Source organism: Pseudomonas sp. PvP089, from assembly GCF_017875165.1.
Classification (GTDB): domain Bacteria; phylum Pseudomonadota; class Gammaproteobacteria; order Pseudomonadales; family Pseudomonadaceae; genus Aquipseudomonas; species Aquipseudomonas fortuita.
On the sequence record NZ_JAGGME010000001.1, the window covers coordinates 1,650,978 to 1,762,676 of the forward strand.

At 59.8% G+C, this 111,699-nt stretch carries 111 protein-coding genes and 3 pseudogenes (1 of these 114 cut by a window edge); 66 read left to right on the plus strand and 48 right to left on the minus strand.

The window, feature by feature from the left end:
* Nucleotides 1-521: the final stretch of an aminotransferase class I/II-fold pyridoxal phosphate-dependent enzyme gene (locus tag J3A71_RS07610; RefSeq protein WP_060519197.1), read on the plus strand. It extends 661 nt beyond the left edge of the window; 521 of the gene's 1,182 nt are visible here — the last part of the coding sequence; the start codon falls outside the window, past its left edge; its stop codon occupies nt 519-521.
* Nucleotides 522-678: 157 nt separating this feature from the next.
* Here the strand turns inward: J3A71_RS07610 and J3A71_RS07615 are convergent, their stop codons facing one another.
* The gene (locus J3A71_RS07615; RefSeq protein WP_016488607.1) at nt 679-915 is read right to left on the minus strand and encodes a YdcH family protein; all 237 of its coding nucleotides are present in this window, start codon (nt 913-915) and stop codon (nt 679-681) included.
* A 252-nt stretch (nt 916-1,167) separates the two neighbouring features.
* Between J3A71_RS07615 and J3A71_RS07620 the strand changes: the two genes are divergently transcribed.
* The 4 genes from J3A71_RS07620 to J3A71_RS07635 all read left to right on the plus strand — a co-directional run bounded on the left by J3A71_RS07620 (nt 1,168) and on the right by J3A71_RS07635 (nt 5,279).
* Complete coding sequence (locus J3A71_RS07620) at nt 1,168-2,805, plus strand: phosphoethanolamine--lipid A transferase (protein ID WP_016488606.1); 1,638 nt, start codon at nt 1,168-1,170, stop codon at nt 2,803-2,805.
* Nucleotides 2,806-2,920: 115 nt separating this feature from the next.
* Complete coding sequence (rnd, locus tag J3A71_RS07625; protein ID WP_016488605.1) at nt 2,921-4,054, plus strand: ribonuclease D; 1,134 nt, start codon at nt 2,921-2,923, stop codon at nt 4,052-4,054.
* Nucleotides 4,051-4,344 (plus strand): YcgL domain-containing protein, encoded by a 294-nt coding sequence (locus J3A71_RS07630; protein ID WP_016488604.1) that lies wholly within the window; start codon nt 4,051-4,053, stop codon nt 4,342-4,344. Before rnd ends, J3A71_RS07630 begins: the two co-directional genes overlap by 4 nt.
* Before the next feature lie 2 nt (nt 4,345-4,346).
* Nucleotides 4,347-5,279 carry a D-2-hydroxyacid dehydrogenase gene (locus J3A71_RS07635; protein WP_016488603.1) on the plus strand — a complete coding sequence of 311 codons (933 nt, stop codon included), beginning with the start codon at nt 4,347-4,349 and terminating at the stop codon, nt 5,277-5,279.
* Between the two features lie 113 nt (nt 5,280-5,392).
* On the opposite strand, the gene J3A71_RS07640 is transcribed toward J3A71_RS07635, so the two are convergent.
* Nucleotides 5,393-5,986, minus strand: a complete 594-nt coding sequence (locus tag J3A71_RS07640; protein ID WP_095116751.1) for a nitroreductase family protein — start codon at nt 5,984-5,986, stop codon at nt 5,393-5,395.
* A gap of 144 nt (nt 5,987-6,130) precedes the next feature.
* On the opposite strand from J3A71_RS07640, the gene J3A71_RS07645 reads away from it, so the two are divergent.
* The gene (locus tag J3A71_RS07645; protein ID WP_016498373.1) at nt 6,131-6,580 is read left to right on the plus strand and encodes a YcgN family cysteine cluster protein; all 450 of its coding nucleotides are present in this window, start codon (nt 6,131-6,133) and stop codon (nt 6,578-6,580) included.
* Between the two features lie 41 nt (nt 6,581-6,621).
* Nucleotides 6,622-7,830, plus strand: a complete 1,209-nt coding sequence (locus J3A71_RS07650) for a hypothetical protein (protein ID WP_016488600.1) — start codon at nt 6,622-6,624, stop codon at nt 7,828-7,830.
* Nucleotides 7,831-7,919: 89 nt separating this feature from the next.
* On the opposite strand, the gene J3A71_RS07655 is transcribed toward J3A71_RS07650, so the two are convergent.
* The 3 genes from J3A71_RS07655 to J3A71_RS07665 all read right to left on the minus strand — a co-directional run bounded on the left by J3A71_RS07655 (nt 7,920) and on the right by J3A71_RS07665 (nt 9,261).
* Complete coding sequence (locus J3A71_RS07655) at nt 7,920-8,267, minus strand: YgaP-like transmembrane domain (protein ID WP_031312544.1); 348 nt, start codon at nt 8,265-8,267, stop codon at nt 7,920-7,922.
* 79 nt (nt 8,268-8,346) lie between these two features.
* Entirely contained in the window at nt 8,347-8,817 is a 471-nt protein-coding gene (locus J3A71_RS07660; protein WP_016488598.1) for an RNA methyltransferase, read from the minus strand.
* A 72-nt stretch (nt 8,818-8,889) separates the two neighbouring features.
* On the minus strand, nt 8,890-9,261 hold the full coding sequence (locus J3A71_RS07665) for a YajD family HNH nuclease (protein ID WP_016488597.1): 372 nt from the start codon (nt 9,259-9,261) through the stop codon (nt 8,890-8,892).
* A gap of 132 nt (nt 9,262-9,393) precedes the next feature.
* On the opposite strand from J3A71_RS07665, the gene J3A71_RS07670 reads away from it, so the two are divergent.
* Nucleotides 9,394-9,672, plus strand: a complete 279-nt coding sequence (locus J3A71_RS07670; RefSeq protein ID WP_060519193.1) for a hypothetical protein — start codon at nt 9,394-9,396, stop codon at nt 9,670-9,672.
* Nucleotides 9,673-9,808: 136 nt separating this feature from the next.
* Here the strand turns inward: J3A71_RS07670 and J3A71_RS07675 are convergent, their stop codons facing one another.
* On the minus strand, nt 9,809-11,851 hold the full coding sequence (locus tag J3A71_RS07675) for a S9 family peptidase (protein WP_096426648.1): 2,043 nt from the start codon (nt 11,849-11,851) through the stop codon (nt 9,809-9,811).
* Nucleotides 11,852-11,989: 138 nt separating this feature from the next.
* On the opposite strand from J3A71_RS07675, the gene J3A71_RS07680 reads away from it, so the two are divergent.
* From J3A71_RS07680 to J3A71_RS07690, 3 genes are read left to right on the plus strand one after another with little or no spacing between them, the layout of a single operon-like run.
* A complete protein-coding gene (locus J3A71_RS07680; protein WP_016488594.1) occupies nt 11,990-12,487 on the plus strand; it encodes a hypothetical protein in 498 nt (165 codons plus the stop codon).
* 17 nt (nt 12,488-12,504) lie between these two features.
* Entirely contained in the window at nt 12,505-13,278 is a 774-nt protein-coding gene (locus tag J3A71_RS07685) for a class II glutamine amidotransferase (protein WP_016488593.1), read from the plus strand.
* A 9-nt stretch (nt 13,279-13,287) separates the two neighbouring features.
* Nucleotides 13,288-13,809 (plus strand): DUF2937 family protein, encoded by a 522-nt coding sequence (locus J3A71_RS07690; protein WP_016488592.1) that lies wholly within the window; start codon nt 13,288-13,290, stop codon nt 13,807-13,809.
* A gap of 29 nt (nt 13,810-13,838) precedes the next feature.
* On the opposite strand, the gene J3A71_RS07695 is transcribed toward J3A71_RS07690, so the two are convergent.
* Nucleotides 13,839-14,750: a LysR family transcriptional regulator gene (locus tag J3A71_RS07695; protein ID WP_024718077.1), complete on the minus strand. Its 912-nt coding sequence runs from the start codon at nt 14,748-14,750 to the stop codon at nt 13,839-13,841.
* A 130-nt stretch (nt 14,751-14,880) separates the two neighbouring features.
* Here J3A71_RS07695 and J3A71_RS07700 point away from each other — a divergent pair, with 130 nt between their 5' ends.
* Genes J3A71_RS07700 through J3A71_RS07715 form a run of 4 tightly spaced genes read left to right on the plus strand, consistent with a single transcriptional unit; the run spans nt 14,881 to nt 18,553 of the window.
* Nucleotides 14,881-16,167, plus strand: coding sequence for an MFS transporter (locus J3A71_RS07700; protein WP_096426631.1), 1,287 nt, complete (start codon nt 14,881-14,883; stop codon nt 16,165-16,167).
* Nucleotides 16,168-16,176: 9 nt separating this feature from the next.
* A complete protein-coding gene (locus tag J3A71_RS07705; RefSeq protein ID WP_016488589.1) occupies nt 16,177-16,956 on the plus strand; it encodes a 5-oxoprolinase subunit PxpA in 780 nt (259 codons plus the stop codon).
* Nucleotides 16,953-17,639: a 5-oxoprolinase subunit PxpB gene (gene pxpB / locus J3A71_RS07710; RefSeq protein WP_096426630.1), complete on the plus strand. Its 687-nt coding sequence runs from the start codon at nt 16,953-16,955 to the stop codon at nt 17,637-17,639. Before J3A71_RS07705 ends, pxpB begins: the two co-directional genes overlap by 4 nt.
* Complete coding sequence (locus J3A71_RS07715; protein ID WP_060519187.1) at nt 17,636-18,553, plus strand: biotin-dependent carboxyltransferase family protein; 918 nt, start codon at nt 17,636-17,638, stop codon at nt 18,551-18,553. Before pxpB ends, J3A71_RS07715 begins: the two co-directional genes overlap by 4 nt.
* Nucleotides 18,554-18,605: 52 nt before the next feature.
* On the opposite strand, the gene J3A71_RS07720 is transcribed toward J3A71_RS07715, so the two are convergent.
* From J3A71_RS07720 to J3A71_RS07730, 3 genes are all read right to left on the minus strand, one after another.
* Nucleotides 18,606-19,784, minus strand: a complete 1,179-nt coding sequence (locus J3A71_RS07720; protein ID WP_016488586.1) for a VWA domain-containing protein — start codon at nt 19,782-19,784, stop codon at nt 18,606-18,608.
* A 13-nt stretch (nt 19,785-19,797) separates the two neighbouring features.
* Nucleotides 19,798-20,643, minus strand: coding sequence for a MoxR family ATPase (locus tag J3A71_RS07725; RefSeq protein WP_016488585.1), 846 nt, complete (start codon nt 20,641-20,643; stop codon nt 19,798-19,800).
* A gap of 220 nt (nt 20,644-20,863) precedes the next feature.
* The gene (locus J3A71_RS07730) at nt 20,864-21,937 is read right to left on the minus strand and encodes a DUF748 domain-containing protein (protein ID WP_016488584.1); all 1,074 of its coding nucleotides are present in this window, start codon (nt 21,935-21,937) and stop codon (nt 20,864-20,866) included.
* 134 nt (nt 21,938-22,071) lie between these two features.
* Here J3A71_RS07730 and cysK point away from each other — a divergent pair, with 134 nt between their 5' ends.
* The 3 genes from cysK (at nt 22,072) to J3A71_RS07745 (ending at nt 25,470) form a co-directional block, all read left to right on the plus strand.
* Nucleotides 22,072-23,046 carry a cysteine synthase A gene (cysK, locus tag J3A71_RS07735; protein WP_016488583.1) on the plus strand — a complete coding sequence of 325 codons (975 nt, stop codon included), beginning with the start codon at nt 22,072-22,074 and terminating at the stop codon, nt 23,044-23,046.
* A 173-nt stretch (nt 23,047-23,219) separates the two neighbouring features.
* Nucleotides 23,220-24,155 (plus strand): aspartyl/asparaginyl beta-hydroxylase domain-containing protein, encoded by a 936-nt coding sequence (locus J3A71_RS07740; protein ID WP_016488582.1) that lies wholly within the window; start codon nt 23,220-23,222, stop codon nt 24,153-24,155.
* A gap of 433 nt (nt 24,156-24,588) precedes the next feature.
* Nucleotides 24,589-25,470: a DMT family transporter gene (locus J3A71_RS07745; RefSeq protein WP_016488580.1), complete on the plus strand. Its 882-nt coding sequence runs from the start codon at nt 24,589-24,591 to the stop codon at nt 25,468-25,470.
* A 3-nt stretch (nt 25,471-25,473) separates the two neighbouring features.
* Here J3A71_RS07745 and J3A71_RS07750 read toward each other — a convergent pair whose 3' ends face one another.
* On the minus strand, nt 25,474-25,932 hold the full coding sequence (locus J3A71_RS07750; protein WP_024718078.1) for a DUF4265 domain-containing protein: 459 nt from the start codon (nt 25,930-25,932) through the stop codon (nt 25,474-25,476).
* 13 nt (nt 25,933-25,945) lie between these two features.
* Nucleotides 25,946-26,821 carry a DMT family transporter gene (locus J3A71_RS07755; protein ID WP_016488578.1) on the minus strand — a complete coding sequence of 292 codons (876 nt, stop codon included), beginning with the start codon at nt 26,819-26,821 and terminating at the stop codon, nt 25,946-25,948.
* A gap of 184 nt (nt 26,822-27,005) precedes the next feature.
* Between J3A71_RS07755 and aceK the strand changes: the two genes are divergently transcribed.
* A complete protein-coding gene (gene aceK, locus J3A71_RS07760) occupies nt 27,006-28,715 on the plus strand; it encodes a bifunctional isocitrate dehydrogenase kinase/phosphatase (protein ID WP_016488577.1) in 1,710 nt (569 codons plus the stop codon).
* Between the two features lie 129 nt (nt 28,716-28,844).
* Here aceK and J3A71_RS07765 read toward each other — a convergent pair whose 3' ends face one another.
* Nucleotides 28,845-29,705, minus strand: coding sequence for a DUF6279 family lipoprotein (locus J3A71_RS07765; RefSeq protein WP_096426629.1), 861 nt, complete (start codon nt 29,703-29,705; stop codon nt 28,845-28,847).
* Nucleotides 29,706-29,835: 130 nt separating this feature from the next.
* On the opposite strand from J3A71_RS07765, the gene J3A71_RS07770 reads away from it, so the two are divergent.
* Nucleotides 29,836-30,672 carry a S1-like domain-containing RNA-binding protein gene (locus J3A71_RS07770; protein ID WP_016488575.1) on the plus strand — a complete coding sequence of 279 codons (837 nt, stop codon included), beginning with the start codon at nt 29,836-29,838 and terminating at the stop codon, nt 30,670-30,672.
* 5 nt (nt 30,673-30,677) lie between these two features.
* Here J3A71_RS07770 and J3A71_RS07775 read toward each other — a convergent pair whose 3' ends face one another.
* Both J3A71_RS07775 and J3A71_RS07780 read right to left on the minus strand, forming a co-directional pair.
* The gene (locus tag J3A71_RS07775) at nt 30,678-31,058 is read right to left on the minus strand and encodes a hypothetical protein (RefSeq protein WP_016488574.1); all 381 of its coding nucleotides are present in this window, start codon (nt 31,056-31,058) and stop codon (nt 30,678-30,680) included.
* Between the two features lie 86 nt (nt 31,059-31,144).
* Entirely contained in the window at nt 31,145-32,617 is a 1,473-nt protein-coding gene (locus J3A71_RS07780) for a right-handed parallel beta-helix repeat-containing protein (protein WP_096426628.1), read from the minus strand.
* Nucleotides 32,618-32,860: 243 nt separating this feature from the next.
* Between J3A71_RS07780 and J3A71_RS07785 the strand changes: the two genes are divergently transcribed.
* From J3A71_RS07785 to def, 3 genes are all read left to right on the plus strand, one after another.
* On the plus strand, nt 32,861-33,040 hold the full coding sequence (locus tag J3A71_RS07785) for a CsbD family protein (RefSeq protein ID WP_016488572.1): 180 nt from the start codon (nt 32,861-32,863) through the stop codon (nt 33,038-33,040).
* Between the two features lie 155 nt (nt 33,041-33,195).
* A complete protein-coding gene (locus tag J3A71_RS07790; RefSeq protein ID WP_016488571.1) occupies nt 33,196-34,155 on the plus strand; it encodes a YihY/virulence factor BrkB family protein in 960 nt (319 codons plus the stop codon).
* Nucleotides 34,152-34,688 carry a peptide deformylase gene (gene def, locus J3A71_RS07795; RefSeq protein ID WP_096426627.1) on the plus strand — a complete coding sequence of 179 codons (537 nt, stop codon included), beginning with the start codon at nt 34,152-34,154 and terminating at the stop codon, nt 34,686-34,688. The genes J3A71_RS07790 and def overlap by 4 nt, the downstream gene beginning before the upstream one ends.
* On the opposite strand, the gene J3A71_RS07800 is transcribed toward def, so the two are convergent.
* The gene (locus tag J3A71_RS07800) at nt 34,643-35,011 is read right to left on the minus strand and encodes a GNAT family N-acetyltransferase (RefSeq protein ID WP_060519177.1); all 369 of its coding nucleotides are present in this window, start codon (nt 35,009-35,011) and stop codon (nt 34,643-34,645) included. The two genes, def and J3A71_RS07800, sit on opposite strands and share 46 nt — an antisense overlap.
* 357 nt (nt 35,012-35,368) lie before the next feature.
* Between J3A71_RS07800 and J3A71_RS07805 the strand changes: the two genes are divergently transcribed.
* From J3A71_RS07805 to J3A71_RS07825, 5 genes are all read left to right on the plus strand, one after another.
* Nucleotides 35,369-35,626, plus strand: coding sequence for a DUF2790 domain-containing protein (locus J3A71_RS07805; RefSeq protein ID WP_016488568.1), 258 nt, complete (start codon nt 35,369-35,371; stop codon nt 35,624-35,626).
* 236 nt (nt 35,627-35,862) lie between these two features.
* On the plus strand, nt 35,863-36,288 hold the full coding sequence (locus J3A71_RS07810) for a nuclear transport factor 2 family protein (RefSeq protein ID WP_016488567.1): 426 nt from the start codon (nt 35,863-35,865) through the stop codon (nt 36,286-36,288).
* 44 nt (nt 36,289-36,332) lie between these two features.
* Nucleotides 36,333-36,677, plus strand: a complete 345-nt coding sequence (locus tag J3A71_RS07815) for a YciI family protein (protein ID WP_096426626.1) — start codon at nt 36,333-36,335, stop codon at nt 36,675-36,677.
* Between the two features lie 21 nt (nt 36,678-36,698).
* Complete coding sequence (locus tag J3A71_RS07820; RefSeq protein WP_016488565.1) at nt 36,699-37,184, plus strand: SRPBCC family protein; 486 nt, start codon at nt 36,699-36,701, stop codon at nt 37,182-37,184.
* Nucleotides 37,184-38,422, plus strand: a complete 1,239-nt coding sequence (locus J3A71_RS07825; protein WP_096426625.1) for an RNA polymerase sigma factor — start codon at nt 37,184-37,186, stop codon at nt 38,420-38,422. Before J3A71_RS07820 ends, J3A71_RS07825 begins: the two co-directional genes overlap by 1 nt.
* A 127-nt stretch (nt 38,423-38,549) precedes the next feature.
* On the opposite strand, the gene J3A71_RS07830 is transcribed toward J3A71_RS07825, so the two are convergent.
* Together J3A71_RS07830 and J3A71_RS07835 are read right to left on the minus strand one after the other, a co-directional pair.
* A complete protein-coding gene (locus tag J3A71_RS07830; protein ID WP_016488563.1) occupies nt 38,550-39,020 on the minus strand; it encodes a MaoC family dehydratase in 471 nt (156 codons plus the stop codon).
* A 34-nt stretch (nt 39,021-39,054) separates the two neighbouring features.
* Nucleotides 39,055-39,999, minus strand: coding sequence for an alpha/beta hydrolase (locus J3A71_RS07835; protein WP_016488562.1), 945 nt, complete (start codon nt 39,997-39,999; stop codon nt 39,055-39,057).
* Nucleotides 40,000-40,217: 218 nt separating this feature from the next.
* On the opposite strand from J3A71_RS07835, the gene fadD2 reads away from it, so the two are divergent.
* Nucleotides 40,218-41,906 carry a long-chain-fatty-acid--CoA ligase FadD2 gene (fadD2, locus tag J3A71_RS07840; RefSeq protein WP_096426624.1) on the plus strand — a complete coding sequence of 563 codons (1,689 nt, stop codon included), beginning with the start codon at nt 40,218-40,220 and terminating at the stop codon, nt 41,904-41,906.
* A gap of 359 nt (nt 41,907-42,265) precedes the next feature.
* Nucleotides 42,266-43,963 (plus strand): long-chain-fatty-acid--CoA ligase FadD1, encoded by a 1,698-nt coding sequence (fadD1, locus tag J3A71_RS07845; protein WP_096426623.1) that lies wholly within the window; start codon nt 42,266-42,268, stop codon nt 43,961-43,963.
* A gap of 157 nt (nt 43,964-44,120) precedes the next feature.
* On the opposite strand, the gene J3A71_RS07850 is transcribed toward fadD1, so the two are convergent.
* Both J3A71_RS07850 and J3A71_RS07855 read right to left on the minus strand, forming a co-directional pair.
* A complete protein-coding gene (locus J3A71_RS07850; RefSeq protein WP_096426622.1) occupies nt 44,121-45,428 on the minus strand; it encodes an FAD-binding oxidoreductase in 1,308 nt (435 codons plus the stop codon).
* Between the two features lie 24 nt (nt 45,429-45,452).
* Complete coding sequence (locus tag J3A71_RS07855) at nt 45,453-46,817, minus strand: glutamine synthetase family protein (protein WP_096426621.1); 1,365 nt, start codon at nt 46,815-46,817, stop codon at nt 45,453-45,455.
* A 570-nt stretch (nt 46,818-47,387) separates the two neighbouring features.
* Between J3A71_RS07855 and hrpA the strand changes: the two genes are divergently transcribed.
* Together hrpA and J3A71_RS07865 are read left to right on the plus strand one after the other, a co-directional pair.
* Nucleotides 47,388-51,293, plus strand: coding sequence for an ATP-dependent RNA helicase HrpA (gene hrpA, locus J3A71_RS07860; protein ID WP_060519169.1), 3,906 nt, complete (start codon nt 47,388-47,390; stop codon nt 51,291-51,293).
* A 174-nt stretch (nt 51,294-51,467) separates the two neighbouring features.
* Entirely contained in the window at nt 51,468-52,589 is a 1,122-nt protein-coding gene (locus tag J3A71_RS07865; protein ID WP_016488556.1) for a beta-ketoacyl-ACP synthase III, read from the plus strand.
* 214 nt (nt 52,590-52,803) lie between these two features.
* On the opposite strand, the gene J3A71_RS07870 is transcribed toward J3A71_RS07865, so the two are convergent.
* A complete protein-coding gene (locus tag J3A71_RS07870) occupies nt 52,804-54,048 on the minus strand; it encodes a putative porin (RefSeq protein ID WP_016488555.1) in 1,245 nt (414 codons plus the stop codon).
* A gap of 262 nt (nt 54,049-54,310) precedes the next feature.
* On the opposite strand from J3A71_RS07870, the gene J3A71_RS07875 reads away from it, so the two are divergent.
* On the plus strand, nt 54,311-55,438 hold the full coding sequence (locus J3A71_RS07875; RefSeq protein ID WP_096426620.1) for a GNAT family N-acetyltransferase: 1,128 nt from the start codon (nt 54,311-54,313) through the stop codon (nt 55,436-55,438).
* 163 nt (nt 55,439-55,601) lie between these two features.
* On the opposite strand, the gene J3A71_RS07880 is transcribed toward J3A71_RS07875, so the two are convergent.
* From J3A71_RS07880 to J3A71_RS07895, 4 genes are all read right to left on the minus strand, one after another.
* A complete protein-coding gene (locus J3A71_RS07880) occupies nt 55,602-57,434 on the minus strand; it encodes an ABC transporter ATP-binding protein (RefSeq protein WP_096426619.1) in 1,833 nt (610 codons plus the stop codon).
* A 63-nt stretch (nt 57,435-57,497) separates the two neighbouring features.
* On the minus strand, nt 57,498-58,055 hold the full coding sequence (locus J3A71_RS07885; RefSeq protein ID WP_016488552.1) for a peptidylprolyl isomerase A: 558 nt from the start codon (nt 58,053-58,055) through the stop codon (nt 57,498-57,500).
* On the minus strand, nt 58,049-58,861 hold the full coding sequence (locus J3A71_RS07890) for an alpha/beta hydrolase (protein WP_060519163.1): 813 nt from the start codon (nt 58,859-58,861) through the stop codon (nt 58,049-58,051). Before J3A71_RS07890 ends, J3A71_RS07885 begins: the two co-directional genes overlap by 7 nt.
* A gap of 13 nt (nt 58,862-58,874) precedes the next feature.
* Nucleotides 58,875-59,798, minus strand: a complete 924-nt coding sequence (locus J3A71_RS07895; protein WP_016488550.1) for a LysR family transcriptional regulator — start codon at nt 59,796-59,798, stop codon at nt 58,875-58,877.
* A gap of 48 nt (nt 59,799-59,846) precedes the next feature.
* Between J3A71_RS07895 and J3A71_RS07900 the strand changes: the two genes are divergently transcribed.
* The 4 genes from J3A71_RS07900 (at nt 59,847) to J3A71_RS07915 (ending at nt 62,910) form a co-directional block, all read left to right on the plus strand.
* Nucleotides 59,847-60,161, plus strand: coding sequence for a hypothetical protein (locus J3A71_RS07900; RefSeq protein ID WP_024717905.1), 315 nt, complete (start codon nt 59,847-59,849; stop codon nt 60,159-60,161).
* Between the two features lie 107 nt (nt 60,162-60,268).
* Nucleotides 60,269-60,868 (plus strand): FMN-dependent NADH-azoreductase, encoded by a 600-nt coding sequence (locus J3A71_RS07905; protein ID WP_016488549.1) that lies wholly within the window; start codon nt 60,269-60,271, stop codon nt 60,866-60,868.
* 229 nt (nt 60,869-61,097) lie between these two features.
* The gene (locus J3A71_RS07910) at nt 61,098-61,973 is read left to right on the plus strand and encodes a carboxylate/amino acid/amine transporter (protein ID WP_016488548.1); all 876 of its coding nucleotides are present in this window, start codon (nt 61,098-61,100) and stop codon (nt 61,971-61,973) included.
* Nucleotide 61,974: 1 nt separating this feature from the next.
* The gene (locus tag J3A71_RS07915) at nt 61,975-62,910 is read left to right on the plus strand and encodes an AEC family transporter (protein WP_023047769.1); all 936 of its coding nucleotides are present in this window, start codon (nt 61,975-61,977) and stop codon (nt 62,908-62,910) included.
* Nucleotides 62,911-63,018: 108 nt separating this feature from the next.
* Here the strand turns inward: J3A71_RS07915 and J3A71_RS07920 are convergent.
* A pseudogene (locus J3A71_RS07920) lies at nt 63,019-63,558 on the minus strand (mechanosensitive ion channel family protein); the annotation flags it as partial.
* A 153-nt stretch (nt 63,559-63,711) separates the two neighbouring features.
* On the opposite strand from J3A71_RS07920, the gene gmtY reads away from it, so the two are divergent.
* From gmtY to gmtX, 3 genes are all read left to right on the plus strand, one after another.
* Nucleotides 63,712-65,076, plus strand: a complete 1,365-nt coding sequence (gene gmtY, locus J3A71_RS07925) for a gamma-mobile-trio recombinase GmtY (RefSeq protein ID WP_245353425.1) — start codon at nt 63,712-63,714, stop codon at nt 65,074-65,076.
* A gap of 1,059 nt (nt 65,077-66,135) precedes the next feature.
* Nucleotides 66,136-70,437, plus strand: coding sequence for a VPA1269 family protein (locus J3A71_RS07930; protein ID WP_172455967.1), 4,302 nt, complete (start codon nt 66,136-66,138; stop codon nt 70,435-70,437).
* Nucleotides 70,438-70,456: 19 nt separating this feature from the next.
* Entirely contained in the window at nt 70,457-71,080 is a 624-nt protein-coding gene (gmtX, locus tag J3A71_RS07935; protein ID WP_256215676.1) for a gamma-mobile-trio protein GmtX, read from the plus strand.
* A 149-nt stretch (nt 71,081-71,229) separates the two neighbouring features.
* Here gmtX and J3A71_RS07940 read toward each other — a convergent pair whose 3' ends face one another.
* From J3A71_RS07940 to J3A71_RS07960, 5 genes are all read right to left on the minus strand, one after another.
* Nucleotides 71,230-72,177 carry an HNH endonuclease gene (locus J3A71_RS07940; protein WP_082422826.1) on the minus strand — a complete coding sequence of 316 codons (948 nt, stop codon included), beginning with the start codon at nt 72,175-72,177 and terminating at the stop codon, nt 71,230-71,232.
* 172 nt (nt 72,178-72,349) lie between these two features.
* The gene (locus J3A71_RS07945; protein ID WP_146024568.1) at nt 72,350-73,054 is read right to left on the minus strand and encodes a hypothetical protein; all 705 of its coding nucleotides are present in this window, start codon (nt 73,052-73,054) and stop codon (nt 72,350-72,352) included.
* Nucleotides 73,055-73,244: 190 nt separating this feature from the next.
* Entirely contained in the window at nt 73,245-74,528 is a 1,284-nt protein-coding gene (locus J3A71_RS07950) for a nucleotidyltransferase (protein ID WP_054901955.1), read from the minus strand.
* On the minus strand, nt 74,521-75,141 hold the full coding sequence (locus J3A71_RS07955) for an SLATT domain-containing protein (protein WP_054901954.1): 621 nt from the start codon (nt 75,139-75,141) through the stop codon (nt 74,521-74,523). Before J3A71_RS07955 ends, J3A71_RS07950 begins: the two co-directional genes overlap by 8 nt.
* Before the next feature lie 127 nt (nt 75,142-75,268).
* Nucleotides 75,269-75,547, minus strand: a complete 279-nt coding sequence (locus tag J3A71_RS07960) for a DUF3892 domain-containing protein (RefSeq protein ID WP_054901953.1) — start codon at nt 75,545-75,547, stop codon at nt 75,269-75,271.
* A 600-nt stretch (nt 75,548-76,147) separates the two neighbouring features.
* On the opposite strand from J3A71_RS07960, the gene istA (J3A71_RS07965) reads away from it, so the two are divergent.
* The 6 genes from istA (J3A71_RS07965) (at nt 76,148) to J3A71_RS07990 (ending at nt 83,540) form a co-directional block, all read left to right on the plus strand.
* Nucleotides 76,148-77,662, plus strand: a complete 1,515-nt coding sequence (gene istA / locus J3A71_RS07965) for an IS21-like element ISPpu7 family transposase (protein ID WP_019437638.1) — start codon at nt 76,148-76,150, stop codon at nt 77,660-77,662.
* Between the two features lie 17 nt (nt 77,663-77,679).
* On the plus strand, nt 77,680-78,435 hold the full coding sequence (istB, locus tag J3A71_RS07970) for an IS21-like element ISPpu7 family helper ATPase IstB (protein WP_019437637.1): 756 nt from the start codon (nt 77,680-77,682) through the stop codon (nt 78,433-78,435).
* 165 nt (nt 78,436-78,600) lie between these two features.
* Nucleotides 78,601-80,556, plus strand: a complete 1,956-nt coding sequence (locus J3A71_RS07975) for an AAA family ATPase (protein ID WP_054901952.1) — start codon at nt 78,601-78,603, stop codon at nt 80,554-80,556.
* Nucleotides 80,553-82,217, plus strand: coding sequence for an ATP-dependent helicase (locus J3A71_RS07980; RefSeq protein ID WP_054901951.1), 1,665 nt, complete (start codon nt 80,553-80,555; stop codon nt 82,215-82,217). The genes J3A71_RS07975 and J3A71_RS07980 overlap by 4 nt, the downstream gene beginning before the upstream one ends.
* Nucleotides 82,218-82,459: 242 nt before the next feature.
* Nucleotides 82,460-82,717: a hypothetical protein gene (locus J3A71_RS07985; RefSeq protein ID WP_054901950.1), complete on the plus strand. Its 258-nt coding sequence runs from the start codon at nt 82,460-82,462 to the stop codon at nt 82,715-82,717.
* Nucleotides 82,718-82,802: 85 nt separating this feature from the next.
* Nucleotides 82,803-83,540: a hypothetical protein gene (locus J3A71_RS07990; RefSeq protein ID WP_054901949.1), complete on the plus strand. Its 738-nt coding sequence runs from the start codon at nt 82,803-82,805 to the stop codon at nt 83,538-83,540.
* Between the two features lie 566 nt (nt 83,541-84,106).
* Here J3A71_RS07990 and J3A71_RS07995 read toward each other — a convergent pair.
* Complete coding sequence (locus J3A71_RS07995; protein WP_054901948.1) at nt 84,107-85,138, minus strand: hypothetical protein; 1,032 nt, start codon at nt 85,136-85,138, stop codon at nt 84,107-84,109.
* Between the two features lie 149 nt (nt 85,139-85,287).
* On the opposite strand from J3A71_RS07995, the gene J3A71_RS08000 reads away from it, so the two are divergent.
* A complete protein-coding gene (locus J3A71_RS08000) occupies nt 85,288-85,782 on the plus strand; it encodes a hypothetical protein (RefSeq protein WP_054901947.1) in 495 nt (164 codons plus the stop codon).
* Nucleotides 85,783-86,148: 366 nt separating this feature from the next.
* Here the strand turns inward: J3A71_RS08000 and J3A71_RS08005 are convergent, their stop codons facing one another.
* A complete protein-coding gene (locus tag J3A71_RS08005) occupies nt 86,149-87,699 on the minus strand; it encodes a TIGR04141 family sporadically distributed protein (RefSeq protein WP_060510436.1) in 1,551 nt (516 codons plus the stop codon).
* Between the two features lie 181 nt (nt 87,700-87,880).
* Between J3A71_RS08005 and J3A71_RS08010 the strand changes: the two genes are divergently transcribed.
* Both J3A71_RS08010 and J3A71_RS31325 read left to right on the plus strand, forming a co-directional pair.
* Complete coding sequence (locus J3A71_RS08010; protein ID WP_054903770.1) at nt 87,881-88,090, plus strand: hypothetical protein; 210 nt, start codon at nt 87,881-87,883, stop codon at nt 88,088-88,090.
* Between the two features lie 2 nt (nt 88,091-88,092).
* Complete coding sequence (locus tag J3A71_RS31325) at nt 88,093-88,419, plus strand: hypothetical protein (RefSeq protein ID WP_054903769.1); 327 nt, start codon at nt 88,093-88,095, stop codon at nt 88,417-88,419.
* A 272-nt stretch (nt 88,420-88,691) separates the two neighbouring features.
* Here the strand turns inward: J3A71_RS31325 and J3A71_RS08015 are convergent, their stop codons facing one another.
* Nucleotides 88,692-88,865, minus strand: coding sequence for a hypothetical protein (locus J3A71_RS08015; RefSeq protein ID WP_156340891.1), 174 nt, complete (start codon nt 88,863-88,865; stop codon nt 88,692-88,694).
* A gap of 41 nt (nt 88,866-88,906) precedes the next feature.
* Here J3A71_RS08015 and J3A71_RS31330 point away from each other — a divergent pair.
* A pseudogene (locus tag J3A71_RS31330) lies at nt 88,907-89,092 on the plus strand (hypothetical protein); the annotation flags it as partial.
* A gap of 276 nt (nt 89,093-89,368) precedes the next feature.
* Here the strand turns inward: J3A71_RS31330 and J3A71_RS31335 are convergent.
* Entirely contained in the window at nt 89,369-89,659 is a 291-nt protein-coding gene (locus J3A71_RS31335) for a hypothetical protein (protein WP_054903766.1), read from the minus strand.
* A 175-nt stretch (nt 89,660-89,834) separates the two neighbouring features.
* On the opposite strand from J3A71_RS31335, the gene J3A71_RS08020 reads away from it, so the two are divergent.
* Nucleotides 89,835-90,974, plus strand: coding sequence for a glutathione-independent formaldehyde dehydrogenase (locus J3A71_RS08020; RefSeq protein WP_014859200.1), 1,140 nt, complete (start codon nt 89,835-89,837; stop codon nt 90,972-90,974).
* Between the two features lie 91 nt (nt 90,975-91,065).
* On the opposite strand, the gene J3A71_RS08025 is transcribed toward J3A71_RS08020, so the two are convergent.
* The 3 genes from J3A71_RS08025 to J3A71_RS08035 form a co-directional block, all read right to left on the minus strand.
* Nucleotides 91,066-91,314, minus strand: coding sequence for a hypothetical protein (locus J3A71_RS08025; protein WP_016711391.1), 249 nt, complete (start codon nt 91,312-91,314; stop codon nt 91,066-91,068).
* Between the two features lie 78 nt (nt 91,315-91,392).
* Entirely contained in the window at nt 91,393-91,857 is a 465-nt protein-coding gene (locus J3A71_RS08030) for a hemerythrin domain-containing protein (protein WP_054903765.1), read from the minus strand.
* Nucleotides 91,858-91,950: 93 nt separating this feature from the next.
* The gene (locus tag J3A71_RS08035; RefSeq protein ID WP_082432303.1) at nt 91,951-93,705 is read right to left on the minus strand and encodes a glycoside hydrolase family 15 protein; all 1,755 of its coding nucleotides are present in this window, start codon (nt 93,703-93,705) and stop codon (nt 91,951-91,953) included.
* A gap of 248 nt (nt 93,706-93,953) precedes the next feature.
* On the opposite strand from J3A71_RS08035, the gene J3A71_RS08040 reads away from it, so the two are divergent.
* Complete coding sequence (locus J3A71_RS08040) at nt 93,954-94,187, plus strand: hypothetical protein (RefSeq protein ID WP_146024565.1); 234 nt, start codon at nt 93,954-93,956, stop codon at nt 94,185-94,187.
* Nucleotides 94,188-94,222: 35 nt separating this feature from the next.
* On the opposite strand, the gene J3A71_RS08045 is transcribed toward J3A71_RS08040, so the two are convergent.
* The 3 genes from J3A71_RS08045 to J3A71_RS08055 all read right to left on the minus strand — a co-directional run bounded on the left by J3A71_RS08045 (nt 94,223) and on the right by J3A71_RS08055 (nt 95,697).
* A complete protein-coding gene (locus tag J3A71_RS08045) occupies nt 94,223-94,666 on the minus strand; it encodes a YetF domain-containing protein (RefSeq protein ID WP_054902874.1) in 444 nt (147 codons plus the stop codon).
* A 9-nt stretch (nt 94,667-94,675) separates the two neighbouring features.
* A complete protein-coding gene (locus tag J3A71_RS08050) occupies nt 94,676-95,128 on the minus strand; it encodes a hypothetical protein (RefSeq protein ID WP_082422865.1) in 453 nt (150 codons plus the stop codon).
* A 65-nt stretch (nt 95,129-95,193) separates the two neighbouring features.
* Complete coding sequence (locus J3A71_RS08055; protein ID WP_054902872.1) at nt 95,194-95,697, minus strand: CinA family protein; 504 nt, start codon at nt 95,695-95,697, stop codon at nt 95,194-95,196.
* A gap of 153 nt (nt 95,698-95,850) precedes the next feature.
* Here J3A71_RS08055 and J3A71_RS08060 point away from each other — a divergent pair, with 153 nt between their 5' ends.
* A complete protein-coding gene (locus tag J3A71_RS08060) occupies nt 95,851-96,012 on the plus strand; it encodes a hypothetical protein (protein WP_172455974.1) in 162 nt (53 codons plus the stop codon).
* A 52-nt stretch (nt 96,013-96,064) separates the two neighbouring features.
* Here J3A71_RS08060 and J3A71_RS08065 read toward each other — a convergent pair whose 3' ends face one another.
* Nucleotides 96,065-96,922 (minus strand): SDR family oxidoreductase, encoded by an 858-nt coding sequence (locus J3A71_RS08065; RefSeq protein WP_054902871.1) that lies wholly within the window; start codon nt 96,920-96,922, stop codon nt 96,065-96,067.
* 196 nt (nt 96,923-97,118) lie between these two features.
* On the opposite strand from J3A71_RS08065, the gene J3A71_RS08070 reads away from it, so the two are divergent.
* The 9 genes from J3A71_RS08070 to J3A71_RS08110 all read left to right on the plus strand — a co-directional run bounded on the left by J3A71_RS08070 (nt 97,119) and on the right by J3A71_RS08110 (nt 102,862).
* Nucleotides 97,119-97,643 (plus strand): hypothetical protein, encoded by a 525-nt coding sequence (locus J3A71_RS08070; RefSeq protein ID WP_054902870.1) that lies wholly within the window; start codon nt 97,119-97,121, stop codon nt 97,641-97,643.
* Nucleotides 97,644-97,675: 32 nt separating this feature from the next.
* On the plus strand, nt 97,676-98,749 hold the full coding sequence (locus J3A71_RS08075; RefSeq protein WP_060510440.1) for a peptidase M42: 1,074 nt from the start codon (nt 97,676-97,678) through the stop codon (nt 98,747-98,749).
* A gap of 216 nt (nt 98,750-98,965) precedes the next feature.
* Entirely contained in the window at nt 98,966-99,913 is a 948-nt protein-coding gene (locus tag J3A71_RS08080) for an alpha/beta hydrolase (protein WP_245353424.1), read from the plus strand.
* 55 nt (nt 99,914-99,968) lie between these two features.
* On the plus strand, nt 99,969-101,066 hold the full coding sequence (locus tag J3A71_RS08085) for a catalase family protein (RefSeq protein WP_054902867.1): 1,098 nt from the start codon (nt 99,969-99,971) through the stop codon (nt 101,064-101,066).
* Nucleotides 101,067-101,182: 116 nt separating this feature from the next.
* Complete coding sequence (locus J3A71_RS08090; protein WP_054902866.1) at nt 101,183-101,476, plus strand: DUF6555 family protein; 294 nt, start codon at nt 101,183-101,185, stop codon at nt 101,474-101,476.
* A 38-nt stretch (nt 101,477-101,514) separates the two neighbouring features.
* A complete protein-coding gene (locus tag J3A71_RS08095) occupies nt 101,515-101,673 on the plus strand; it encodes a hypothetical protein (protein ID WP_172455977.1) in 159 nt (52 codons plus the stop codon).
* Nucleotides 101,674-101,689: 16 nt separating this feature from the next.
* Nucleotides 101,690-101,914 (plus strand): DUF2188 domain-containing protein, encoded by a 225-nt coding sequence (locus tag J3A71_RS08100; RefSeq protein ID WP_054902865.1) that lies wholly within the window; start codon nt 101,690-101,692, stop codon nt 101,912-101,914.
* Nucleotides 101,911-102,345: a hypothetical protein gene (locus J3A71_RS08105; RefSeq protein ID WP_054902864.1), complete on the plus strand. Its 435-nt coding sequence runs from the start codon at nt 101,911-101,913 to the stop codon at nt 102,343-102,345. Before J3A71_RS08100 ends, J3A71_RS08105 begins: the two co-directional genes overlap by 4 nt.
* A gap of 82 nt (nt 102,346-102,427) precedes the next feature.
* On the plus strand, nt 102,428-102,862 hold the full coding sequence (locus J3A71_RS08110) for a response regulator (protein ID WP_054902863.1): 435 nt from the start codon (nt 102,428-102,430) through the stop codon (nt 102,860-102,862).
* On the opposite strand, the gene J3A71_RS08115 is transcribed toward J3A71_RS08110, so the two are convergent.
* Entirely contained in the window at nt 102,859-103,275 is a 417-nt protein-coding gene (locus tag J3A71_RS08115) for a low affinity iron permease family protein (RefSeq protein ID WP_054902862.1), read from the minus strand. The two genes, J3A71_RS08110 and J3A71_RS08115, sit on opposite strands and share 4 nt — an antisense overlap.
* Nucleotides 103,276-103,441: 166 nt before the next feature.
* Here J3A71_RS08115 and J3A71_RS08120 point away from each other — a divergent pair, with 166 nt between their 5' ends.
* Nucleotides 103,442-104,785 (plus strand): cation:proton antiporter, encoded by a 1,344-nt coding sequence (locus tag J3A71_RS08120; protein ID WP_209952819.1) that lies wholly within the window; start codon nt 103,442-103,444, stop codon nt 104,783-104,785.
* Between the two features lie 59 nt (nt 104,786-104,844).
* Here J3A71_RS08120 and J3A71_RS08125 read toward each other — a convergent pair.
* Nucleotides 104,845-104,997: pseudogene (locus tag J3A71_RS08125) on the minus strand (general stress protein); the annotation flags it as partial.
* Nucleotides 104,998-105,197: 200 nt separating this feature from the next.
* Here J3A71_RS08125 and istA (J3A71_RS08130) point away from each other — a divergent pair.
* Both istA (J3A71_RS08130) and istB (J3A71_RS08135) read left to right on the plus strand, forming a co-directional pair.
* On the plus strand, nt 105,198-106,712 hold the full coding sequence (gene istA / locus J3A71_RS08130; RefSeq protein WP_019437638.1) for an IS21-like element ISPpu7 family transposase: 1,515 nt from the start codon (nt 105,198-105,200) through the stop codon (nt 106,710-106,712).
* A gap of 17 nt (nt 106,713-106,729) precedes the next feature.
* Nucleotides 106,730-107,485, plus strand: a complete 756-nt coding sequence (gene istB, locus J3A71_RS08135) for an IS21-like element ISPpu7 family helper ATPase IstB (protein WP_019437637.1) — start codon at nt 106,730-106,732, stop codon at nt 107,483-107,485.
* Nucleotides 107,486-107,802: 317 nt separating this feature from the next.
* Here the strand turns inward: istB (J3A71_RS08135) and J3A71_RS08140 are convergent, their stop codons facing one another.
* Nucleotides 107,803-108,255: a response regulator gene (locus tag J3A71_RS08140; RefSeq protein ID WP_054902859.1), complete on the minus strand. Its 453-nt coding sequence runs from the start codon at nt 108,253-108,255 to the stop codon at nt 107,803-107,805.
* 266 nt (nt 108,256-108,521) lie between these two features.
* On the opposite strand from J3A71_RS08140, the gene J3A71_RS08145 reads away from it, so the two are divergent.
* On the plus strand, nt 108,522-108,800 hold the full coding sequence (locus tag J3A71_RS08145; RefSeq protein WP_054902858.1) for a hypothetical protein: 279 nt from the start codon (nt 108,522-108,524) through the stop codon (nt 108,798-108,800).
* Nucleotides 108,801-108,851: 51 nt separating this feature from the next.
* On the opposite strand, the gene J3A71_RS08150 is transcribed toward J3A71_RS08145, so the two are convergent.
* The 3 genes from J3A71_RS08150 to J3A71_RS08160 are packed head-to-tail and all read right to left on the minus strand — an operon-like array spanning nt 108,852 to nt 111,659.
* Nucleotides 108,852-110,177 carry an SDR family oxidoreductase gene (locus J3A71_RS08150; RefSeq protein WP_054902857.1) on the minus strand — a complete coding sequence of 442 codons (1,326 nt, stop codon included), beginning with the start codon at nt 110,175-110,177 and terminating at the stop codon, nt 108,852-108,854.
* A 32-nt stretch (nt 110,178-110,209) separates the two neighbouring features.
* Nucleotides 110,210-110,443, minus strand: coding sequence for a PLD nuclease N-terminal domain-containing protein (locus tag J3A71_RS08155; protein WP_054902856.1), 234 nt, complete (start codon nt 110,441-110,443; stop codon nt 110,210-110,212).
* 13 nt (nt 110,444-110,456) lie between these two features.
* Nucleotides 110,457-111,659 (minus strand): zinc-dependent alcohol dehydrogenase, encoded by a 1,203-nt coding sequence (locus J3A71_RS08160; protein WP_054902855.1) that lies wholly within the window; start codon nt 111,657-111,659, stop codon nt 110,457-110,459.
* Nucleotides 111,660-111,699: the final 40 nt, after the last annotated feature.

A 111,699-nucleotide genomic window follows, 5' to 3' on the forward strand; every position in this document is an offset into this window, starting at 1 on the left:
CCAATGATGCACTGCTGGCACGCCTGCGCCGCATCAGCATGGCGATTGGCGCGGTGCAGGGGCCATTTGACTGTTACCTCGCCCTGCGCGGCCTGAAGACCCTGGATGTGCGCATGGAGCGCCAGTGTGCCAACGCCCTGCAGGTGGCACGCTTTCTCGAAGGGCATGCGCAGATCGAGCAGGTGTATTACCCGGGGCTGGAAAGCCACCCCCAGCATGAACTGTGCAAACGCCAGATGCGCAGTGGCGGGGCGGTGGTGGCGATGAAGGTGAAGGGCGACCGCGCCGCGCTCAACCGCCTGGTGGAGGCGTTGCAGATCTTTGTGCTGGCCGACTCGCTGGGCGGGGTGGAGAGCATGATCAACCACTCGTGGACCATGTCGCATTGCTCGCTGAGCCCGGAGCAGAAAGGCGTAATGGGGATCAGCGAGAACCTGCTGCGGTTGTCGATGGGGATCGAGGATTACCGCGACCTGATCGAGGACCTGGATGGTGCTTTGAAGGCATCAGCGGCGGGCTGATATAAACGCGGTCTTGTGGGAGCGGCCTTGTGCCGCGAAAGGGCCGCAGCGCGGCCCCGGCAATCTATGCGTTATTGCTGAAACCTTGGGGCCGCTACGCAGCCCTTTCGCGGCGCAAGGCCGCTCCCACATGGCGCGTTCAGGCCTGTGAAATCAATCAGGATTTGGGCGGATGGATGATCCGTTCGATCTTGTCCTTGATCAGCAACCGTTCCTTGCGCAGCCGGTTGACGGCGTCGTCGTTGGTACCGTTGCCTTCGGCGGCGACCACCTCCTTGTCCTTGGCGTTGTATTCCTTGTGCAGCGCGTGCAGCGCCTGGTCCTTGTCAATGAGCGCCTGGAATGCATCAGCGGTAACGTGCAGGTCAGCGAGCAGATCATGCGGAACTGGCATTTCTTCACCTCTGTCAGGGTTGTCGGTAAGGTCCTGACCACTGAGGATAGCCGCGTTTGCGCAGGCTTGTGAGGGCGGCCACGCTGAATGGCAGCTGAATGACTTTCACGAAATTGATAAAAGACCACGCTTCACGAAATTGTTACCGTCTTTTTCACAAAAAATTGATGATGCGCTTTCTAGAGTTCGCCCAACTTTCCCACGGTGCCATCCGGCCTGGGGGCTGATAATCACTCTTGATTGCGAACGCTGATGCTCAACCTTAAATCCCTGCGGACTGAATGGGTCACGCTGCTGGCCAGCCTTTACCTGCTGATTGGCTTGAACATGTTTCTCTGGGAGCACTTGCAAGAGGTGGTGCCCGCCGGCCTGTCAGGGCTTTGGCTGAGCCTGGCGTTTGCGGTGCTGATGTTGTTCGCCTTCAACCTCATTCTCACCCTGGTTGCCTTCCGTTATGTATTGAAGCCGGTACTCATCGTGTTGTTCATGAGTGGCGCGGGCGCGGCTTACTTCATGAACCAGTACGGTGTACTGATTGATGCCGGCATGTTCCGCAATATGGCTGAGACCAATGTTGCAGAAGTGCGCGATCTGATGTCGCTGAAGTTTGCTGCCTATATCCTGTTATTGGGTGTCTTGCCGTCAGTGTTGTTGTGGAAGGTGCAGATCGCTTACCGCCCCTGGCACCGCGAGCTGCTGGGCAAGCTGGTGGTCAGTGGTGCCTGTGTCGTGGCCCTTGGCTCGGTAGCGCTGGTCAATTATCAAGGGTTGTCGTCGCTGTTTCGCAACCACCACGAACTGCGCCTGATGCTGACCCCGAGCAATATCGTTGGGGCCTCCATCGGTTATGTCAGCGAGCGGGTCGGTACTGCCTCGCGCCCATTCCAGTCTTATGGCGAAGATGCCAAGCGAGATGCCGCCTGGCAAAAACACGAGCGCAAGTCGCTGACGGTGCTGGTCGTCGGCGAAAGTGCCCGGGCAGACCATTTCGGCGTGCTGGGCTACGAGCGCGATACCACGCCGAACCTGGCCAAGGAACAAGGCCTGCTGGCGTTTTCCGATGTGCACTCGTGCGGCACGGAAACCGCAGTCTCGGTGCCGTGCATGTTCTCGGGCATGAAGCGCAAGGATTACGATGCCCGCGTGGCGAAGAACCGCGAAGGGTTGCTGGACGTTCTCCAGCGTGCCGGCCTGGCCGTGCAGTGGCGTGACAACCAGTCGGGCTGCAAGGGTACCTGCGACCGCGTGCAGTTCATTGATGTCAGCAACCTCAAGGACCCCCAACTGTGCGCCAATGGCGAATGCCATGACCAGATCCTGCTGCAAGGTCTGGACGAGCTGATCGACAACCTCGACAGGGACACCGTGCTGGTGCTGCACCAGATGGGCAGCCACGGGCCGGAATACTTCAAGCGCTACCCCAGTGGCGGCGAGCGCTTCACGCCGGTATGCCAGAGCAACGCACTTAACCAGTGCAGCGAGCAGGAGATCATCAACGGCTATGACAACACCCTGGCCTATACCGACAAGGTGCTGGCTTCGCTGATCGACACCTTGCGCAGCAAACAGGACAAGGTCGACACGGCCATGATCTACCTGTCCGACCACGGCGAGTCGCTGGGCGAGTACAACCTGTTCCTGCATGGCACGCCTTACCCCATCGCCCCTGAGCAGCAAAAGCACGTGCCGCTGCTGACCTGGTTCTCCGACAGCTACAAGGAGGACTTCGGCCTCGACACCGACTGCCTGGCCAAGCTCAGCGATGCCCCGCTGTCGCAGGACAACCTGTTCCACTCCATGCTCGGCCTGTTGCAGGTGCGCACCGAGGTCTACCAGCAGTCGCTGGACATGTTCGCCAGCTGCCGGCCTTGGCTGGCGGCCAAGCGCTGAAATGCCGTTCCTTCACTCACAAACAGCACCACTGATCGATATCAAGGATGGCCCGGGTTTCACCAGCAGTGCCCGCGCCGTATATACTGCGCGCCAATGTTAGTGGGAGAGCCTCGTGGCCATCGAAATTCACTGGATCCGTGACGACCAGAGCCTGGCCGAACACTGCCGCGACTGGCACCAACTGCCCTTCGTCGCCGTCGACACCGAATTCATGCGGGTCGACACCTTCTACCCGAAAGCCGGGCTGATTCAGATCGGTGACGGCCAGCGGGCCTTCCTGATCGACCCGCTGCTGATCGGCAACTGGCAACCCTTGGCCGATCTGCTGGAAGACTGCGGTGTGGTCAAGGTGCTGCACGCCTGCAGCGAAGACCTTGAAGTGCTGCTGCGCCTGACCGGTAAGCTGCCGCAGCCGCTGTTCGACACCCAGCTGGCTGCCGGTTACCTGAACCTGGGCTTCTCCATGGGCTATTCGCGCCTGGTGCAGGAGGTGCTGGGTATCGAGCTGCCCAAGGGTGAGACCCGCTCCGACTGGCTGCAGCGCCCGCTCTCTGAAACCCAGATCAGTTATGCGGCCGAGGATGCCGTGCACCTGGCCGAGCTGTTCACGGTGCTGCGCCCGCGTTTGTCCGACGACAAGTACGCCTGGGTGCTGGAAGACGGCGCCGAGCTGGTGGCCGCATTGCGCCGTGAAGTCGAGCCCGAAAGCCTGTATCGCGACGTCAAGCTCGCCTGGAAGCTGGCCCCCCAGCAACTGGCGGTGCTGCGCGAACTGTGCGCCTGGCGCGAGCGCGAAGCGCGCAACCGTGATGTGCCGCGCAACCGCATCCTCAAGGAACACTCGCTGTGGCCCATGGCCAAGAGCCAGCCGAACAACCTGTCGGCGCTGGCCAAGATCGACGAGATGCACCCGCGCACCATTCGTCAGGACGGTGAGTTTCTCGTGCAGCTGATCAAGCGCGCCGGCAGCCTGCCTGCCGAGCAGTGGCCAGCGCCGTTGCCTGAACCACTGCCGATCGAGGCTGCGGGCATTCTCAAGCAACTGCGTGCCATCGGCCAGGCCGAAGGCGAGCGCCTGGGCATTGCCCCCGAGCTGATGCTGCGCAAGAAAGCCCTGGAAGCGCTGCTCAAGACCGGCTACCCCCATGGCCCTTATCAACTGCCCGATTCGCTGCGCGGCTGGCGCCGTGAGCGCATGGGCCAGGCCCTGCTGGACAACCTGGCAGCTGCCGGAGAAACCCGATGAAACGCATTTGCTCGATCTACAAGAGCCCCCGCAAGAACGAAATGTACCTGTACGTGCTCAAGGCCGACGGCCTGGAGCGTGTGCCCGAAGGCCTGTTGCCGGCCTTTGGCACCCCCATGCACGCGTTTGATCTGGTGCTTAGCCCCGAGCGCAAGCTGGCCCGCGAGGACATCACCAAGGTGCTGGAAAACCTCGATAACCAGGGCTACCACCTGCAGATGCCGCCGCTGGAAGATGAGTACATCGAGCACCTGCCCGAAGAGCTGTTGCGCCGTAACGACCCGGTCTGACCATGCGTGTACTGATTGCTGAGCATGACCATGCTCGTTACGCCGGGCTTTTGCGCGAAACAGCGCCGAACGTGGAAATCCTGACCAGCGGTGACTCCGCCGAGCTGGCCCGTCAGGCAGCGCAGTGCACGGTGTGGCTGGGCCAGCCGGACTTGCTGGCGAGCTTGCTACGCCAGGGCCTCAAACCGGAATGGATGCAATCGACGTGGGCCGGTATCACGCCGTTGCTGGCCGATGGCCTGCCGCGTGACTATCGCCTGACCCGTGCGGTGGGCATATTCGGCCAGGTGATGGCCGAGTACATGCTGACCTACATGCTCGGCCATGAGCGCGAGGTGCTGTCGCGCCTGGTGAGCCAGGTCGAGCGGCGCTGGGATGACCGCCCGGGGCGCACGCTGGAAGGGCGCAAGGTGCTGATTGTCGGCACCGGCGACATTGGCCAGCGGGTGGCCGAGTTCCTGCAGCCGTTTGGTGTGGTGCTGTACGGCGTAGCCAGCAGCGCCCGGGAACAGGCACCGTTCGTCGAGGTGGCTGCGCTGGCCGACTTGCCACGCATGGTGGGCCAGGCCGACTACGTGCTCAACCTGCTGCCGGACACCCCTGCTACCCACGACCTGTATGACGCGGCGCTGTTCAAGTGCTTCCAGGCCACGGCGTTGTTCATCAATGCCGGGCGTGGCGCGGCCGTGGTCGATGCCGACCTGGTAGAGGCACTGAAGCAGGGCCATCTGGCCGGAGCGGTGATCGATGTCTGCCGGCAGGAGCCGTTGCCCCGGCAGCACCCGTTCTGGACCGCCTGGGGGCTATTGTTGACCGGGCACAGCTCGGCACCCACCTCGCCGGCAGCGATGGTGCGGTTGTTTGTCGAGAATGTGCGGGCTTATGAAGCGGGGCAGGGGTTGCGTGGGGAAGTGGACTTTGCCCGGGGCTACTGATTGATGTTGCCTGTGCCGGCCTCTTCGCGGGCTCGCCCGCTCCCACAGGTACAATACCGTGCCTGTGGGAGCGGGCGAGCCCCGCGAAGAGGCCAGTAAGGCCTCCACAAGGCTTACAGGCTGAAATCACCCTCGGCAGCCAGCTCGCTCAGCGGCTTGCGCGGGCTCGGTACTTCACGCGACTGCAGCGCTTCATCCAGGCTGGCCTTGTCACCCAGCTTGCCGATCGCCACCATGGCATGCAGCACGTAGCCCTCGGGAATCTTCAGTTCCTGACGCGCCAAGTCCTGGTCGAAACCAGCCATGCCATGGGTATGCCAGCCGCTGATGCTGGCCTGCAGGGCCAGGTGGCCCCAGGCGGAGCCGGTGTCGAAGGTGTGCCACAGCGCCGGTTTTTCTTCCGTGGCGCCCGGGGCTGCAAAGGTGGTCTTGGAAATGATCAGTACCAGCGCCGAGGCCTGTTGCGCCCAGCTGCGGTTGAACGGCACCAGCAGGTTCAGGTAGCGCTCCCAGTTTGGCGTGTCGCGGCGGGCATACAGGAAGCGCCAAGGTTGCGAGTTGTACGCCGACGGTGCCCAGCGTGCGGCTTCCAGGAAGCTCAGCAGGGTCTGTTCGCTGATCGGTTCGGCGGTGAAGGCGCGTGGCGACCAGCGGTTGATGAACTGTTCGTTGATGGCGTAATCGGCAATGCGGGGGTTGGCGCTCATGACAGCTCCTGCAAACGGACGGGAAACCCGCACGCTACTGCGTCCCGTCGCGACTGACAAGCGGTCTGGCTTTGCCGAAGGCCAGGCTCTAGACTGGCGCCGCCGCGCGCCGTGGCCCTAAAGATGAATGCAGGAAACCGTGTGATGATCGCTGAAAACGCGCCGTTCTGGCGGCGCAAGACCCTCGAGCAACTCAGCCCGCAAGAATGGGAGTCGCTGTGCGACGGCTGCGGCCTGTGCTGCCTGCAAAAGCTTGAGGACGAAGACGACAACAGCGTCTATTACACGCGTATCGCCTGCAAATTGCTGGACATGGATACCTGCCAGTGCAGCGACTACCCCAACCGCTTCGCGCATGTACCGGACTGCATCCAGCTCACCCCGGGCAAGGCCGACCAGTTCACGTGGCTGCCAAGCACCTGCGGTTATCGCCTGGTCAGCGAGGGCAAGGACCTGCCGGCCTGGCACCACCTTGTCTGTGGCGATCGCCAGCAGGTCCATGAACAGCGCATTTCCCAGTCGGGGCGTATGCTCAGGGAGCAGGATGTGCACGAAGACGACTGGGAAGACCACCTGATCTTCCGCGCCAGCTGACCGGCGCGGCCCGCTGCCACGGGGAAACAAGGAGTTTCTGTATGCGTTGCCAGCTGTTGTTGCTGTTGGGCCTGATGGCTAGTTCGCCAGCCTGGGCGAAAAAGGTCGACCTTGACTACCAGGTGCGCCTGTTGCCCGCCAGTGGCCAAGCGGAAGTCCGCCTGACCCTGGCTGAAGGCAGTGCCGTGCGCAGCCTCGACTTCGACCTGGGCAAGGCGGCGGCCTTCAGCGGCTTCCAGACCGATGGCCAATGGCAACTCAAGGGCCAGCGTGGCGTGTGGCAGCCGGCGGCCGGCAAGACCAGCCTCAGCTACCGCGTGCAGTTGGACCAGAAGCTCGCCAGCGGTGCCTATTCCTCGCGTGTTACCCCTCACTGGGCGTTGTTCCTCGGCGACCAGCTGGTACCGCCTGCGCGGCTTGACCAGCAAGATGGCACGGAGCTTGTGGCACGCCTGGCGTTCGACTTGCCCGAGGGCTGGAAGAGTATCGAGACGTCCTGGCCACGCATTGGCAAGGACAAGTTCCGCATCGACAATGTTTCGCGCCTGTTCGACCGCCCGACTGGCTGGATGCTGGCCGGCGACCTGGGTAGCCGCCGTGCCCGCCTGGGCGATACCGAGGTCACTGTGGCCGCACCGGTCGGGCAGGGCATGCGGCGCATGGACAGCCTGACCTTGCTGACCTATGTCTGGCCGCAGTTGCAGGCCGTGTTCCCGCGCAACCCGCCAAAGCTGCTGCTGGTCGGTGCCCGTGACGGCATGTGGCGCGGGGCAATGGCAGCGCAGGGTTCGCTGTACCTGCACAGCGCCCGGCCGATGATCAGCGAGAACGGCAGCAGCCCGTTGCTGCGCGAAATGGTGCAGCTGTTCGCGCAGATCCATGGGCGTGACGGCAGTGACTGGCTGGTGGAAAGCCTGACCGACTACTACGCCAGCGAGTTGCTGCGCCGTTCAGGCGGGGTGAGCGACGACCGCTACCAGGCCTGGCAGGCACGCCTGAGCAAGCAGGGCGCCAAGGTCACCCGGCTCAAGGGCGAACGCGCCAGCCCCGCTCAGGTGGCCCGTGGGGTGATCTTGCTGCAGGCACTGGACAAGGAAATCCGCATCCACACACAGGCCAAGCGTTCGCTGGACGATGTGGTACGCGGGCTGATGCGCTTGCCCAGCGTGAGCACTGAAGACTTTGTGCAAATCAGCGAGAACGTCATGGGGCGCAAGTCCGAGGTGCTGCAGAGCAAGGTGTTGCGCTAGACATCCCTGGGGCCTGTACCTCGAACCCTGTGCGGTACTTGTGGGATCGGGCTTGCCCCGCGAAGAGGCCAGCCCAGACGATACAAAGATCAGCTGTCTGCCAACGGATCCTTCCCGGTCACCGTCACTCCCCGTGTCGCCGCCTTGGCACTGGCCTTCAACGCCTCCAGCTCCACCGCACTGCGTTCTATATCCGAACGCAACCGGTGGTACTCCTGCCGATGTCGCTGCCACCACGCCTTGGTCGAGCAATGCCCGCTGACCCCGCGTGCCACCGCAATACCTCCGACCACGAGCTGCAGCAAGCCGATAAAGCCACCCTGGCGCAGCCCTTTGCTCACCATCAGTGCCCCTCCAGCCAGCGAACTGACCCGTTCCAGGCCATGGACATTGTGCTGCGAAGACGCAGAAGACGCAGCAGAATGGATATCGAACATGGCAAGACCTCCGTGTGAAATGTAAGCAGCTGACCAGCAGGGTGTCAGCCGCGTTCACTCGGGGCGCTCAGCGGCAACTTTATTTGAACTTGGGCCCAGAGCGGGTATTCAGCCCTTTGGCCAAACGGTCATACAGCACTACATTCACGGTCGCGGCCAGGTTCATGCAACCCTCGGTGGGGATGTAGATGGTCTCTTCACACCATGCCCGCACCTCGGGGCTGAGGCTGCCGTCTTCCGGCCCGAAGATGTAGATGGCCCGGTCCGGGTGGGTATATTCCGGCAGTGGCCGCGCACCTTCCACCAGCTCGACCGCCACCGGGGTACAGCCCAGCGGAACGATGCGCTGCAGGTCATCGATGCCGATCAGCGGAATGTCGTAGTGCACGCGCTTGGTGTCAGTGACAAAGTCACGCGCACGTTCGTAGCGTTTGCCGGTGTAGAACACCGAATTGACGCCATAGCAACCCGCAGCGCGCATCACCGAGCCCACGTTTTCTGGGGACTTGGGGTTGAACAGGCCGATGCAGCTGTATCGTTTGTTTGCCACGTACCGGGGCCCTTCGCGAAAAAAAGCGCAATTATACGGGCTGCCCGGTAGCAGTGGGGGCCGAATCGATGGTCAGTCTTTCTTCAACATGCCCGCCAGCGCGGCGAACGGATTGTGGGTGGCCTTGGCGATGCTCGGTGTGCTGGTGGAACCTTCGCTGAAGTACTGCTGGTCGGTGTAGCGCGAGTGCTCGTTGTCGTGGCAGTACAGGCACAGCAGCTCCCAGTTGGAGCCGTCCTGCGGGTTGTTGTCGTGATTGTGGTCACGGTGGTGCACAGTCAGCTCGCTCAGGCGCTTGCCAGCGAATTCGCGGGCGCAACGGCCGCAGACGTGCGGGTACATTCTCAGGGCCTTGTCGCGGTAGCCCATTTCCTTGTCACGCTTGGCATCGGCCAGGATGCGATCAAGCCGCGCGGTGGCGGCGGCGGAAGAGGTGGAGCTCATGGTGTTTCCTTTGTTCTGATCAGGCAAATGACGGTTATGGCATTGAGTCTAGCGCGCTTGCAGGGCAGGCGGACAGGCGAAAGCGGTGATTTAGGCGTAGCCTGTAGAAAGGTTCCCGACAGGAGGTTGCTGATGCTTCACGCGATCCTGACCGCGCTGCTGATGGCTGGCCTGCCCCTGGCCGAAGCTGCCAGCACGCCACCTCGCCTCACTACGCCAGTGCCGGGTGCACCGGGCACCCCTACACCCACGCCATACCCGCAGATCACCCCGAGTACACCGCCCAAAGCCTACGACAGCCAGCCGGGGGCGCCCTTGTTGCCGCCAATGCCAGTGCCCGGGCCGCCGAAGGACCAGCCATTGCCGGGGTTGCGCCAGGACCCACCGAAGCCGGCGGTGCAGGATGATTGAGCATGAGCGGCCTGCGCCGGTCCTGTGGGAGCGGGCATGCCCGCGAACACCGGCGTAGCCGGTGCCAGGCACCGCGTTGACTGCTTCGCGGGCATGCCCGCTCCCACAGGTATCGCGCAGGTGCTCAAACCTCCCTTCAGGCGATACCTAATTCGCCAAACACGAACGCATACTCCAGGGCCACATCTTTCAACCCCTGGTACCGCCCGCTCATCCCACCATGCCCAGCTCCCATCTCGGTCTTGAGCAGCAGCAGGTTGCTGTCGGTCTTGTGCGTGCGCAAGCGCGCCACCCATTTGGCTGCTTCCCAGTACTGCACGCGGCTGTCGTTGTAGCCCGCTACCACCAGCATCGCCGGGTAGGCCTGCGCTTTTACATTCTCGTACGGCGCATAAGCCTTGATCCGTTCATACACCTGCGGCTCCTCAGGGTTGCCCCATTCGTCGTACTCGGTCACGGTCAGCGGCAGCTCGGGGTCGAGCATGGTATTGAGCACGTCGACGAACGGTACTTCGGCAATCGCACAGCGGAACAGCTCGGGCCGCAGGTTGAGCACTGCACCGATCAGCAGGCCGCCAGCGCTGCCGCCGCTGATGGCCAGCTGCTCGGCAGTGGTCACACCCTCGGCGATCAGGTGTTCGGCGCAGGCGATGAAGTCGTTGAAGGTATTGGGTTTGTGCTCCTGCTTGCCGGCACGGTACCAGGCTTCGCCCAGTTCGCCACCGCCGCGCACATGGGCGATGGCAAAAGCCACGCCGCGTTCCAGCAGGCTCAGCCGCGCATGGGAGAACCAAGGGTCCAGGCTTTCGCCATAGGCGCCGTAACCGTACAGGTACAGCGGCACGGGTTGGCCCAGGTCCTGGCGGCGACGCACCAGGCTGATCGGCACCTGGGTGCCATCCGCTGCGGTTGCCCACCGGCGCTCGCTCACGTAGTCATCAGCATCGAACGCACCCAGCACCGGGGTTTGCTTGAGCACGGCCTGGGCGCCGCTGGCCAGCTCCAGCTGGCGCACCTGGGCTGGGCGGGTGAGCGCTTCGTAACGCAGGCGTACGCGTGTGCTGGCAAACTCCAGGCTGTCTTGCACGTACAGGCTGTAGGCGGCGTCGGGGAGTTCCACACGGTAGCATGGCAGGCCTTGCGGGCGTACTTCGATGATCGGCAAACCGCCTTCGCGCAGGCTCAGGGTCAGCGCGCCGGCATTCAGGCTGAGGCCTTCGAGCATGATCGCATCGCGGTGTGCCACCAGCACCTGCCAGTGTGCACGGCTGGGCACCGGTGTGGCCGGGGCCTGGTACAGCGCGAAGTTGATACCGTCCTGGTTGGTGCGGATGAACCAGCGCCACTCGCCATCGAGCTGGCCATGGTCGGGGAAGTACTCATGGCCTTCGACACGCGGCGCCAGGCAGGTGAACGGCGCCTGCGGCGTTTCGGCGTCCAGTACCCAGGCCTCGCTGGTGGTCTTGCTGTTCAGCAGCAGCACCAGTTGGCGCTCGGAGCTGGTGCGGTAGCAGTGCAGGAAGAAGCGCCCGTCGGGCTCTTCGAACACGGTCTGCGCAGCGTCGCTGCCGAGGGTATGACGGCGCAGGCGCCAAGGGCGGTGGGTGTCGTCCAGTTCAGCGAAGAACAGCGTCTGGCTGTCATTGGCCCAGGTCAGGCTGCCGTCGCAGTCGTCGAAGGGCAGGGCGGTGATGCTGCCGGTGGCCAGGTCCTTGACGTACAGGGTGTAGATTTCATCGCCGCTGGTGTCGAGGCTGTAGGCAAGCAGGCGGTGGTCGGGGCTGACGTTGAACGCCCCCAGCGACAAAAAGCCGCCATTGGCCAGGGCGTTGGGGTCGAGCAGCAGTTGCTCCTGGCTTTCATCGACGGTGTTCGAGTCGTCTGCCGGGCGCGGGCAGCGGTAGTGCCGTGGGTACTCGTCGCCTGCGGTGGTGCGGGTGTAGTACAGGTAGGGGCCCCAGGGGGCCGGCAGTGACAGGTCGGTTTCCAGGATGCGGCCCTTGATCTCTTCGAACAATTGCTCACGCAACGGTGCCTGGTCGGCCAGGCAGGCTTCCTGGTAGGCGTTTTCGGCTTGCAGGTAGGCGAGTACCTCGGGGGTGTCGCGCTGTTGCAGCCAGGCGTACGGGTCGGCGGCGTTACCGGCGTGGGCGATGGGAGGTTGGGGCTTGGTTTGCATTGAGGGTCTCTTGGTTGGGGTTGCCTGTACCGGCCTCTTCGCGGGCACGCCCGCGAAGAGGCCGGTACAGGCAAACACTGTCTGCGCCCGGAAAAGTGTTTATCATAGGCATCTCTTTGCCTGGCTTGCACGAACACCATGACCGAGAACGACTACACCTTTGCCTGGGGCCTGTACGCCGTGGCCGCCTTGGGCTGCCTGCTCGTGGCCTTCAAGCTTACCGGCTGGATGTGGCGCTGGCTGCGCGAACCGCTGCGGGTGGTGCTGGCAGTGCTGCTGCTGACCCCGACTGTCGTCGACCCGGTCAAGGACAGCTTCGCCCCGGCCATCGCCATCACTGCCCTGGACCTTGCCTTCAAGGTGGGCAACAACGCCTGGCGTGCGGTGTCCGACTTCGCCATGTACGGCATGATTGCCTTCGGCCTGTATTTTCTCTTCGTGCTGGTGCGCTGGCCGCTGGAAAAACGCGCCAGTGAGCGGCGTGTGCAAGCCGAGGCGGCCGCCAAGCGCCAGGCGGATGAAGATGACCAGGTCGCCGGGCAAGCCCCCTTGGCCGCCGAGCGCGGCGACCGTTACCGCGACGACCCACGCCCTGCCGTTCCCCGCGGCAATGGCCGGGTCGAGCCCCGTCTGTAAGCGGAGGAGACACGCCTGTGTGCGAACTGCTGGGCATGAGTGCCAACGTCCCCACCGACATCGTTTTCAGCTTTACCGGCCTGATGCAGCGCGGGGGCCGTACCGGCCCGCACCGTGACGGCTGGGGTATCGGCTTCTATGAAGGCCGCGGGCTGCGCCTGTTCCAGGACCCGGCCGCGAGCAGCGAGTCGGAAGTGGCCAACCTGGTGCAGCGTTACCCGATCAAGAGCGAGGTGGTGATCGGGCATATCCGTCAGGCCAACGTCGGCCGGGTGTGCCTGTCCAACACCCACCCGTTCATGCGGGAAATGTGGGGCCGCAACTGGTGCTTTGCGCACAATGGGCAACTGGGCGATTTCAAAGGGCAGGCCAGCTTCTACCGGCCGGTGGGCGACACCGACAGCGAAGCGGCTTTTTGCGACTTGCTCAACCGCATCCGCAGTGCTTTCCCCGAGCCGGTGCCGGTAGAACAGCTGCTGCCGGTGCTGGTGGAAGCCTGTGCCGGCTACCGTGGCCGGGGTGTGTTCAACTGCATGCTCAGCGATGGCGACTGGCTGTTCTGCTTCTGTTCGACCAAGCTGGTGCACATTACCCGCCGTGCGCCGTTTGGTGCCGCGCGGTTGAAAGATGTCGACCTGATCGTCGATTTTCATACCGAAACCACCCCCAACGACGTGGTCACGGTGATTGCCACCGAGGCCCTGACCGAGAACGAGACCTGGCATCGCTACGAGCCCGGTCAATGGGCCCTGTGGCGGCACGGCGAGTGCGTGGCACACGGCCAGAGCTAAGGACGCTGCATGTTCAGAAGTTACCTGCGGTTGCTGCTGTTCACCTTCGGCCTGCTGGCCGGTATCCAGGTCCCTGGGCTGGTCAAGGACTATAGCCAGCGGGTCGAGGCGCACCTGTTCGAGTCGCGCGAGGCGCTGGATGGGTTCCGGCAAACGGCCGAGCGATTTTTCAAAGGCGATTTGCAGGCGCTGCTGCAGCATTACCGCAGCAGTGACGACCCGGTGTTCAACAGTGATGCCAACAGCATCGAAAGCCTGATGATCCGCAACGAACTGCTGGAAAAAGAATGGCAGGCGTTGCAAGGGCCGTGGGCCCAGCGTACCTGGCATGTGCTGGTGCAGGCCGACCCACAACTGCGCGAGGAAACCCTCAATGCCTACAGCTACCAGATTCTGCTGGTGCCCGAGGCAATTGGCTGGGGTGTTGGCGCAGGGTTTGTGCTGGCCTTTGTGGTCGAAAGCCTGTTGCTGGGGCTTGGCTGGGTGATCCTGGGCGGGCGGCGCAGGGCGGTGAAAGAAAGCTGGCGCTAGGCCGCTCCCACAAAGACCGCGTTAGCCGGTCAGATGAGTGCTATCCGCTGCCCACCCACATCCCGCGCATACCGCTCCAGCACCTGTCGGCACACCCCGACCACTTCATCGACCAACGCCACCCCTGTCTGCCACGCCACCACCAGTTCCAGGCTTGGTGGCGGTTGCAGGCCTTGCAGCAACACCAGCTCGCCCCGACCCAACTCGGCATCCACCAGCGCCGGCGGCAATGCGCCAATGCCAAAACCGTCGCGCAACAGCCGAGTGATCGCCGCCACCGAGTTCACGCAATTCAACCGCGGCGTCTGCGCCCCCGCAGCCTGCAGCAAGCTCAGCACCTCCTGGTGCGGCCGTGAATTCTTCGAGAAGGTGATGATGCGCTCGCGCCCAAGCTCGGCCAGCGACGCATAGTCCCGGTGCTGGTGCGAGCCAGCCGCCACCACCCAGCCCATGGGGTAGCGCGCCAGGTCGAGGCTGCGAATCGACTGCTCGCGCAGCAGGTCGGTCTGCAAAATCACGTCGAGAAAGCCTTTTTGCAGCTGCTCGCGCAAGTTCAGCGCGGTGTCGGCCACCAGCTCGATTTCGACCTGCGGGTAGCGCTCGGTCAGCTCTGCCACCAGCGCACTCATCCAGGTGTGGATCACCGTGTCCATCACGCCGATGCGAATGCGCCCGACCTTGGCCCGGTCGCTGTCCAGCGACTGCTTCATGGCTTTGGCGGTATCCAGCATGCGCTCGGCATACTCCAGCACCTTGCCGCCTTCCGGGGTCAGGCTGACCCCACGTGAGTCACGCAGCAACAGCTTCACGCCCAGGTCTGCCTCCAGCGCGGCAATGCGGCTGGATACCGAGGCTTGGGTGGTGAACAGCTTTTCTGCCGTCAGGCGGAAGCTTTTGAGCCGGGCGACCCAGACGAAGGTTTCGAGGAAGCGAAGGTTCATGATCAGTTTTTCTTGTTCCAGACCGGCGGTTTTTCTCGTTGGACGCAGGCGGCGTGGCCTTTGAACAATGGTGCCCAGGCCGCGACGCTTCATGTCGCCCATAAAACAATACCAACAAGCCGAGGCATCCATGAACCCCACCGGCGTGCAGCAGCAGGTCAGCTCACCTTCTTCGTCCGGGCCTTTCGCCTGGTACCGCGACATCGACAAACAGCAACGGCGCACCTTCTGGAGCTGCAAGATCGGCTATGGCCTGGACGGCATGGACACGCAGATGCTCAGTTTTGTCATCCCCACGCTGATCATGCTGTGGGGCATCACCACCACCGAAGCCGGATTGATCCATACCAGCACCTTGATCGCCTCGGCCGTGGGGGGCTGGGTCGCCGGTATCCTCTCCGACCGCATCGGCCGGGTGCGCACCTTGCAACTGACGGTATTGTGGTTCGCCTTTTTCACCTTCCTGTGCGGCTTCGCCCAGAACTACGAACAGCTGCTTATCGCCCGCACGCTGATGGGCTTTGGCTTCGGCGGTGAATGGACCGCTGGTGCAGTGCTGATTGGCGAGGTAATCCGCGCACAGGACCGCGGCAAGGCAGTGGGCATGGTGCAGTCCGGCTGGGCCATCGGCTGGGGCCTCACGGCGATTCTCTACGCACTGCTGTTCTCCTGGCTGCCGCCAGAGCAGGCCTGGCGTGCACTGTTCCTGTTGGGGCTGGTGCCGGCGATCTTCGTGATCTTCGTTCGGCGCCTGGTCAAAGACCCTGAAGTGTATCGCCAGGCCAAGGCAGTGGAGACCGCCGAGGCACCTTCGCACTTCTACGAAATCTTCGCTCCGGGCATGCTGTGGACCACTGTGCGTGCGTCCCTGTTGACCACTGGCGCATTGGGCGGTTACTACGCCATCACCTCGTGGCTGCCAACCTTCCTCAAGAACGAGCGCGGCCTCAGCGTGCTGGGCACGGGTGGCTACCTGGCCATGGTGATCGTGGGTTCGTACGTGGGCTATGTGGTCAGCGCGTACTTGTCCGACCTGCTGGGGCGCAAGAAGAACTTCATCCTGTTCGCCGTGGGCTCGTTCGTGATCGTGCTGCTGTACACGCAGCTGCCGGTCAGCGATGGCGTGATGCTGTGGCTGGGCCTCCCGTTGGGCTTCTTCGCCTCGGGCATCTTCAGCGGCATGGGCGCGTTTCTGACCGAGCTGTTTCCTACGCGCATTCGCGGTTCGGGGCAGGGCTTTTGCTACAACATCGGTAAGGTCATTGCGGCTCTGTTCCCGTTGCTGATCGGTATGCTCGGCCAGAACGTGCCACTGGGCCTGGGTATCGGCATGTTCGCTGCCGTGTCCTACGGAATTGTGATCGTGGCGGCCTTGAGCCTGCCGGAAACACGCGGCAAACAGCTGCAGGCGCGGTAAGGTAAGCCTGTGAACAACAACAAGGGAGACCGCGTGGTGGAACGCCTGCTACTCAATTGCGACATGGGTGAGAGTTTCGGCAGCTGGCGCATGGGCCTGGACGCCGAGGTAATGCCCTACATCGACTGCGCCAACATCGCCTGTGGCTACCACGCCGGCGACCCCGGCATCATGCGCCGCACCGTGGCGCTGGCGCTGGCGCATGGGGTGACCATTGGCGCGCACCCGGCCTACCCGGACCTGGTCGGCTTCGGCCGCCGCTCCATGGCCTGCAGCCCCGAGGAAATCCGCGACCTGCTGCATTACCAGATCGGCGCGCTGGACGGCATCTGCAAAGTGCTGGGTGGCCGCGTGGCCTATGTGAAGCCCCATGGCGCGCTGTACAACGACATGATGGCCGACCCGCTAAAGCTGCGTACCGTGCTGGAGGCCGTGGCGGCCTACGACAGCACCTTGCCATTGATGTTGATGGCCACCGCTGACAACCGCGCCGCCCAGGCCCTGGGCGATGAAATTGGCGTGCCGTTGTGGTTCGAGGCCTTCGCCGACCGCGCCTACACCGCCAGCGGCCACCTGGTGTCGCGCCGCTTGCCTGGGGCAGTGCATCACGACCCGGCGCGGGTGGTGGAGCAGGCAGTGCGCCTGGCCCGTGGCGACGCGCTGATGGCGGACGATGGCAGTGCCCTGCGCCTGCAGGCCAGCACGCTTTGCGTACATGGCGACAACGACAGTTCGGTGGCAGCGGTGAGGCAGATACGCCAAGCCCTCGATGCTCTGGAGTCGCAATGAAGGCGCGTATTGAAGTGGTCGCCATCGACAGCCTGATGGTGCGCCTGTTCGACCGTATCGACGAGGCCAACATGCCGTGGATGCTCGCCGCCAGCCAGCGCCTGAGCGCCGTGTTCGGCGAGCACCTGCTGGATCTGGTGCCGTCCTACACCACGCTGATGGTGCAGTTCGACCTGCCGCCAGGTGGGGCGAGGGCGCTGATCACGCAGGCGCTGGAGGGTTTGCAGCCGGACACCGGCAGAGGCGGCCGGCGCCACGAGATCCCGGTGTGGTACGACCCCAGCGTGGGCCCTGAACTGCCTGTGCTGGCGGCGCGCAGCGGCATGAGTGAAGCCGAGGTTGTGCGCTTGCATTGCGCACGTGATTATCCTGTGTTCGCCTTGGGCTTCGCCCCCGGTTTCGGCTTTATGGGCCTGGTCGACGAACGCCTGGCCAGTCCGCGTCTGAGCACCCCGCGCAAGCGGGTGGCGGCGGGTAGCGTGGGCATCGCCGAGCGCCAGACGGCGGCGTATCCGGCAGTATCCCCAGGTGGCTGGAACCTGATCGGGCGCACGCCGGTGCGCCTGTTCGACCGTGAGCGTGACGGCTACAGCCTGTTGCAACCCGGCGACCGGGTGCGTTTCGTGCCGGTTTCGCGCAGCGAGTTCCTGGCGTTGGGCGGCGATGTGGAGGCACAAGGATGAAGCAATTGAAGATCGAAGCCAGCACGCCGCTGTGCCAGTTGCAGGATGCTGGCCGTTTTGGCGTGCGTCACTTGGGCGTGACCCAGGGCGGGGCACTGGACTGGGTGGCGATGCGCTGGGCCAACTGGTTGCTGGGCAACCCGTTGGAGGCGCCGGTGGTCGAGGTGGCGTTGGGGGGCTTTAGCGTGGTGGCCGAACAGGATTGTGTGCTGGCCCTGGCCGGTGCCGACCTGGACGCGCGCGTCGATGATCAGCCCGTCGTGCCCTGGCGCAGCTTTGCCTTGAGCAAAGGGCAGCGCTTGACCCTGAAGCAGCCAAAGCAGGGTGTGCGGGCTTACCTGGCGGCACCGGGCGGGTTTCAGGGTGAGGATGTACTGGGCAGCTGTGCCACCGTGGTACGTGAAGCGCTGGGTGGCATCGATGGTCAGGGTACTGCGCTGGTTGAGGCCCAGGCACTGGCGTTCACCGGTAGCCATGCAACCCTGCGCGAGGTGCCACAAGCGCTGCGCCCGCAGTACGCAGAAAAGGCAGTGCTCGACCTGGTGATAGGCGCACAGATCGGTGATTTCAGTGGTACCAGCCTGTTCGAAGCCTTCAACCGGGAGTGGACGCTGGACAGCCGGGCTGACCGCATGGGCATCCGCCTGTTGGGGCCGCAGCTGGTTTACCAGGGGGCGCCGATGATTTCTGAAGGGATACCGCTGGGGGCGGTGCAGGTGCCGCCGGATGGGCAGCCGATTGTGTTGCTCAATGATCGGCAGACCATAGGCGGGTATCCGCGGCTTGGGGCGTTGACGCCGTTGGCGCTGGCGCAACTGGCGCAGTGCATGCCGGGGGCGGTGGTGCGCTTCAGGGCGGTGGTGCAGGATGAGGCCTGGCGGGAGCACCAGGTTTACCTGGGCCGTTGGTTGTAAGGCTGCCGGCCCTTTCGCGGGCAAGCCCGCGAAAGGGCCGGCACAGGCAAAATCACTTGGACAGGTACCGCATCCCTTCTTCCAGCCCCTGCAAGGTCAGCGGGTACATCTTGTCTTCGATCAGGTCCCGCACCAGGTGGGTCGAGGCGGTGTAGTCCCAGGCCTGCTTGGGGTACGGGTTGATCCAGATGATCTTCTTGAATTTCTCCATGAAGCGCTGCAGCCACACATACCCGGCCTCTTCGTTCCAGTGCTCCACGCTGCCACCCGGCTGGGTGATTTCATAGGGCGCCATGGCCGCATCGCCGACAAATACCACTTTGTAGTCGTCGCCATACTTGTGCAGCAGGTCGAAGGTGGAATAGCGCTCAGAGGTGCGACGCAGGTTGTTCTTCCACACCGACTCGTACACGCAGTTGTGGAAGTAGTAGTACTCCAGGTGCTTGAACTCGGTCTTGCAGGCCGAAAACAGCTCTTCGCAGACCTTGATGTGGGCGTCCATCGAGCCGCCGATGTCGAACAACAACAGCAGCTTTACCGTGTTGCGCCGTTCAGGGCGCATCTGGATGTTCAGCAAGCCGGCGTCCCGCGCGGTATGGTCGATGGTGCCGTCGATATCCAGCTCTTCGGCGGCGCCTTCGCGGGCAAACTTGCGCAGCCGGCGCAGGGCCAGCTTGATGTTGCGCGTGCCGAGCTCCACCTGGTCGTCGAGGTTCTTGTACTCGCGCTGGTCCCACACCTTTACCGCCTTGCCCTGGCGTTTACCGGCCTCACCCACGCGGATGCCTTCGGGGTTGAAACCGCCCGAGCCAAACGGGCTGGTACCGCCGGTACCGATCCACTTGTTGCCGCCGGCGTGGCGTTCCTTTTGCTCCTCAAGGCGTTTCTTGAATTCCTCGATCAGCTTGTCCAGGCCACCCAGGGACTGGATCTGCGCACGCTCTTCATCCGTGAGCGAACGCTCGAACTCCTTGCGCAGCCAGTCTTCGGGGATTAGCGCCTCGATGTGCCGGTCGAGGTTTTCCAGGCCCTTGAAGTAGGCGGCGAAGGCCCGGTCGAACTTGTCGAAATGGCGTTCGTCCTTCACCAGGATGGCGCGGGCGAGGTAGTAGAACGCGTCCATGTCGGCGAACACCACGTGCTTTTGCAGGGCCTGGTGCAGGTCCAGCAACTCACGTACCGACACCGGCACCTTGGCCGCGCGCATTTCATTGAACAGGTTGAGCAGCATGGCCCGGCTCCTGTCAGCGGTTGCCGCGCCGGCTCATGAAGGCCAGGCGTTCCAGCAGTTGCACGTCCTGCTCGTTTTTCACCAGCGCGCCGGCCAGCGGCGGGATGGCCTTGGTCGGGTCGCGTTCGCGCAGTACGGCTTCACCAATGTTGTCGGCCATCAGCAGCTTGAGCCAGTCGACCAGTTCGGAGGTGGACGGTTTTTTCTTCAGGCCCGGCACCTTGCGCACGTCGAAGAACACATCCAGCGCCTCGCTGACCAGCGACTGGCTGATGTTCGGGTAATGCACGTCGACAATCTGCTGCAGCGTGGTGCGGTCGGGGAAGGCGATGTAATGGAAGAAGCAGCGGCGCAGGAAGGCGTCCGGCAGCTCTTTTTCGTTGTTGGAGGTAATGATGATGATCGGGCGCTGCCTGGCCTTGATGGTCTCGTCGATTTCATAGACGTAGAACTCCATCTTGTCCAACTCTTGCAGCAGGTCGTTGGGGAATTCGATGTCGGCCTTGTCGATTTCGTCGATCAGCAGGATGACCCGCTCATCGGCCTCGAAAGCTTCCCAAAGCTTGCCTTTTTTCAGGTAGTTGCGCACATCGTGCACCTTGTCTACGCCCAGCTGCGAGTCACGCAGACGGCTGACCGCATCGTACTCGTATAGGCCCTGGTGGGCCTTGGTGGTGGACTTGATGTGCCAGGTGATCAGCCGCGCACCGAACGAGGCCGCCAGCTGCTCGGCGAGCATGGTCTTGCCGGTGCCGGGCTCGCCCTTGACCAGCAGTGGGCGTTCGAGGGTGATGGCCGCGTTTACCGCCAGTTTCAGGTCGTCTGTGGCGACGTAGTCGCGGGTGCCTTCGAACTTCATGGGTCTGTCCTCTGCCGTATGCCTGTCAGGGCCTCTTCGCGGGCACGCCCGCTCCCACAGGTATTGCATACATTCCTGGAGCTGTGGGTTACCTGTGGGAGCGGGCGTGCCCGCGAAAGGCCCAACACCTGTTTTCGATTTGTTACCGACTATAACGCGGGGCCACGCGGCTGGAAACGCAGACCGGGTATTCAGTCCCTGAATGCCCCGTCACGCAATCTCAGTCGGAATCCGGCGCGCCGCGCTCGTAGCGGGCATTGAACGCCTGGATAAACCCGTTACGCAGGATCTGCAGGAATGCCTCAAACGCGCTGACATCCTGCTTGCGCACGCTGCCACTGAGTTCCACCCGGGTAGCGAACTGGTTTTTTGGCTGGTTCTTCAGCACCGTTTCGGTCGCCCCCACCACTGCCTCCCACACCGAGCGGAAGAAGCCCTTGTCCTTTTCCTCGACGTCCTGTTGCCAGTCGAATACATCGACATCGCGCAGCAGCGGCTTTATGTAGCCGTTCAGCCGACCGTTTTCCGCCTGCGCCTCGATGACTACGTCCCCGTGCCCGGCGTTGAAGTCGAATTTGCCATAGGCGCTGGCGAAGTCGTTCAGCTTGCGCAGTTCGATGCCGGTAGCACGAAGCCTGAATTCGAAGTCATCGAAATCACTGAACGGGTCGAACGTCGCACGGCTTTCCACCTTGGCATCGCCTGCGATGAGTGCAGTACCTTCGAAACTCGCATCGCGACGGCCCTTGGGGTCACGAACATTGGTCAGGTTGCGGATGTTGGCGTTCAACTGAGTGGCCTTGAGGTCGACCGGTGGCTTGGAGTTGAAGTTGCGGAACGTCAGTACGCCGTTGTCGATGCGCACGTCATTGAGGGTGATGGGCAGCAGTTTTTCCAGTTGCTGGCGCCAGTCGGTACCCCGACCGGTCTGCGACGCCTGTTTGCTGCCACCGTCGACGAAGTTCAGTTCTGGGCGTACAAAGGTCACTTCGGCCACCACGGCCTTGTCGTACCACAGCGAATGCCAACTCACCGAAAGGTCGATCAGTGGCGCGTCGAGGAACGGTACCGGCACCTTGCCGCTGGTCTTGACGATCTTCAGGCCGTTGATCTGGTAAGCGCCGCGCCACCAGGCCAGGTCGACGTCGGCCACCTGGCCGCGGTAATCGCCCATGTCGGCCAGTTTTTCGTTCAGGTAGTTGCGCACCAGGTAGGGCAGGGCAAAGTGCAAGGCTGCCAGCAACACGACCAGGCAGCCCAGGCCGATCAGCGGCCAGCGATAACGGGCTCTCATCAGGGCGTCTCCAAGGCGGGATGTGCGGTTGACCGCAACACGCCCGGCCGAGTTCGAACAGGCTTTACGGGCCACCGGCCGGGGCTTACCCTTGAGGTCTTTCCGTGCTGTTTTTCATGCCAAGGACTCCTGCCATGAGCCGTATCTTTGCAGACAATGCCCATTCCATCGGTAACACGCCGCTGGTGCAGATCAACCGCATCGCCCCGCGTGGCGTGACTATTCTGGCCAAGATCGAAGGGCGCAACCCGGGTTATTCGGTCAAATGCCGCATTGGCGCGAACATGGTCTGGGACGCAGAGAGCAGCGGCAAGCTCAAGCCGGGCATGACCATCGTCGAGCCCACCTCGGGCAACACCGGTATCGGCCTGGCTTTCGTCGCCGCCGCCCGTGGCTACAAGCTGATGCTGACCATGCCTGCCTCCATGAGCCTGGAGCGCCGCAAGGTGTTGAAGGCGCTGGGTGCCGAACTGGTGCTGACCGACCCGGCCAAAGGCATGAAAGGCGCGATTGAGAAGGCCAACGAAATCGTCGCCTCCGACCCGGCCCAGTACTTCCTGCCGGGTCAGTTCGAAAACCCGGCCAACCCGGCCATCCACGAAAAAACCACCGGGCCGGAAATCTGGAACGACACCGATGGCGCCGTCGACGTGCTGGTGGCGGGCGTGGGGACGGGCGGCACCATTACCGGTGTGTCGCGCTACATCAAGCACACCCAGGGCAAGGCAATCCTGTCGGTGGCGGTCGAGCCCTTGGCATCGCCGTTGATCACCCAGACCCTGGCGGGCGAAGAACTCAAGCCCAGCCCGCACAAGATCCAGGGCATTGGCGCCGGCTTCGTGCCGAAAAATCTCGACCTGTCGATTGTCGATCAGGTGGCGACAGTGACCGATGAAGAGTCCAAGGCCATGGCCATCCGCCTGATGCAGGAAGAGGGCATTCTCTGCGGGATTTCCTGTGGTGCAGCCATGGCCGCCGCCGTACGCCTGGCCGAAAAACCGGAGATGCAGGGTAAGACCATCGTCGTAATCCTGCCTGATTCGGGCGAGCGTTACCTGTCGAGCATGTTGTTCAGCGACATGTTCAGCGAGCAGGAAAACCAGCAGTAATCGACCTTGCCGCTGACCCGGCGCAATAATCGCCGGAGTGGTTTATTGCACAATCTTCATGAATGCGATCCCGCCCGGGTTGTTTGTACCTCGGCGGGATCGGTTTATGATGGCAGGATGATTTTCAGAAGAGCAGGTGGTGCAGCCCTGGCTCTTCCCCAAGGAGTGAAAGCATGACCTTTTCCTTTGCAGCCAAGGCGGGTGTCTTGCTGGTGTTTTTCGGCAGCGTGTTGTTCGTGCACCTGCGCGGCAAGGCCCGCCTGCCGGTGTTGCGCCAGTTCGTCAACCATTCGGCGCTGTTCGCTCCCTACAACGCGTTGATGTACCTGTTCTCCGGCGTGCCGTCCAAGCCCTACCTGGACCGTCAGCGCTTCCCTGAACTGGACGTGCTGAAAGACAACTGGCAGGAAATCCGCGAAGAGGCCATGCGCCTGTTCGATGAAGGCTACATTCGCGCCGCCGAAAAGGACAACGATGCCGGCTTCGGTTCGTTCTTCAAGAAGGGTTGGAAGCGGTTTTACCTGAAGTGGTACGACAAGCCGTTGCCTTCGGCCGAAGCCCTGTGCCCGCGCACCGTCGAGCTGGTCAGCAGCATTCCCAACGTGAAGGGCGCAATGTTTGCCCTGTTGCCCGGCGGCAGCCACCTGAACCCGCACCGCGACCCGTTTGCAGGCTCGCTGCGCTACCACCTGGGCCTGTCCACGCCGAACTCCGATGCTTGCCGCATCTACGTCGATGGCCAGGAATACGCCTGGCGTGATGGCGAAGACGTGATGTTCGACGAAACCTACGTGCACTGGGTGAAGAACGAAACCGACTTCACCCGGGTGATCCTGTTCTGCGACATCGAGCGCCCGCTGAGCAGCCCGCTGATGACCCGCATCAACCGCAAGGTCAGTGCCTTCCTCGGCCGCGCCACCGCGCCGCAGAACACCGACGACGAGCGCGTGGGCGGGATCAACCAGGCGTATGCCTGGAGCAAGCGCTTCAGCAATAAAATCAGCACCCGTGTGAAGCAGTTCAAACGCGCCAACCCCAAGGCCTACCGCATCCTGCGGCCGGTGCTGGCAGTGGTGGTGGTGTACCTGCTGTATCACTGGTTGTTCTGATTTTTTGTTGTCTGACCCGTCCTCTTCGCGGGACAAGCCCGCTCCCACAGGTTCTCCTCATCCTTCGAGGACGATGGCGCTCTTGTGGGAGCGGGCTTGTCCCGCGAAGAATCCCACGCTATATTCCAGGCATTCACCTCCTCAAAGACCCCGTTCATGCCAGCCACCCCTTCCACCACAAGCTTTGCCTTCGCGCCAGTCGCGGGCAGGGTCGTGCGTGGCAGCCAGCAGCCGGTCATGATCAGTCATTACCCACCACCTGTCAGTGGCGTTGTAGGCGGCGTAGCTCCGCCTCCTTGCGTGGTCGTGCTGGGCTGATCGGCTTGTTGCCGAACCCCTACGCACACGCAACCTACTGAACACGGTCGGCTACTTCCCCGCTGAAGCGCACGCCGTCCGTTTGGCTTTTCTGCCTACTATCAGGTGGCAATACATGTCTGTCTTTACCAAAGCATCCGTGGCCTCGGCGGCCACGACCAGCCTGTTCGTCCTGCTGTGGAGCAGCGGGGCGATTGTCTCCAAGCTGGGCCTGGCGCACGCCAGCCCGTTCGCCTTCCTGCTGTTGCGCTCGTCGTTGGCCCTCGCGGGCCTGCTGCTGATCGGCCCGCTGCTGGGGCTGCGCTGGCCGCGCAGCCGAGGGGCGATTCTGCGCGCCTTGGGTACCGGGTGCGTGCTGCTCGGCGCCTACCAGATCTTCTACTTGTTGGCGCTCAACACCCATGTCACCCCTGGCGTCATGGCCACGGTCATGGGGGTACAACCAATCCTTACCGTGGTGCTGATGGAGCGTCAGCGCTCATGGAGCCGTTTGTTCGGCCTGGGGCTGGGGTTGGCTGGCCTGATCATGGTGGTGTACCAGGGTATCAACCTGGGAGGGGTCTCGCTGGCGGGGATGCTGTTTGCCCTGCTGGCGCTGGCCAGTATGACCCTGGGCTCGATCCTGCAAAAGCGCATCACCGATAACCCCATGGGCACGTTGCCGCTGCAGTACCTGGCCGGCTTTGCCATGTGCGCGCTGTTCGCACCGTTGCAACCACTGCATGTCGAGTGGGCCGGCGGCTTTGTCGGCGCGTTGCTGTGGATGGGCCTGGTGGTTTCATTGCTGGCGACGTTGCTGCTGTATCGGCTGATCGCCAAGGGTAACCTGGTCAATGTCACCAGCCTGTTCTACCTGGTGCCGGCGGTGACCGCAGTGATGGACTTCCTGATCTTCGGCAACCGACTGGCACCGCTCAGCCTGCTGGGCATGGGGTTGATCGTGGTGGGCCTGCTGTTCGTGTTTCGCAAGCCCGCCGCGCGCCTGGCCGAGGCGTAAGTCCTAGCGGAACTCTTCGGGGATGGCGTGGCGCAATACGCCTTCCTCGAAGTCCAGCAGGCCGGCCTCGCGCTGGGTGAGCAGGTAGTAGAGCAGGGTGTCGAGTGAACGCGCTGGCGGGACTTCGACGGCCAGCATTCTCACGGCCTGCTCGGTTTCGCACTTGCAGCCGAAGTCCTGCAAGGCCGTGCATACCTGGTCCAGGGTTTCCGGTGGCTTTACCAGCACCCGGAATACCGAGCTGCCGCTGCCGCAGCGCAGTGCGTCGAACCAGGTTTCGCCGTTTTCTTCACGGGTGGTTATCACATCACCCGGGGCAATGCCGTAGACATGGAAGGGGATGTTGTCGACGGCATAGCCGCCTTCCACGGCTTTAGCCCATAGGCCTTCGACCGAGGCCGGTGGGTAGCCGTTCTCGTCCTGTTCCAGGCGGAACAGGACCTTCTTGTACGCGCCGTTCATCATGTGCCCCACTTCAGCTGCGCGCCGGGCGCAGCACCAGCCACAGTGCCATGCCAATCAGCAAACCGCCATACAGGTGGCCCATCGACAGTGACTCATCCAGCAGCCAGGCGCCCCACAGTACACCGAACACCGGAATGAGGAAGGTCACGGTGCTGGCCTTTACCGGTCCGATTTCTTCCAGCAGGCGGAAGTAAAGGATGTAGGCGAACGCCGTGCACAACAGCCCCAGGCCCAGCAGCGACAGCCACACCTGCCAGCCGCCCCAGCTGGCGGGTGGCTGGCTCAGCGCGCTCCAGGCGAACACTGGGCTTAGCAGCAAGGTAGCGCCGAGCATGCTGCCCAGCGCCGAAAGGCGGCTGTCTAGGCCGCTGATCCAGCGGCGGGCAAGGAAGCCGGCAAAGCCGTAGCAGGTGGTGGCCGCCAGGCAAGCGAGGGCGCCTTGCAGCAGGGCCATGTCCAACGCGACCGGGCCGGCGCCGCTGAGGATGCCGACGCCAAACAGGCCCAGGAAGATGCCGCACAACTTGGGCAGGGTCATGGGCTCGCGGAAGAACAGCATGCCGATCAGCACGCCCATCAGTGGCGTGGTGGCGTTGAAGATCGCCGAGTAGCCGGCTGGCAATACCTGAGCGGCAACGGAATAGAAGGTGGCGGGGATACCGGAGTTGATCATGCCCAGCACCAGGCAGGCACCCAGCTTGCCCTGGAAGTCCCAACGCACGCGGGCGACCGCGACGATGCCGATCAAGCCCAGGCAGGCAATGGATACCCGGAAGAACGCGGTCGGCACCGTGCCCAGCTCGGGGGCGATGATGCGCATGAACAGGAAACTCGCCCCCCAGACGGCAGCAAGGGTCAGCAGGCGGGCTAGGGCGATGGGGCTCACGGCGGTCTCCGGGTACAGGGCAGGGCGCGAGTGTACGCCAGGGGGCGGGGGGATTCTTGTGCTTTCTTGCGGTGCAATCCATTGCGGCCTGCAAGGGCCATGCAGGCCTTCGAGGTGTGGCATTAACCCATGACCACAAGGGCGGCTAAGCTCAGTACTCAATCTTTGCACCGAGGCCCACCGCATGACCCAGCACTGGCCTGCCGGCGAGATCGCCCGGATGATCCTCGATGGCTTCGACGACTATCGCGAGCATTTTCGCCGCATCACCCTAGGCGCCCGCGAGCGCTTCGAGCAGGCGCGTTGGCAAGATAGCCAGCGGGCAGCCGCTGCCCGTATCAACCTGTACGAACAGAAGGTCGGTGAGGTCAACGGCTGGTTGCGTGATGCGTTCGATGACGAGGTGCTGCTGGAGGTCGAGCAGTGGCCTCTGGTTAAAAGTGCCTACATACGCCTGATCGACCCGCGCCTGGACGATGAGCTGTCAGAGACCTGGTACAACTCATTGTTCTGCAGCCTGTTCAGCCATGACCAGATCAGCGACGGCTGCATGTTCATCCACACCACCCGGCCGTCCATCCGCAGCCACCAGCGCGCCACGCAAACCTGCACCTATCGCCCCGATGGCAATCTGCAGGGCCTGCTACGGGCGATTCTTTCCGACTATGCATTCGCCTACGCCGACCTTGAAAGCGACGTGTCACGCCTTGAGGAGCAACTGCGCGAATGCCTGCCGGATTGGGTGTGCAAAGACCCGATGCTGGCAGTGGAGCTGTTTTCGCCGGTGCTGTACCGCAACAAGGGTGCCTACCTGGTCGGCCGGTTGTACAACAGCGATGAGCAGTGGCCGCTGGTGATACCGCTGCTGCACCGCGAAGGGCATGGTATCGAGGCCGATGGGCTGATCACCGACGAGGCCGAGGTGTCGATCATCTTTTCCTTCACCCGCTCCTATTTCATGGTCGATGTGCCGGTACCGGCAGAGTTCGTCAACTTCCTCAAGCGCATCTTGCCGGGCAAGCACATTGCCGAGCTGTACACCTCCATCGGTTTCTACAAGCACGGCAAGTCGGAGTTCTACCGGGCGCTGATCAACCACCTGGCCGGCAGCGAAGACCGCTTCGTCATGGCGCCTGGGGTGCGCGGCATGGTCATGAGCGTGTTTACCCTGCCGGGCTTCAACACCGTGTTCAAGATCATCAAGGACCGCTTCTCGCCGTCTAAAACCGTCGACCGCGCCACGGTGATCGACAAGTACCGGCTGGTGAAAAGCGTCGACCGCGTGGGGCGCCTGGCCGATACCCAGGAGTTTGCCGATTTTCGCTTCCCACGGGGCAAGTTCGCGCCCGAGTGCCTGGCCGAACTGCTGGAGGTAGCACCGTCGACGGTGGTTTTGGAGGGTGACACGGTACTGATCCGCCACTGCTGGACCGAGCGGCGCATGACGCCGTTGAACCTGTACCTGGAGCATGCCAGCGAAGGCCAGGTGCTGGAGGCGCTGGAGGATTACGGCCTGGCCATCAAGCAACTGGCGGCGGCTAACATTTTCCCCGGCGACATGTTGCTGAAGAACTTTGGCGTTACCCGCCATGGCCGGGTGGTGTTTTACGACTATGACGAGATCAGCTTCCTGACCGAAGTGAACTTCCGCCACATTCCGCCACCGCGTTACCCCGAAGACGAGATGTCGGGCGAGCCGTGGTACTCGATCGGGCCGCATGACGTGTTCCCCGAAGAGTTTCCGCCGTTCCTGTTTGCCGATATTGGCCAGCGGCGGTTGTTCAGCCGCTTGCACGGGGAGTTGTATGACGCGGATTACTGGAAGGGGCTGCAGGCAGCGATTCGTGAGGGGAAGGTGATTGATGTGTTTCCCTACCGGCGCAAGGCCCGGTAAATGCTTGGCCTGTCTTGGCCCTATCGCCGGCAAGCCAGCTCCCACAGGATTACCACAGGGCTGAGTGTTCTCGGGGACCTGTGGGCGCTGGCTTGCCGGCGATAGGGCCAGGGCAGGCAACCAGTGACTTCACCCCTTCAAACACTTCAATTCACCGAAATCAGTCCGCACCTTGCCCAGCTTTTCTTGCAAGAACCGCCGCTGTTGCGGGGTGCTCAGCTGCACCAGGTCCACCAGCAGGCTGCGCGCCTGTTGTTCGGTATTTTGAAACGCTGAGCGGTATTCAGGCGTCCACAGACTTTCCTTGCGCTGCAACAGTGTCGCCAGGCGTGGTTCAAAGCTGGCGTCATTGCGCTGGTTCATCGCCAGCAACAATTGCTGCTGCCAGTGGGCGCGGTTGGCGATCCATTCGCGGTTCTGGTCGCCCAACGCTGTGGACCAGGCCTGGACCCGTTGCTTCTGTGCTGCCGACAACTCGCCGAACCACGGGGTCAGGCGTTTCTCCATGCGTTCGCTACGGCGGGCGATCTGTTTGGGCAGCGGCGTATCCACGTACTTTTTCTGCCGTTCGCTGATGTCATCGCGGAACGCTTCGCGCATCTGCGCCACTTGGGTATCGCTCATGCCGCGCAACAGTTCAGTGGCCGATGGGGTGATTTCCTCTGCCACCCGGTCAATCGCCTCACGGGCCTCACGGGTACGTTGCTGCAGGGCCTGGTCGGTCACTTGGCCATCGGCGACCATGCCGCGTACCCGGTCCAGCCAGTCGAGGTAGCCGGGCAGCTGGGTCTTGCAATGCCAGGCCAGGTGCTCGCGCAAGCGGTCGTCGAGCAAGGCCTTCTGCTCGCTGTTCATGTCCAGGTAATCGCCCAGCGACCACGGCACCAGGCGGTCGAGGTTGCGGTAGGCCAGGTCGATGCGGCTGCAGGCGGCCAGGGCCAGTGCGAAGCCGACGGCGACAAGCAAGGCTTTGAGCAGGCGTAGCGGCATGTGCTGTTCCTTCCTCAGTCTGGCCAGAGGGTAGACGCAAGGGCGGGCTGGCGGTTCAACTGTATCAGTGGTCGGGCCATGCGGTGGCTTCAGGTGTAGAATAGCCGCCTTGTCTTGAGGATCATCGGAAATGGCTCTGCTTGGGCGTTACAACAGTTTGCAAATCGTGAAACACGTGGACTTCGGCCTGTACCTGGACGGCGGCGCCGATGGCGAAATCCTGCTGCCGGGGCGCTACATCCCGAAAAACGCCGAAACCGAGGTGGATGACTGGCTGAACGTGTTCATCTATCTGGACAGCGAAGACCAGCTGATCGCTACCACTGAAAAGCCCAAGGTTCAGGTGGGTGAGTTTGCCAGCCTCAAGGTCAAGGACATCAACGGGGCCGGTATCTTCCTGGACTGGGGCCTGCCCAAGGACCTGCTGATGCCGTACTCGGAAGAGGCTCGGCAGCTGAAGATCGGCGATTACTGCGTGGTGCACGTCTACCTCGACAAGCGCACCCGCCGCATCACCGCTACGTCGCGCCTGGACCGTTACCTCGACGTCACCCCGGCCGACTACAAAGTCGGGCAACCGGTCGAGTTGCTGGTGGCCGGCGAAACGCCGATGGGCTTCAAGGCCATCATCAATAACCGCCACTGGGGCCTGATCCACAAGAATGAGGTGTTCAAGTTCCTGCGTTCGGGCATGCACGAAAAGGGCTTCATCAAGGAAGTGCGCCACGACGGCAAGATCGCCCTGAGCCTGCAACCGGTGGGTGCGGCCCTGGCTGACAGCCTGCAAGAGCAGATCATGGCGCGTCTGGAGGCTGAAGGTGGGGTGTTGGGCGTGTGCGACAAGAGCGACCCGGCGCTGATCAGCAAGCTGTTCAACGTCAGCAAGGGCAACTTCAAGAAGGCCATCGGCGCGTTGTTCAAGCAGGGCCTGATCGTCATCCATGACGACCGTATCGAGAAGGTCTGACCGCCTTAAGCCTGCACGAAGTTGCGGAAGTCCAGCTGCTCGCCACCCGGGCGGGTGTCGCGCAGCAGCGAATCGCGGTCGGCGCTGAGCGCAAGGCTGATGGTGGAACGGCGCTTGCCGGGCTTGCGCACTTCCATCTGCTCCAGGTGAGCCTTGAGGAAGTTGGTGGGCACCTTCAGGTGCTGCAGCTCATCGCTTTCTGGCGTGTGCAGCAGCAGGTTGACCCAGTCGGCCTGGCCCTTGCCCAGCAGCGCCACAGGCACTTCGAACCACCACAGGTTGCGTTTGTTGTCCAGGATGGCGAACAGCGTATTGCTGCTGTTCAGCACCGGCTTGGCCAGTGCTTCGTTGCGCCGGGCGATGGCGGCGGGTTTGTCGAGTTTCATGCAGGTTCCTGCGGGTTGACGCTATGAAGGCCTGCATTGTGAGGGGTGGCACCGGGCGGGGCAAGCCCGCGAACAGGCCGGTAGCGTTAACGCCGAACCGGCAGGCTCAACTCGGATGTTGCCCCGTCAGCTGTCGTCACGGTCGCAGTAAAACTGCGCAGCCCGCCGATGCCCTCCAGCACCTGCGCAAACCGCGCCTGGCCCTGCTTGTCACTGTTCACCAGCACCTCCCCGAGGTACTGCTGCGCCTCGGTGCCATCCGCCTCGGCATTGCCAAACAACTCCACCCGCAGCAGGCTCGACGCCGGCCCCTGCACTTCACCACGCAACACATTGCCTTGCAGCGCAATCAGGTGTGGCGCTTGCTGGTTATGGTTGGGCAGCGGTTGGCAAGGCTTGGGCTCGCCGTTGGCATCGCAGATGATTGCCTGGTCTTTCTTCGGCAAGTCGGCCCCCACCCCGCGCGAGCCCACATACAGCGCATGCGCCTGGGCCGGTACGCCAAACACGATGGCGCCTGTGCGCTGGCCCGGCACGCACGAACCGCCAGCTTCGCAGCGGCGGATATCCTGGCTGTTACCCCAGATGCGATTCCCGCTCAGGCGTGTGGCGGTGGCCTCCGGCTCCGGGCGCAGTGCCACGCCGATGCGGTTGCCGTGGATCAGGTTGCCGTCGAGGATGTTGCCATCGCCGGTAACGCTGACGCCGATCGAGTTACCAGTGAACGTGTTGGCAGCCAGGTAGTTGCGCTTGCCCCAGTTGATCTGCAGGCCGTCGGAGTAGTTTTCGAAGCGGTTGCGCACCACGCTGTTGTCGTTGCCCAACAGAATCTCGATACCCTGCGATGGCTCGGGGTTGGCCGAGGTGGAGCGGAACAGGTTATCGGCCACCAGGTTGAATGCCGCGCCGCGGGTCAGCTCCAGGCCGTCGCCATTGTCGATCAGCTGGTTGCGCAGCACCTTGTTGTTGTTCGTGGTGGTAGCGGTGGGGTTACCCGCGCCGTCGTCACCGGTCAGCATGATGCCAGCGCCGCCCTTGTTGGCGATGATGCGGTTGTCTTCGATCACGTTGCCACTGGCGCGGTTGACCAGGATGCCGATGCAAAAGTTGCGCACTTCCAGGCCGCTCAGGTGCACGCCCTGGGTGTCGCGCAGCACCAGCCCGGGGTTGGTGGTGGTGCGCACGTTGGTGCCGAACTGGCCGGGCAGGGCGCCGGGGCAGGTGCGTACGCCCTGGTCCTTGATGTAGGCCGAACCGTCGATGGCGATGTACTGGCCATCGCGCGCCCAAGGCAGGCCGGTGATGCGCACTGGGCCCTTGATGTCTGGGAGCGCACGGCTGGGGCGAATGATGTAAGGCGGTTTGCCGACAGCGTCAATGTCGATGCTGTAGTGGCCGGGGTTCTGGTTGCTGGTTTCGATGGCCCAGCGCAGCGAACCGGGTTGGCTGTCGTCGGCGTAACGCTCGACACGCAAGGTTTCGGAGTTGGCCGGTGCAGCGGCCAGGGCGGGCAGGGGGAGCAGTGGCAGCAAGGCCACCAGTGCAGGCATCAGACGCATGGGTGCGGGTATCCGGAAAACATTGTTCTTATCGAGTGCCAGCCTGCTGTGGGCGGACGTTTGCGGGCATTCTAAGGCAGCTGTGCTGGCTGCGTAGGTGCGCCGGGGTGATTTGGTGCGGTATTCGCCCGCAGTTTTACCGTTCGGCTTGCGAATGGAAAATTCGTTGAAACTCCTGGCGAGGGTGTTGGGTCCACCTTCTGTCGACACGGTTCACGTGTCTCCATTTGCAGGAGTTTTGCCATGAGCGGTACTAAAGACAAAGCGAAAGGTCTGGCCAACGAAGCAATCGGCAACGTGAAACAGGGTGTTGGCAAGGTAACCGGCAACGACAAGCTGCGTGCAGAGGGCAAGGCGCAGGAAGTCAAAGGCGAGGCGCAGCAGATCAAGGGCGATGTAAAGGACGCGGTGAAAAAGCCTTGATTTGAGCAACCTGTACCGGCCTCTTCGCGGGCAGGCCCGCGAAGAGGCCTATAAGGGCTTGAACCTTTTCTGATGCATTGGCCGGGAGCAGCACAGCAGCGGTATGGTCTATTAGACTTGTCTGTTGAATCGATCGAGCGGCGAAAGGAGACGCTATGATTTTTTCCGCCCTGCAGGGCCTGCCCTTGCACCGCGTGCTGGTGCGCACCGTCAAGGAATTCCTTGATGACGAGATGTCCACCTATGCCTCTGCGCTGGCTTACCAAGCACTGTTTTCGCTGTTCCCTTTCTTGCTGTTCCTCATTGCCCTGATTGGTTTTCTGCATTTGCCGGACTTCTTTTCCTGGCTGCGGCTGCAGTCGGAACTGGTACTGCCACCGCAGGCGCTGGAACAGGTCAACCCGGTGATCGACCAGTTGCAGCAGTCCAAGGGCGGGCTGTTGTCGGTGGGTATCGTGATTGCCTTGTGGACCGCATCGGCCGGCGTACGCCTGATGATGAGCGCGATGAACGCTGCTTACGATGTGCCCGAAGGCCGCCCGGTTTGGAAGCGTATCCCGCTTTCCATTTTCTACACCATCGGCCTGGCCGGCATGTTGCTGGCGGCCGCAGCACTGATGGTACTGGGCCCGCAGGTGATGGAATGGATCGCCGCCCAGATTGGTATGCAGGAGTTCATCGTCACACTCTGGACCATCCTGCGCTGGCCAGTGATCATCATCTTGCTGATGGTGGCAGTGGCCCTGATCTACTACGTCATGCCTGACGTGAAACAAAAGTTTCGCTTCATTACACCCGGTTCGGTGCTGGCAGTGGTGGTGTGGATCGTGGCTTCCCTGGGCTTTGCTTATTACGTGAAAACCTTTGCCGACTACAACGCGATGTACGGCAGCATTGGTGCAATCATCGTGCTGTTGCTGTATTTCTATATTTCCGCTGCCGTATTGCTGCTAGGCGCGGAGATGAACGCGGTGATCGAGCACATGTCGAGCGAGGGTAAAAACCCTGGTGAGAAAGATTTCGAAGGGCACAAGGCTCCGCAAACCATCACCGTGCTGGGCCATGAGCACCCGCAACCCAGCGAGCACCAACCTTCCGAGCCGAACCCCAGATGATCCGTGACATTCTAAAGATGGGCGACGAACGCCTGCTGCGCATCGCCCCGCCCGTGCCCGAGCACATGCTCGGCACTGTCGAACTGCAGCAACTGATCGACGACATGTTCGAAACCATGCGCCATGTGGGCGGCGTAGGCTTGGCCGCGCCACAGATTGGTATCGACCTGCAGTTGGTGATTTTCGGCTTCGAGCGCAGCGAGCGCTACCCGGATGCCGAAGCGGTGCCGCAGACCATTTTGATCAACCCGGTCATCACGCCGCTGTCCACTGAAGTAGAGGACGGCTGGGAAGGGTGCCTGTCGGTACCGGGCCTGCGCGGTGTGGTGCCACGCTTCAAGCATATCTGCTACGAAGGGGTCGACCCCCAAGGCAACCCGATCAACCGCTTTGCCGACGGTTTCCATGCGCGGGTGGTGCAGCACGAGTGTGACCACCTGATCGGCCGGCTGTACCCATCGCGTATCCAGGACTTTGCCAAGTTCGGCTACACCGAGGTGCTATTCCCCGGGCTCGAGGTCAGCGACGACTGACCCCGCTGCAGGGCTACCAGGCGTTTGCTGCGCTGGTAGCGCTGCAAGCGACTGGCCAGGGTTTCGGGCAGTTGCCCGGCCATGTGGAAACCCAGGCGCTGATAGAAGGGCGCCAGGTCCGGGTGGCAGAACAGCCAGGTTGGTCCGCCAGCGTGTTGCAGCGCCGCGTCGATCAACCGCCCGGCCACCCCTTGGCCGCGCTGTTGCGGGTCGACGAACAGCCCCGTCAGCCATAATCCTTCGCCTACTGCACTGAGGCTCAAGCCCGCAATGATGCCTGGGGCGCGTGCCACCCACAGTTCAGCGTCGCTTGCAGCACGCATGCGCGAGCCGTGTTGGCGGTAAAAATGCTCCAGCAGCCGGCGTTCTGTGGCCGCAAGTGTCGAGCAGTGAATATTTTTTAATGAGATGACGAGTCCTTCCCTGAAAGCTGGCCAAAGGCTCTGGCCTGAGATGTTGCGGCCATTTTGACGCAGATTGTTGCAAATCGGGCAACGGTGAATATCCGAGTTCAGGGTTCAACTATTGGCAACCGGGAGTAGAATTTTACTCATCCCCCCTGGCAGTACGAAGCGGGATCGGTACTTCGTGCCATCTTCACCGTAGATGGCAACTTCTCCGCGCCGGGTACGGCAATAGAAGTCAATCGATCAGCTTGAATGCTCAAAAGGCACACTCACATGAAACCATTACTGATTCTTGCATTGGTCGGTATGTCCTCGTTCGCCCTTGCCGATGAGGTCAAACCCGTCTCCAGCGAGCCTGTGGCCCAGCAGTACGACTACTCCATGAACCTGGACATCAAGCGGGTGATCAACCTGTCGACCATCCCCAATGTCTGCGAAGTGGTACCTGCGACCATGACCTACGAAGACCACCAGGGCCAGGTGCATACCATCCAGTACCGGGCTATGGGTGAAGGTTGCCAGCAAGGTTGACCGACAGGTATCCAATGTAGTTGCTGATGGCCTCATCGCCGGCAAGCCAGCGCCCACAAGGTTGTCGCAGCATTTGCATGTTGTGCTACCCCTGTGGCAGCTGACTTGCCGGCGATGGGGCGATCAGCATTCAGAATATTTTCAAGCGTTGTCGATTACTCTGCTCTCCGTTCGACCATAGGTGAAGGCACGCCGCACTGCGTGTCAAAACCCTACGTACTGTCGGAGGCACCCCGATGAGCACCGCAGCCGAAACCGAGATCCGCCAACTGATCGAGCGCTGGATGCAGGCCGTGCGCGATCGCGACATCCCCAGCATCACCGCCCCCTATGCCGATGACATCGTTGCCTTCGATGCCATCCAGGCCCTGCAATTCAAAGGCAAGGCCGCCTACACGGCGCACTGGGAAATGTGCATGGGCATGTGCACCGGGCCCATGGTCTTCGAACTTGCCCAGCTTACCGTCCACGCCGATGGCGACCTGGCCCTGGCCCACTGGCTGAACCGCTGCGGCCCAGGCGACGACGAAAGCCAGTGCGGCTTCATGCGCGCGACCGTGGGCTATCGTCGTCAAGGTGGCCAGTGGCGGGTGATCCACGAACACTGGTCGGCACCCTTCGACATGGAGACGCAAAAAGCCCTGTTCGATCTCAAGCCCTGAGCCGTTATCGCCAAACGCACTTTGCCGATGCCCTGGAGGCGACCATGAAATACCTGTGCCTGGTCTATTGTGACGAGGGGCTGCTGCATAGCTTGCCCGACAGCCCGGAAGACGCCGAATGCCTGGCCTACGCCGAAGCCGTACTTGGCTCGGGGCGAATGCTGGCGGCCGAGGCGCTGAAGCCTGTGCAGACCGCCACCACGGTACGTGTGCGTAACGGGCACATGAGCCTGACCGACGGCCCGTATGCCGAAACCAAGGAGCAACTCGCCGGCTTTTACCTGGTGGAGGCCCGCGACCTGAACGAAGCGCTGAACATCGCCAAGGGCATCCCTGCGGCACGGGTCGGCAGTGTCGAGGTGCGACCGGTGCGTGAACTGCAACCCTGACAGCTACGGAGAACCATCAGCATGAGCCTTGCACACCCCGCGCAAGCGCAACACGAGTTGTCCATCAGCCGCCTGATCGACGCACCGCCGGCCAAGGTGTTTCGCGCCTGGAGCGAACCCCATTGGCTGATGCAGTGGTGGGGGCCGCATGGCATGACCACCCCGGAGTGCGAGATGCAGTTGTGGATCGGGGGGGTATTCCGCACCCTGATGCGAGCGCCGGATGGTAGCGAATACCCGACCCAGGGCGTGTTTCTTGACATTGCCGCGCCGCGACGGTTGGTGTTCACCGATGCCTTTGGCCCCGGTTGGGTGCCGTCAGAAAAGGCCTTCATGACCGCCGTGATCAGCTTTGACGAGGAGCAGGGCAAAACCCGCTACACCGCCCGCGCCTGGCACTGGAATGCTGCTGACTGCCGGGCCCATGAAGAAATGGGTTTTTATCAGGGCTGGGGAGAAAGCCTGGACCGCCTGGTGGAGGTGGTGACCCAGCGGATGCCCGACTGATGACAGCCCTGGCGCAGGTGCGCGCCGAAGTCGAGTCGGTGTACCGGCGGGAGTCGCGGCGCATCCTGGCGACATTGATCCGCCTGCTGGGTGATTTCGACCTGGCCGAGGAGGCCATGCATGATGCCTTCTTCATCGCCGTCGAGCGCTGGCAGCGTGATGGCATCCCCGATAACCCACGGGCGTGGCTGGTCTCCACCGGGCGCTTCAAGGCCATCGATGCACTGCGCCGACGCGCACGTTTCGATCGCTCCCAGGCAGACTTGAGCATGCTGCTCGACGGCCAGGGGCAGGACCCCAGCGAAGAAGAGTTGTTGGCGGATGACCGCCTGCGGCTGATTTTCACCTGTTGCCACCCGGCGCTGTCGGCCGATGCCCAGGTACCGCTGACCCTGCGCGCAGTCTGCGACTTGACCACCGAGCAGATTGCCCGCGCCTTCCTGCAAAGCCCGACTACCATCGCCCAGCGCATCGTGCGCGCCAAAGCCAAGATCCGCGATGCCGGCATCCCCTACCAGGTACCAGCGTTGAGCGAACTGCCCGAGCGCCTGGAGAGCGTGTTACGGGTGATCTACCTGGTGTTCAACGAAGGCTATTCGGCGTCGTCGGGCGAGTCACTGCTGCAGCAGGAGCTGAGCGATGAAGCCATTCGCCTGGCGCGGCTGCTGGTGCAATTGTTGCCTGATGCGGAGGCCAACGGCCTGCTGGCCTTGATGCTGCTTCAGGCATCGCGGCAGCAGGCGCGCACCGATGCCCAGGGCAACCTTGTGCTGCTGGAACAACAGGACCGCAGCCTGTGGGACCGGCAACGCATTGACGAGGGCTGCGAGCTGGTGCGCCAGGCCCTGCAAAGCCGGGCGTTCGGTGCCTACACGGTGCAGGCAGCGATCGCCGCTGTGCACGCTGAAGCGGCAACCGCAGAAGAAACGGACTGGGTGGAAATCGTCGGGCTGTATGATGTGTTGCAGCGGCATTGGCCGTCAGCGGTGGTGGAACTGAACCGGGCGGTGGCGCTGGCGAAGCGCGATGGGCCGCAAGTGGGCCTGCGGGAAGTCGAAGGGATTCTGGCGCGCGGTGATCTGCTGGACTATCACCTGGCGCACGCGGCGCGGGCCGAGCTGCATTACCAGTTGGGGCAGGTGGAGGAGGCGCGTGCGGCCTGGCGCCAGGCGCTGGCGCTGACCCGGCAGGCGCCGGAGCGGCGGCATATCGAGCAGCGGCTGAAAGTCATCGAGTGATGTTGGCTGCGCTGGCCTCTTCGCGGGTAAACCCGCTCCCAGCAGGATCACCACAGACTTGAGCATGGTGCTGTACCTGTGGGAGCGGGTTTACCCGCGAAGAGGCCGGTGCGGTCTACATCAATCTTCAGCTAGCCACGAAATTTGGCGGCGACACCAGCTCGACTGTCTGCTGCTTGCGCGGCGCCAGGATTTCGGCCTCACCCTGGACCACCAGCTCATCGTTCTGGTTGTACACGTTGGTGGCAATGCGCACCTTGAACTTGGGCAACTTCTCGAGAATCTCCAGGCGCACGGTCAGGGTGTCGCCAATCTTCACCGGCTTCTGGAAGCTCATCTGCTGGCCCAGGTAGATGGTGCCAGGGCCTGGCAGGGTGCAGGCCACCGCAGCACTGATCAGCGCGCCGCTGAACATGCCATGGGCAATACGCTCGCGGAACATGCTCTTGGCGGCGAACTCGGCATCCAGGTGAACCGGGTTGTGGTCACCGGACATGGCAGCGAACAGCTGGATGTCGCGTTCTTCAACGGACTTCTTGTACTCGGCCGTCTGGCCAACTTCGAGGGCTTCGTAAGGCGTGTTGGTGACCTGGGACATCGGTGCTTCCTTAAGCGTTAGGCGAGGGCGGCTATCATTCACTGCGCACGGGGCGGCCAAGGGCCAGCGCCTGCTCAAGCCAGCCGAGAATATCGGCGGTGACCTCGTCACGGTTGGTTTCGTTGAGTACTTCATGCCGCGCCTCAGGATAGACGCGCAGCTGTACATGTCGATTGCCGGTCGCGCGCAGGGCGTCGGCCAGATGGGTTAGACGCTTGCCGGCACTGACCGGATCACATTCGCCACCGATTACCAGCATGGGCAGGTTCGGATCGATCTGCGCGAGGTTACCCGGCTGGCTGATCTGCGCCAAGCCTTGCAGCAGGTCGAGCCACAGCTGGTTGCTGCAGCGAAAGCCGCACAACGGGTCGTTGACGTACAGGTCGACCTCGGCTGGGTCGCGGCTAAGCCAGTCGAACGCCGTGCGGTTGGGTTTGAACGCTTTATTGAACGACCCGAACGACAACCATTCGATCAGCGCACTCTTGCCTTGCGGCCCTTGGCGCCAGCTCTCCAGCCGGGCAATCAGCCGCGCCAGGCGGTACAGCGCCGCCGGTTGGTAGTTGGAGCCACTGAGAATCGCCCCGTGCAGGCTGGCGCTGTGGTGCAGCAGGTAAGCCTGGGCAATGTAGCTGCCCATGCTGTGGCCGAACAGAAACAGCGGCGTGCATGGGTACTGCTGGCCGATGTGCTGGGCCAGCAACCCAACGTCATTGACTACGGCATTCCAGCCATGATGGCGGGCGAACAGGCCGCGGCTGCCCAGCTCGGCGCTGCGCCCGTGGCCGCGCTGGTCGGCAGCGAACAGGGCAAAGCCGGCCTCGCTCAGGGCATGCCCCAGGCGCTGGTAGCGCCCGGCATGCTCGGCCATGCCATGGGCCAGCAGCACCACGGCCTTTACCGGTGTGGCCGGCAGCCATTGATGTACATACAGGCTGCAGTGCTCACTGGCGGGGAGCCAGAAGGCGTCGTGGGGCATGGCGGGTCCTTGTGCGCGCGGGTACCCGAACAGTGTATGCACAACCGGCCGGATTGCAGGAAGGGCACAAATAAGATTCACAATGTTAATGGCGGCACTTGGCGTATATGCCGCCTTGGGCTTACCTGCTAACGTCGGAGCAACGCCTTTTTGCCGGCAGGCAATCAGGTAAAGGACTAAAGGACGCAGTGCAGGTCCAGGCAGAGGAACAATAATAAATGCAAGCCGACTTCTGGAATGACAAGCGCCCGGCGGGCGTGCCTTCCACCATCGACATCAATGCCTACACCTCGGTCGTCGAGGTATTCGAGCGCTCCTGCAAGCGCTTTGCCGACCGCCCGGCGTTCAGCAACCTGGGCGTGACCCTGACCTACGGGGAGCTGGAGCGCCACTCGGCAGCCTTCGCCGCCTGGTTGCAGCAGCACACCGGCCTCAAGCCGGGTGACCGCATCGCGGTGCAGATGCCCAACGTGCTGCAATACCCGATCGCGGTCTTTGGTGCCATGCGTGCCGGCCTGATCGTGGTCAACACCAACCCGCTGTACACCGAGCGCGAAATGCGCCACCAGTTCAAGGACAGTGGCGCACGTGCGCTGGTGTACCTGAACATGTTCGGCAAGCGGGTGCAGGAAGTGCTGCCCGATACCGGCATCGAGTACCTGATCGAGGCGAAGATGGGCGACCTGTTACCTACCGCCAAAGGCTGGCTGGTCAACACGGTGGTCGACAAGCTGAAGAAGATGGTGCCCGCTTACCAGCTACCCCAGGCGATATCGTTCAAACAGGTGCTGCGCGAGGGCCGCGAGCACTCGCCCAAACCGGTACCGTTGAGCCTGGACGACATCGCCGTGCTGCAGTACACCGGCGGCACCACCGGCCTGGCCAAGGGCGCCATGCTCACCCACGGCAACCTGGTGGCCAACATGTTGCAGGTGCTGGCCTGCTTCTCGCAGCACGGCCCCGACGGGCAGAAGCTGCTCAAGGACGGCCAGGAGGTGATGATCGCACCCCTGCCGCTTTACCATATCTATGCCTTTACCGCGAATTGCATGTGCATGATGGTCACCGGCAACCACAACGTCCTGATCACCAACCCGCGTGACATCCCCGGCTTCATCAAGGAGCTGGGCAAGTGGCGTTTCTCGGCGCTGTTGGGGCTGAACACCCTGTTTGTCGCATTGATGGACCATCCCGGTTTCCGCCAGCTGGATTTCTCGGCGCTGAAGGTCACCAACTCTGGCGGCACGGCGCTGGTCAAGGCCACCGCCGAGCGCTGGGAGGCGCTTACCGGGTGCCGCATTGTCGAAGGCTACGGTCTGACAGAAACCTCGCCGGTGGCCAGCACCAATCCCTATGGCCAGCTGGCGCGTCTGGGTACGGTGGGCATCCCGGTAGCGGGTACCGCCTTCAAGGTAATTGACGACGATGGCAACGAATTGCCCCTGGGCGAGCGGGGCGAGTTGTGCATCAAGGGGCCACAGGTGATGAAGGGTTACTGGCAGCAGCCTGAGGCCACTGCCCAGGCCCTGGATGCGGACGGCTGGTTCAAGACGGGTGATATCGCGGTGATCGACCCGGACGGTTTCACCCGCATCGTCGACCGCAAGAAGGACATGATCATCGTCTCGGGCTTCAACGTGTACCCCAACGAGATCGAGGACGTGGTGATGGGCCACCCCAAGGTTGCCAACTGTGCCGCCATCGGCGTGCCGGACGAGCGTTCTGGCGAGGCAGTGAAGCTGTTCGTGGTGCCGCGCGAGGGCGGGCTGAGCGTGGAAGAGCTCAAGGCTTACTGCAAGGCCAACTTCACCGGCTACAAGGTACCCAAGCACATCGTGCTGCGCGAGTCGTTGCCGATGACGCCGGTGGGCAAGATCTTGCGGCGGGAGCTGCGCGACATAGCTTGAGTCTGTGTTGGCTGTTTCGCGGGTGAACCCGCTCCCACAGGTACTGCACAGCCTCCAAGCTTTGTGCGGTCCCCTGTGGCAGCGGGTGCACCCGCGAATGCGTTCAAGGTGGTCTAACAGGCCTGTTTCAGCCTGATCTGCGACATTTTGGTTAAAAACTCTAAAAATGACCTGTATTGTTCATTGAGTCATTTTTGTGACTGCAAGGCCTGTTTTGGCCTCTAGGCGACCCCAGGCAAAGCTGTTACTCTCGGCCCGCTTTCAGACGATCCGGTTTGCAACGAACCGCCGTCTCATATCAATAATAAGCGCATCGACGCGCCAATCGAACTTCGCTGTTGCTGAAGGAGTGGGCTTCCATGATCGAAAATTTTTGGAAGGATAAGTACCCAGCCGGGGTTACGGCGGAAATCAATCCTGACGAATTCCCCAATATCCAGGCAGTACTCAAGCAATCCTGCCAACGCTTTGCCGACAAACCGGCCTTTAGCAACCTGGGCAAGACTATCACTTATGGCGAGCTGTATGCGCTGTCGGGGGCGTTTGCCGCCTGGCTGCAGCAGCATACCGACCTCAAGCCGGGTGACCGCATTGCCGTGCAGCTCCCCAATGTCCTGCAATACCCGGTCGCGGTCTTCGGCGCCATGCGTGCCGGGCTGATCGTGGTCAACACCAACCCGCTGTACACCGCGCGGGAGATGGAACACCAGTTCAACGACTCCGGCGCCAAGGCTTTGGTGTGCCTGGCCAACATGGCCCACCTGGCCGAGAAGGTGGTACCCAAGACCCAGGTCAGGCACGTCATCGTCACCGAAGTGGCCGACCTGCTGCCCCCGCTCAAGCGCCTGCTGATCAACAGCGTGATCAAGTACGTGAAGAAGATGGTGCCGGCCTACAGCCTGCCGCAGGCCGTGCGCTTCAACGACGCGCTGGCGTTGGGCAAGGGCCAGCCGGTGACCGAGGCCAACCCGCAGGCCAACGACGTGGCCGTGCTGCAGTACACCGGTGGCACCACCGGTGTGGCCAAAGGCGCCATGCTGACCCACCGCAACCTGGTGGCCAACATGCTGCAGTGCCGAGCGCTGATGGGCGCGAACCTGCACGAAGGCTGCGAAATCCTCATCACCCCGCTGCCGCTGTACCACATCTACGCCTTTACCTTCCATTGCATGGCAATGATGCTCATCGGCAACCACAACGTGCTGATCAGCAACCCCCGTGACCTGCCTGCCATGGTCAAGGAACTGGGCAAGTGGAAGTTCAGCGGCTTTGTCGGCCTCAACACGCTGTTCGTTGCCCTGTGCAACAACGAGGCGTTCCGTGCACTGGACTTCTCGGCGCTGAAAATTACCCTGTCGGGCGGCATGGCCCTGCAACTGAGCGTGGCCGAGCGCTGGAAGGCCGTTACGGGTTGCGCCATCTGCGAAGGCTACGGCATGACCGAAACCAGCCCGGTGGCGGCGGTGAACCCGGCAGAAGCCAACCAGGTGGGTACTATCGGTATTCCGGTGCCGTCCACCCTGTGCAAGATCATCGATGACGCCGGCCACGAGCTACCGTTGGGCGAGGTGGGCGAGCTGTGCGTCAAGGGCCCGCAGGTGATGAAGGGCTATTGGCAGCGCGAAGACGCCACCGCCGAGATTTTGGACAGCGAAGGCTGGTTGAAGACCGGTGACATCGCCCTGATCCAGCCGGACGGTTACATGCGCATCGTCGACCGCAAGAAGGACATGATTCTGGTCTCGGGCTTCAACGTGTACCCCAACGAGCTGGAAGATGTGCTGGCGGCCTTGCCGGGCGTGCTGCAGTGTGCGGCCATTGGTGTGCCTGACGAGAAGTCAGGTGAAGTGATCAAGGTGTTCATCGTGGTCAAGCCGGGCATGACCGTGACCAAGGAGCAGGTGATGGAGCACATGCGTGCCAACGTTACCGGCTACAAGGTACCGCGCCTGATCGAGTTCCGTGATGCGCTGCCGACCACCAACGTGGGCAAGATCCTGCGCCGCGAGCTGCGCGATGAAGAACTCAAGAAGCAGGGCTTGAAGAAGATCGCCTGACGCCCCGCCAGCGCGGTCCCTGTAGGAGCAGCCGTGTGCTGCGAAAGGGCCGCAAAGCGGCCCCAGCAATTTCAGCATTACGGCTGAGAACCTGGGGCCGCTTTGCGGCCCTTTCGCGGCACAAGGCCGCTCCTGCCGAGGTTGCACCGCTTCAGTCTCAGCGCAGTTTTTCCAGCATCTGGTAGTACCACATCCCCGCCGCCAGCAGCGGGTTGCCCAGCAAATCCCCCATCGGCACCCGCACATGCTTGCACTGGGCAAAGGTGTCGAACTTCTCCAGCGTCCCGGTCAATGCCTCGGCCATGATTTCGCCCATGATGTGGCTGGTGGCAATGCCGTGCCCCGAATAACCCTGGCAGTACCACACGTTGTCCGACAGCTTGCCCAACTGCGGGATGCGGTTGACCACGATGCCCATGGCGCAGCTCCACTGGAACTCGATCGGCACGCCTTTCAATGCCGGGAAGGTGCGCTCGATGCACGGGCGCAGTTCACTTTCGATATCCCGTGAGTCACGGCCGGAATAGTTGGCGCCACCGCCGAACAGCAGGCGCTTGTCGGCGGTCAGGCGGTAATAGTCGAGCACGAAGCGGCAGTCGTACACCGCCAGGTCCTGCGGGTTGATCTGCTCGGCCAGTTCACCCAGCGGCGCGGTGGTGACGATACCGCCCATGGCCGGAAAGATCTTGCCCTTGAGTTGGCGCTTTTCCAGTTTGTGGTACACATCGCCGGCCAGCATCACCTGGCGTGCCTCGACCCGGCCGTGGGCGGTGACCACCGCCGGGCGCGGGCCGTGGACGATGTCCAGCACCTCGGAGTTTTCGAAGATCAATGCACCCAGGCTGTGGGCAGCGCGGGCCTCACCCAGGCACAGGTTGAGCGGGTGCAGGTGCAGGTTGCGCAGGTTCTTCAACGCGCCCAGGTACAGCGGGCTCTGCAGGTGCTCGGCCACTGCGGCGCGGTCGAGCAATTGCACCTGCTCGCCCATGCCCCGGCGCTGGGCCTCGGCCTCGAATGCGCGCAGCTCGTTCATGTGCGAGGGCTTCATCGCCGCATGCAGGTGGCCGTGCTTGAGGTCGCAGTCGATGCCATAGCGCGCCACGCGCTGTTCGATCACCTGGTGCCCGCGCCAACGCAGGTGCCAGATGAAATCGTCGACTTCGGCGCCCAGGTGGCTACGCATCTGCGTGCGCATGGCCTCGTCGCCCGACAGGCTGCCGGTGACCTGGCCGCCATTGCGCCCGCTGGCGCCCCAGCCGATGCGGTTGGTTTCGACGATGGCGACCTTCAGGCCACGCTCGGCCAGCTCCACCGCCGTGGCGACGCCGGTGAAGCCGCCACCGATGATGGCCACGTCCACCTGCACCGTGCCCTTGAGCTGCGGGTACTCGGTGTGGTCGTTGAGCGTGGCGCTGTAGTAGGACGGCGCACGTTGCGCCGGGCCTTTGTTCAATGCTGCGTTCATGGGTGTTCCTTGTTATGTAGGGGCTCAGGCCTGGTGCAGGTACCAGCGCCAGTCCTGCTCGCTGACTTCGGCCATGAACTGGCGGTACTCGGCGCGTTTGACCTTCAGGTACACGCCAAGGAAGTCTTCGCCCAATGCTTCGCTGGCCCAATGGGAATGTTGCAGGGCGTCGAGGGCAGTCAGCCAGTCGGTGGGCAGGTGTTCGGTGGCCTGCGCATAGCCGTTGCCTTCCACCGGTGCGCCCGGGTCCAGCTGTTCGCGGATGCCCCGGTGGCTGGCGGCGAGAATAGCCGCTGCGGCCAGGTAGGGGTTGGCGTCGGCGCCGCAAATGCGGTGTTCCACATGCCGGCTGTTGGCCGGGCCGCCGGGTACACGCAGGCTCACGGTGCGGTTGTCCACGCCCCAGGTCGGCGCCAGCGGCGCATAGCTGTTGGCCTGGAAGCGGCGGAACGAGTTGGCGTTGGGGCAGAACAGCAGCAGCGAATCGCGCAGGTGGCGCAGCATGCCGGCCACGGCCTGACGCAGCAGCGGGGTGCCGGCTTTGTCTTCACTGGCGAACAGGTTGTTGCCCGCGCTGTCCGCCAGGCTCAGGTGCATGTGCATGCCGGTACCGGCCAGGTTGGCAAACGGTTTGGCCATGAAGCAGGCCTGCATGCCGTGGGCGTGGGCCACGCCTTTCACCAGCCGCTTGTAGCGCACGGCCTGGTCCATCGCCTGCAGGGCGTCGCCGTGCTCCAGGGTGATTTCCACCTGGCCGGGTGCGTATTCCGAAATAGCGGTACGCGCCGGAATGCCCTGGGCCTTGCAGGCCGCGTACAGGTCGGCGAGGAACGGTTCGATCTGCTCCAGTTCACGCAGGCCATAGACCTGGGTGGTGCGCGGGCGGCCACCATCGTTGTCCAGCGCCGGTTGCGGGCGGCCCTGGGCGTCGCGTTGCTGGTCGAGCAGGTAGAACTCCAGCTCGCAGGCCATCACCGGGTGATAGCCGTCGGCTTTCAGCGCTTCGATGGTGCGCAGCAGCACATGACGCGGGTCGGCGACGCTGGCCGGCAGGCCTTCGCTCGGGTGCATGCTGACCTGCACCGCAGCAGTGGGCACCCGGCGCCAGGGCAAGCGCACCAGGCTGCCTTCGAGCGGGTAGGCGCGGCAGTCGATGTCGCCCACGTCCCAGACCAGGCCCGAGTTTTCTACGTCGTCGCCGTTCAGGGTCAGGCCGAGGATGGTGCTGGGCAGCGGCCGGCCCGTTTGGTACACGGCCAGCAGTTCCTCGCGGTGCAACAGCTTGCCGCGCGGCACGCCGTTGGCGTCAAGGATGAACAGTTCGAACAGCTCGATATCGGGGTTGTCGGCCAGAAAACGGGCAGCCTGCTCTGCGGGTGCAAAGTGCATGATTGATTCGCTCACGTACGCACAGGGCCACCGCACAAGCAGGCGGCCCAGTTGAGTCAAATGGCCAGACGCTGGCCGGTTTTGTTCACAATGGCGTGAGTGAAGTGTCCGGTGGGCGCGCGTGGCGGCAGTGCCACAGGGCCCAGAAGGCGAGGATGATGTGGACCAGCGGATTTTCCCCGGCACGGCTCCGGGCCTTCGGGAGCGAAGGGCGGGAAGACGGTGGCGCGATGGGCTGGACGGGAGTCATGCCTTTGATACTCACATGCGGCGTAAGGTTGATTAAAGCAGTGAATGGCAACCTTTACATATGCCCTTGCTAAACTTTCAGCCGCCATACGATCCCTGCAGGAGCGGCCTTGTGCCGCGATGGGCTGCGGCAGCAGCCCCGGCACTGTGTGCTGAGGCGCAGATCTTGGGGCTGCTGCCGCAGCCCATCGCGGCACAAGGCCGCTCCTACAGGGACCGTGCCAGCCTGGACAGCAAAGTAGGCTCAAATCTGCGACAATCGCGCATCCTTCGAATGCCGATCATGAAAAAGCAGGCTCACCTGCATCACTAAAAAGCCCCATGACTGACCACGCTATCGACAAACTGCTGCAAAACCTCGACCACGCCATGATCGCCGACCGCCATCGCCTGCGGCGGCAACTGCACGAACTGCGCAAGCGCCCCGACGAGGCGAAACTGGCGCAGTGGGTGGAAAAGGTCCAGGCCTCCTGCGCCCAGGTCACCGCGCGCCAGCAGAGTGTGCCGACCGTGCGTTACGACGACAACCTGCCGATCGCCGCCAAACGTGACGAAATAAAGAAGGCCCTGGCCGAGCACCAGGTGCTGGTGATCGCCGGCGAAACCGGTTCGGGCAAGACCACCCAGCTGCCGAAGATCTGCCTGGAGCTGGGCCGTGGCAGCCATGGCCTTATTGCCCACACCCAGCCGCGCCGGATCGCCGCGCGCAGCGTGGCGGCGCGGGTTGCCGAAGAGCTGGGCACGCCCCTGGGCGGGCTGGTTGGCTACCAGGTGCGTTTCGAAGACCAGAGCGACTCCAATACCCTGGTCAAGCTGATGACCGACGGTATCCTGCTGGCCGAAACCCAGCACGACCGCCTCCTGGAGCGTTACGACACCATCATTGTCGACGAAGCCCATGAGCGCAGCCTGAACATCGACTTCCTGCTCGGCTACCTGAAGACCCTGCTGCATCGCCGGCCGGACCTGAAGCTGATCATTACCTCGGCGACTATCGACCTGGAGCGTTTTTCCAAGCACTTCGACGACGCGCCCATCATCGAGGTGTCCGGGCGCACTTTCCCGGTGGAAACCTGGTACCGCCCGCTGACCAGCGAGCAGGACGAGGAAGGCAACCAGATCGAGGATGACCTCACCGTCGACCAGGCCATCCTCGCGACCCTGGATGAGCTTTCGCACCATGAGCGCAGTGAGGGCAAGGGGCCGGGCGATGTGCTGATCTTCCTGCCGGGCGAGCGGGAAATCCGCGATGCCGCCGAGATCCTGCGCAAGGCGCAACTGCGCCACACCGAGATTTTGCCGCTGTACGCGCGCCTGTCGCCAGCGGAGCAACAGCGCATCTTCCAGCCGCACACCGGGCGGCGCGTGGTGCTGGCCACCAACGTTGCCGAAACCTCGCTGACGGTACCTGGTATCCGCTACGTGATCGACACCGGCACGGCCCGCATCAGCCGCTACAGCTACCGCGCCAAGGTACAGCGCCTGCCTATCGAGGCGGTGTCCCAGGCCAGTGCCAACCAGCGTAAAGGCCGCTGCGGCCGGGTAGAGCCAGGCATCTGCGTACGGCTTTACAGCGAAGAAGATTTCAACAGCCGGCCCGCGTTCACCGACCCGGAGATCTTGCGCACCAACCTGGCGGCGGTGATTCTGCAGATGCTGCATTTGCGCCTGGGTGCGATCGATGCCTTCCCGTTCATCGAGCCACCGGATGGCAAGGCCATCAGCGACGGCTTCAACCTGCTGCAGGAGCTGTCGGCGGTCAACCGCGAGAACCAGCTGACCCCCATCGGCCGCCAACTGGCACGTCTGCCGGTCGACCCGCGGCTGGGCCGCATGCTGCTTGAAGGCGCACGCCAGGGCAGCCTGCAGGAAGTGCTGATCGTTGCCAGTGCGCTGTCGGTGCAAGACCCACGCGAGCGCCCGCCGGAGCGCCAGCAGGCTGCTGATCAGGCGCATGCGCAGTGGAAGGACGCTGATACCGACTTTGCCGCACTGGTCAATTTGTGGCGGGGTTTCGAAGAGCAACGCCAGGCCCTGACTGCCAGCCCGTTGCGCAACTGGTGCCGCAAGAATTTCCTCAACTACCTGCGCTTGCGCGAGTGGCGCGATGCCCATCGCCAGTTGTCGTTGATCTGCCGCGAGCTGCAGCTGGTGGTCAACAAGGAGCCGTCTGACTACCAGAAGGTGCATAAGGCCATCCTTAGCGGCCTGCTTAGCCAGATTGGCCAGAAAACCGAAGAGGGCGATTACCAGGGCGCCCGCCAGCGGCGCTTCTGGGTGCATCCGTCTTCCGGCATTGGCCGCAAGCGCCCGCAGTGGGTAATGGCCGCGGAACTGGTGGAAACCACCAAGCTGTATGCGCGTATGGTCGCCAAGATCGAGCCTGACTGGATCGAGCCGCTGGCGACCCACCTGATCAAGAAGAATCACTTCGAACCGCACTGGGAAAAGAAGCGTGGGCAGGTGGTGGCCTATGAGCAGATCACCCTCTATGGCCTGATCCTGGTCGGCCGCCGGCCGGTACACTTCGGCCCGATCGACCCGGTGACCTCGCGTGAGCTGTTCATTCGCGAGGGCCTGGTTGGCGGTGAAATCCAGTCGCGGGCCAAGTGCCTGGCGGCAAACAAACGCCTGCTCGAAGAACTCGACGAGCTGGAGGCCAAGGCTCGTCGGCGCGACATTCTCGCCGACGAAGAAACCCTCTACGCCTTTTACGAAGCGCGCTTGCCGGCGGAGATCCACCAGACCGCGACCTTCGATGCCTGGTACCGCATGACCAGCCAGAAGGACCCGAACCTGCTGATCATGCGCGAGGAAGACGTGTTGGCCCGTGAGGCCAGCGAAGTCACCGCTGCGCAGTACCCGGACAGCCTGCAAGTCGGTGAACTGCGCCTGCCGTTGACCTACCACTTCGAACCAGGCCACCCGCGTGACGGCGTGACCGTGCGGGTGCCGGCACCGCTGCTGCCAAGCCTGCCCGGCGAGCGCCTGGAATGGCTGGTGCCAGGCCTGCTGGAGGCCAAGTGCGTGGCGCTGGTGCGCAATCTGCCCAAGGCGCTGCGCAAGAACTTCGTGCCGGTGCCGGACTTCGTCAAGGCCTCGCTGGCGCGCATGACTTTCGGTCAAGGGGCGCTGCCGCAGGCCCTGGGCCAGGAGCTGTTGCGCATGACCGGTGCACGCGTGTCCGATGAGGCCTGGGACGAATCGGTCAAGCTGGTCGAAGGCCACCTGCGGATGAACATCGAAGTGGTCGATGGCCAAGGCAAGTTCCTTGGCGAAGGCCGCGACCTGGCCGAGCTGACTGCACGCTTTGCCGCTGCCAGTCAGGCAGCGCTGGCGGTGCCGCGTGATGCCAAAAGCGAACAGCCGGTGCAGGCCAAAGCCTTCAGCGAAGTGAAACAGACCGCCCAGCAGAAGATTGCCGGCCTGTCGATGACCGTGTACCCGGCACTGGTTGAAGACAACGGCACCGTGCGCGAAGGGCGTTTCTCGACCCAGGCCGAAGCCGAGTTCCAGCACCGCCGCGCGTTGCAACGGCTATTGCTGCAGCAACTGGCCGAGCCGGCCAAGTTCTTGCGCGGCAAGTTGCCGGGGCTGACCGAGTTGGGCCTGCTGTACCGTGAACTGGGTCGGGTCGAAGCGCTGGTCGAAGACATTCTGCTGGCCAGCCTGGACACCTGCATCCTCGAAGGCGAACAACCGCTGCCGCGTGATGGTGCGGCCTTGGCCGGGCTGGCAGAGCGCAAGCGCGGCAGCTGGGCTGAGCATGCCGAGCGCCTGGCGCGGCAAACCCTGGAAGTGCTGAAGCTGTGGCATGGGTTGCAGAAGCGCTTCAAGGGCAAGATCGACCTGAGCCAGGCGGTGGCGCTGAACGACATCAAGCAGCAGCTGGGTAACCTGGTGTACCCGGGCTTTGTGCGCGAAACACCCGCGGCCTGGTTCAAGGAGCTGCCACGTTACCTCAAGGCGGTGGAACTGCGCCTGGAGAAGCTGGGTTCGCAAGTGCAGAAAGACCGGGTCTGGTCCGGCGAGCTGGCCAACCTGTGGGCGCAGTACAAGGCCCGTGCCGACAAGCATGCCCAAGAAGGCAAGCGTGATGAGCAACTGGCGTTGTACCGTTGGTGGCTGGAGGAGTACCGGGTGTCGTTGTTTGCCCAGCAACTGGGAACCAAAGTGCCGATTTCCGACAAAAGATTGAGCAAACAATGGAGCCAGGTGGAAGGCTAACCTCCCTTATTTGTGGCAAACTTTGGGGAGTTTGGGGCCGCTTGCGGCCCTTCGCGGGCGCGCCCGCTTCCACAGGGGTGAGCGTACGCCCCAAAATTGGTACTAAAGTGCCATTAATCTGTCATGTTTCCAGCCAGCGCCCCGTGGCGATGGCCTTTGACCAGAGGAACGACCGTGCATAACGTCGTGATCAGCGGCACCGGCCTGTATACCCCGGCCCAGAGCATTTCCAACGAAGAACTGGTGGCCTCCTTCAACGCCTGGTCGCAGCAGTTCAACCAGGACAACGCCGCTGCCATCGAGCGCGGTGAGGTCGAAGCGGCGCCGCTGTCCGACGCGGCGTTCATCGAAAAGGCTTCGGGCATCAAGAGCCGCTTTGTCATGGACAAGGCCGGCATCCTCGACCCGCAGCGCATGAAGCCACGCCTGCCAGAGCGTTCCAACGACGAGCCGTCGGTGCTCTGCGAAATGGCCGTCGCCGCTGCCCGCCAGGCCCTGGAGCGCGCCGGCCGCACCGCTGCCGATGTCGATGGGGTAATCGTCGCATGCTCCAACTTGCAGCGCCCATACCCGGCCATTGCTATCGAAGTACAACAGGCGCTGGGCATCCAGGGCTTTGCCTTCGACATGAACGTGGCCTGCTCGTCGGCCACCTTCGGCATCCAGACCGCCGCCAACAGCGTGGCCCTGGGCCAGGCGCGCGCGGTACTGATGGTCAACCCGGAGGTGTGCACCGGCCACCTGAACTTCCGTGACCGTGACAGCCACTTCATTTTCGGTGATGCCGCCACGGCGGTGCTGATCGAGCGTGCCGACCAGGCCACCTCGGCGCACCAGTTCGACATCGTCAGCAGCAAGTTGTGGACCGAGTTTTCCAACAACATCCGCAACAACTTCGGCTTCCTTAACCGTGCGGCGGAAGAGGGTGAAGGTGCGGCAGACAAACTGTTCATCCAGGAAGGCCGCAAGGTGTTCCGCGAGGTGTGCCCGAAAGTGGCCGAGCTGATCGGTGAGCACCTGCAGGAAAACGGCCTGCAACCGAGTGACGTCAAGCGCTTCTGGCTGCACCAGGCGAACCTCAGCATGAACCACCTGATCGTCAAGAAGCTGCTGGGGCGTGAAGTGGCCGAGGAAGATGCACCGGTGATTCTCGACCGTTATGCCAACACCAGTTCGGCGGGTTCGGTGATTGCCTTCCACTTGTACCAGGATGACCTGGCCAAGGGCTCGCTGGGCGTGTTGAGCTCGTTTGGTGCGGGGTATTCGATTGGTAGCGTGATCTTGCGCAAGCGCTGATTGCCTGGTCTGATCCGAGATAGCCGGGGGCCGCTTTGCGGCCCATTCGCGGCACAAGGCCGCTCCTACAAGGGATCGCGTCCCATTGTAGGAGCGGCCTAGTGCCGCGAATGGGCTGCGAAGCAGCCCCCTACAATTTCACAGGCAAAAAAAACGGGAAACGCCGGATGGGGTCGGCGTTTCCCGCTTCAGCTTGAAGCAGAGAGGGTGATGCTTAGAATTTGGCTTCCAGGTCCACCTGCAGGGTGTCTACGTCAGCATCGCTGTTCGGCAGGTTGGAGTAGTCGGTCTTGGCCATCATGTAGGCCGCGCCCAGCGCAAAGTTCTTGTCGATTTCGTAACCCACCTTGAACTTGTGGCCACGGGAACCGGTGAAGCCGTTACCGAAGTCAGAGTCGGTGAACAGGCTCACTACACCGTTACGCTGTACGTCGCGGTAGTTGTAGTCCAGGCTCCAGGCGCCGATCTTGCTCTTCAGGCCGGCCAGCCAGGCCTTGTCCTTGCCGTCGGTGCTTTCGGTGTTCTTGACGAACTGGCCGTAAGCCGACAGTGGGATGGCGAAGCCGGTGAAGTCGACCTGGCCGAAACCTTCCACCAGCTGGAACTCGTTGGTGGTGTTGCCCAGCGAAGCCAGGGCAGCCGAGGCCTTGTCGTTGTCGTAGCCATAGATGCTGCCGCCCACGGTAACCTTGACGGTGTCAGCCGCGTTGAACTTGGTGCCCAACTGGGCCGCATACAGCTGTGCGTCGTGCTTGTACTGCACGCCGTCGCCGTCTACGTTGTCTTTCAGGTTGTAGTGGCCGATGCTGCCGAACACTTCGGCGGGGCCGAGGTTGGTCTTGTAGGTAGCCGCCACGCCTTCAGGGTTGATGTCGCTGTCCCAGATGATGTCGCCCATGCTCACCCATGGCTGCATCATCTTGCCGCCGATCAGGTGCAGGTTTGGCACGGCAGTCGGATGCCAGTCGAGGTAGGCCAGGTCGACCCACAGCGATTTCTTCTCGAAATAGTTGTCCAGGCTTTGGTTGGTCGAGCGAGCATCGGCGCTGCTACCGGTGGCCACACGCACGCCAGCGTCGACCTGCGGGTTGATCTCGCTGTAGAAACCGACACGGGCACGCACGCGCTCACGGTCCTGGTTGCCGCTACGGGAGATCGGGTTGTCAACGTTGACGTCTTCGTAACGCAGGCGCACATCACCCTTGATCTGGGTCTTGGCGGCCCATGCCACTTTTTGTTCAAAGGAGCTCATACGTTCGGACTGAGCTTTCTGGTCGGCCTTTTCCTTGGTTTCTTTTGCCAGGTCGCCCTGCAGTTCGTTGTACTGCGCCTGGTTGATCGAGCCATTGGCGCGGAGCATTTCGAGCAGCTTGGCGTCGACAGCAGCACTGGCCGGGGCGCTCAGAGCCAGCATCATGCCGGTGAGGCTCACTCCGGTAAGTGTAGAAACAAGACGCATAAGGTTCTCCCTACTGAAAAAAATGGGGGAGGCTCAAGCGCCTGCCCCTGCGTTGGCATGTCTTCGGAAAGGGCCTGAATAGACAGGTTCTGGGGTTCCGGAAAACAGGCGCAAGTATTGCGGGGGCCAATGACAGATTAATGTCTAATTAGTGGCACTGTTGTTAAGTAATTGAGAGTAAAAGGATCAGCCTGGCTTTCGTCATTTGAGTGCCGGGCCATCCTTGGGGATACTGAGGGCCTTCAGACAGCGAGCCGAAACCGTGACCAGCCTGTATAGCCTTGCCCATTTGCGTGATCTTCCGGCGGCCACCTGGGATGCCCTGGTGCCGGCGGGCCAACCGTTCCTGCGCCATGCCTTCCTCAGCGCGATGGAAGACAGCGGCAGCGTGCAGCGAAATACCGGCTGGGCCGCCGAGCACCTGGTGCTGGAGCGTGACGGGCAGGTACGGGCACTGTTGCCGGCATATCGCAAATGGCACTCGTTTGGCGAGTATGTGTTCGATCATGGTTGGGCGGAGGCCTGTGAGCGGGCTGGCATCGCCTACTACCCAAAACTGCTCGGCGCTGTGCCGTTCAGCCCGGTCAGCGGCCCACGGCTGCTGGCGGCCGATCCGGCTGACGGCTTGCTGATGCTGCAGGCCTTGCCGGAGTATCTGGGCAAGGGTGGGCTTTCAGGTGCGCACATCAACTTCACCGACCCGGCGCTGGACGCGCAGTTGGCGGGCCTGCCAGGGTGGATGGAGCGACTGGGCTGTCAGTTCCACTGGCAAAACCGGGGCTATCGCGACTTCCAGGATTTTCTCGACAGCCTGAGCTCGCGCAAGCGCAAGCAGATGCGCAAGGAGCGCGAGCAGGTGGCGGGGCAGGGTATCGACTTCCGCTGGTACCGCGGTGATGAACTGGACGAGGCACAGTGGGATTTCGTCTTTCAGTGTTATGCCAACACCTATGCGGTGCGCCGACGCGCGCCTTACCTGACCCGCGAGTTTTTCAGCCTGCTGGCCGAACGCATGCCCGAGGCGCTGCGTGTGGTGATGGCCCGTCAAGGTGGGCGCGATGTGGCGATGGCCTTGAGCCTGGTGGGGGGCGATAGCCTGTTTGGCCGCTACTGGGGTTGCCTGGATGAGTTCGACCGGCTGCATTTCGAAACGTGTTTCTACCAGGGCATGGACTTTGCCATTGCCGAGGGTTACCAGCGTTTCGATGCCGGGGCGCAGGGCGAGCACAAGCTGATACGTGGGTTTGAGCCGGTACTCACGCGGTCATGGCATTACCTGCTGCACCCGGGGTTGCGGCGGGCGGTGGAGGATTTTCTGCTGCAGGAGCGGGAAGGGGTCAAGGGGTATGCCGAGGAGGCGAGGGGGATGTTGCCCTACCGCCGGGACTGATGTGTCTTCGGCTGCTGCGCGATCCCTGTAGGAGCGGCCTTGTGCCGCGAAAGGGCCGCAAAGCTGCCCCGGCAATTATTGCTGCGAAGCTGAAACCTGGGGCTGCTGCGCAGCCCTTTCGCGGCACAAGGCCGCTCCTACAAGAAGCGCGCCGTAGCGCAGATCAGTCGGCCCCGACAAAGCCCCCGGTCTGGTGATGCCACAGCCGGGCATACAACCCTTGTTGCTCTAGCAACTGCGCATGGCTGCCACTTTCGACAATCCGGCCCTTGTCCAGCACCACCAGCCGGTCCATCCGGGCAATGGTCGACAGCCGGTGGGCAATTGCAATCACCGTCTTGCCCTGCATCAGCGTCTCCAGGCTCTCCTGAATGGCGGCCTCCACCTCCGAGTCCAGCGCCGAAGTGGCTTCGTCCATGATCAGGAACGGTGCATTCTTCAACAGCACCCGGGCGATGGCGATACGCTGGCGTTGGCCGCCCGACAACTTGACCCCGCGCTCACCCACATGGGCATCGAAACCGGTGCGCCCCTGGGCGTCCGACAGTTGCGGGATGAACTCGTCGGCGCGGGCGCGGCGAACCGCTTCGTGCAACTGCGCCTCGCTGGCATCGGGGCGGCCGTACAGCAGGTTGTCGCGGATCGAGCGGTGCAGCAACGAGGTGTCCTGGGTGATCATGCCGATTTGTGCGCGCAGGCTGGCCTGGCTCACCTTGGCAATGTCCTGGCCATCGATGAGGATGCGCCCGCCCTGCACGTCATACAGGCGCAACAGCAGGTTGACCAACGTCGACTTGCCCGCGCCGGACGGGCCGATCAGGCCGATTTTTTCGCCCGGGCGAATGTTCAGGTCGAGCCCTTCGATCACATTGGCAGCCTTGCCATAGTGGAAGTCGACATCATCGAAATGCACCGCGCCGCGGCTGACCTTGAGCGCCGGCGCGTTGGGCGGGTCGGTGACGGTAACCGGCTGGGCAATGGTCTGCAGGCCGTCCTGGACCATGCCGATGTTCTCGAAGATGCCGTTGACCACCCACATGATCCAGCCTGACATGTTGACGATGCGGATCACCAGGCCGGTGGCCAGGGCGATGGCGCCAACGGTGATCAGTGACTGGCTCCACAGCCACAGCGCCAGGCCTGTGGTGGCAACCACCAGCAGGCCGTTGAGTGTGGTGATGACCACGTCCATGCTGGTAATTACCCGCGAGGCCAGCTGGGTTTTTTCGGTTTGCTCGCGGATCGCCTCACGTGCGTACTGCTGCTCGTAGTCGGTGTGGGCGAACAGCTTCAGCGTCGCGATGTTGGTGTAGCCGTCGACGATCCGCCCCATCAGCTTGGAGCGGGCGTCGGAGGAGATCACCGAACGTTCCTTGACCCGTGGCACGAAGTAGAACAGCGCGGCGATGTAGCCAGCGATCCAGACCAGCAGCGGCAGCATCAGGCGCCAATCGGCTTCAGCAAACAGCACCAGCGAGGTGATCGCATAGATCAGCACATGCCACAACGCGTCCACCGCCTGCACGGCAGAATCACGCAGCGAGTTGCCGGTCTGCATGATGCGCTGGGCAATGCGCCCGGCGAAGTCGCTCTGGAAGAAATTCAGGCTCTGCTTGAGCACATAAGTGTGGTTTTGCCAGCGGATCAGGCTGGTCATGCCGGGGTTGATGGTCTGGTGTACCAGCAGGTCGTGCAGGCCAAAAAACAACGGCCGCAGCAGCAGGATCACCACCAGCATCCAGATCAGTTCACCGCTGTGCTCGCTGAAGAAGCTGACATTCGGCGTGCCCTGGGCCAGGTCGATGATGCGGCTGAGGTAGCTGAACATCGCCACCTCGATCAGCGAGGCGAACAGGCCGACCACCAGCAGGGCGAGGAAGCTGGGCCACACCTGGCGCAGGTAATACAGGTAGAACGGCCACACGCTGGTGGGTGGCGATTCACTGGGGGCTTCGCGAAAGATATCGATCAGTTGTTCAAAACGACGGTACAGCATGGGTAACGACACTCCTGTTCCATCCGGCCCTCAGGCGGTTGCACGTCCCTGTGCAGCCTGCGGTCAGTCGATGCGTTTGGCCGACTTGATGTAGACCGGGTCGGCCGGTACATCACGCATGCCTTTTTTGGTGGTGGTTTGCGAGTTGACGATCTGGTCGACCACGTCCATACCCTTGGTCACCTTGCCGAACACGGCGTACCCGGCGTCGCGCCCCGGGTTAAGGAAATCGTTGTCGGCTACGTTGATGAAGAACTGGCTGGTGGCGGAGTTCGGGTTGGAGGTGCGCGCCATCGACAGAGTGCCGCGGGTGTTCAGCAGGCCATTGCTGGCCTCGTTCTTGATCGGGTCCTTGGTGTTCTTCTGTACCATCTGGTCAGTAAAGCCGCCGCCCTGGACCATGAAGCCGGGGATCACTCGGTGGAAAATGGTGTTGTTGTAGAAGCCGCTGTCGACGTACTCGAGGAAGTTCTTGGTACTGATCGGCGCCTTCTCGGCGTTCAGCTCGATTTCGACCTGGCCGAAGCTGGTGTCCAGCATGACGTGCGGGGTCTTGTCGGAAGCCATGACGCTGGTGGCGAAGGCGACCGAGCAGGCGGTGAGCAGGAGTTTTTTCAGCATGGGCTCAAAGATCCTTGAGAGGTGGAAGCGGCTGCGAGGAACTGCAGCAGGGTCTGGTTGAAGACCTCGGGTTGATCGAGGGGCGTAGCGTGCCGCGAATCGTCGATGACCACCAGCCTGGCGTTGGGCATCAAGGCAACGTAACGCTGTTTCAGTTGTATCGGGGTGTAATCGTGGTCGGCAGCGATGACCAGACTGGGACAGTGAATACGGCCGATGCGTTCCTGCACGCCCCAGTCGACGATGGCGTCGAAGCTCTTGAGGTAGGCGCGCTTGTCGTTGCGCGCCCAGCGTTGGGCCATCTTCTGCCGCAGGGCAGCCTGGTGAGGCTTGGGGAACAGTCGTTCGGCCAGGCCCTTGCCGACGGTTTCGACACTGAGGATGCGTGCCAGGCCCCAGCGCTTGAGCCACCACAGCCAGTCGCTGCGGGTACGGCGCTTGACTTCGGGGGCGCTGTTGACGATGCACAGGCTGCGCAGCCATTGCGGGTGGTCGACGGCAAACTGGAAGCCGACCATACCCCCCATCGACAGGCCGACGAAGTGCACGGGCCCCGTGTGCAGGTGTTCGAGCAGGGCCAGCAGGTCGGCACTGAAGGTGGCTATGTGGTAGCCGTCGCGCGGTTTGTCGGAGCGACCGTGGCCGCGGATGTCCATGAGGATCACCCGGTAATGCCGGCTGAGCACCGGCACCTGCAACTCCCAGTCCTGGCAGCTGGAGCCCAGGCCGTGCAGCAACACCAACGGGTCGCCCTGGCCATATTCCTCATAATGCAGTGCGCATCCTTCGTGTTCGAAATAGGCCATGGGCGCGGTCCTCTCAGGCTTGCGGGGGGGCTGCGAAGGGCACGTCCAGTGGCGCGGTGTCGAAGTTGCGCAGCAGCTCGATGAGAATCTGCGTGGCCGGGCCCAGGGTCTTCTCTTTGCTCGAATAAAGGTAGAACAGTGGGTGGCGGCTGCCACCCTGATCCAGCGGCAATGGTTTGAGCACACCTTCGCGCAGTTCGCGCTCGATCATGTGTCGGGGCAGCCAGGCAAAGCCCAGGCCGCTGCTGACAAAGGTGGAGGCGGTGCCCAGGCTGCCGACCGTCCAGCGCTGCTCTGCACCCAGCCAGCCAACGTCGCGTGGCTGCGCGCGGCCGGAGTCGCGGATGACCACCTGTAGCTGGCTTTCCAGGTCCTGGAAGGTGAGTTCCCTGCCCAGCCGGTGAAGGCTGTGTTCAGGGTGGGCGACGGCGACGAACTCCACCGCGCTCAGCTCGGCGCCCAGGTAGCCGCCAATGCTGTAGCTGCTGATGGCCAGGTCGGCGATGCCTTCGTGCATCACTTCCTCTACGCCAGACAACACCTCTTCACGCAGGCGCACCCGGCAGCCGCGGCTTTGCGGCATGAACGCGGCCAGGGCACGTACCAGGCGGGCACTGGGGTAGGCGGCATCGACCACCAGGCGCACCTCGGCTTCCCAGCCTTGTTCCATATGGTGGGCGAGGTCTTCGAGCTGGCTGGCCTGCTTGACCAAGTGGCGAGAGCGACGCAGCAACACGTTGCCCGCCTCGGTGAGCACCGCCTTGCGGCCGTCGATGCGCAGCAGTGGCACACCCAGTTGTTCCTGCATGCGGGCCACGGTGTAGCTGACCGAGGACTGCGAGCGGTGCAGTGCCTCGGCGGCCTGGGCAAACCCGCCGTGATCGACCACTGCTTGCAGGGTTCGCCACTGGTCAAGGGTTACGCGCGGCGCTTTCATCTTTCGCTCCTGTTGTCCTAAGCTGCGCTCTTTCAAGGAGAGCGGCCCATGAAGAAATGTTGTGCGGCAATACTGATGTGCCTGCCCCTCGGGGCCATGGCCTATCCCATCGATGTGGAAAAGGAACTGACCGGGGTCAAGCTGGACTACACCGCCTATGACACGGCCTACGACATCGGCGCCATTACCCTCAACAACTATGGGCAAGTGCCGGCGGCGTGCAAGGTGACCTTCCGCAATGGCCCGGAGGCACCGCGGGTACGCCGGGTGAACGTGCCGGCCGGTAAAAGCGTGGATGTCACTGCCAAATTCAACAGGCAGATCATCAAACTACGGATCGCCGTGAACTGCAGCCCGGAATAAACTGATTAATCGATTGATTGAACCCACTTTTTACGCTTTTTTATCGATAGGTCAAGCCTTAATCTCACCTCCATCGAATCGTACCCTTTTCGCCGATGGAGGCACCCATGTCCCGCGTACTGATCATCGAAAGCAGCGCCCGCCAGCAGGATTCCGTTTCTCGTCAGCTGACCCGTGATTTCATCCAGCAATGGCAGGCCGCTCACCCGGCTGATCAGATTACTGTGCGTGACCTGGCCGTGAACCCGGTGCCGCACCTGGACGCCAACCTGCTGGGTGGGTGGATGAAGCCGGAAGAACAGCGCAGCGCCGCCGAACTTGAGGCCCTGGCCCGTTCCAATGAATTGACTGATGAATTGCTGGCCGCCGACGTGCTGGTGATGGCTGCGCCCATGTACAACTTCACCATCCCCAGCACCCTCAAGGCCTGGCTGGACCACGTGTTGCGTGCCGGCATCACCTTCAAGTACACCCCCACCGGCCCGCAGGGCCTGCTGACCGGCAAGCGCGCCGTGGTCCTGACTGCCCGTGGCGGTATCCATGCGGGCGCCACCAGCGACCATCAGGAACCGTACCTGCGCCAGGTGATGGCGTTCATCGGCATTCATGATGTCGACTTTATCCATGCCGAAGGCCTGAACATGAGTGGCGAATTCCACGAGAAAGGCGTCAACCAGGCCAAGGCCAGGCTGGCGGCAGTGGCCTGAGGTTTACTGAATTCCCAACCCTGACACCTGTTTTTGCTCCTTTGGGTGTACTGCCCGGCCAATGGCCGGGCTTTTTTTGTGACTCTACTGAGCTTTGTAGTGCTCGCGATGCGCCGCGCGGGCGGCGCTCGATTTATGCCCTAACAAAAAAACCATGACAGGCACCTGAATGGTTGAACTCATTCGGCGCAACCCGCTAAGGTCGCGGCCTTGATTACGAGAGGCAACCATGGGCTACCTGATAATCGTCGCGCTGATCCAGGCGTTTTCCTTCAGCCTGATCGGCGAGTACCTGGCCGGGCACGTCGACAGCTACTTCGCCGTGCTCGCACGGGTGCTGCTGGCCGGCCTGGTGTTCCTGCCGCTGACCCGCTGGCGCCAGGTCGAACCGCGCTTCATGCGCTCGATGCTGCTGATCGGCGCACTGCAGTACGGCATCACCTACGTCTGCCTGTACCTGAGCTTCCGCGTACTCACGGTGCCGGAGGTGCTGCTTTTCACCATCCTCACGCCGTTGCACGTGACGCTGATCGAAGACGCCATGAACCGGCGTTTCAACCCATGGGCACTGCTGGCGGCGCTGGTGGCGGTAGCCGGTGCCGCGGTGATCCGCTTCGACAGCATCAGCGGCGAGTTTTTCATCGGGTTCCTGCTGCTGCAACTGGCCAACTTCACCTATGCCGCCGGCCAGGTGCTGTACCGCCACCTGGTCGCGCGCAACCCCAGTGACCTGCCGCACTACGCGCGTTTTGGCTACTTCTACCTGGGCGCCTTGCTGGTGGTGCTGCCGGCCTTCCTGCTGTTCGGCAATGCCCAGCACCTGCCGAGTACCGATGTGCAATGGCTGGTGCTGTTGTTCCTGGGCCTGTGCCCGACGGCGCTGGGCCTGTACTGGTGGAACAAGGGCGCTTGCATGGTTTCTGGCGGCACGCTGGCGGTCATGAACAACCTGCATGTGCCGGTGGGGTTGCTGCTGAACTTGCTGATCTGGAACCAGCACGAGCCGCTGGGGCGGCTGTTCATCGGCGGTGCGATCATCCTGGCGTCCGTGTGGCTGAGCCGGTTGGGCGCACGCGCGCAGGCACCGCTGGCCGGCAAGGCCTGACATGCACACCATCTTCGTGATTGTTGCGCCGATCTTCGCCCTGATCCTCGTCGGCTATCTGTGCCGCAAGACCAACAAGCTGGGTGACAAGGCCGCCGCCGAAATCAACAAGATGGTGGTGTGGCTGTGCCTGCCGGCGTTGCTGTTCAAGGTGACGGCCACTGCCACCTGGAGCGAGATCTGGCATCCGGGGTTCATCGCGGCCTTTGGCACGGGCGCCCTGGCCATGTTCGTGGCCACGCTGTTGTGGCGCCTGAACAGCGGCCATGGCCTGGTGGCGTCGAGCATCGACGGGCTGAGTGCGGGGTATGCCAACACCGGTTACATAGGCATCCCGTTGTGCCTGCTGCTGTTCGGCCAGGCGGGCTTGCAGCCGGCGCTGATTTCATCGTTGATCGTGGTGTGCCTGGTGTTCGCCATTTCGCTGACGCTGATCGAGGTCGGGCTACAAGCGGAGCGGCATATCGGTCGCGCCGTGGTGGTCGTTGGCAAGGCATTGGCGAAGAACCCGCTGGTGATTTCGCCGCTGGCGGGGGCTGGCTGGGCCATGAGCGGGTTGGGGCTGGCCGAGCCGGTGCTGCATTTTCTGGACATGCTGGCGTTGGCCACCACGCCGTGCGCGTTGGTATCGCTGGGTGCATTCCTGGCAGAAAAGCGCGCGGGTGCGCAAGCCAGCCCGTGGCCATTGGTGGGCTTGAAGCTGGTGGGGCAGCCGGCGCTGACCTGGGTGCTGGCATACAAGGTATTCAGCCTGCCGAGCATGTGGGCGGCTTCGGCGGTGCTGCTGGCAGCGCTGCCGACCGGCACGGGGCCGTTCATGCTGGCGGAGTATTACAACCGCGAGGCGGGGCTGATTTCGCGGACGATCCTGTTGTCGACCGTGGCGTCGCTGGTGACCTTGACCGGGCTGTTGTACCTGCTAGGTTATGCGGGGTAGCTACTGGCCCATTCGCGGGTGAACCCGCTCCCACAGAATCAGCATTTACGCGGTCATTGTAGGAGCGGCCTTGTGTCGCGAAAGGGCTGCAAAGCAGCCCCGGCAATCTCAAGCCTCGCTCATCTCTTCCAGCCGACGCGACACAGGCTCTTGCGCCGCACGCCCACTCAATCCCACGCGCATGTCATTGCCACTGGGCTGCTGATACAGGCTCAAGCCAAACTCCGGCAACACCGCCAGCAGATAGTCGAAGATATCCCCCTGAATTCGCTCATAGTCCGCCCACACCGTGGTGGTGGTGAAGCAGTAGATCTCCAGCGGCACGCCTTCGGCCGTGGTCTGCATCTGCCGCACCATGCAGGTCATGTTCGGGTGCACGTTGGGGTGGTTTTTCAGGTAGGCCAGGGCAAAGGCGCGGAAGGTGCCGATGTTGGTCAGCTTGCGGCGGTTAGCCGCCAGCTCGGCGACAGGCCCCAGGGCCTCGTTCCAGTTCTGTAGCTCCTGGCGCTTGCCGGCCAGGTAGTCGCCCAGCAACTGCACCTGGCTCAGGCGCTGCTCCTCTTCGCGGGTGAGGAAACGCACCCCGGCCGCATCGATGAACAGGCTGCGCTTGATGCGCCGGCCACCGGACTGCTGCATGCCGCGGTATTATAACCGATGACCAAAAACATACTATCAACGCAAAACTACTCCCTGATACCCCCAAAAATCCCCCCTCCAATCAGCCTTCCCTGACCCGCTCACCTAAGCTAAAATTAGATATGTCCGCATACTATATACTATATAACAGGTGCGATTCTGATGGCCTACGTCCTGAAAATCAACACGCTTTACCAGAATGACAAGACTGGCCGTGAGGTCATGCTCCCCGCCCTGATCACTCAAGATGGCATCCTGATCTCTTTGCTGCGATTCCTTTCCCAAGCCAAAAAGAGTGCGTCTTGGATGGAGCGGTGCGTCTACGCGGTGCAGCATCTCATCCAGTTCATCAATGCCAACGAGGGCAAGTTCACGAAGGTGACAGAGCTTCTCCAGGCGTTCGTCAATGCTTTGGAGTTGGGCACCATTGACGTTGAGACCTCGACAGATCCCACGGGTTTGTACTGGGTACCGAGGAAGGTGAAGGACTCATCGTTCCTGTTGTATCTCATTACTGTCTACAGCGATTGGCTAGCCGAACAGGACGGTCATAGTGGCGCCCGGGCAAACCCGTTCCGCAAGGCAACCCGGGTTGAGGAGCGAATAAATTGGTGCGCTTACCACCATAAAGAACAGAACATATTCCTGCGCCATTTGATCAAGGATCGCAGTAAGGCAAGTAATGCACACTTTGTTCGTCAGGTTCGTGCTGGCAATGCACCGTCGGCTAATAGAAAAATAACAAAACGATTTCCGGAAAGCGAAATAGATAATCTGTTGGTTAATGGTTGGGTTCGAACTTGTAATGATCCTGGCGCAACAGAGCATGATTTCATTGACTACAAAGGGCGTGCTATCACTATATTGATGCATTACGGTGGCTTGCGTAAGTCTGAACCTTTCCATTGGTATTTGGGGGATTTAGTACTTGACAAGAAAAAGGGAGAGGGCATTGTTCGTATATGGCATCCATCGAATGGGCGATCCCCGGAAAAGGGCTACCGTAATCGTAGAGACTACCTGCAGCGGCGTTATCGTCTTCTTCCGAGAACAGATTATGTGGTTCAAAGAGCTCTCTATGCAGGTTGGAAAGCGCCTAAGCTTATCGATGGTGATGATGGTTATATTGAGATTTACTTCTCCCCGGTCGAAAAGGCGAAGGAGTTTTATGCGAACTACATGAACTATCTGAAATACCAACGGGTCGACCCACCGCCTGAGTTCGATCACCCGTATGCATTTACCAATAGCTCTGGGCATCCTGAAACGATCAAAAATTTCAGCCAGCAACATCGAGCTGCTGTCGAGCGTATCGGCCTTCCTCATAAGAAGGCATTCGGCACTACTGAGCATGGGCACCGCCACGCCTATGGCTTCAGGCTCGCTGCGTACGGTTTCTCCGGCGTGTTCATATCCAAAGCTATGCACCATAAAAATCTGAATTCGCACCTCGTGTACATCGAGCCAAGCAGTGAGGACATCCGGGATGAGATGGAGCGGGTAGAAGGAAAGCAAGTTGAGGTCTGATTCCTGTACATACGGGCCTTACAGAGACCATCGTATCGATCTTCCCGACCTGTTCGATACCGACCCTGTAAAGGCCTGATATGGGGGGCTGATAGAAGCGTGGATCGACTCCCCCCTCTCGCCCTATGGTTCAAGCGATCATCGCTGCAGGCCGCGCTTCCCCAGTCATTGTCGACCTGGGCAGTGCGGGCACGCTAAGCGCTCCTCGGCAGTGATTGCCTCACATGGCCTGCTTCTCAAGTCTTTCCATATAGCCCTACCTAGGCTTCGTACGAAAAGTGCCTGTGGCGATCATGCTGCATTGAAAACAGCCTCGGAATGCTCATTCAACCCGTAACCTTCGCTTCCTCTGCAGTTTTCGCCTCGCCTGACGCTCGTCTCAAGACCTTTGAAGCTGAAGCCTAGCTAACACCCCCTTAGCGCAAGCGCTTCCAGATGGCTCGGCATTGAAAAAAGATGCGACAAATTGTCGCATGACTGCTCAGAGAATCTCCTTCCTCTCCAATTCAGAATTGGAGCCGACTGGCTTCTCAATTTTAAAATGAGGTCGACCGTGCAGGTCTCGATGGTGGTCGAAAGCACGTCCTGTCAGGCGTTGTGCGCCGGCGCGACGCCCCCAGGGCGCGCGGTTTTTAATTCGAAATCATGCCTCAGCCAGCCCATTTAAAAATTGAAACTCCTCCCCTTCATGGAAACGACCAGGCTGAGAGCCCCAAGTTTTGCCATGTGCAGGGAAGTGGCTGCGCTTTGCCAAATAAAATTTTAAAATCATTTTTTAATTTTTCAGTCGTTTAGAAAATAATTAAATTCAATATACGGCTAATTCATTAGGCCGGCCTGGTGGCATCAGATCTACTGCTGAGGTCTCAATTCTAAAATTTGACAAGCGGTAGTTGGCCGGCCAGCTCTACGCATTTGAAGGCTTAGGGCCAGTCGTAAGTACTGCCTGCTAACTTTTGCGCTCTTGCAATGTGGTTTCAAAGATGGTTGCATCTATCCGGTGTTGACTTTCACTTGAGAAGTCAAATCAATTTATGGTTAATTCGTCGGGGTCTTTACGTGAATATTGAAGCAGGGCAAATCGAATTTTTGGGGTTCTATACTGACTATGAAGAGTGCCGTGCGGTGGTCTATCGCATGGGTATCTTGACAGCTAAGCAATATGAGTCTCGTCGTCATGCAGATCCGAGACTTCCCCCCGATCCATCTCTCATTTACAAAGAGTTCAAAGGTTGGAAATCTTTTTGCGAACAAAAGGAAAGATACAACACATTTGAAGAGTGTAAGGTGGCCGCTCGTGCCCTGAATATCACTACACAACGCGAATATTTGAGAAGACGGCGTGAAGACCCGAAACTTCCACAAAACCCTGAGCAGATCTTCAGCGAAGAGTTCCTAGGGTGGGAGGAGTTCCTGGGTATCGGTGGAGTGCCCTATGAAACATATGAAGAGGCATCAGCCGCTGCGGTGCGCCTTGGATGCACGAATAAAGCGTACTATCGCCAACGACGCAAGGAAGACCCTCGCCTAGTGGCAAGTCCAATGGCGCATTACTCCCAACATTGGAAGGGCTGGGATCACTTTCTCAAGCGTGGGGCTTATGCCGAAGTGAGGGTGCATGTCTCTGCTTTAGACGCAGTGACCGAATTCAATGACGTCCGTGCACCGATTGGAAAAGCTACCCGAACGCCAGTCCCACGGCTCAGACCAGGTCTGGTGGCAATCGAATTCATGAGTCTGAATGATGCAAAGAGGCTCATGAAAGAAAGAGGCGTAGTGCTGCAAAGAGAATATCGAGAGCTACTTGCTGAGTTCCCTAATCTCCCGCCTGACCCAATGACCCATTACGGCGATGCCTTTGTGAACTGGGACGTCTTCTTGGGTCGGCCAGAGATATATAAGACTTTCGAGGAATGCCAGAAAGCAGCGCAAGCGCTGGGGATTGTAGGTTGGCGAGATTATATGTTACGCCGGCACGAAGACCCACGGCTACCATCGGAGCCCCAGCAGTTTCCTGAATTTCTCACGTGGGAACATTTTTTGGGAAAGGCCGATATTCCCTATCCCACATATGAAGAGGCTTCGACGGCAGCTCGGAATTTGGGGATCACGAGTCGTGATATTTATACGCGCCGTCGAAAGGAAGATCCACGCTTGGTCGCTAGCCCGCAACGCCAATATCCCAATGAATGGAAAGGTTGGGGAGAGTTCTTGCAGGCGACTGTGAAGCGTAAACCAAAATCAGCTGCGCTTTTCGCACAATATTACGCAACCTATGAAGAGTTCGTTGTAGCGGCTAGGAAGCATGATTTTCGTAATCAAGCAGATTACAAAAAGCGATGCGTAATTGATCCTAAACTACCTAAAAACCCGGTATGCGTTTATGCAGATAAGTGGGTTGGTTGGGGGCTGGCATTAAAGGGGGAGGAGGGTTTCAAACCGCTTGATTGGAAGGTATGTAAAAAAATTGCGCTGGCATATAGGTTCACTGGCCCTACAGATTATGCAGAACGCTACAAGGTTGACCCTCGTCTGCCGGCCGATCCCGTCAAAAAATACCCTGGGTTTCCCGGATGGAAGGTATTTCTTTTGCCTGAAGAAATCGTCAGCCTAGATGATCTCAAGCATGCAGTGAAGGTGTTGAAGCTTAAAAGTCGCGATGAATACATTGAGGCTTGTAAAACTATTTCTATTCTACCAGGGGATCCCGAAGTTGTATTTGCGCTAGCGTGGGTCGATTGGTACGACCTACTGGGGAAAATCACCCCTTACAGCTACGACGAAGTCCAACAAATTTTTCAGGCGAGTGGATGTAAAACTTGGGATGACGTCTCAAAGCGGGTTCGCGAGTTGAATGATCCTCGGATCCCTAACGTTAACCATTTTCCCAAAATTTATAGCCAATGGTCGAACGTTTACGATTTTCTAGGAGGAGAACTCCCCTACACACTTGAGTATGTGACTAAAGCGACGGCTGGCTGGGTTGAGGACGTCAAGCGCTTTATTAAACACAAACAAAAAAAAGGAACTGTTGAATCCTCAATTTGTAGATTCCTTCGTCATTTCGTTGAGCCACATGGTCTGGGTAGCAATGTCATTGAGTTCATGCTGCTGGACAAGATTAATGTCCGTCAGTACGAAGAGTTTCTTTGCAGTATGCAAAGTCCAAATACGGCTCGCTTGGTTTGGAGCTATGTGCATGAATTTTTGGAGGATGCACTGCGCGTTCATTTCACTGAAGAGGACGAGGATACTGGGGATGTTTATCGAGTAGTGGGTGCTGCTAACCCCTTGGCAGCGGCGGAATTTGACGGGTATAAAAGCTCTCCTAGTGAAAGTGTTAAACCAGTACTTGCTTTCCATTTTGTAAATTCGATCCGTGACTGGATTGTACCAGAGGGCGCAAAGACGCTGGGAGATCTCAAGGCACTTCATGGCTTTGACAGTGATTATCATAAAGTGCCTGCGTCTGTAATCGACTTTGATGACCCTAATTGCGTGTGGCGCAAAACTGGCAATGATTATTACCTCTGGTATCCGGGGCATTGGATAGCGCTACTTGCTCTTGTTTCCGTGCCAGCCCGTGGTCGGCAGATCATGTACAACGACTCTGGGGAGGCGGATGAGTATATCGCTGAGCTTGTCGATGGGAAGTTGGTTTGGACGCTCAATACGAGACCCATGGCTACTCCAGGTGTCCAGCAGGCGTTTGTCACAAACACGGACGGTGGATGGGGAATGCATTTCACATCCAATAAGACCGATGCAAACGGTGAAGGGTATAGCGTCCCCTGGATTCCGGAGCAGTTGGCCTACTGGCTGGTTGTCTTAAGGCGTTGGCAGGAAAAGTACAACCCAGTAACGGCCCCTACAAAATGGACTGAGTGTCAGAGCCGATGCAATTTTTCGCATGCAGATTTGGCGAAAAAGGGACAGAACGTATTCCTATTCAGGGCTCTTAACGAAAATCAGCCACCCTTGTTCAACGATCATATGAAGAAGCGGCTCTGGGCCGCGCTTTATCACATTCAGCCTGACGATCTGGAGCTTGCTCAATACCGAGGGAATCCTGAGAATCCTCAGGAGCGTATTGTTCTGGGTCGATACAGTTCGAAATTTACGCCGCATAGCATGCGAGTGAGCCTGATCACCGCCTACATCATGGATGGTGGGATGGATCCAACGGTGTTGATGAAGGTTGTAGGCCACGCCTCGATAGTGATGACAATCTACTATGCGAAGCTCACGACTGCTCATGTCCGACACATTATGACGGAGGTTGAAAAGCGTGCCCAACTGAACGAGGCTCGTGATCTTCAAATCATGATCGAGCAACGTGAAGTGGAGAAGCTTCGTCCTTTGCTGGTTTCTAGTACCGCTGAAGCATTGGATATGTTGCTGTCGGAACGGGCTGGCACGCAGCTTGTGCGGGACTATGGAATTTGCCCCTATGCTGGTTCCCGCTGCCATGACGGCGGTGCAGCCCATAAAGGTAAATACTGGCTGCCTGTCGCAAGTGGTCATCTGGGTGAGCAGAATTGCCCACGCTGCAGGCATCTCGTCACTGGCCCAGTATTCCTCGGCGGGATGACAGCCTTGTGGAACGAACTGTCGTTGAACGTTCGGCTTCAATACGATCAGTATGCCGATTTGGAGCGCAGGATTGCGAAATACCGACAGCGGTTGGATGAGATTCGGTATGAGCGTTTTGATCAGATTGGGGTCAAGGACTTTGATGATACTGAGAAGAACCGCATAGGTGTGGCGATGCGTAAGCTTGCCTCCGAAGTCGAGACCGTCGCAAAAAAAATGGACATGTACCTGTGCGACATGCAGGCACTGACGAAGCTTATCGAAAAATCTCGTATCGTGCTGAACAGCCAAGCTGAGGCGGAAGGAGCCTCCGAGGGTCAGGGCCTCCAACTCATCGTCAGTGATAAAAGCGAGGTGCAGGTTGGGTTTGAGGAAACATCCTTGTTCCAACAGCTCCATGAGGTTTGTGTCAATGCCACTATTTACGATTCAGTATCGGCGGTCATGGCCACGCCTCGCCGCTCACAGATGATCGACCGCATGACCTTGAGCAACGGTATTCGACCAGTGATGTTTGAGCTCAGCGAGGATGAGCAACTGAAGCTAGGTAACCAGATCGTCGAGTTTTTCAAGCGCCGCTTGAGCAGCTCCGAACGTATAGATCAACTCATCAACGGTGACATCAAGCTGGAAGATCTGCATGGCTTGGAGGAGATCACCCACAGAGAGTACGCGGACTTGCTTTCATCTGAGCCATTGCTGGGATTGTCATACGCTGGGCCGACGGCTGTTCCAAGTGGGGCTTTCGATGTTGAAGTCCTGGTATGATCACAGGCATGCTTGACGAGTGGAAGAACTGTGGATTGAGATGATGTCACCCGAAGAAATGCTCGCACACTTGTGCAACAAATCGCCGAAGCAAAAGGACTACCTGCAGGCTGTATATGCGGTCTGCAAGGAGCACGCCGAATCGGGTAGCACTGACTTTTCTGTGGCCACGATCGCGCGCATTGGCGCCGAGCGTGGCGTTCCAAAAGCCCAGAGCATCAGGAATAAGACCGGCGAAAACTACCGCGCTTTGATTTCAACCTTCGCCACTTCCGATGAAGCGCGCAAGCGACCTCCCAGGCCGCGTAGATCCGACGCCTGGGCCGATGAGATCGAAGACGTCAAGCAGCGCCTGCTGACTCAGCAAGTCCTTGCGGAGCTTGCTCAAGCTCAGCGCACCATCAAAGAGTTTATCCCACCTGGTATGGTGATTCGTGTCGACGACCGAAAGCACACAGGTGCGCCGGAGTTCAAGCTGACGCCGTTTGAACGTGAGGCCCTGGAGCACTTGCTTTCGGATGAGTTTCTGCAGCGATGGCGGCTGCAGCGGGGCAAGCGCGGGGATGTCTTGGACGGTAAAGGTACCCCGTTGTTCATGCCAGGCACTCTCCAGGCGTTGGAGAAGGCTCTCAAGCATCTCTAGGCGATCGCCGATGCTCGGCCCTCATGTTCACCTAGGGTCGAGCTGTATCGTGGGGCTGAGAGCTTTCCGCTGCACCTACAGGTGTCCTCCATCGGTGGAGGAGGGATGATGTATTTGGCATCACCAGCTCTTCGATAAATCTTGTGTCCTCAAGCCTCATCATGCATCTGCAGGCTGTCTAAGGCCTGCAGGTCGCAGACCCCTTTGAGCTCAGTAAAATCAATGTAGATATCTTGTTCACCTTCAGCATACGAAGCGATGCGGTACTCTGGGAAGATGAATAGCATTCCATACGTGAGGATGGTGAAGAGGGAGAAGTTTTCTTCGGTCGGTTTTGTGCCCAAATTCAGCGAAAACTCTTCGTATCTACCCGTAGCGGCAAGACGGTTGCGAATGAAGTCTGCCAGTGTGGGTAACCGCTGCAGATCTCCCAGGAGGTACTCCAGAGTTACAGGGCGGAAGGGCGAAAGTGTGTAGTTAAGCACCCGGGTTTCGCGGGCCCCATGGGCGGCCCCGGGATGGTAGGTGTCGATTGCATACCGGATGCTTATGACCCGCTCATCACGTCGCACTATCTCATAGCTGCCCTTGAGACTTGCAGGCCAATTGCGGAGGTGTTCGGGGAGGCTCCCGGGATCTTTTTCCCATTCGGCTTGGCCAGACTGGAACTCTGCCAAAAGCTCAAGACCCCAGGCCTCAATGTTTCGAGACACAATGCGTTCAAGTGGATTTGGGAAATCCGGAAAATCGAACTGAAAACGGAAGCCTGGCGAAGATCGATTTATCTCTTTCAAGCGTCGTTTGATTTCAACGGCTTCTGCTTGAAAGGTGCCGTTATCATGACGCCCGAATTCCTTGGCCAGGTTTTCCTTGTAAATAAGCAGCGACTTCCGGTCGATGTCACCTTGGTGTGCCCGGCGGTGGCAGATAGGGCAGAGTGCGATCAGGTTGGAATATTCGTGCTTCTGGCAATCAGCCCAAGGAACAATGTGGTGGACGTCGAGCTCGGTTTGATTGCACCGAGGAATGGCGCAGCGGTGGCCAGCCTCCACCAGCACGGCTCGTCGGATGTCAGCAGGAATGTCTGGTCGGCTCAATGAATGATCTCCAAGCCTTGATACTTAACTGGTTAAGATTATGGGTGGCAGACGACAGGTTTGCGAGGTCAGAAGAGTGAGAGCGCGGCCCGCGGTGTGAAGGCCGGCCTGTTCTTTAGCCCACTTCCAGCTCCGAATAGGGAGGTAAGACAGGGTGTTTCCTTGTGGTGTGCTAATTTGATCGCTCATCTCCATACATCTCTGAAACTTTTTCAAGATTAGAGACGTAGATCTGTGATTTCAACCATAGTCCTGCCTTCACCATCGGATCATTCGATTCTTTGTATCCTTGAAATATATTATCAAAACCCCTTACCACCAAGTATACTCCAGCGGTTAATAAAACAACATATAAGTCAAAGTTCATGGAGCTAAACCAATTTTCTGCTCCGAAAGAGCGGTATGAGGCAATGCTTACCCCAGCCACTATTTCCGACAAACCGTAGGAGACGCGCCAAAATGTTCGGACTGCGAAAAATATCACTCCAACAATAAATGTTAATAGTCCGACAAGTAAAGAGGATTTATAGGTTTGGGCGATATGGCTGGACGCATACTCCCAGAGCTCAGTCAATGAAAAAATGCTACCCAAAATAATGCTAAAAAGTACTGTGCCAAATAAGATTGTTCCAGCTGCGGCCCGCACCCCCGATAGCAACCTTCGTCCCATGCTAAGTTTGGAGCCGGCAGCGATTGAGAGAAAAAATGAAAATATAGAAAAAATGAGTGATATAGTCAGCGGGAGTTTGAAGAACTGCCATCCGCGGACAGTGACAGCATAACCAAGGCACATGACTATCACTAAACTAAAAGCAACCCCCAAAGGCCCTTCTATTTTTAAGGCCCAATCCTTGCCTTTAGAAGTTATCAGGCTCACATCTCCCCCCATGAACAATTTCCCCTACAAATTATTGATTTATGTCAAGTGTAAGTTGGATTCGCCATGCGCACCTCTCGCACGCTACCACCCAGACTGCAAAGTTTGATGCCTCAGGATTTATTGTCAATCTGTAGATTAGGGTAAAAATTTGGCAGGTTTGTGTGGGACTCTACACCCCCTGCAGCAGTCAGATCGGGACGACGATCCGGCTTCGAGCCACGCATACGTTCTCTTTGACGGCATAGCACTCCACGTAGTGGTCGCCCTGGAAGGTAGAGTGTTCAGTGATCTGTCGGTAACCGCTGTCGATGCGAATCTGGCCGCGGATCATGTCGCGCTCAATAGCCTGAGGCCCGACGTTCTTCACCTTCCAGTAAATTTTGTATGGTGGTGGAACATCGATCTCGGAGACCCAGAACGTCAATTCACGCTGCCTGGGAATACGATACGCGATGACGCGTGACATGAGGTTGCGCAGCCGGTCGCCCTCATTTTTGACCGAGCAATCGATGCGCAGGGTGTACTGGATGTCGAGACTGAATTTTTGACCGATGAACTGCTCGGCGTTTTTGACGCGGTTCTCTGCGATTGCCTGTTTCTTTTCCTGCTCGACATATTCTGGGAAGTGCTCGCCGAACACAGTGCTCCACCGCTCATGGGCAACCTCGGCATCATCCAGCGCCTCCTGTAAGCGTCTCAGGGCCTTCTTGGCCTTGGGATGAAAGTTGCCTGATTTGGTGACGATGGAGCCACTGCCGGGTGCACGCCATTGCTCCTTCTCTTCATCGATATCAACCAGGTAGGCGAAGAAGTCACGGGTCATTTCGCTGTAGGCGGCATAGGACTTGGTGTCGTAGTCCGTCGTCTCCTTGAGGAACTGGTAGCAAAGGGTATCGATCAGCATTCCCTTCAATGGCACACCATGGTCGTTTTTCCAAGCTCGCACCATTTTGCATAGACGCTTGAGATTATGATTTTTGTCCTGGTTCAGCGCGTTGATCTCATCGATTTCAGCGACTGGGTTACAGGTTTTCCAGCTGCCTCCGTCATTGGCATCGGGGTAGGTATAGCTGCCATCTTCATGCTCGAATGCCGGAAGCACCTCGACCACGTAGTCCGAGAAATTTATCGATACTACCTGCTGCTGGGCCCTCACCTCATGGTTCGGGAAGCGTTCTTTCAGAGCCAGGCGAATCTCACCGAGCAGTGACGATTGCTTGTTGTTCTCGTAGCGCTGAAAACGGTCGTACACCGACCACGGGAGCACGAAGGCCATGTCCAGATCGCTCACGCCATGGACTGCGGTATGTCGACCGTACGATCCGACCTGGCGGCAGTGAAGTGTCTCTGAGGTGCTGTCGTAGTATTTTTCGTTGAGCTTCTCGGTAATCTGCCGGTAGCTTTTGGAGATCTCGTCGGCATTTTTGACCGCCAGGTTTCTACGAAACTGCTCGAAAAGCTCTTTACTCATGGGTGCAGGCTTCCTTCAGCGAGAGGAGAAGTTCCGGATGCGTGGCAAGCCATGACCCGCCGGCAAGAGCGATCAGAACCACTACGATCAGGGCGTATACGGAAAACGGGATCTTGTCCCTGAAAAACCTAAATTCACGGTGCTCAGCGATCCAATCGATCTGGTGATCCCAAAAGAATTTTTTGTGTGCCAGCCAGCCCGAGAACAGGATGTGTTTCCTCAGGCAGGCCGCCCCGAAATCAGCGGTGATTCGATCCAGTTCGGCTTGATCGGTGGCGGTGAATTGCTGGCTAGATTTACATCGCGCAGACATTACTCTCAGCTGATCAAGCAACTGCGTCAGCTTGTTTCCCGCTTGGAAATATTGCTCTTTGGTGTCCGCGTAGTAGGTGATGTAAAGGCTGCAAATGCCGATCACCGTAATGAGCGCTGAGACATGTTTTGCCGCCAAGAAATCGATGTAGAGCGCTAGTACGCCGATTACCAAGGAGATCAGACCGATCCGCCCAGGGGCATTCTCCACAATGTCGTAGGTGGAGAAGTGAAGCTTGGCGGAGTAACCGACGTCGTAGGCCTTTTCGGCGATCAACTTCAGCGCAACCTGCTGATCCATGTAGCGTACCTGCAGTAAGTCTCATGAGATCGCCTGACTGCCGCAGATGAGCGGTAGGCCGGCGTGTCTGGCTTCTGAGCAGGCGAGAGAGCGGCGTCACCTCCTCGCCTTGAAAGCCGCGGAAGAATCAGATCTGTGGCAAGTTTCTGAGGTTGTCTTTAGCGGTGCGGTTGGGGTTAGCCCTCAGGTAGATGCTTTCATAGACTTCAACATCCGCACCGGTATGCCAGTCCTTGCCGTCGTGATAGCGCGATTTGAATGACACCCCGGTTTGGATGAGTTGAGCAACGAATTTGCGCGGCACTATGAAGTTTTCCTTAGAGACCGATTTTCGAACTCGAACGTATTCGATGTGCTCTTCGGTTTCGTCAAGCTTAATACCATTGATGAAATAAACGTCTGCCATGGGGGGCTCCGATGTAGGGGTGGGTTATCCAGATCTCGGGGCGCAAGTTGCCAATTCAAGGCATGTTTTGGATTTATTTTTTTGGCAAAAAGTTGACGTGAGTTAAGTCAATAAAATGTCATTTATGACATTCGTTTGAATGTGCAGGTTTGTCTTCATGAATCTAGTTGGGGGCTTTTTCTCCAGGAACGGGGACTGGCCTCGCCAGGTGGCACGGCGGAGGCTATCAGGCGCTCAGTCGGAGGGGTAAGTTGGCGATCTGAATTTGTTCGCTGAGCTGCCCTGGCTGCCAATGATTGGTGAGTGTGATGTGAGAAATTTTCTGAGCCACTATTTGGCTACCACGTAACGATGGGCTGGGCTAGGATTGGCCAGCTGCAGCGTTATTCAATCAGAGTGCGGATTCCACGCTGACTCGGACACCCATTCCACGCGCATCCGGACAGTGATTCCACGCTGATCCGGACACTCATTCCACGAGCATCCGGACACCGACTCCACGGTCATCCGGACACTTTTCTGGCAGGCAGCCACGCAGGATTTATTCACTACCATCGATCTCTTTTTCGAAGCAGAGAGGTCGTTGTGGAGCGTTTATCCATGCGTAAAATCCGAGAGGTGTTACGCCTCAAGTTCGACTGCGGCCTGTCCGTGCGCAAGATCGCCCGCAGCCTGGGCATTGGCCACAGCAGTGCCGGTGATTACCTCTGCCGTTTTGCCGCCAGCGGCCTCACCTGGCCCTGTTCGTTGTCCGATGCCGAGTTGGAGCAGCAACTGTTCCCGCCGGCCCCGGCGGTTGCCAGTGAGAAGCGGCCTTTACCCGATTGGGCATGGGTGCATGCCGAACTGCGCCGCCCCGGGGTGACCCTGGCGCTGCTCTGGCAGGAGTACCGCCTGAGCCAGCCTCAGGGCTTTCAGTACAGCTGGTTCTGTGAGCACTACCGAGCCTGGCAGGGCAAGTTGGACGTGGTGATGCGTCAGGAGCACCGCGTCGGCGAGAAGCTGTTCGTCGACTATGCCGGCCAGACGGTGCCGGTTATCGATCGCCACAGCGGCGAGATCCGCCAGGCGCAGGTGTTCGTCGCGGTGCTCGGCGCGTCCAGCTACACCTTCGCCGAAGCCACCTGGTCGCAGCAGCTGCCGGACTGGCTAGGCTCCCATGCCCGCTGCTTCGCCTTCCTCGGCGGCGTGCCGGAGATCGTGGTGCCGGACAACCTGCGCAGCGCGGTGAGCAAGAGTCACCGCTACGAGCCGGACATCAACCCGAGCTACCGCGATCTGGCCGAGCACTATGGCGTGGCGGTGGTGCCGGCGCGGGCACGCAAACCGCGCGACAAGGCCAAGGCCGAAGTCGGCGTGCAGGTGGTCGAGCGTTGGATCCTCGCCGCACTGAGGAATCGGCAGTTCTTCTCCCTGGATGAACTCAACACGGCCATCGCCGGGCTGCTGGAGCGGCTCAACCAACGCCCGTTCAAGAAGCTGCCGGGCTCCCGGCAGTCGGCCTTCGACAGCCTGGATCGTCCGGCGCTGCGCCCCCTGCCGGAGCAACCCTACGTCTACGCCGAGTGGAAGAAGGCGCGGGTGCACATCGACTACCACGTCGAGGTCGATGGGCATTACTACTCGGTGCCGTATCAACTGGTGAAGAAGCAGCTGGAGGTGCGCCTGACGGCGCGCACCGTCGAGTTTTTCCACGCCAACCAGCGAGTGGCCAGCCACCTGCGCTCAATGCACAAGGGCAGGCACAGCACGCAGGCCGAGCACATGCCCAAGAGCCATCGCGAGCATGCCGAGTGGACGCCGCAACGGCTGATCCGCTGGGCCGAGCAGACCGGGCCGAACACCGCCGGCGTGATCCGGCACATCCTCGAACGGCGCATCCATCCGCAGCAGGGCTACCGGGCCTGCCTGGGCATCCTGCGCCTGGGTAAAACCCACGGTGAGGCGCGTCTGGAGTTGGCCTGCCGTCGCGCCATCAGCCTCGGCACGTGCAGCTACAAGAGCCTCGAATCGATCCTGCGCCAGGGGCTGGAAAACCTGCCGCTAGCTCAAACCAACCTGCCGCTACTACCGGACGACCACGCCAACCTGCGCGGATCCGCCTACTACCACTGACCCCAAGGAATCCCACCATGCTGCCCCATCCGACCCTGGACAAGCTGCAAACCCTGCGCCTGCACGGCATGCTCAAGGCGCTGAATGAACAACTGAAAACCCCGGACATCGACAGCCTGAGCTTCGAAGAACGCCTCGGCCTGCTGGTCGACCGCGAGCTGACCGAACGCGATGACAAGCGCCTGAGCAGCCGCCTGCGCCAGGCCCGGCTCAAGCACAACGCCTGCCTCGAAGACATCGACTACCGCAGCCCGCGCGGACTGGATAAGGCGCTGATCCTGCAACTGAGCAGTGGTCAGTGGCTGCGCGACGGCCTCAACCTGATCATCGGCGGCCCCACCGGTGTCGGTAAAACCTGGCTGGCCTGCGCCCTGGCCCACCAGGCCTGCCGGGAGGGCTACAGCGTGCGCTACCTGCGCCTGCCACGTTTGCTGGAAGAACTGGGTCTGGCCCATGGCGACGGCCGCTTCGCCAAGCTGATGAGCAGCTACGCCAAGACCGACCTGCTGATCCTCGACGACTGGGGCCTGGCCCCGTTCACCGGCGAGCAACGGCGCGACATGCTGGAGCTACTGGACGACCGTTACGGCCAGCGCTCGACCATCGTCACCAGCCAGATGCCGGTGGACAACTGGCACGAACTGATCGGCGATCCGACCCTGGCCGATGCCATCCTCGACCGCCTGGTGCACAACGCTTATCGGATCAATCTGAAGGGTGAATCAATGCGCAAACGGACGCAGAAATTGACGACGCCAGCCAACCCGGACTAACAATGCCACCCCTGCGTCGCTGCGCTCCGACTGCCTGTCCGAATGAGCGTGGAACAGGTGTCCGGATCAGCGTGGGCTGAGTGTCCGAATGGCGTGGAATCCGCAATCAGAGCGTGCCTGAGTGCGTGGGCCGCCGGTCATGGTTAGCCAGAAGGGATTCGAGCGTTGATACTCAAGCAGATGCGCGTGTGTGGTTTTCAATCGTTTGGTGCGAAACCGGTCACTGTCGATTTCAGAAAACTGACGTTCCTGATTGGCCCCAACGGTTCCGGTAAAACAGCAACGCTGCAGGCGCTCTGCCGACTGTTCTCGATTGATCCTAATCAGCGACGCCTGCGCAAGTCTGACTTCTTCGTTGCGCATGACGAAGAACATAGGCCGGATGAGCGCACGCTGTGGATCGAGGCGGATTTCTACTTCCCAGAGATCGCCGACGAGACCCAGGAACACCCGACCATCCCGTGCAACTTTGGGCATATGCGGTTGGATAACATCAACGGTGTGCCCCGTGTGCGTTACCGCCTGGATGCCTCGCTCGGGCTCGACGATGAGATCGAGCAGAGCCTGCGCTACGTGTCGGAAGTCGACGAAGACGGCAATCCAGTTGCTACGTCCCCGGTACCGCGCGATGAACGTAATCAGATCCAGGTGCACTACTTGCCCGCGCGACGTGATCCGGCTGAACACATCACCTACGGGACAAATGCGCTTCTTGGTCGCTTACTCCGGGCCGTGAACTGGGCGGAGCAGCGCGAAAAGATCAGCCAGCTGTCCGCCGATATCTCCGAGAGCCTCAGCACCAACCCATCAGTGATCAACCTCGGTGATGGGATCGCCAATGCCTGGGGCAGGCTACACAAAGGTAAGTTTTTTAAAGACCCAAGCCTGACGTTCGTCACTCATGAAATCGAGGCATTGCTTAGGCATCTCTCGGTATCCTTTACCCCCGGCCACGGCGAGCAGCAAGTCGATTTCTCTCGTCTGAGCGATGGGCAAAAATCGATGCTCTATCTGACCTTGGTGCTCACCTCCCAGGCCATCGGAAGGGCAGTGCTTAAAGGCGATGATGACTCATTCGACATGGATAAGCTCAAGCCTGCCGTGTTCACCCTCATCGCTCTGGAAGAGCCCGAGAACAGCCTGTCCCCACATTATCTGGGCCGGATCGTATCGTCACTGAAGGATCTGGTGCTCGGTAGAGGAAATTCAGACGCTCAGGCAATGATCGCGACGCATGCTCCATCCATGTTGCGACGCGTCGAACCTGAGCAGATCCGTTACCTCAGACTTGATGAGTCACGCTGCACGGTCGTGACCAGGATCAAGATGCCACCGGACAAGCATGGCGAAGCCTACAAATTTGTCAGAGAAGCCGTTCAGGCGTTTCCTGAAATCTATTTCTCAAGGTTAGTGGTGCTAGGAGAGGGTGATAGCGAGGAGATTGTGTTGCCTCGTTTACTCGCTGCAGAGGGACTTATGGTGGATGAGGCCGCGGTGTGCATTGCACCGCTAGGTGGCCGCCACGTGAACCACTTCTGGCGTCTCCTGAGCGAGCTGAAGATTCCTTACGTGACATTGCTGGATCTCGATGTGGCGCGGCATGGCGGAGGGTGGGGGAGGATCAAATATGTGGCAACACAGCTCAATCTCCATCAGCCCAGTCGGAGCTACATCTCCGCGGAAAAGCTGGATGAAATTCCTGCATGGAACAGCAAGGACTACAAGATTCTCAAGGTTGAGAAGAGCCGTGAATACCCGTCATACATCGCAGGGCTGGAACCTTATGACGTGTTCTTCTCAAGTCCTATGGACTTGGATTTCGCCATGCTCTGCGCTTTTCCAGCAGCGTTCGGTATCGAGGCCAAGCACCTTGTGACACCGAAGGTAGGCCAACTCAGGTCTGTCTTGGGCGACAGCTTCTACGATGAGAAGCAGTACAGCGTTTCTGAGCGACAGTACTTCGCTGCCTACCACAAGCTCTTCAAGGTAGATAGCAAGCCTAAATCGCACATTGAGGCGCTCTCAAGGCTCACGGATGAAGACCTGCGGCAAGGCATGCCGTCATCTCTCAAACGGCTCGTCAAGCATGTGATCAAAATGGCTGGGGAGCTCCACGAATGATCAGGGTCGAGGAGTGGACGCCATCGGACGGAATCGTGCTTGAGCCTAATGCAGATACCGCAGCAAGGGAGCAGATACGCTGTGTAGCGTTGACGGCAGGCCCAGGCTCAGGGAAGTCCGAACTTCTCGCTCAGCGGGCCGACTTCCTGCTCACAACCGGTGTATGCCGTTACCCAAAGCGTATCTTGGCAATCGCCTTCAAAGTTGATGCCAGCAATAACCTGAAGGAACGTGTTTGGCGTCGGTGCGGCGCCGTTTATGCGGGTCGCTTCGACAGCTATACCTTCCATGGTTTGGCCAAGAGAATTGTCGAGCGGTTCCGACCTGTGTTGACAGGCACCGATGCGCTGAACCCGAGCTTCAAGGTTGTTGCCAAGGGCAAGGCTCATCCCGTGCAGACCGAGTTCAAAGAACTCATCCCACTCGCCATCAAGATTCTTGACGCCTATCCGCCGGCGATCAACGCGATACGCCAAACGTACAGCGATGTCTTCCTGGACGAATTCCAGGACTGCACGGATGAACAATACAAGCTCGTGACTAGGCTCTTCGTAGGGTCTGGTCGCCGCGTGACTGCGGTAGGGGATGTGAAGCAGAAGATCATGGGATGGGCGGGTGCCTTGGATGGTGTGTTCGCTAGGTTCGTCGAAGACTTCGATGCGCGACACCTCAATATCTACCGCAACTTCCGGTCACTGCCTCACCTGCTTAGGCTTCAGAACGACATCATCAAAGTGCTCGATCCTGCATCGGAAATGCCTGGGAGTTTGCTCACTGGCCAAGGGGGTGAGATTCATTTGCTGCGCTATGCCGATTGCGAAGATGAGGCCCGTGACCTCGCCGAGCGAATTTCGCATTGGGTCAACGTTGAGGGAATCGCACCCGCAAAGATCGCGATACTTACGCGTGCTCAGCCCGAGGCCTACTGCGTGCGTTTGACTTCCGAGCTGGAGAGCTGGGGTATCAGCTATCGGAACGAAAACAAGGCACAGGACATCTCCACTGAGCCTATTGCCCAGGTCATCGTGGATTACCTGCTTTGTATCTATGGCCTGCGAGAGCCCAAGGCTTGGACGCGTCTAACTCGCCGGATCATTCCTTCGGAGGACGACGCCGACGGTAAGCTCAAGAGCAATTGGAGTCGTTATGTCAAAGAGGCGCGCAAGTCGGCCGCGGCTGATATGGTTGGCAAGACGTATGCTCAGCGGTGGGAGCTCCTGGAAGAGTTTCTGACGATGGTGGGGCAGACGTTACTGGCCGGCCTGTCTCATGATTACCAGTCCCGAGAGCATCTACGCGAGCTCATCGAGAGCGTCAAAACCTACATTGACGAAGCCATGGTCAGAGAACCCGACCTTCTTCAAGCGCTGGCTCAGCTCTCAAATGACCAGTCGATACGAATACTCACCGTGCACAAGAGCAAAGGCTTGGAGTTCGACACAGTCGTATTGCTTGGCGTAGAAAGTCAGGCCTACTTCGGTGACCTCCATGAGAGCCGATGCACATTTTTTGTCGGCGTATCACGTGCAGAGCGACGACTTGTGGTGACAACGGCGGAGCATCGGGACAATCTCGGGCAGGTCAACCACTGGAAGGTATCCCGCACAGCCCAAGCTGAATTCCTAGGGTACGTGAGTCCTTGGATCACCCATTCTAACTGATCATGGAAAACGATCGGCAAACCGCGCAGCGCCATCCCAACCTACGCAGGTGTTGGTTGATCGTTGCCGTGAAACGGCTAGCTGCCTGAAAATTCCGCCTGAGAAAGATCCGGGGCTTTCAATTCCTACAAGCGCTTCTCAAGGTCTATGCCTCAACCCCCACATCCGGGCAGTGCTGGCACCTATGACGAGGTTCGGCAATCGCTGGAGGACTACCTCGCGCCGTTCAAAGGTGAGGCCTAATGTGGTGCTCCTGGGGTGATTACGATGCCAAGCAATTAGCCATGGATGCCGACCGGAAGATCTGCGAACCCATGCTTGCCGGCCTGGCACACACGAACGCCAAAAAGTGGCACTGGAAAGTGCTGAACTGCCGTGCAATGGCCCTCCGGCCTGCAGTTGAAGACTGGGGCATCGAGTGGTCAGGCCAGTATCACAGAGGTATCGATGCCGCTCGAAACTTGGGCGTGCTGGTAGGTGAGATCCTGCGAGCTGGCTGATCCGGCTGGGCTGGCAGTATCATGTCAGTTTGAGTGCAAATGGGCCCTGCGGGGCCCTTTTCTTTGGGTGAAGGAAGAAACGGCAATGCTGGATTGGTGGGACAAATATCGGGACAAGGCATTGCTGGTCGCATTCGGGGTGGCTTTTGTACTGCTTGTGTTGGTGAAGGTGAAGCTGGACGTCCCGGCTTTTATGAAAGGGCCGGGCTGGAAAACCTGGATCGATTTTTTCCAATCAGATGCCTTCGAAGATATAGCTGGCGATACCCTTACTGGCTTGATAAGCGGCTATATTTTTTATGTCTTGGTACAGTGGATGCCAAGGGTCAACGCTGAGCGAAAAGCCAAAAAACTGTTGAATTCGCTGGTTTCCGGACACGTTGAAAGCTTCCAAAAAGCAGAGATTTTCGGTCATTCACGATCTCTGGCAGAATTTGATGAGCTAAAAATTGGTGATATTGAGGGCAACCTCCAAACGCTCCAAGGGGAGACTGAGGTGTCTAGCTTGCTGGCGATTTCCTACATGAGCAAGTGGAGCCATCAAATGATGTCGGATTCGCTGCAGGTAGCTCTGATGCTAGGAATTCCACAAGCACAGCTTTGGATGGAGCTGACTTCCAGGGTGGCTAAGATCAAGTACCTGTCCGAGGAGGCTGATAAGGGTGGGGTTCTTGGGCGACAGCGCCAAGCAGTGGACACGATAGGCGCCGTAGTAATCGGGAAAGAGGCTTGTGAGGCGGATCAGAAATGGCACGAGGAAATAAAGTCTCAGTCCACGAAATTCTTCGAGTTGGCAAAGAAATGGGAGAAGATCAACAGCTAAGCAAGGTGGATTGAATAATTATACTCATGCAGCGCTGCACTTTACTATCGAGGTGCAGGATTGCTTCTAATTGAATTATTGAATAGAACGAAAAATCTATTGAGAGCTAACTTCCTTTCGGTGTGCTTCAGACCTAAACTCAGACCCAAATGGGCACACGTAAATGCCAGATGCTGGGCCCATCGTGTTTAAGAAGCCAGAGCATTGCGATAGTAGAGCAAATATTTGCTTTTCTCGACAGTTTGTTGTGGGGCTGCTAATCGCTTCTTGGTGTTGGCTGGAAAGCCTGATGAAACAAGTAGTGCAATTATCACCGATACCCCATCCAATACTATTCACCCAATATTCCTACTCTCCCCCTACCCAAACACCCCAAACCCCCTCAACCCGAGCCCCCATAAACCCCTTTTGTCCCCGTCAAATTACCAAATCACCGCATACTATCTACTCACTACTACTACCTCTTCGGGTGCTTTGCCCACGAGCTTTGCAAGCAAAGACACCCCAGCTAGCCCTCCTGGAGAGCCAAGAAAAACATACGCAGAGGGCAGCAGGGTAGGGTGCGATCACGCAGCAGGAGGCCTGACCAGAACCAGAGATTCGTCGTCCTGTTCGTACACTTCAGGTATGGCTTCCTCACCAGGAAACTCCATTGCCACCAGAGCTTTCGCTTGGTTGAACGCTCGGTGGATAGAGTGACCAAATCCGATAGCTGAGTAGAACTGTGCAGCGAAGAAGCGAGCGGGCAGATCGCCAACATCGCGGTTCATGCCTATCGCTGCTGGTACGTGCCGGATACATGCTGCGGCTTGGTTAAACGAAAAACAGGTGTTGAAGAAGACGAGCTTCAGGTTGTCGGAGCCGATTGCCATGGCGCTCACGATACCCTCCAGTGGGACATGCTTTGCGTTCCCCTGGTCATCCTGGAGTACCAGCGTGTCAGCACTTGTGCCGTGGCCGCTGAAGTGGACAATGGTCGGTTTAAGCTCGTTTATGGCTTGGAACACATCCATGGGCCTAACCGCCCAGCGGGTATGAAATTCAAGCACGTCCCGATGTGCGGATGCCCTGATCTTCTCGCCAATCAGACGCGCTTCCTCATCCAGCAGTAGCCTGTTGCTTTTATCGCTACCGGGGTCAGCTGCGAAGAACACCACCGTGATTTTCTCAGGCAGTGCTTTTAGCTTCTCGATCTCTCTGGCAGTTTGATCGTGCAGTTCTTCATGACGGGTCAATCCATCGTTGATCTCCCTCAAGCGCTGCTCCTGTGCAGCATCCAGGCGCTGCTGTTCACGCTTGAGCGCCTGGGCCAGACGCTGTTCACTCTGGGCTAGCCGCTTCTGAGCTTCGAGGATCTTCTTCTCTAGTTGGCTGACATCAGAAAGCGCTTTGGTCTGTTCGCTCTGGTAGCGTTGGGCATCACGTAGCTTAGATTTCACCGTACTAGCGGAAGAGGTCTTGCTGGCTGCGGCGCTTGCATCGGCGCTTTTCTTGCCGGCATTCGCCGCCGCCTTGACCTTCTTTACTTTGTCGCCCTGTAGCCTGGCGATGGTGCGTTGATGCTGCTCCACTTGGGTGCGATAGAGGCTGATGCTCACCGGTAGGATCCTTTCTGTAGGCGCAGGGTGCCCAGCAGGGCGCTGGAGGCGCTATCATAGTGCCACTCCCGCATGTGCGATCGCTACAGCTAGCCATCACAGCCAAGCCTTGCCGCACGACGCACTGCCAGCAATCTTTGGATGGTCTTATGGACGAAACCATTTCCTACCTGAAAGACAGGTTCAAGGATGAGCAAGACCGCTTCAATCACGTCGAGAACAAGAGCGCGCGATTCTTCACGGCGGTCTCGATTCTAATTGCAGGCCTCAGCGCAATCGCAGGCCTCAAGAACGGGGTCATTTTTCAGCTTGGATCGCCGCTGGCCATCCTGACCTTCATTGCCTTCATCGTGGCTGCGTTCGCCATTGCCTGTGCGTGGGGGCACGCCCTGAGCGCACTTCGCATCAAGGACTACCCGAACCTCCCGTCCTCCCGCGCCACTGGCGAGTATTTGATTGCCGTGGATGACGAAGGGCAGAAGAAGCACATCTACAACTGCTACATCGATACGCTTGAGGCGCTTAAGGTCACCGTAGCGGAGAAGACCAAGCCCCTGGATCTCGCATACCAGGAAATCACTATCGGAGCGGGTGCCTTCGCAGCGCTCGCTGTTCTAGTCACCTTGAGGGAGCTAATTGCGTGACCGACCAGAAGAAACCAAGCAATAGCGAGCAAACGCGTGTTCCGCCACCGCCGCCTACAACTGAATACCAACGGCGCGCTGAGGAGCCTCCTGTTAACCGTCAAGGCACAACAGACCGTCGTCGCTGAGCCGTCACTCCAGCCGAGGGGCAAGCCAACCAGGTCAGGTAGACCCACAAGCTATGTAGGTCAACCAGGCCTGGTAAGCTCATCAATATCATCAATCCCTCGACTCTCAAGGGGGAGCGATTGCCCTTCATCGAGAAGGGATTAGTACAGCTGCAAACAACAATGCGACGTAGGGCAATCAATGCTCGTGTCATCACAACAAACAATCTAGGCATTGTTTTGGGTAAACGTCAGCGAGTTAATTGCCAATTCGGCACACCTCGACCTGGTAGCCCATCGCACCAAGCCTTTGTGCAAATTGCCTGAAGTTCACCTTCGAGAAAAACGGCATGTGCAGTTCTGCATTGGGTTGCATGATGGCGAACACGATTTTGTTGCGCGGCTGTGTGCCTGGGTTGAAAGCGAATTGGAACCCTCCCAGATCTGCGAGGTGTGCGTTCACCTGGGTAACAACGTCCGGGGAGTTGATCAGAGCCTCAGCAGACACGTAAGCCTGAGAGAAGAGGTGGCTGAGCACGCTAGACGACGAGTACTTTTTGACGTGGATGATGTGGTGATCCGGTGTGAGCAAATCACAGAACTCGAACGGGCCGCCTGCGCCTGTAAGTCTTACCAGCTTCTGGTCGAGCAGATAGAAATTTACGTTATCGGCAATGCGCCTCAGGTAGGCGCCTTCGTGGTCAGTGCGATAGGAGGGGAACTCCAGGTTGCACGGAGTTGCAGCCTCAAAAAAGCGATTCACTTGCTCGGTATAGTCGCGATCGATCTGATACCAGTCACCTTCGCTGAGTAGGTAGATTTTGCCTTCGTGCTCAATTTCCGCCTCAAGACACATGTACAAAGGCCAGGTGGCAAGTCGTTGCTCGTCAGCCCCGTAGAGGTAGATGCGCTCAGAATCCAGCGCTGGGCGGGTGACGCCGCCCAGTAAGTGCTTGGCGAGCAGCGCTTGTCTAAGATCCAGGTCAAATGAGATCACTGGGCCATTGTGCGAACGCGCACTACGTTTGACATAGCTAAAGCCGCTGACATCATTTCCGAGCATTTCAGGTGCAGCTGCGCGGACGCAGTCAAACCGCTCGGCATTCATCGCTTCCACGAGCACACGATCTAAATGTCCTTCGAGTGCCGCATCTCGCACCGGGACGATGAAGTCCATCCAGGGATATTTTTCCTTGCAGTGATCATCTTCGTAAGCCGTCAACAAACGAAGCGCGATTTCTGGGAAGTCTTCAAGCTTGACGTCGGAATGTAAGGCCAATGAGTCCGAGCCGCTGACGTACTCGCCTTCATCTTGATCGTTCTCCACGATCCCGGTCAGCGACTTGAGGATCTCCGAATCGAACTTGAAGTCGAATTCGGTTATCGACAACAGCCTCGACGACTGCGCCTTTGAGCGTAACGGAGTGCGGTCAATGTTGGATTTCTCCACAGACTTGATCAGCAGTGGATCCGTAAGGCTGAGCGCGGTGCGTAGCCCGAAGTAGCGCTCAATCGCGAGAGGATCAATCAGGTGCCTGGCATGGCCAAAAGTGAAGCAAAAAACCCTGCCTCTAATTGCCAGGACGAGCAGCGCTTTGAGCGATCTGCCGGTCAGATCAAGGCCCGCTACTTCTGGAACAGCGCCGAAGAGCTGCGTCCACTTTGGATGGGAAGGGTTTTTCTGGTGATAGAAGAGGCATTCAACATCACCTAACGCGAACGCGATTGGTCGTAGGTTGACCTCGTCGGAAAGCGCGTCCTGGATGGTTCGCCCTTCCTTGAGCAAGAACACATTGATTGTGATCTTCACGCATCACTCCTTGACCCCTCGCCTTGATGTTAAATTGGCATCTGCCACTGCCCCCGTCAAGCCAGGTAAACGACGCGCTAGGCCACCTACTTTGGCCAAGGTGGGGATCATGAAATTAGGGTGTGCAGCACCCGTACGCGCTACCCTGTTGTATCACTCATGCAATGCACGAGGAGCGCAAATGAAGCGAAATCTGGATTCAATGCTTATGCCCGACTCTCCCGCTGTGCAAGAAGCCGTTGAGGCCATGAAGCGCTATCACCAAGCCCAAGACACAGGCGAGCCTGATTGCGAAGTCGAGCGGCTAAGATTGGCAGCAGAACAGCTGTTCCAGTCAATCAGCGACTACCAGCTCGCAGCCTTGGGGCATCAACCCCTTGTTCGCCACTGAGCATGGCTGAGCACCCTCAGACTCCCGATGGACGCTATTTCGTGGTGAGGGGGCGCCTATGGCGATGCAGCGATCCCACGCTCACCGTTGAGCACCGGCAGCAACTGGTCGACGCATTGATGGACGCTCGACGTGCAGTGAAGCTGGCAAAGGCAGCCAATGATCCTGACCAGCTTCTGAGAGCCAGGCAACAGGTTGACCAGGCGAAAGTTGCCTTGGGTGAGCGCGGGCCAGTTTGGTGGAGCGATGGTGCGCCCGATTACAACCGCAAGCTGGTCACCAACTCGCCTTACCATAGCTGGTACCAAGCTTTGAAATCTGGAGCCTAGCGGGCGCTATGCACCAGTGCACGCTCAGTCCTTACTCGATATATTGATGATCAGCCCGGTTATCGAGTAAGCACAGTTTGTCATTCTTTGAGTGGAATTACCCAGCGGCCCGGGACACTGAGCATCTCGTTTGGGAGGCCGCTGTGGCGGCCTATGGCGCGGATCTGCCTGCCATCCTCAGTGACCTTCTCAATCGCTACACTCGCAGTCCTGGGATGGATACTGTCGCTCGCGTAACTCCTGAATGCCTATAGATTTGGTTCGGATGCTGCTCAAGCTGAAGTTTCTGCAGATGTTACGAAGGCATGTTGAGCAGCCTGCAGCCGCTCTTGCAGCCGGGCAACATAGGCCTCAGCTTCAACTGCATTCGCGAACGAAACTGGATGGCCGTCAATGATCATTTTGCAGCCTGATCCGTGTTCGTCGACCTGGATATCGATCTTCATGCCCGCCATCTCCTTGGTGTTGTTTTGGCGGCGCGGAGGGTGTGCGGTTGTCGCGAACAGGCAGCACGCAAATTGTTCATAGGCGTGTATGCCGGCAGCGGTATGGCACTGCATGAAGAAGCCTTCGACACGCGTCCAGGAGAGTCGATGACGCGTGCCTTGGTCTGGGGGGACGTGCGAGGTGCCTCGCTACCGAGCGCAACCAGCCTTCGCAACGGCTTGCTTGAACAAGCAGCTGGAAGCCGTGGGTAGCAATTTCCTCTCAGCGATCCACGGCTTGATGAGTCCAGGTGACATAAGCCGCTTTGAGAGATTGAGGCAGTTGTGGGGAATCGGGTTTCAATTCGCCCGATTTCTTCACCCACTCGGTGAGCCAGGCGATGACCAAAGTTCGAGTGACAGGGCTGGGCCCAACCTGGCGCTCCAGTTCGGCAGCTACCTGATCTAGGAACGCGATCTTCAGCGTCCAACTGGGCTAGCTGATCAGCCATTGTCTCGTCCTCCTACCCCACGTGCTGCTTCGGTTCTTGGGCGGATAGAGCCAGGGCACGACCCCGGCCAGCGCCCCGCGCCATGGCCCTAGTTACGTATTCACCAGGCCTTTTTGCATAGGCTTCCTCAATCCTAGCCAAGCCCGAGCGCTCGTAGATCCCGATGAACAACTGGGTGTCCCCTGTGCGGGAAAGCCGAACCTGAACATCGAGCTTGGCTCCGTCATCTAGTTCCTCCACATGGGAATGGAGCTGCAGAGCTGGATCTGCACAAGCCCAAAATACCGCTCCACGATGTCGCATCCTTGCCTCATCAGGTCTTCCTCATTCGCTACATACAAGGACGCGAAATCATAGAGCAACGATGATTAGTACCACCGATCCGAGCTGCGACAGACTGTGGTGAACACCTGAGGCTCAGCGATTACCTGAAAAAGGTAGGGCGCATTTCCGTCGCCCCTGACTTTGGGAGTTCAGCATGAAAGCCATCGTGTACAACGGCCCACGTGACGTCGCGGTCAAGGATGTACCAGACGCAAAAATTGAAAAGCCTACGGACGTGCTGGTACGCATTACCACGACCAACATCTGCGGTTCTGATTTGCACATGTACGAGGGCCGCACCTCGTTTGAAGCCGGGAGAGTCTTTGGTCACGAAAATCTCGGTGAGGTGATCGAGGTGGGGGCAGGGGTCGACAGGGTCAAAGTCGGTGACCGTGTCTGCTTACCCTTCAATATTGGCTGTGGATTCTGTGAGAACTGTGAAAAAGGCCTCACTGGGTTCTGCCTTACAGCGAATCCTGGTGCTGCGGGCGCCGCTTACGGTTTTGCCGAGATGGGCCCGTATCAGGGCGGGCAGGCCGAATTGCTGCGCGTGCCCTATGCGGATTTCAACTGCCTGGTACTACCGGAAGATGCCCAAGAGCGTGAGGATGACTACGTCATGCTCTCGGATATCTTCCCTACAGGTTGGCATGCAACAGAGCTTGCCGGTTTGCTACCGGGTGAAAGCATTGCGATTTACGGCGCAGGGCCTGTCGGCCTGATGGCCGCCCATTCGGCAATCATCAAAGGTGCATCTCAGGTGTTCGTCATCGACAACCAACCGGATCGTCTGCAACTTGCCGCGCAGCTGGGGGCAACCCCAATCAACGCAGTCGAGCAGAAGGCCGTGGAAGAGATCATGAACCTGACCCATGGCAAAGGCACCGACCGGGGATGTGAGTGCGTGGGCTACCAGTGCTGCGACAAGCATGGCCATGAAGCGAACTACCTCACCATGAACAACCTGGTCGCTTCAACCAAGGCCACAGGCGGCATTGGCGTGGTTGGTGTGTTCGTGCCAGAAGATCCTGGAGCGAAAAACGAACTGGCGAAGGAAGGCAAGATGGCCTTCGACTTCGGTGCGTTCTGGTTCAAGGGCCAGCAGATCCGGACAGGCCAGGCGAATGTGAAGGCCTACAATCGCCGCCTGGCAGAGCTCATCCATCATGGGCGCGCCAAGCCCTCGCAGATCATTTCCCATCGTTTGAAATTGGCCGAAGGCCCAGATGCCTACAAGCATTTCGATGCGCGGGATGATGGTTGGACGAAAGTGGTGCTCAAGCCTGCTGCGTGATCCGCTCTCACTGCTTCCAGGGAAGGAAGCTTGGCGAGAAGGGAGATCTGCATGCTTTAGAAGCTAGCCTCACCGGCTTGTCAGGGCGTTATCACCCGGCAATTTCCAGTTGTGTGTTCTTCCGCCACCCTCGCAGATTCATGGCGCAAAGGCAAAACTGCAGGATGATCAGAGCCCAGGCTTGTGCTTGCCAGCCCCACACAGCCCACAGCACGTTGCTTGCGATGAAACAGCAGAATCCTATCTTCCTTCTACCCGGACGGCGCGAACCGATGCACCAGGCTGCCAGTACGGTCATCACCATGGCAGGCCATTCAAGTAACCCGATCCAATATTCCATGAAACTTTCCAACTGATGATGGGATATCTGAAACTAATCACCTGCCAGCGTTCTGAGCGCTGGCAGGTGATCGCTTGACTAAGCCGCTCGCTTCTCGCCCTTGAGCATCTTTTTCTGCATTTCCATGGTTCGCCCCAGCTCCTCAAGGATGTCCTTGCTGAGCAGCTTCTTCGCCGTGGGGAACAGCTCGCCTTCTTCTTCCTCGATGTGATGCTCCAACAACTCTTTCATGACCTTGACCCGCCCGGCGAATTCGACGGTGCCGGTTTCGGTATGCAGGAGGTCGGGTAGGACGAGGGAGTCAACAGTCCGGTGTTCTTCCTTGGCCTCGTAGTACATCTTCGCTTCTTCCTTGCCACCCGCTTCCTTGATGGCCGGATAGAGAATTTCTTCTTCGAGCGCGGTGTGAATCTGCAGCTCCTGCTCGATCCTGTGGAGTAGATCGGCCCGTTTTTTCACTGCTCGCTCGGTGGTGGTCGACAGCTCTTCGAGCAGCTTCTTTACCAACTTGTGGTCTTGAATCAGTAAGTCGATAGCGTTCATGGCGTTACCTCATCACGGATTGAAAGAATGGAAAACTTGCCTGTGGTTGAGTGGCCGCCAAGCGAGACGGTTCAACGCAGATGATGTCTGGCGTCATCGTTCGGGATGGCAGCCCCCGATGGCCATTGCGGCCTTGAGGGCTGCCAGGTGAGTCAGGCCCTGCGGAAGGTTTCCCAGATATTGTCCAGTCTGCGGATCGATCATCTCCGAGTAGATGCCTACACCGTGTGACAGCCCTTGCAAAGCGTCTGCATAGGCGGCTTCGGCGCGATCCTGGTTATCCAGAATGGCCCAGGCTTCGATAAGCCAGAATGTGCAGGCCAGGAAGCAACCTTCCTCTTCCTGTGCATCGGTGTAGCGATAATGGAAAGCGCCGGCCCCCAGATCATGATCAATGGCTTCCAGCGTGCTGCGTAGACGTTCCTGGCTGGGGTAACCGAACCTGACGGCCAGTGCCAGTGAAGCGTCCAGTCGGTCGCTGCCTGGATAGAACAGGTATGCCTGACGCTCTTCGCTCCAGCAGTGCGCCTCGATCCATTGCTGGATGCGCTGTCGCTCGCGATCCCAGCGTTCCCGGCATGTAGTGGGAAGGTGACCGCCATCGGCCAATTCGATGGCCCGGCTCAAGGCTTGCCAACAGCTGATTTTAGACATCGTGTAATGCTGTTTTTCCGGCAACTCCCAGATACCGGCGTCCTGCTGACGCCAACAGTCTGCGCATTGGTCGGCAAGGCCTGAGAGGAGCATGGCGCTCGGGGAATCAAGAATATTGCCGCTGTCAATGAAACAGCGCGCTGTTTCGAAGATATCGCCGAAGACGCCGTGTTGAAGTTGGTCGCGGGCATCATTGCCGACGACTGGAGGGGAGTTCTTGTAGCCAGGCAGGTCGACCGGGCGCACGCAATCACCGATTGCACCATCGAGGGTATAAAACACCCGTGGCCCATGTTCATCCAGCCGGCGCAGCAGCCAAGTGAATGCAGCTTTTGCTTCTGGCTGCGCGCCGATGCCCAGAAATGCTTCGATGGTGTAGCCAGCGTCGCGTATCCAGGCGAAGCGGTAATCGTAGTTTTTGCTGCCGCCAATCCGTTCGGGAAGGGATGAGGTCGCTGCCGCCATGATCGAGCCACTTGGAGAGGACAGCAGCAGCTTGAGGGCCAGCGCATTTCTGATGACCTGGGTCTGGTACGGGCCGTCGTAGACCAGCCCCTTCGACCATTGGCACCACTCCCGATGCGAGCCGTCGATGCGTTCATCGATCAAGGCCAATGGGGGCACCACCAGGGGCTCATCTCGTCCTGCGATGATTGCGACCACTGAGCGTTGTCCTGCTGCAAGGCTAAGGACAGCACGCACGCCCATGTCATCCTTGCGTTCGATGTGCACCTGATGGTCGTGCAGGAACATGCCGAGTATTCGGCCCGCATGAAAAACGCAGGCATTGTCATTCGGCGCCACGTAGGGGCTTACCGTGTCGGCTTGGGTTCCGAAGTCGATGGCGATGTCGAAGTCGACCTTACCCTCGATACCTTCGATGCGTCTGGCGAGTTCGGCCCAAGGCAGGCGTCCAGCAGGGCCACTGTTCAAGGATTCCGTCAGCCGGGCACGACCCTGACTGGTAATGAAGATTGTCTCAAGGACGTTGCTGTCTGCCAGGTAGCGGCGCTCAGCAACGAATGCCTCGCTAGGGGTAATGGAAAAGAAGCCTCCAGTCTGAGGGGCCAGCAGCTTGTCGAATAGGGGAGGTGAATCCATGTGCGGCACACACCACCAGTCGATGGAACCGTCCAGACCAATCAGTGCCACAGAGCGCCCATCGCCGAGCGCACCATACTGCTCCAGGGGCAACCATCCACCCTCATCACGCTGAGGTGCACCCTGTTGAGCTTCTACCGGTTCTCTTTCCATCGGTATGCCTTCGAGATCACGTGTTCTGATTCCGACAGGGCTATCTGGCGTCTGGTTCGTCTTGTGTGAGCGCCGCCCAAATAGAGGGAATTTAGGATTGGCATGGATATCTCATGTAAAGCGAGACAAAAGGGCGCTTCGTCCCCTCGCATTTACCCTGCAGGGAACAAGAACAAAAGGGGGCTTACATGAGTTGTCTGATTTGCGCGGGGCAAGCTGAGTCCGTCGAATGCACCAGTGGCTGGGAAGAGCGACACTGTTCTCAATGCGGCTGTTACCGAATGTCCCAGGCGCTCATTCTGGTGATGATGGAAGAGGGTCAGATTTTTGATACCGAGCGGATGCGGGCCTGGCTGGTATCTCGGCGCGAATTGATGCCCATCCCTACCATCGACCATAGCCAGGCGATATTGGCACTTTAATCGGGCCTGGGCTCTACCACTGGCTACCTGGTGTCTCACTCAGCAGGAATGATCGAAATCTTTCCATTGCGTTCGACGATGGCGAACTTGACATGCTCTATGTTCTCGATGCCTTGGCTGTCCCGCGCTGACTCAAGGATATCGTCCTCCGTGAGGCGTGCCCGACGCATGCGGTGATGCAGAAAACGTCCATTCTCAACAACCAGGGTAGCGTGCCCATCCAGAAACCTGGCCAAGGGCTTGGAGTTGAGCTTCGCGAGCGAAAGGCCGACGTCCAAAACGATCAGCGTGGCAATCACCAGCATGGCATTGGTGAATGAAAAATCCTCGCCCAGAAGTGCCTGCTGGGTGGCTTCCCCAATGATCAGTAGCAAGACGAAGTCGAAAGTCGTCAGGTCGGCCAGTGAGCGCCGCCCGGCTACGCGAAACAGCAGCATGAGGGCGACGTACATCCCGGCTGCGCGGAGGATCGAATCCATGACGCACTCCTAGGGGTAAAGAAATGTGGAAAAGTGAACGGCGCTTTGGGGGCCAGCCCTGACGCTACCCTCCAGAGTGCCCACGTGATCACTTCTAAGGGTCAGGTACAAGGTGGCCAAGCCATCTTGCCCAGTACCCAGTTGGAACAGCATGGCCTGGCCATGGGACATCGACAGTTGCGGCTGCGGTTGCAACGTCTCGATACTGGCGTTACGAAGCAACGATCCCTCAAGTTGCACCTCCACCGGCTGACCGGAGATACCCTGAACGGTGATGAAAAGGCTGTCTGTCGTGCCACTTCGGCTGAGGCGCTGGTACTCGACCCGTACCCGGCCATCCTGGCTCACCACCTCGGCATCGCTCAGCGGGCCATTACCGAAGAGGCCTGCCAAGGCAAGCAATACGATGGCCACGAGCACGTACCACCCCACGCGCTCGAAGCGCCAGACGCGCTGCTGCATCGGCATATTTTCTTGAACAGGGTGACGTCTGGATACCAATTCATCTTCCGACATGACCACAGCCCTCAGGCGCGCTCACCGCGTAACCAGCGCTGGTGATAGTAGGAAAGCCGGGTCAACCCGAACAGGGCACCTTGGCGCATGACCTCAGACCGCTCGCCGAAGAAACGTTGAGTGCGCGTGAAAACGGCATTTGGCTCGCCGGCGAAAGCCCACGCAAAGCACATCGTCCCCGGTGGTATCCCGGATTCGGGCGCCGGCCCGGCTACCCCGGTGGTGGCGATCACAACATTTGCATCGCTGTCTCTCAAGGCGCCCAAGGCCATTTCCCAAGCTACTGCTTCGCTGGTCAGGCCGTATCGTTCGATGGTTTCGGCGCTGACCCCCAGCAGGCGTTTCTTGGCGCTGGGTGAGTAGACGACGTAGCCGCTTTCCAGCACCTCTCCTGTACCCGGTACCGCGGCCAACAAAGCCACCATGCAGCCCGCAGTGCACGATTCTGCGGTGGTCAAAATCAGTTTGTTGTTTTTGAGATAGCCGAGGGCGGCCAGTACAGGGTCGTTTTCCATTCCAGAATCGACTCGCTTGTTTTGCGGTGGACGCGAGCCTGGGGTAATTGGTTCATCGCCCCTGTTGCCCGCCCATCTCCTGAAGTGTCACTGACCTGAACTTTGCCCCGTGGATTGGCTTCCCTTGTTCAAAGGCAATGGGAGGAGAGCAACATGCAGAAAGTGAGCGACAGGCAAAAAGAAGGTGCGCAGACAAGGCCGCATGGGGAAGAGGAGCGAGACAACGATGCTCATCGTCCGGATGGATCCACCGGCACATCACATGACTCGACAGCGCAAAAAACGGCCCGTGATCACGATCAGCACAAACGCTGAAACTGCCACGCAAAACGGTTTGAGGCTCGCCAACTCGGCGAGCCTCTTTTCGCTAAAGGATCGGTTTGCCCCCAGTCACTGCGTAACGTGAGCCACTTATATAACTGGCCTCGTCGGAGCCCAGCAGCACGTAGATCGGCGCGACCTCCACCGGTTGACCAGGACGTCCCAGTGGTGTTTTCGAACCGAAGTTCTTGACCGCTTCATCTGGCATGGTGGAAGGAATTAGAGGCGTCCAGATAGGCCCTGGCGCAACGCTGTTGACCCGAATGCCTTTCTTGCCTAGCAGCTGAGCCAGGCCAGCAGTGAAGTTGGCAATGGCCCCCTTGGTCGTGGCGTAGGCCAGCAGGCTGGGGGATGGATCGTCGGAATTGACCGAGCTCGTATTGATGATCGAACTGCCCTTGGGCATGGAAGGCAGGGCCGCCTGGCAAATCCGGAAGATGGCGGTGATGTTGGTATCGAAGGTTTTCACCCATTCATCATCGTCGATCTCTTCCAAGGTCTCGTGGGACATCTGGAACGCCGCGTTGTTGACCAGGATGTCGATACGCCCGAACTGGCTGACGGTCTTTTCGACGATGTCGTAGCAGTGCTGTTTCTGCGCCAGGTCTCCGGGCAACAACAGGCATTGACGGCCTGCGGACTCAACCCAGCGCGCGGTTTCTTGCGCGTCGTCATGCTCATTCAGATAAGCGATAGCGACGTCGGCGCCTTCACGGGCATAGGCAATCGCCACTGCCCGCCCGATGCCGCTGTCTGCTCCGGTGATAAGGGCAATCTTGCCTTCGAGTCGATTGTGGCCGGTATACGACTGCTCACCACAATCCGGGTAAGGCTCCATCTTGCGTTGTGAGCCGGGGACATTTTGAGGCTGCGAAGGGAAGGGTGGGGTAGGGAAGTCGCGCATGGTAGAAGCTCCTGCAGTTGAGAACGTTCATACCGGTTCGAAAAGCCTGGCCTGCGCGTGTTGGTTTCAATCTGCGGTTGGTACGACGAGCGGTGCGGAATATCAATCCAATTGAATTCCATGCCCCATCGCCTGTTCTACCGGACTCAGCTCCAGTCTCATCTCTTCGCTCGGAGCCCAATTCCCGGAGTAGCGAGTGTCTCGAATCATTACCCCAGCGACCCCTGAGCACGAGATCAGCGAGCACAATGCCAGGATGTTTGGCTCTCCCAAGGAGCGTCTGGATTTTTACCGGCGTGAGATCCAGTACGAAACCAGCATCCTGGCCAACCGTACGGATGCCTACCTGGCGGCGCAGTCATTCCTGGTCATCGCTTTCGTCTCATCCATGGGAAACCTCAATCAAGGGTGGGGCGAGATGTTCACCCTCATCGTGCCCGCGTTCCTCGCCTTGCTCGGGGTACTGAGTTCGCTCAACGCCTGGCCTGGCATCCGGGCGGCGTACAACATCATCGATCACTGGCAGTTCAAGCAGAGCCACCTGCTGCGCAGCGAGCCATTGATGGGGTTGGCTTACGACGAGTCGCCGCTGTTCTGTGAGGCGGAAACCTCGCGTGCAGGGCATCGAAAGTCATTGCTGTTCTCGCTACGGACGCCGTGGATCTTTCTGGTGTTCTGGGTGTTATTGGGTAGCTACTCGGTTTACATCCAACTGGCCTGAACACGTTTGCGTGCAAACATGGAGGTAACGTTTTGACGACTGAGGCATTACTGACCGAGCTCCTCAACGCCCGAGGGCCGGGCGGACAAGAAGATGAAGTACGGGCCATTTGTCTGCGCGAGCTGCGCCTATTCTGTGATGACACGCACATCGACCCTGCTGGCAATGTGGTGGGGGTGATTCGTGGGGGCCGCACTGGTAGCCCAGAGGCAGCCATACGCGTTATGGCCCACCTCGATGAGATCGCGATGATCGTCAAAAATGTGCTGGAGAACGGCACCCTGGAGGTGCTCGCTCTAGGTGGTTCGCAACCGATAAGCTTCGGTGTCTGCCCTGTCGATATCCTGGGCGATGAACACATCCTGCCGGGTGTTTTGTCCTACGGTTCCATGCACAACAGCGGTCGTACTTCGAATGGAAGAGACGTGCTGGCAGGAAATGTTCAGTGGAAAGATGTCTATATCGTCACGCGCAAGAGCCAGTCGGATCTCCAGCAACTTGGCGTTCGGCCTGGTACTCGAGTCGTGCTCAGTCAGCACTGGCGTAAGCCCTTCAAGGTACATGACTGTATTGCCGCTCACTTCCTCGACGACCGAGCTCCGCTGAGCGCTGTCATTCTCTGTGCGAAGCTGCTGAGTGAACGGCGAGGAAAACTGAAGCAGGACGTTTGGTTCGTGCTTACGACGCTGGAGGAAGAGTCGAATGCCGGCGCCATGTACGCAGCTTCCCGACTGCCCGGCGACACTACAATCGCTGTCGAGGTCGGCCCTGTACTTGAGGAATATGGCACGGAGCTTTCGGCCAACCCGATCATCAATACCGGCGACCAGAAGGGATACTACAGCCGCACCGTGGTGCAGGGCCTGATCGCCGCTGGCCTAAAGGCCGGCTTTAAGCCCCAGTCGGCATTGCTCGTCGATTTTGCATCCGATGCAAGCGCGGTGATGAGCGCCGGGATCGATGCCCGGGCTGGTTGCATTGCTATACCGACCGAGAATACCCATGGCTTCGAAATGGTGCTTCTGGAGGGGATTACGGCCTGCGCCGCAACACTGGTCGAATTCATGCTGGATGCCCATCTGTCCGACATTTCAAGAACTGGCTGAACGCCATTGGAGTAGGGCGCCCTGAGCTTAAGACAGGCGAAGAAACCTTCGCCCTCGCCTTGGGAGTGTCCTATGCAAAAGTGCCATTGGGTGGCTGCGGTTTCGGTCTTGGGGGTCTCGATAGCGCTGGGCGGGTGCGCCCGCGATCCTGAAAAGCGCTCGGTCTCCGAGCTTGCTGTGAGTGGCACCAAAAGTCTTTTGCGCACGGATTCCGACATGCAGAAGCTGCTGAACAAGTTTGCCAGCTTCGATGCCAAGGCCATCGAGAAGACCACGCCTCAGGAGGCCCGTCAGCAGCCGACCATGGCCGATGCTGTGAAGGGCGTGCTGGAAGATCAGAAACGCAGTTCGAGCCCCGAGTCATTGGTGCCCGGCGTCACCACGCGGGAAATCTCGATACCCAGCCCGTCAGGCTCCATGCCGGCCACGGTGTATACGCCGCCAGGCAATGGCCCTCTCCCAGCGGTGCTGTTCTTCCACGGCGGCGGTTGGGTGATAGCAGATCGGAAAGTTTACGATGGCGGCGCACGCGGGTTGGCCAAGCAAGCCGATGCCGTGGTGGTATCGGTCGATTACCGCTTGGCTCCTGAGCACAAATTCCCCGCTGCGCATGACGATGCCCTGGCGGCTTACCGTTGGCTGGCAAGAAACGCCGCCTCCGTTGGCGGGGATCCAGAGCGCCTGGCATTGGCCGGCGAAAGCGCAGGCGGCAACCTCGCCGTCGCTACTGCAATGGGCGCCCGAGATGCTGGCCTGACAGCACCGAAACACGTCCTTTCGGTGTATCCGGTTGCGCAGTCGAGCACCGATACCGCTTCCTACCTCAAGTACGCCGATGCCATGCCGCTGAATCGTCCGATGATGCTGTGGTTCATCGGCCAAGTCACCAGTTCGCCTGCCGATGTCCAGGATCCACGTATCAACCTCGTCAAGGCTGACCTGCATGGCTTGCCTCCGGTGACCATCATCAACGCGGAAATCGATCCGCTGCGCGACGATGGCGCCCAGTTGGAGCAGGCGCTACGCACAGCAGGTGTGGCGGTAGATCGCAAAGTCTACGACGGCGTGACGCACGAGTTCTTCGGCACTGCCGCCGTCGTGAAGAAGGCTGAGGACGCACAGGCCTATGCGGGTCAGCGCCTGAAAACTGACCTCGCCAAATAGAGCGCAAGCATGCGTTAACGCCAATCAGTGCCCTTGAGGCAGCCGGAGAATCCTGATGAATAACCAACCGGATACACCCGTTGCAATTATGCCGCTGCGCTTCCAGCCCTCTTTCGAGCAAATTCCGGATGACGAAGCCGAGACGAGCAGGGAGCTGGCTGAAACCCTACGGCAGATCATGGAAACCACGTTCAAGGACAACGGCCACGCCAACCGCAGTGTCCATGCCAAGGGACACGGATTGCTGCGCGGGAAAGTGACCATCCTCGAAGGACTGCCAGCGGAACTGGCACAAGGTGCCTTTGCCAAGCCCGCTACGCTGCCGGCCTTTCTGCGGTTTTCCACCAACCCAGGGGATGTGCTCGATGACAAGGTATCGACCCCGAGGGGCTTGGCACTGAAGATCGTGGGTGTCGAAGGCTCCCGCCTACCTGGCAGTGAGGGGCAGGTGACCCAGGACTTCGTCACCGAGAATGCCAAAGCCTTCACCTCGGCAACGCCCAAGGCGTTCCTGAAAACGCTGAAGATGCTCGCGAAGACGACGGACAAGGCACCAGGCATGAAGAAGGCACTGTCAGCCGCACTGCGGGGAGTGGAATCGCTGGTCGAATCGGTGGGCGGCGAAAGCGCTACGCTGAAGAGCCTCGGTGGCCATCCCCAGACGCATATTCTGGGCGAGACCTTCACCACGGTGGTGCCGATCCTCTACGGCCCTTATTACGCCAAGCTGGCCATTGTTCCTGTGTCGCCCTCGCTAACCGAGTTGACTGATCTCAAAGTGGAGCTGAAGGGCGACCCGGACGGGCTTCGCCATGCCGTAGAGGCGTTTTTCAGGCAGAACGGCGGCATCTGGGAGCTGCGTGTGCAGCTGGCCACTGACATCGAGAAGATGGCCATCGAGGACGCATCAGTGAAATGGTCGGAAGCGTTGAGCCCCTACGTGACAGTTGCCAGGGTAGAGGTCGAACCGCAGGCCGCCTGGGATGATGAAAAGGTACGCGACATCGATGATGGCATGGCATTCAGCCCCTGGCATGGGTTGGCTGCGCATCGTCCCCTGGGAGGCATCATGCGGGTGCGCAGGCCCTCATACGAAATGTCAGCGCAGTTTCGCGCTACGCACAATGGGTGCCCGATTCACGAACCGCGTTGAATTTACGCAGTTGGCACATTTTCCATCCATGAGCGATGTGCATGCCCCCTGGCAATCCAATGGAATTATCTCTTCTACGGCTTGCTCAATAGCGTATGAACTAGGGAGCGGATCTTGTGCCAGCACTTCAATTGTACGTAATCGAGTATGACCTGCACGGTGACCATCGGACGTTCATCATCCGCTTGGAGAAAATGGACAACGCCGTGGCTTGGCACTGGGCCAGTTGCGATGCCGGCGTTGGCATCATCCCAAGATTCAGTCAGCAGAAAATCAAGTTGGTCAGTCGACCGATGGCCGAGCGCTATGGCATCGCTAAGGTGAAGTGGCGGCTCGCCGGCGATGGCCCTGAATTCGTAGCGCAACCTATCGAAGTCAAAAAATTCTCGGGGGTTGCTGAAGGTACTTGAAGCCCGGCGCCCCGATCCATCTGCTTTGAGGTATTGCCATGCAGCCGAAAACCGAAGGCTCCGAAGAAAAAGGGCCAAGCGACGTGCCCTTCATTAACGATCCGGAAAAGCCCACGTCGCCGCCACTCAATGACGCTGATGCAACGGAGGCAGCCGAGGCAGAGGAAGACATCCAGGATGACGGCGAAGCCATTTAACCAAGAGGAGCACACGATGGACAATTACCACCTCAGCCCGACATCAGAAGGATGGGAATTGAAGGAAGCCGGTGCTGAACGCGCCTCCAAACGAGCGTCGACGAAGCACGAGCTCGTCAGCGCCCTTGCGGATTTCTTTGATGGCAAGACGGCGTCGGTGAAGATCCATAAAGCGGATGGCACTATCGAAGAGGAACGCACCTACCCACGATCTGCTGATCCGCGCCGTAGTAAAGGTTGAAGACTATAACTGCCTGTGACCTCGGCATTGAGGTCACGGATGCCCTTGGCGTGTTCAGATGGTTGTTGGCCAGCTTTCTCATGGGGAAGCGCATCCGCGCCACCGTAGCAGTGCAGGCGTACCGGATGCTTGTCGATCAGCAGGGCCTGGGTACGCCGATTAAGCTTGCCCAGACTTCTCATTCCACACTGGTCAGACTGCTCGGGCAGGCCGGCTATGCGCGCTACGATGAATCCACTGCCCGACGACTGCATGATCTTGGCAACAAGGTAGAAGTGGAACTTGCTGCTCAACTTGAGGCACTGCAGGAAGAATCAAATGCTGAGGGATTCAAGCGCTGGCTACTGAGTTTCGAGGGCGTAGGCCCAAAGACCGTGGAGATTTTCATGCGTGAAGGCTTGGCCCATTTGACGAAGTTGGAAGGCCATTGAGCATGGGTGGCCTTTAGCCCCCATCGACGCATGTCCGGATGAGTGAAACACTCGAAAATCTAACCATGGACTGGAGCAGGTGATGAAGCTCGACATCGAGGGTTTGTCGCTGTCAGGTAAGACGGTAATTGTGGTAGAAGACGATCCAACGCTTCAGACCCTGTTGGTGGACATCCTGATCGAGTTGGGCGCCACCTGCGATGCGTTCGATAACTCAGAAGATGCCTTGATTCACTTGATGGGACTTAAGAGCGACTGCTCGTTGATCGTTGTCGACCATGGTGTTCCGGGAAGCATCAAAGGTATGGAGTTCATCTCCATGGCACACGAAAGGTGGCCTGGACTACCCGCCATTCTGACTTCTGGCTACCAGCTTGATGCTTCTCAGGTGACGCCACCCGTTACCTACCTCTTCAAACCGTGGTCGATAGACGAGCTCGCTCAAGCTATTAGCCAGGCGCTTCACCCTGCAAATTTACCTTCAACTCTCCCGCCGCTCGACCAACAAGGACTCTAGCGCTGCAGGTTATCCCGAGCACCATCGTCCGTGTGATGCTCAGCAGGCGCCTGATGGTGGGGATCACATTCGCTGCCCATCGCCTGATATTCCTTGCGAAGTTTATGGATTTCCCGGTTATCGAGCGCTTCGAGATCCAATACCGACTGCTCCGCAGATTTCGTAGCGCGGATCAGTTCGTCGAGCTTCACGTGGATGATGTCGTTATCCCGGTTCTGGGTGTTCTGAATCAGGAAAACCATCAGGAATGTGATGATGGTGGTCGACGTGTTGACGATAAGTTGCCAGGTATCGTTGTAGTGAAACCAGGGCCCAGATGCAGCCCACATGGCGATCAACACCACGGCGATCAAAAAGGTGCTCGGTTTACCGGCGTGGTTGGCGAGCCATTGGCAGAACTGGGCGAATTTCATGACGTCATCTCCATTGCGATCCATAGGGTTTGACCGCAGCGGAGCGCTGAAATCTTTTTTTACATTTACCTCAGGTATTGGGTGAACCCACTAAGCGCAGCGGAACGACGTGGCGTGCCGGAAAGTCAAAAAAATACTCGAAAACTTTCCCAAGGCTTCTGCGCAGATGACCTTCATCGTCTGGTTCGCCACGCTGGGCGCAGTCTTGCTGCTGCTCGCACTCTCATCCTCCTACCTGCGCTGGATCCCTGTGACCTCGTCTGTAGTGTGCCTTGCCCTGGGTATCGGCCTGGGTACATCGGGGCTAGGTTTTCTTCAGCTGGACGTGAGCAAGTCGAGCGGATGGATGGAGCACCTTACAGAAGTCGCGGTGTTGTTTTCGCTGTTCTTCAGTGGTTTGAAATTGCGCCTGCCCTTGCACAACCGCCGTTGGTGCAGCGCCTTTTTTCTAGCAGGGCCAGTGATGTTGATCTGCATCGGTGGGGTAACGCTGGTGCTGCATCACGGCCTGAACTTGGGGTGGGGAGTCTCGCTACTAATCGGGGCGATCCTCGCACCCACTGACCCCGTGCTCGCAACTCTGGTGCAGGTGGTTGATGCCCAAGACGATGATCTTGTCCGTTTCAGCTTGTCGGGTGAGGCAGGGCTTAACGACGGCGTGGCGTTTCCCTTCGTCATGCTTGGACTGTTCCTGCAACAGGACAATGGCCAGGCCTGGTTCAGTGACTGGTTGTTCAAGGACATGCTGTGGGCAGTAATCGCAGGCCTGTTGCTTGGCTACTGGATGGGGCGCGGCCTGGGCAAGCTCACGCTGTTCTTGCGTCTGCGCAACGACGACAGCACCGTCTCGCCCAATGACTATCTGGCCCTTGCCCTGATTGCGTTGGCATACGTGAGCGCCGAGTCGATACAGGCCTATGGGTTCCTCGCGGTGTTCGCTGCGGGCCTCGGTTTACGGCAGGCGGAGGTGCAGACCGCCAATAGCCCAGAAGAACCGGCTTCTGAACATCTGGTACAGCCTGTGGTGGGTCACCAGCACGTGGCGCCGGAGCTAGCCGTCAAAGGCGATTTGAAAGGGCTCGACGACTCGCAGGTAGCAGCGGGGATCATGTTGGGTGACATGCTGGCTTTCGGTAGCCTGATCGAACGGGCAATGGAAGTGTTTCTGGTGACCCTGCTCGGGGTAGTGCTCATTGAGCATTGGGACTGGCGGGCAGTGCTGGTGGCCGGCGCTTTGTTTTTTGTCATTCGCCCCATCAGTATCCTGCTGTTTCCGGCTCGGGGAGTGCTGGATATCCGCCAGCGTGGGCTTTTGGGGTGGTTTGGTATCCGAGGTATCGGTAGCTTCTACTACCTGTTCTATGCCCTCAATCATGGGCTGCTTCCCACGTTGGCCGCGCAGAGCATCAACCTGGTGCTGTCAGTGGTGGCGTTGAGTATTCTGCTGCATGGGTTGAGTGTCCAGCCGCTTCTTGCCAGATACGAAGCGTGGAAGGAAAGGGTTTCCTGATGGCCGTTCAGGAGAAAAGTGCCAGGGCAGCTATTGCCCTGGCACTGGATCACCGCCAGTTAGCGGTTTTCGCTACCGCGACCGCCGGCGTGGCTGTTTTGCCCGCCTTTACGGCCCGCTTCGGAGGCACGCTCACGGTCGTTGGCAAAATTGCCGCCTGAACTCTGCCCGCCTTTGCGACCTGCCTCCGACGCCTTCTCGTGATCATTTGCGGATTCCACGCTGACTCGGACACCCATTCCACGCGCATCCGGACAGTGATTCCACGCTGATCCGGACACTCATTCCACGAGCATCCGGACACCGACTCCACGGTCATCCGGACACTTTTCTGGCAGGCAGCCACGCAGGATTTATTCACTACCATCGATCTCTTTTTCGAAGCAGAGAGGTCGTTGTGGAGCGTTTATCCATGCGTAAAATCCGAGAGGTGTTACGCCTCAAGTTCGACTGCGGCCTGTCCGTGCGCAAGATCGCCCGCAGCCTGGGCATTGGCCACAGCAGTGCCGGTGATTACCTCTGCCGTTTTGCCGCCAGCGGCCTCACCTGGCCCTGTTCGTTGTCCGATGCCGAGTTGGAGCAGCAACTGTTCCCGCCGGCCCCGGCGGTTGCCAGTGAGAAGCGGCCTTTACCCGATTGGGCATGGGTGCATGCCGAACTGCGCCGCCCCGGGGTGACCCTGGCGCTGCTCTGGCAGGAGTACCGCCTGAGCCAGCCTCAGGGCTTTCAGTACAGCTGGTTCTGTGAGCACTACCGAGCCTGGCAGGGCAAGTTGGACGTGGTGATGCGTCAGGAGCACCGCGTCGGCGAGAAGCTGTTCGTCGACTATGCCGGCCAGACGGTGCCGGTTATCGATCGCCACAGCGGCGAGATCCGCCAGGCGCAGGTGTTCGTCGCGGTGCTCGGCGCGTCCAGCTACACCTTCGCCGAAGCCACCTGGTCGCAGCAGCTGCCGGACTGGCTAGGCTCCCATGCCCGCTGCTTCGCCTTCCTCGGCGGCGTGCCGGAGATCGTGGTGCCGGACAACCTGCGCAGCGCGGTGAGCAAGAGTCACCGCTACGAGCCGGACATCAACCCGAGCTACCGCGATCTGGCCGAGCACTATGGCGTGGCGGTGGTGCCGGCGCGGGCACGCAAACCGCGCGACAAGGCCAAGGCCGAAGTCGGCGTGCAGGTGGTCGAGCGTTGGATCCTCGCCGCACTGAGGAATCGGCAGTTCTTCTCCCTGGATGAACTCAACACGGCCATCGCCGGGCTGCTGGAGCGGCTCAACCAACGCCCGTTCAAGAAGCTGCCGGGCTCCCGGCAGTCGGCCTTCGACAGCCTGGATCGTCCGGCGCTGCGCCCCCTGCCGGAGCAACCCTACGTCTACGCCGAGTGGAAGAAGGCGCGGGTGCACATCGACTACCACGTCGAGGTCGATGGGCATTACTACTCGGTGCCGTATCAACTGGTGAAGAAGCAGCTGGAGGTGCGCCTGACGGCGCGCACCGTCGAGTTTTTCCACGCCAACCAGCGAGTGGCCAGCCACCTGCGCTCAATGCACAAGGGCAGGCACAGCACGCAGGCCGAGCACATGCCCAAGAGCCATCGCGAGCATGCCGAGTGGACGCCGCAACGGCTGATCCGCTGGGCCGAGCAGACCGGGCCGAACACCGCCGGCGTGATCCGGCACATCCTCGAACGGCGCATCCATCCGCAGCAGGGCTACCGGGCCTGCCTGGGCATCCTGCGCCTGGGTAAAACCCACGGTGAGGCGCGTCTGGAGTTGGCCTGCCGTCGCGCCATCAGCCTCGGCACGTGCAGCTACAAGAGCCTCGAATCGATCCTGCGCCAGGGGCTGGAAAACCTGCCGCTAGCTCAAACCAACCTGCCGCTACTACCGGACGACCACGCCAACCTGCGCGGATCCGCCTACTACCACTGACCCCAAGGAATCCCACCATGCTGCCCCATCCGACCCTGGACAAGCTGCAAACCCTGCGCCTGCACGGCATGCTCAAGGCGCTGAATGAACAACTGAAAACCCCGGACATCGACAGCCTGAGCTTCGAAGAACGCCTCGGCCTGCTGGTCGACCGCGAGCTGACCGAACGCGATGACAAGCGCCTGAGCAGCCGCCTGCGCCAGGCCCGGCTCAAGCACAACGCCTGCCTCGAAGACATCGACTACCGCAGCCCGCGCGGACTGGATAAGGCGCTGATCCTGCAACTGAGCAGTGGTCAGTGGCTGCGCGACGGCCTCAACCTGATCATCGGCGGCCCCACCGGTGTCGGTAAAACCTGGCTGGCCTGCGCCCTGGCCCACCAGGCCTGCCGGGAGGGCTACAGCGTGCGCTACCTGCGCCTGCCACGTTTGCTGGAAGAACTGGGTCTGGCCCATGGCGACGGCCGCTTCGCCAAGCTGATGAGCAGCTACGCCAAGACCGACCTGCTGATCCTCGACGACTGGGGCCTGGCCCCGTTCACCGGCGAGCAACGGCGCGACATGCTGGAGCTACTGGACGACCGTTACGGCCAGCGCTCGACCATCGTCACCAGCCAGATGCCGGTGGACAACTGGCACGAACTGATCGGCGATCCGACCCTGGCCGATGCCATCCTCGACCGCCTGGTGCACAACGCTTATCGGATCAATCTGAAGGGTGAATCAATGCGCAAACGGACGCAGAAATTGACGACGCCAGCCAACCCGGACTAACAATGCCACCCCTGCGTCGCTGCGCTCCGACTGCCTGTCCGAATGAGCGTGGAACAGGTGTCCGGATCAGCGTGGGCTGAGTGTCCGAATGGCGTGGAATCCGCAGATCATTGGCAAAATTGCCAGGATTGTTCTGAGCAGTGCCACCTTGATGGCCACGATTGGTTTGGTTGTTAGCCATGATCTTTCACCTCATGTCGTCACACAGGAAAGTCTGTGTTCAACTCGGACGTCGGGGCGCGGGGTGTTTACTCCGTGGGTTTTAGCCGAGGCCGACGGGTTGCGCGAAAGAACCGGTGCAGGCGTGTGTGGCGTCCTTAAGCTTTGTTCGCGAACGTTTGGAAAGGATCAAGCTTGGCAGACGTCGACCTTCCAGCCCCGTCGGCGTGGTTAAGCTGAGCGCAGAGCAGTTCCTGGAGCTGGGTTATTGGCCACGGCTTAGGAAGGAACTCCGCACCTGGCGGCAACACTCTCCCTGCAAATTCGTAGTATCCGCTCATGACAATGATGCGCGTCTGAGGTTTTTGCTGGCTTGCCATCCAGGCAAGATCAACCCCATTGAGTAAACCAGGCGTTTGTACATCCGTTATCAGCAGCGTCCAATCTTGCTTCCTCAACGCCTCATTGCCGTCATCGGCAGTCGCCAACGCTGTCACCATGGCCCCCCATTCTTCCAGGTACAGGGTCAAAAGCTCTCGAATCATGGGTTCGTCCTCAACGATGAGAACAGTTGGGCGAATTATCTTCGCAGCGGAAAGCAGCTCTTTCATACGGGTACTCGGACATGCGGCTGCAGGAAGGGAGGGACATCCAGGTCTGCTTGCTTTCTTCCAGCAAGACGTAGCAGCGCGCCATCACTACGACATCGCCAGCGTTCAAGAAATTCACTCCAACTTGAGTCAGTGCCGTCCATACCCATCCTTGAGCGGAACTATAACGGTGCGACCCTCTGGACACATCGACGCCGCTGACACCGCTTTACTGAACCTCTGGAATTTTCGTGACTCAACCCTCCATCAGCGTGTGAGGCCTCCTGATGCGAACGTTCGAGAAAAACCTCTCTGCCGCCCAATTGCTGAAGCTCAACTGTCTGGCAGACTGGTACCGCGTGCTGGAAAGCAGGGCCTTACGAATGGATTCGCCAGACGAATATCATGAGGAATTGCTTCGCCAGGCCGATGAGATGGATCGTCGAGGGATTATCTGCTGGCAGGAATGGCGCGATCTTCGTCTGGAGGCTGACGCTGCTTACTTGAGAGCGGTAGCAGGGGAGGACTATCGCTCGGTTAATCCCACAAGCTCGTCAGCAGAGTAGGATCGAACGTGATCTCGCAATCACGCTCATTCCTCGGTACGCAGACCGCCTCTAGTTATCCCTGCGTCGTGAATGTGTGAGGGTAAAACCCACAAGGATTCCCAGCGCCGCTGCGCCGATCAGCAGGAGCGTCTTATCTTTTGGCTTCCTCCAACCTCCGTCGATACCCCTCCTGCCACTCGGAGGCTCAAAGAGGTTGCCTGATGATGCTTCGGCTATGGGGCTGCGATTTATCCCCCAGCGCGTCAGCCTTCCTGACAACAGAGGCAGGCCTGGTATCAGGTAGCTGGCCAAATGCGCGAGGCGCGCCGCAGCGCCAACCGTGGTGTGAGCACGAGGCGAGATTGCGCAGGCCACCATAGCCTTCGCCACCATTTCGGGATCGTATACGGGGCCTGGCGGTGTCAGCGCATGCCCGGTGTAGTTACCGCCGTCTCGGAAGCCTGGTGTGTCCATGACGGCTGGATAGATATCGCACACATGGATGTTGGGAAACTCAGTCAATTCGCCCCGCAATGCCTCGGTCAGTCCGCGCAAGCCGAACTTGCTCGCCGAGTACGCGGCGGCGTAGGGCTGTGCCACCCAGCTGCCCAGCGACAGCGTGTTGATCAGAATGCCGCTGCCCTGTGCCTTGAAGAAGGGAAGGGCGACGTAGGCCCCTCGCAGGTAACCGATCAGGTCAGTCTGGATGACCTGCTCGTGCGCCTCCAACGGCGTTTCTTCGAAATTGCCGACCGCGCCGACCCCGGCATTGTTGACCCAGATATCGATCCGTCCCTGTCCAAAGTCTGCGGCCTGAGCGGCAAGCGCTTGAACCTGGTCGCTGTGGGTGACGTCGGTCGTGATCGCTATGGCATCCGTACCGCAATCGGTGCATTCATCCAGCACGTCGAACAACGCCTCTTCATCGCGTGCGGCGAGTACAAGGCGAGCACCTTTGCACGCAAAGGCATGCGCGGCGGCTCGGCCTATGCCGCTGGATGCGCCGGTGATGACCACGACCTTGCCGCGCAGAGGCCCTCTGAGCGGAGCGCCACGGTCAGGCGCTTCTCGTTTCGTAGCCGAGGCGCTGGGGTCAAGGGGTGCAATGGGGTCGCTGGCCTCGATCCGCGAGAGCTCAAGGGAGGTGCCATCGACCAGGGTCAACGTCAGCCCTTCGACCGTGCCTGCCGCTCGGTTTGGAAATACGGGCTCACCTTCAGCATCCAGGCTGTCGTAGATGAAGCGTGTACCTTCGAGCCAGCCCACGGCGGTGAGAAGTTCAGGGCCGAGATAATACTTCCCGTCTTGAAAGAAGCCTGGAAACTGATGAGCGCGCTCCACGTTTTCCACGCGATAGCGTTCGCCTGATTTCATCCCTGTCGCTTGATCGATCATATTGAAACCCCTGTAAGTGGAGCTCGGAAATGTCAGCCTTTGCTGTGCTCGTCGGAAGTGGGCCCGGTACCGCGCTTGATACCGCGCGGGCCAGCAACGCCCCAGATACCTAGGCCAATTAACGGTAGCGCGACGATCAGCAGGGCCCAGGCCGCTTTGACTGCATCTGACTTGTCGCTTCTGAACACGCTGACAATGGCCCACAGATCGATGAGTAAAAGGATTGCCGCGACGGCAATCCAGAAGTAGCTGGCGACCTCATTCATGATCTTGTCTCCTCTACACGTAGTCAGGGCCCAAGGTGCCCGGTGCAGCGCCCGGCACCAGGATGACTTTGCGACAGTTGTCCTGCTTCTGGTCGAACATCTTGTAGCCCATGGCCGCTTCTTCGAGTGCTAGGCGGTGGGTGACGATGAGTTCCGGTTGCAGGCGTCCCGCCTCGATGTGTTCAAGAAGTTCAGGCAAGTATTTCTGCACGTGGGTCTGGCCCATCTTGAACGTGAGGCCTTTGTCGAAGGCGTCGCCGAACATGAAGGCGTGGATGAAGCCGGCGTACACACCCGGCACACTGACAACGCCGCCGCGACGCACTGCAGCAATGCTCTGGCGCAGCGCCTTGCCACTGCTGCCTTCGATTTTCAGCGCCGTCATCACCGTTTCGGCAGTGCTGCCCTTTGCCTCGAAACCGACCGCATCAATCACTGCATCGACGCCGCGCATGCCTGGTGTCTGGCGGATGATGCTGTCGGCGGGATCGTCGTCTTGCTCGAAATTGATCGGTATGACGCCGTAAGCCTCGCGGGCGTAGGCCAGGCGGTAGTCGTTGTCATCGACCATGAAGATGGTCTGTGCCCCGAGCATTCGCGCACAGGCGGCGCTTAGCAAGCCCACCGGCCCGGCACCATAGATCGCCAGCGATGAACCCTGGCCAATCTCGGCATTGATGACCGCCTGCCAAGCGGTGGGCAGAATGTCCGAGAGGAACAGCACCTTGTCATCGGCCAGGTCGGTGGGCACTTTGAACGGGCCGACGTTACCTTTGGGCACCCTCACGTAATCCGCTTGGCCGCCAGGGATACCGCCATAGAGATGGCTGTATCCGAACAGCGCGGCGCCCGGGGGAATGCCCTTCTTGTTGATGATCGAGCCCCGCCCCGTATTGGTGGTTTCGCAGGCAGCGAACAGATCGTGCTGACAGAAGAAGCAGTTGCCGCAAGCGATCACAAAGGGAATCACCACGCGGTCGCCGATCTGGAGATTGGTGACGGCATTCCCGGTGTCCTCGACGATGCCCATGAACTCATGGCCGAAGATATCGCCGGCTTCGGTTTCTGGGATTTTGCCTCGGTAAAGGTGCAAGTCGGAACCGCAAATGGCTGTGGCGGTGACCCTGAGGATGATGTCGTCTTCTTGCTCGATGATCGGGTCAGGAACGTTATCGACCCTGACGTCGTGTGCTCCGTGGTAGGTCAGTGCTCTCATGAATGTCAGCTCCTGCAGCCGCGTAATTTCGTGATCGGTA

Coding starts and splice junctions, on each gene's coding strand:
- J3A71_RS07615 (WP_016488607.1), bottom strand. CDS start 915: ATGCCAGTTCCGCATGATCTGCTCGCTGACCTGCACGTTACCGCTGAT.
- J3A71_RS07620 (WP_016488606.1), top strand. CDS start 1,168: ATGCTCAACCTTAAATCCCTGCGGACTGAATGGGTCACGCTGCTGGCC.
- J3A71_RS07630 (WP_016488604.1), top strand. CDS start 4,051: ATGAAACGCATTTGCTCGATCTACAAGAGCCCCCGCAAGAACGAAATG.
- J3A71_RS07635 (WP_016488603.1), top strand. CDS start 4,347: ATGCGTGTACTGATTGCTGAGCATGACCATGCTCGTTACGCCGGGCTT.
- J3A71_RS07640 (WP_095116751.1), bottom strand. CDS start 5,986: ATGAGCGCCAACCCCCGCATTGCCGATTACGCCATCAACGAACAGTTC.
- J3A71_RS07645 (WP_016498373.1), top strand. CDS start 6,131: ATGATCGCTGAAAACGCGCCGTTCTGGCGGCGCAAGACCCTCGAGCAA.
- J3A71_RS07650 (WP_016488600.1), top strand. CDS start 6,622: ATGCGTTGCCAGCTGTTGTTGCTGTTGGGCCTGATGGCTAGTTCGCCA.
- J3A71_RS07655 (WP_031312544.1), bottom strand. CDS start 8,267: ATGTTCGATATCCATTCTGCTGCGTCTTCTGCGTCTTCGCAGCACAAT.
- J3A71_RS07665 (WP_016488597.1), bottom strand. CDS start 9,261: ATGAGCTCCACCTCTTCCGCCGCCGCCACCGCGCGGCTTGATCGCATC.
- J3A71_RS07670 (WP_060519193.1), top strand. CDS start 9,394: ATGCTTCACGCGATCCTGACCGCGCTGCTGATGGCTGGCCTGCCCCTG.
- J3A71_RS07675 (WP_096426648.1), bottom strand. CDS start 11,851: ATGCAAACCAAGCCCCAACCTCCCATCGCCCACGCCGGTAACGCCGCC.
- J3A71_RS07680 (WP_016488594.1), top strand. CDS start 11,990: ATGACCGAGAACGACTACACCTTTGCCTGGGGCCTGTACGCCGTGGCC.
- J3A71_RS07690 (WP_016488592.1), top strand. CDS start 13,288: ATGTTCAGAAGTTACCTGCGGTTGCTGCTGTTCACCTTCGGCCTGCTG.
- J3A71_RS07695 (WP_024718077.1), bottom strand. CDS start 14,750: ATGAACCTTCGCTTCCTCGAAACCTTCGTCTGGGTCGCCCGGCTCAAA.
- J3A71_RS07700 (WP_096426631.1), top strand. CDS start 14,881: ATGAACCCCACCGGCGTGCAGCAGCAGGTCAGCTCACCTTCTTCGTCC.
- pxpB (WP_096426630.1), top strand. CDS start 16,953: ATGAAGGCGCGTATTGAAGTGGTCGCCATCGACAGCCTGATGGTGCGC.
- J3A71_RS07715 (WP_060519187.1), top strand. CDS start 17,636: ATGAAGCAATTGAAGATCGAAGCCAGCACGCCGCTGTGCCAGTTGCAG.
- J3A71_RS07720 (WP_016488586.1), bottom strand. CDS start 19,784: ATGCTGCTCAACCTGTTCAATGAAATGCGCGCGGCCAAGGTGCCGGTG.
- J3A71_RS07725 (WP_016488585.1), bottom strand. CDS start 20,643: ATGAAGTTCGAAGGCACCCGCGACTACGTCGCCACAGACGACCTGAAA.
- J3A71_RS07730 (WP_016488584.1), bottom strand. CDS start 21,937: ATGAGAGCCCGTTATCGCTGGCCGCTGATCGGCCTGGGCTGCCTGGTC.
- cysK (WP_016488583.1), top strand. CDS start 22,072: ATGAGCCGTATCTTTGCAGACAATGCCCATTCCATCGGTAACACGCCG.
- J3A71_RS07740 (WP_016488582.1), top strand. CDS start 23,220: ATGACCTTTTCCTTTGCAGCCAAGGCGGGTGTCTTGCTGGTGTTTTTC.
- J3A71_RS07745 (WP_016488580.1), top strand. CDS start 24,589: ATGTCTGTCTTTACCAAAGCATCCGTGGCCTCGGCGGCCACGACCAGC.
- J3A71_RS07750 (WP_024718078.1), bottom strand. CDS start 25,932: ATGAACGGCGCGTACAAGAAGGTCCTGTTCCGCCTGGAACAGGACGAG.
- aceK (WP_016488577.1), top strand. CDS start 27,006: ATGACCCAGCACTGGCCTGCCGGCGAGATCGCCCGGATGATCCTCGAT.
- J3A71_RS07765 (WP_096426629.1), bottom strand. CDS start 29,705: ATGCCGCTACGCCTGCTCAAAGCCTTGCTTGTCGCCGTCGGCTTCGCA.
- J3A71_RS07770 (WP_016488575.1), top strand. CDS start 29,836: ATGGCTCTGCTTGGGCGTTACAACAGTTTGCAAATCGTGAAACACGTG.
- J3A71_RS07775 (WP_016488574.1), bottom strand. CDS start 31,058: ATGAAACTCGACAAACCCGCCGCCATCGCCCGGCGCAACGAAGCACTG.
- J3A71_RS07780 (WP_096426628.1), bottom strand. CDS start 32,617: ATGCGTCTGATGCCTGCACTGGTGGCCTTGCTGCCACTGCTCCCCCTG.
- J3A71_RS07785 (WP_016488572.1), top strand. CDS start 32,861: ATGAGCGGTACTAAAGACAAAGCGAAAGGTCTGGCCAACGAAGCAATC.
- J3A71_RS07790 (WP_016488571.1), top strand. CDS start 33,196: ATGATTTTTTCCGCCCTGCAGGGCCTGCCCTTGCACCGCGTGCTGGTG.
- def (WP_096426627.1), top strand. CDS start 34,152: ATGATCCGTGACATTCTAAAGATGGGCGACGAACGCCTGCTGCGCATC.
- J3A71_RS07800 (WP_060519177.1), bottom strand. CDS start 35,011: ATGCGTGCTGCAAGCGACGCTGAACTGTGGGTGGCACGCGCCCCAGGC.
- J3A71_RS07805 (WP_016488568.1), top strand. CDS start 35,369: ATGAAACCATTACTGATTCTTGCATTGGTCGGTATGTCCTCGTTCGCC.
- J3A71_RS07810 (WP_016488567.1), top strand. CDS start 35,863: ATGAGCACCGCAGCCGAAACCGAGATCCGCCAACTGATCGAGCGCTGG.
- J3A71_RS07815 (WP_096426626.1), top strand. CDS start 36,333: ATGAAATACCTGTGCCTGGTCTATTGTGACGAGGGGCTGCTGCATAGC.
- J3A71_RS07820 (WP_016488565.1), top strand. CDS start 36,699: ATGAGCCTTGCACACCCCGCGCAAGCGCAACACGAGTTGTCCATCAGC.
- J3A71_RS07825 (WP_096426625.1), top strand. CDS start 37,184: ATGACAGCCCTGGCGCAGGTGCGCGCCGAAGTCGAGTCGGTGTACCGG.
- J3A71_RS07830 (WP_016488563.1), bottom strand. CDS start 39,020: ATGTCCCAGGTCACCAACACGCCTTACGAAGCCCTCGAAGTTGGCCAG.
- J3A71_RS07835 (WP_016488562.1), bottom strand. CDS start 39,999: ATGCCCCACGACGCCTTCTGGCTCCCCGCCAGTGAGCACTGCAGCCTG.
- fadD2 (WP_096426624.1), top strand. CDS start 40,218: ATGCAAGCCGACTTCTGGAATGACAAGCGCCCGGCGGGCGTGCCTTCC.
- fadD1 (WP_096426623.1), top strand. CDS start 42,266: ATGATCGAAAATTTTTGGAAGGATAAGTACCCAGCCGGGGTTACGGCG.
- J3A71_RS07850 (WP_096426622.1), bottom strand. CDS start 45,428: ATGAACGCAGCATTGAACAAAGGCCCGGCGCAACGTGCGCCGTCCTAC.
- J3A71_RS07855 (WP_096426621.1), bottom strand. CDS start 46,817: ATGCACTTTGCACCCGCAGAGCAGGCTGCCCGTTTTCTGGCCGACAAC.
- hrpA (WP_060519169.1), top strand. CDS start 47,388: ATGACTGACCACGCTATCGACAAACTGCTGCAAAACCTCGACCACGCC.
- J3A71_RS07870 (WP_016488555.1), bottom strand. CDS start 54,048: ATGCGTCTTGTTTCTACACTTACCGGAGTGAGCCTCACCGGCATGATG.
- J3A71_RS07880 (WP_096426619.1), bottom strand. CDS start 57,434: ATGCTGTACCGTCGTTTTGAACAACTGATCGATATCTTTCGCGAAGCC.
- J3A71_RS07885 (WP_016488552.1), bottom strand. CDS start 58,055: ATGCTGAAAAAACTCCTGCTCACCGCCTGCTCGGTCGCCTTCGCCACC.
- J3A71_RS07890 (WP_060519163.1), bottom strand. CDS start 58,861: ATGGCCTATTTCGAACACGAAGGATGCGCACTGCATTATGAGGAATAT.
- J3A71_RS07895 (WP_016488550.1), bottom strand. CDS start 59,798: ATGAAAGCGCCGCGCGTAACCCTTGACCAGTGGCGAACCCTGCAAGCA.
- J3A71_RS07900 (WP_024717905.1), top strand. CDS start 59,847: ATGAAGAAATGTTGTGCGGCAATACTGATGTGCCTGCCCCTCGGGGCC.
- J3A71_RS07905 (WP_016488549.1), top strand. CDS start 60,269: ATGTCCCGCGTACTGATCATCGAAAGCAGCGCCCGCCAGCAGGATTCC.
- J3A71_RS07910 (WP_016488548.1), top strand. CDS start 61,098: ATGGGCTACCTGATAATCGTCGCGCTGATCCAGGCGTTTTCCTTCAGC.
- J3A71_RS07915 (WP_023047769.1), top strand. CDS start 61,975: ATGCACACCATCTTCGTGATTGTTGCGCCGATCTTCGCCCTGATCCTC.
- gmtY (WP_245353425.1), top strand. CDS start 63,712: ATGGCCTACGTCCTGAAAATCAACACGCTTTACCAGAATGACAAGACT.
- J3A71_RS07950 (WP_054901955.1), bottom strand. CDS start 74,528: ATGAGTAAAGAGCTTTTCGAGCAGTTTCGTAGAAACCTGGCGGTCAAA.
- J3A71_RS07955 (WP_054901954.1), bottom strand. CDS start 75,141: ATGGATCAGCAGGTTGCGCTGAAGTTGATCGCCGAAAAGGCCTACGAC.
- J3A71_RS07960 (WP_054901953.1), bottom strand. CDS start 75,547: ATGGCAGACGTTTATTTCATCAATGGTATTAAGCTTGACGAAACCGAA.
- istA (WP_019437638.1), top strand. CDS start 76,148: ATGCGTAAAATCCGAGAGGTGTTACGCCTCAAGTTCGACTGCGGCCTG.
- istB (WP_019437637.1), top strand. CDS start 77,680: ATGCTGCCCCATCCGACCCTGGACAAGCTGCAAACCCTGCGCCTGCAC.
- J3A71_RS07980 (WP_054901951.1), top strand. CDS start 80,553: ATGATCAGGGTCGAGGAGTGGACGCCATCGGACGGAATCGTGCTTGAG.
- J3A71_RS07985 (WP_054901950.1), top strand. CDS start 82,460: ATGTGGTGCTCCTGGGGTGATTACGATGCCAAGCAATTAGCCATGGAT.
- J3A71_RS07990 (WP_054901949.1), top strand. CDS start 82,803: ATGCTGGATTGGTGGGACAAATATCGGGACAAGGCATTGCTGGTCGCA.
- J3A71_RS08000 (WP_054901947.1), top strand. CDS start 85,288: ATGGACGAAACCATTTCCTACCTGAAAGACAGGTTCAAGGATGAGCAA.
- J3A71_RS08010 (WP_054903770.1), top strand. CDS start 87,881: ATGAAGCGAAATCTGGATTCAATGCTTATGCCCGACTCTCCCGCTGTG.
- J3A71_RS31325 (WP_054903769.1), top strand. CDS start 88,093: ATGGCTGAGCACCCTCAGACTCCCGATGGACGCTATTTCGTGGTGAGG.
- J3A71_RS08015 (WP_156340891.1), bottom strand. CDS start 88,865: ATGAAGATCGATATCCAGGTCGACGAACACGGATCAGGCTGCAAAATG.
- J3A71_RS31335 (WP_054903766.1), bottom strand. CDS start 89,659: ATGCGACATCGTGGAGCGGTATTTTGGGCTTGTGCAGATCCAGCTCTG.
- J3A71_RS08020 (WP_014859200.1), top strand. CDS start 89,835: ATGAAAGCCATCGTGTACAACGGCCCACGTGACGTCGCGGTCAAGGAT.
- J3A71_RS08025 (WP_016711391.1), bottom strand. CDS start 91,314: ATGGAATATTGGATCGGGTTACTTGAATGGCCTGCCATGGTGATGACC.
- J3A71_RS08030 (WP_054903765.1), bottom strand. CDS start 91,857: ATGAACGCTATCGACTTACTGATTCAAGACCACAAGTTGGTAAAGAAG.
- J3A71_RS08040 (WP_146024565.1), top strand. CDS start 93,954: ATGAGTTGTCTGATTTGCGCGGGGCAAGCTGAGTCCGTCGAATGCACC.
- J3A71_RS08045 (WP_054902874.1), bottom strand. CDS start 94,666: ATGGATTCGATCCTCCGCGCAGCCGGGATGTACGTCGCCCTCATGCTG.
- J3A71_RS08050 (WP_082422865.1), bottom strand. CDS start 95,128: ATGCAGCAGCGCGTCTGGCGCTTCGAGCGCGTGGGGTGGTACGTGCTC.
- J3A71_RS08055 (WP_054902872.1), bottom strand. CDS start 95,697: ATGGAAAACGACCCTGTACTGGCCGCCCTCGGCTATCTCAAAAACAAC.
- J3A71_RS08060 (WP_172455974.1), top strand. CDS start 95,851: ATGCAGAAAGTGAGCGACAGGCAAAAAGAAGGTGCGCAGACAAGGCCG.
- J3A71_RS08065 (WP_054902871.1), bottom strand. CDS start 96,922: ATGCGCGACTTCCCTACCCCACCCTTCCCTTCGCAGCCTCAAAATGTC.
- J3A71_RS08080 (WP_245353424.1), top strand. CDS start 98,966: ATGCAGAAGCTGCTGAACAAGTTTGCCAGCTTCGATGCCAAGGCCATC.
- J3A71_RS08085 (WP_054902867.1), top strand. CDS start 99,969: ATGAATAACCAACCGGATACACCCGTTGCAATTATGCCGCTGCGCTTC.
- J3A71_RS08095 (WP_172455977.1), top strand. CDS start 101,515: ATGCAGCCGAAAACCGAAGGCTCCGAAGAAAAAGGGCCAAGCGACGTG.
- J3A71_RS08100 (WP_054902865.1), top strand. CDS start 101,690: ATGGACAATTACCACCTCAGCCCGACATCAGAAGGATGGGAATTGAAG.
- J3A71_RS08110 (WP_054902863.1), top strand. CDS start 102,428: ATGAAGCTCGACATCGAGGGTTTGTCGCTGTCAGGTAAGACGGTAATT.
- J3A71_RS08115 (WP_054902862.1), bottom strand. CDS start 103,275: ATGAAATTCGCCCAGTTCTGCCAATGGCTCGCCAACCACGCCGGTAAA.
- J3A71_RS08120 (WP_209952819.1), top strand. CDS start 103,442: ATGACCTTCATCGTCTGGTTCGCCACGCTGGGCGCAGTCTTGCTGCTG.
- istA (WP_019437638.1), top strand. CDS start 105,198: ATGCGTAAAATCCGAGAGGTGTTACGCCTCAAGTTCGACTGCGGCCTG.
- istB (WP_019437637.1), top strand. CDS start 106,730: ATGCTGCCCCATCCGACCCTGGACAAGCTGCAAACCCTGCGCCTGCAC.
- J3A71_RS08140 (WP_054902859.1), bottom strand. CDS start 108,255: ATGAAAGAGCTGCTTTCCGCTGCGAAGATAATTCGCCCAACTGTTCTC.
- J3A71_RS08145 (WP_054902858.1), top strand. CDS start 108,522: ATGCGAACGTTCGAGAAAAACCTCTCTGCCGCCCAATTGCTGAAGCTC.
- J3A71_RS08150 (WP_054902857.1), bottom strand. CDS start 110,177: ATGATCGATCAAGCGACAGGGATGAAATCAGGCGAACGCTATCGCGTG.
- J3A71_RS08155 (WP_054902856.1), bottom strand. CDS start 110,443: ATGAATGAGGTCGCCAGCTACTTCTGGATTGCCGTCGCGGCAATCCTT.
- J3A71_RS08160 (WP_054902855.1), bottom strand. CDS start 111,659: ATGAGAGCACTGACCTACCACGGAGCACACGACGTCAGGGTCGATAAC.